General features: G+C 64.3%; 80 protein-coding genes and 1 pseudogene. 35 read left to right on the top strand and 46 right to left on the bottom strand.

Annotated features, from left to right (window positions below; translation table 11 throughout):
- Positions 1 to 459: 459 nt before the first annotated feature.
- The 3 genes from JQ621_RS30335 to JQ621_RS30345 all read left to right on the top strand — a co-directional run bounded on the left by JQ621_RS30335 (position 460) and on the right by JQ621_RS30345 (position 6,307).
- Complete coding sequence (locus JQ621_RS30335; RefSeq protein ID WP_212240473.1) at positions 460 to 1,665, top strand: efflux RND transporter periplasmic adaptor subunit; 1,206 nt, start codon at positions 460 to 462, stop codon at positions 1,663 to 1,665.
- Complete coding sequence (locus JQ621_RS30340) at positions 1,662 to 4,823, top strand: efflux RND transporter permease subunit (RefSeq protein ID WP_212240474.1); 3,162 nt, start codon at positions 1,662 to 1,664, stop codon at positions 4,821 to 4,823. Before JQ621_RS30335 ends, JQ621_RS30340 begins: the two co-directional genes overlap by 4 nt.
- Before the next feature lie 293 nt (positions 4,824 to 5,116).
- Positions 5,117 to 6,307 carry an ABC transporter substrate-binding protein gene (locus JQ621_RS30345; protein WP_212240477.1) on the top strand — a complete coding sequence of 397 codons (1,191 nt, stop codon included), beginning with the start codon at positions 5,117 to 5,119 and terminating at the stop codon, positions 6,305 to 6,307.
- A 219-nt stretch (positions 6,308 to 6,526) separates the two neighbouring features.
- On the opposite strand, the gene JQ621_RS30350 is transcribed toward JQ621_RS30345, so the two are convergent.
- Genes JQ621_RS30350 through JQ621_RS30365 form a run of 4 tightly spaced genes read right to left on the bottom strand, consistent with a single transcriptional unit; the run spans position 6,527 to position 11,123 of the window.
- Positions 6,527 to 6,913, bottom strand: coding sequence for an MAPEG family protein (locus tag JQ621_RS30350; RefSeq protein WP_212240479.1), 387 nt, complete (start codon positions 6,911 to 6,913; stop codon positions 6,527 to 6,529).
- 25 nt (positions 6,914 to 6,938) lie between these two features.
- Positions 6,939 to 8,021: a lipocalin-like domain-containing protein gene (locus tag JQ621_RS30355; protein ID WP_212240481.1), complete on the bottom strand. Its 1,083-nt coding sequence runs from the start codon at positions 8,019 to 8,021 to the stop codon at positions 6,939 to 6,941.
- The gene (locus JQ621_RS30360; protein WP_212240483.1) at positions 8,011 to 10,473 is read right to left on the bottom strand and encodes an ABC transporter permease; all 2,463 of its coding nucleotides are present in this window, start codon (positions 10,471 to 10,473) and stop codon (positions 8,011 to 8,013) included. Before JQ621_RS30360 ends, JQ621_RS30355 begins: the two co-directional genes overlap by 11 nt.
- Complete coding sequence (locus tag JQ621_RS30365) at positions 10,470 to 11,123, bottom strand: ABC transporter ATP-binding protein (RefSeq protein WP_212240485.1); 654 nt, start codon at positions 11,121 to 11,123, stop codon at positions 10,470 to 10,472. Before JQ621_RS30365 ends, JQ621_RS30360 begins: the two co-directional genes overlap by 4 nt.
- Before the next feature lie 144 nt (positions 11,124 to 11,267).
- Here JQ621_RS30365 and JQ621_RS30370 point away from each other — a divergent pair, with 144 nt between their 5' ends.
- Positions 11,268 to 12,617 (top strand): MFS transporter, encoded by a 1,350-nt coding sequence (locus JQ621_RS30370; protein ID WP_212240487.1) that lies wholly within the window; start codon positions 11,268 to 11,270, stop codon positions 12,615 to 12,617.
- A 165-nt stretch (positions 12,618 to 12,782) separates the two neighbouring features.
- On the opposite strand, the gene JQ621_RS30375 is transcribed toward JQ621_RS30370, so the two are convergent.
- The 9 genes from JQ621_RS30375 to soxX form a co-directional block, all read right to left on the bottom strand.
- A complete protein-coding gene (locus JQ621_RS30375; protein ID WP_212240488.1) occupies positions 12,783 to 13,991 on the bottom strand; it encodes an MFS transporter in 1,209 nt (402 codons plus the stop codon).
- 310 nt (positions 13,992 to 14,301) lie between these two features.
- Positions 14,302 to 14,463: a hypothetical protein gene (locus tag JQ621_RS30380; RefSeq protein WP_212240489.1), complete on the bottom strand. Its 162-nt coding sequence runs from the start codon at positions 14,461 to 14,463 to the stop codon at positions 14,302 to 14,304.
- Positions 14,464 to 14,550: 87 nt separating this feature from the next.
- Positions 14,551 to 15,591, bottom strand: a complete 1,041-nt coding sequence (locus JQ621_RS30385) for an MBL fold metallo-hydrolase (protein WP_212240490.1) — start codon at positions 15,589 to 15,591, stop codon at positions 14,551 to 14,553.
- Between the two features lie 128 nt (positions 15,592 to 15,719).
- Entirely contained in the window at positions 15,720 to 17,465 is a 1,746-nt protein-coding gene (gene soxB, locus JQ621_RS30390; protein ID WP_212240491.1) for a thiosulfohydrolase SoxB, read from the bottom strand.
- Between the two features lie 48 nt (positions 17,466 to 17,513).
- A complete protein-coding gene (locus JQ621_RS30395) occupies positions 17,514 to 17,819 on the bottom strand; it encodes a hypothetical protein (RefSeq protein ID WP_212240585.1) in 306 nt (101 codons plus the stop codon).
- A gap of 20 nt (positions 17,820 to 17,839) precedes the next feature.
- The gene (gene soxA / locus JQ621_RS30400; RefSeq protein WP_212240492.1) at positions 17,840 to 18,703 is read right to left on the bottom strand and encodes a sulfur oxidation c-type cytochrome SoxA; all 864 of its coding nucleotides are present in this window, start codon (positions 18,701 to 18,703) and stop codon (positions 17,840 to 17,842) included.
- A complete protein-coding gene (gene soxZ / locus JQ621_RS30405) occupies positions 18,703 to 19,014 on the bottom strand; it encodes a thiosulfate oxidation carrier complex protein SoxZ (protein WP_212240494.1) in 312 nt (103 codons plus the stop codon). The genes soxA and soxZ overlap by 1 nt, the downstream gene beginning before the upstream one ends.
- Positions 19,015 to 19,035: 21 nt before the next feature.
- Complete coding sequence (soxY, locus tag JQ621_RS30410) at positions 19,036 to 19,521, bottom strand: thiosulfate oxidation carrier protein SoxY (RefSeq protein WP_212240586.1); 486 nt, start codon at positions 19,519 to 19,521, stop codon at positions 19,036 to 19,038.
- 35 nt (positions 19,522 to 19,556) lie between these two features.
- Positions 19,557 to 19,913 (bottom strand): sulfur oxidation c-type cytochrome SoxX, encoded by a 357-nt coding sequence (gene soxX / locus JQ621_RS30415; RefSeq protein WP_212240498.1) that lies wholly within the window; start codon positions 19,911 to 19,913, stop codon positions 19,557 to 19,559.
- 222 nt (positions 19,914 to 20,135) lie between these two features.
- On the opposite strand from soxX, the gene JQ621_RS30420 reads away from it, so the two are divergent.
- Positions 20,136 to 20,807, top strand: a complete 672-nt coding sequence (locus tag JQ621_RS30420; protein WP_212240500.1) for a DUF938 domain-containing protein — start codon at positions 20,136 to 20,138, stop codon at positions 20,805 to 20,807.
- Positions 20,808 to 20,870: 63 nt separating this feature from the next.
- On the opposite strand, the gene JQ621_RS30425 is transcribed toward JQ621_RS30420, so the two are convergent.
- Complete coding sequence (locus JQ621_RS30425; protein ID WP_212240502.1) at positions 20,871 to 22,940, bottom strand: prolyl oligopeptidase family serine peptidase; 2,070 nt, start codon at positions 22,938 to 22,940, stop codon at positions 20,871 to 20,873.
- Between the two features lie 188 nt (positions 22,941 to 23,128).
- Here JQ621_RS30425 and JQ621_RS30430 point away from each other — a divergent pair, with 188 nt between their 5' ends.
- Together JQ621_RS30430 and JQ621_RS30435 are read left to right on the top strand one after the other, a co-directional pair.
- The gene (locus JQ621_RS30430) at positions 23,129 to 24,376 is read left to right on the top strand and encodes an MFS transporter (RefSeq protein WP_212240509.1); all 1,248 of its coding nucleotides are present in this window, start codon (positions 23,129 to 23,131) and stop codon (positions 24,374 to 24,376) included.
- Between the two features lie 154 nt (positions 24,377 to 24,530).
- Complete coding sequence (locus tag JQ621_RS30435) at positions 24,531 to 25,778, top strand: MFS transporter (protein WP_212240511.1); 1,248 nt, start codon at positions 24,531 to 24,533, stop codon at positions 25,776 to 25,778.
- A 78-nt stretch (positions 25,779 to 25,856) separates the two neighbouring features.
- On the opposite strand, the gene JQ621_RS30440 is transcribed toward JQ621_RS30435, so the two are convergent.
- Complete coding sequence (locus JQ621_RS30440; RefSeq protein WP_212240513.1) at positions 25,857 to 26,351, bottom strand: VOC family protein; 495 nt, start codon at positions 26,349 to 26,351, stop codon at positions 25,857 to 25,859.
- 288 nt (positions 26,352 to 26,639) lie between these two features.
- Entirely contained in the window at positions 26,640 to 27,185 is a 546-nt protein-coding gene (locus tag JQ621_RS30445) for a carboxymuconolactone decarboxylase family protein (RefSeq protein WP_212240515.1), read from the bottom strand.
- 136 nt (positions 27,186 to 27,321) lie between these two features.
- On the opposite strand from JQ621_RS30445, the gene JQ621_RS30450 reads away from it, so the two are divergent.
- Positions 27,322 to 28,521: an acyl-CoA dehydrogenase family protein gene (locus JQ621_RS30450; RefSeq protein WP_212240517.1), complete on the top strand. Its 1,200-nt coding sequence runs from the start codon at positions 27,322 to 27,324 to the stop codon at positions 28,519 to 28,521.
- 145 nt (positions 28,522 to 28,666) lie between these two features.
- Positions 28,667 to 29,806 (top strand): acyl-CoA dehydrogenase family protein, encoded by a 1,140-nt coding sequence (locus tag JQ621_RS30455; protein WP_212240519.1) that lies wholly within the window; start codon positions 28,667 to 28,669, stop codon positions 29,804 to 29,806.
- A 260-nt stretch (positions 29,807 to 30,066) separates the two neighbouring features.
- On the opposite strand, the gene JQ621_RS30460 is transcribed toward JQ621_RS30455, so the two are convergent.
- From JQ621_RS30460 to JQ621_RS30505, 10 genes are all read right to left on the bottom strand, one after another.
- Complete coding sequence (locus JQ621_RS30460) at positions 30,067 to 31,104, bottom strand: amino acid ABC transporter substrate-binding protein (RefSeq protein ID WP_212240587.1); 1,038 nt, start codon at positions 31,102 to 31,104, stop codon at positions 30,067 to 30,069.
- Between the two features lie 109 nt (positions 31,105 to 31,213).
- Entirely contained in the window at positions 31,214 to 31,807 is a 594-nt protein-coding gene (locus JQ621_RS30465) for a L,D-transpeptidase (RefSeq protein WP_212240521.1), read from the bottom strand.
- A gap of 314 nt (positions 31,808 to 32,121) precedes the next feature.
- Positions 32,122 to 33,096, bottom strand: coding sequence for a hypothetical protein (locus JQ621_RS30470; RefSeq protein WP_212240522.1), 975 nt, complete (start codon positions 33,094 to 33,096; stop codon positions 32,122 to 32,124).
- Between the two features lie 80 nt (positions 33,097 to 33,176).
- A complete protein-coding gene (locus JQ621_RS30475; protein ID WP_212240524.1) occupies positions 33,177 to 33,743 on the bottom strand; it encodes a thioredoxin family protein in 567 nt (188 codons plus the stop codon).
- A 29-nt stretch (positions 33,744 to 33,772) separates the two neighbouring features.
- Positions 33,773 to 34,471 carry a cytochrome c biogenesis CcdA family protein gene (locus tag JQ621_RS30480; RefSeq protein WP_212240526.1) on the bottom strand — a complete coding sequence of 233 codons (699 nt, stop codon included), beginning with the start codon at positions 34,469 to 34,471 and terminating at the stop codon, positions 33,773 to 33,775.
- Positions 34,472 to 34,887: 416 nt separating this feature from the next.
- Positions 34,888 to 35,499, bottom strand: coding sequence for a sigma-70 family RNA polymerase sigma factor (locus tag JQ621_RS30485; RefSeq protein WP_212240528.1), 612 nt, complete (start codon positions 35,497 to 35,499; stop codon positions 34,888 to 34,890).
- A gap of 270 nt (positions 35,500 to 35,769) precedes the next feature.
- Positions 35,770 to 36,507, bottom strand: coding sequence for a response regulator (locus JQ621_RS30490; RefSeq protein WP_212240529.1), 738 nt, complete (start codon positions 36,505 to 36,507; stop codon positions 35,770 to 35,772).
- A 35-nt stretch (positions 36,508 to 36,542) separates the two neighbouring features.
- A complete protein-coding gene (locus tag JQ621_RS30495) occupies positions 36,543 to 38,288 on the bottom strand; it encodes an ATP-binding response regulator (RefSeq protein ID WP_212240530.1) in 1,746 nt (581 codons plus the stop codon).
- On the bottom strand, positions 38,258 to 40,279 hold the full coding sequence (locus JQ621_RS30500; RefSeq protein ID WP_212240589.1) for a sensor histidine kinase: 2,022 nt from the start codon (positions 40,277 to 40,279) through the stop codon (positions 38,258 to 38,260). Before JQ621_RS30500 ends, JQ621_RS30495 begins: the two co-directional genes overlap by 31 nt.
- Before the next feature lie 60 nt (positions 40,280 to 40,339).
- Positions 40,340 to 41,350, bottom strand: coding sequence for a TRAP transporter substrate-binding protein (locus JQ621_RS30505; protein ID WP_212240531.1), 1,011 nt, complete (start codon positions 41,348 to 41,350; stop codon positions 40,340 to 40,342).
- A gap of 192 nt (positions 41,351 to 41,542) precedes the next feature.
- Between JQ621_RS30505 and ugpB the strand changes: the two genes are divergently transcribed.
- Positions 41,543 to 42,868, top strand: a complete 1,326-nt coding sequence (ugpB, locus tag JQ621_RS30510; RefSeq protein WP_409334255.1) for a sn-glycerol-3-phosphate ABC transporter substrate-binding protein UgpB — start codon at positions 41,543 to 41,545, stop codon at positions 42,866 to 42,868.
- Positions 42,869 to 43,046: 178 nt separating this feature from the next.
- Positions 43,047 to 44,006 (top strand): aminoglycoside phosphotransferase family protein, encoded by a 960-nt coding sequence (locus tag JQ621_RS30515; RefSeq protein WP_212240532.1) that lies wholly within the window; start codon positions 43,047 to 43,049, stop codon positions 44,004 to 44,006.
- 79 nt (positions 44,007 to 44,085) lie between these two features.
- On the opposite strand, the gene JQ621_RS30520 is transcribed toward JQ621_RS30515, so the two are convergent.
- From JQ621_RS30520 to JQ621_RS30530, 3 genes are all read right to left on the bottom strand, one after another.
- Entirely contained in the window at positions 44,086 to 44,520 is a 435-nt protein-coding gene (locus JQ621_RS30520) for a hypothetical protein (protein ID WP_212240533.1), read from the bottom strand.
- Positions 44,521 to 44,657: 137 nt separating this feature from the next.
- Complete coding sequence (locus JQ621_RS30525) at positions 44,658 to 45,254, bottom strand: hypothetical protein (protein WP_212240534.1); 597 nt, start codon at positions 45,252 to 45,254, stop codon at positions 44,658 to 44,660.
- Positions 45,255 to 45,263: 9 nt separating this feature from the next.
- Entirely contained in the window at positions 45,264 to 45,689 is a 426-nt protein-coding gene (locus tag JQ621_RS30530) for a hypothetical protein (RefSeq protein ID WP_212240536.1), read from the bottom strand.
- 532 nt (positions 45,690 to 46,221) lie between these two features.
- Between JQ621_RS30530 and JQ621_RS30535 the strand changes: the two genes are divergently transcribed.
- The 9 genes from JQ621_RS30535 to JQ621_RS30575 all read left to right on the top strand — a co-directional run bounded on the left by JQ621_RS30535 (position 46,222) and on the right by JQ621_RS30575 (position 56,068).
- Positions 46,222 to 47,529: a caspase family protein gene (locus tag JQ621_RS30535; protein WP_249125673.1), complete on the top strand. Its 1,308-nt coding sequence runs from the start codon at positions 46,222 to 46,224 to the stop codon at positions 47,527 to 47,529.
- Between the two features lie 214 nt (positions 47,530 to 47,743).
- Positions 47,744 to 49,366 (top strand): ABC transporter substrate-binding protein, encoded by a 1,623-nt coding sequence (locus tag JQ621_RS30540; RefSeq protein ID WP_212240540.1) that lies wholly within the window; start codon positions 47,744 to 47,746, stop codon positions 49,364 to 49,366.
- A 114-nt stretch (positions 49,367 to 49,480) separates the two neighbouring features.
- Entirely contained in the window at positions 49,481 to 50,494 is a 1,014-nt protein-coding gene (locus JQ621_RS30545; protein WP_212240542.1) for an ABC transporter permease, read from the top strand.
- Between the two features lie 3 nt (positions 50,495 to 50,497).
- The gene (locus tag JQ621_RS30550) at positions 50,498 to 51,397 is read left to right on the top strand and encodes an ABC transporter permease (protein ID WP_212240544.1); all 900 of its coding nucleotides are present in this window, start codon (positions 50,498 to 50,500) and stop codon (positions 51,395 to 51,397) included.
- A 94-nt stretch (positions 51,398 to 51,491) separates the two neighbouring features.
- A complete protein-coding gene (locus JQ621_RS30555; protein WP_212240547.1) occupies positions 51,492 to 53,336 on the top strand; it encodes a dipeptide ABC transporter ATP-binding protein in 1,845 nt (614 codons plus the stop codon).
- Between the two features lie 29 nt (positions 53,337 to 53,365).
- A complete protein-coding gene (locus JQ621_RS30560; protein WP_212240548.1) occupies positions 53,366 to 53,545 on the top strand; it encodes a DUF4089 domain-containing protein in 180 nt (59 codons plus the stop codon).
- Between the two features lie 7 nt (positions 53,546 to 53,552).
- Positions 53,553 to 54,947 (top strand): AtzE family amidohydrolase, encoded by a 1,395-nt coding sequence (locus JQ621_RS30565; RefSeq protein ID WP_212240549.1) that lies wholly within the window; start codon positions 53,553 to 53,555, stop codon positions 54,945 to 54,947.
- 1 nt (position 54,948) lies between these two features.
- Positions 54,949 to 55,341 (top strand): oxalurate catabolism protein HpxZ, encoded by a 393-nt coding sequence (gene hpxZ, locus JQ621_RS30570; RefSeq protein ID WP_212240550.1) that lies wholly within the window; start codon positions 54,949 to 54,951, stop codon positions 55,339 to 55,341.
- Between the two features lie 4 nt (positions 55,342 to 55,345).
- A complete protein-coding gene (locus JQ621_RS30575) occupies positions 55,346 to 56,068 on the top strand; it encodes a GntR family transcriptional regulator (RefSeq protein WP_212240551.1) in 723 nt (240 codons plus the stop codon).
- 6 nt (positions 56,069 to 56,074) lie between these two features.
- On the opposite strand, the gene atzF is transcribed toward JQ621_RS30575, so the two are convergent.
- The 3 genes and pseudogenes from atzF to JQ621_RS30585 form a co-directional block, all read right to left on the bottom strand.
- A complete protein-coding gene (gene atzF / locus JQ621_RS30580) occupies positions 56,075 to 57,883 on the bottom strand; it encodes an allophanate hydrolase (protein ID WP_464165374.1) in 1,809 nt (602 codons plus the stop codon).
- 207 nt (positions 57,884 to 58,090) lie between these two features.
- Positions 58,091 to 58,252 (bottom strand): annotated as a pseudogene (locus JQ621_RS35940) (MarR family winged helix-turn-helix transcriptional regulator); the annotation flags it as partial.
- The gene (locus JQ621_RS30585; RefSeq protein ID WP_212240553.1) at positions 58,252 to 59,514 is read right to left on the bottom strand and encodes an NAD(P)/FAD-dependent oxidoreductase; all 1,263 of its coding nucleotides are present in this window, start codon (positions 59,512 to 59,514) and stop codon (positions 58,252 to 58,254) included. The pseudogene JQ621_RS35940 and the gene JQ621_RS30585, both read right to left, overlap by 1 nt.
- A 297-nt stretch (positions 59,515 to 59,811) precedes the next feature.
- Between JQ621_RS30585 and JQ621_RS30590 the strand changes: the two genes are divergently transcribed.
- Positions 59,812 to 60,984: an ABC transporter substrate-binding protein gene (locus JQ621_RS30590; protein ID WP_212240554.1), complete on the top strand. Its 1,173-nt coding sequence runs from the start codon at positions 59,812 to 59,814 to the stop codon at positions 60,982 to 60,984.
- A 61-nt stretch (positions 60,985 to 61,045) separates the two neighbouring features.
- On the opposite strand, the gene JQ621_RS30595 is transcribed toward JQ621_RS30590, so the two are convergent.
- The 9 genes from JQ621_RS30595 to JQ621_RS30635 form a co-directional block, all read right to left on the bottom strand.
- On the bottom strand, positions 61,046 to 62,917 hold the full coding sequence (locus tag JQ621_RS30595; protein WP_212240555.1) for a bifunctional sugar phosphate isomerase/epimerase/4-hydroxyphenylpyruvate dioxygenase family protein: 1,872 nt from the start codon (positions 62,915 to 62,917) through the stop codon (positions 61,046 to 61,048).
- Entirely contained in the window at positions 62,914 to 63,651 is a 738-nt protein-coding gene (locus JQ621_RS30600) for an ABC transporter ATP-binding protein (RefSeq protein WP_212240556.1), read from the bottom strand. Before JQ621_RS30600 ends, JQ621_RS30595 begins: the two co-directional genes overlap by 4 nt.
- A gap of 8 nt (positions 63,652 to 63,659) precedes the next feature.
- Complete coding sequence (locus tag JQ621_RS30605; protein ID WP_212240557.1) at positions 63,660 to 64,403, bottom strand: ABC transporter ATP-binding protein; 744 nt, start codon at positions 64,401 to 64,403, stop codon at positions 63,660 to 63,662.
- On the bottom strand, positions 64,400 to 65,398 hold the full coding sequence (locus JQ621_RS30610) for a branched-chain amino acid ABC transporter permease (protein WP_212240558.1): 999 nt from the start codon (positions 65,396 to 65,398) through the stop codon (positions 64,400 to 64,402). Before JQ621_RS30610 ends, JQ621_RS30605 begins: the two co-directional genes overlap by 4 nt.
- Positions 65,395 to 66,270: a branched-chain amino acid ABC transporter permease gene (locus JQ621_RS30615; protein WP_212240559.1), complete on the bottom strand. Its 876-nt coding sequence runs from the start codon at positions 66,268 to 66,270 to the stop codon at positions 65,395 to 65,397. The genes JQ621_RS30610 and JQ621_RS30615 overlap by 4 nt, the downstream gene beginning before the upstream one ends.
- Positions 66,271 to 66,348: 78 nt before the next feature.
- On the bottom strand, positions 66,349 to 67,479 hold the full coding sequence (locus JQ621_RS30620; RefSeq protein WP_212240560.1) for an ABC transporter substrate-binding protein: 1,131 nt from the start codon (positions 67,477 to 67,479) through the stop codon (positions 66,349 to 66,351).
- 55 nt (positions 67,480 to 67,534) lie between these two features.
- Entirely contained in the window at positions 67,535 to 68,413 is an 879-nt protein-coding gene (locus tag JQ621_RS30625; RefSeq protein ID WP_212240561.1) for a shikimate dehydrogenase, read from the bottom strand.
- A 132-nt stretch (positions 68,414 to 68,545) separates the two neighbouring features.
- Positions 68,546 to 69,484, bottom strand: a complete 939-nt coding sequence (locus JQ621_RS30630; RefSeq protein ID WP_212240563.1) for a LysR family transcriptional regulator — start codon at positions 69,482 to 69,484, stop codon at positions 68,546 to 68,548.
- Positions 69,485 to 69,668: 184 nt separating this feature from the next.
- On the bottom strand, positions 69,669 to 69,845 hold the full coding sequence (locus JQ621_RS30635; RefSeq protein ID WP_212240564.1) for a hypothetical protein: 177 nt from the start codon (positions 69,843 to 69,845) through the stop codon (positions 69,669 to 69,671).
- 167 nt (positions 69,846 to 70,012) lie between these two features.
- Here JQ621_RS30635 and JQ621_RS30640 point away from each other — a divergent pair, with 167 nt between their 5' ends.
- The 7 genes from JQ621_RS30640 to JQ621_RS30670 all read left to right on the top strand — a co-directional run bounded on the left by JQ621_RS30640 (position 70,013) and on the right by JQ621_RS30670 (position 75,343).
- Positions 70,013 to 70,744, top strand: coding sequence for a LuxR family transcriptional regulator (locus tag JQ621_RS30640; RefSeq protein ID WP_212240565.1), 732 nt, complete (start codon positions 70,013 to 70,015; stop codon positions 70,742 to 70,744).
- Positions 70,745 to 70,829: 85 nt separating this feature from the next.
- Entirely contained in the window at positions 70,830 to 71,489 is a 660-nt protein-coding gene (locus JQ621_RS30645) for an acyl-homoserine-lactone synthase (RefSeq protein ID WP_212240566.1), read from the top strand.
- A 1-nt stretch (position 71,490) separates the two neighbouring features.
- A complete protein-coding gene (locus tag JQ621_RS30650) occupies positions 71,491 to 71,709 on the top strand; it encodes a hypothetical protein (protein WP_212240567.1) in 219 nt (72 codons plus the stop codon).
- Between the two features lie 294 nt (positions 71,710 to 72,003).
- The gene (locus tag JQ621_RS30655) at positions 72,004 to 72,921 is read left to right on the top strand and encodes a branched-chain amino acid ABC transporter permease (RefSeq protein ID WP_212240568.1); all 918 of its coding nucleotides are present in this window, start codon (positions 72,004 to 72,006) and stop codon (positions 72,919 to 72,921) included.
- Positions 72,918 to 73,862 (top strand): branched-chain amino acid ABC transporter permease, encoded by a 945-nt coding sequence (locus JQ621_RS30660; protein WP_212240569.1) that lies wholly within the window; start codon positions 72,918 to 72,920, stop codon positions 73,860 to 73,862. The genes JQ621_RS30655 and JQ621_RS30660 overlap by 4 nt, the downstream gene beginning before the upstream one ends.
- Positions 73,855 to 74,622 carry an ABC transporter ATP-binding protein gene (locus JQ621_RS30665; protein ID WP_212240570.1) on the top strand — a complete coding sequence of 256 codons (768 nt, stop codon included), beginning with the start codon at positions 73,855 to 73,857 and terminating at the stop codon, positions 74,620 to 74,622. The genes JQ621_RS30660 and JQ621_RS30665 overlap by 8 nt, the downstream gene beginning before the upstream one ends.
- Positions 74,615 to 75,343 (top strand): ABC transporter ATP-binding protein, encoded by a 729-nt coding sequence (locus JQ621_RS30670; protein ID WP_249125675.1) that lies wholly within the window; start codon positions 74,615 to 74,617, stop codon positions 75,341 to 75,343. Before JQ621_RS30665 ends, JQ621_RS30670 begins: the two co-directional genes overlap by 8 nt.
- Before the next feature lie 199 nt (positions 75,344 to 75,542).
- Here JQ621_RS30670 and JQ621_RS30675 read toward each other — a convergent pair whose 3' ends face one another.
- The 3 genes from JQ621_RS30675 to JQ621_RS30685 form a co-directional block, all read right to left on the bottom strand.
- Positions 75,543 to 75,881 carry a hypothetical protein gene (locus JQ621_RS30675; RefSeq protein ID WP_212240571.1) on the bottom strand — a complete coding sequence of 113 codons (339 nt, stop codon included), beginning with the start codon at positions 75,879 to 75,881 and terminating at the stop codon, positions 75,543 to 75,545.
- 291 nt (positions 75,882 to 76,172) lie between these two features.
- On the bottom strand, positions 76,173 to 77,609 hold the full coding sequence (locus JQ621_RS30680; protein WP_212240572.1) for a glutamine synthetase family protein: 1,437 nt from the start codon (positions 77,607 to 77,609) through the stop codon (positions 76,173 to 76,175).
- A 145-nt stretch (positions 77,610 to 77,754) separates the two neighbouring features.
- Positions 77,755 to 79,113: an aromatic ring-hydroxylating dioxygenase subunit alpha gene (locus tag JQ621_RS30685; protein WP_212240573.1), complete on the bottom strand. Its 1,359-nt coding sequence runs from the start codon at positions 79,111 to 79,113 to the stop codon at positions 77,755 to 77,757.
- 109 nt (positions 79,114 to 79,222) lie between these two features.
- Between JQ621_RS30685 and JQ621_RS30690 the strand changes: the two genes are divergently transcribed.
- A complete protein-coding gene (locus JQ621_RS30690) occupies positions 79,223 to 80,008 on the top strand; it encodes an IclR family transcriptional regulator domain-containing protein (RefSeq protein WP_212240575.1) in 786 nt (261 codons plus the stop codon).
- Entirely contained in the window at positions 80,005 to 80,352 is a 348-nt protein-coding gene (locus JQ621_RS30695) for a hypothetical protein (RefSeq protein WP_212240576.1), read from the top strand. Before JQ621_RS30690 ends, JQ621_RS30695 begins: the two co-directional genes overlap by 4 nt.
- Positions 80,353 to 80,512: 160 nt before the next feature.
- Here the strand turns inward: JQ621_RS30695 and JQ621_RS30700 are convergent, their stop codons facing one another.
- Together JQ621_RS30700 and JQ621_RS30705 are read right to left on the bottom strand one after the other, a co-directional pair.
- Complete coding sequence (locus JQ621_RS30700; protein WP_212240578.1) at positions 80,513 to 80,908, bottom strand: group II truncated hemoglobin; 396 nt, start codon at positions 80,906 to 80,908, stop codon at positions 80,513 to 80,515.
- Between the two features lie 12 nt (positions 80,909 to 80,920).
- The gene (locus tag JQ621_RS30705) at positions 80,921 to 81,829 is read right to left on the bottom strand and encodes a helix-turn-helix transcriptional regulator (protein ID WP_194478420.1); all 909 of its coding nucleotides are present in this window, start codon (positions 81,827 to 81,829) and stop codon (positions 80,921 to 80,923) included.
- A 122-nt stretch (positions 81,830 to 81,951) separates the two neighbouring features.
- Here JQ621_RS30705 and JQ621_RS30710 point away from each other — a divergent pair, with 122 nt between their 5' ends.
- The 5 genes from JQ621_RS30710 to boxB all read left to right on the top strand — a co-directional run bounded on the left by JQ621_RS30710 (position 81,952) and on the right by boxB (position 88,293).
- Complete coding sequence (locus JQ621_RS30710) at positions 81,952 to 83,493, top strand: benzoate-CoA ligase family protein (RefSeq protein WP_212240580.1); 1,542 nt, start codon at positions 81,952 to 81,954, stop codon at positions 83,491 to 83,493.
- 86 nt (positions 83,494 to 83,579) lie between these two features.
- Positions 83,580 to 84,398 (top strand): alpha/beta fold hydrolase, encoded by an 819-nt coding sequence (locus JQ621_RS30715; protein ID WP_212240581.1) that lies wholly within the window; start codon positions 83,580 to 83,582, stop codon positions 84,396 to 84,398.
- Between the two features lie 18 nt (positions 84,399 to 84,416).
- Positions 84,417 to 84,953, top strand: a complete 537-nt coding sequence (locus tag JQ621_RS30720) for a DUF309 domain-containing protein (RefSeq protein WP_212240582.1) — start codon at positions 84,417 to 84,419, stop codon at positions 84,951 to 84,953.
- 99 nt (positions 84,954 to 85,052) lie between these two features.
- Positions 85,053 to 86,741: a 2,3-epoxybenzoyl-CoA dihydrolase gene (gene boxC / locus JQ621_RS30725; RefSeq protein WP_212240583.1), complete on the top strand. Its 1,689-nt coding sequence runs from the start codon at positions 85,053 to 85,055 to the stop codon at positions 86,739 to 86,741.
- Between the two features lie 100 nt (positions 86,742 to 86,841).
- Positions 86,842 to 88,293, top strand: coding sequence for a benzoyl-CoA 2,3-epoxidase subunit BoxB (boxB, locus tag JQ621_RS30730; RefSeq protein WP_212240584.1), 1,452 nt, complete (start codon positions 86,842 to 86,844; stop codon positions 88,291 to 88,293).
- Positions 88,294 to 88,450 lie beyond the last annotated feature (157 nt).

Below are 88,450 nucleotides of genomic sequence, written 5' to 3' on the forward strand. Positions count from 1 at the left end.
TACTACGGCAAGCCGGGCCCCGTCGTCATGCTTCAGGGCTGGCTCGAGTTCCAAGCCATGAAACGCGGCACCAACCTAATGATGCGCCACCGGGAAGACCGAAGCGATGTGTGAATCCGGTAGCCCCCAAGGGGGAGGGTCGATCGCGCGGAGCGCGAGCGGGGTGGGGTGATCTCTCCACTCGGGCATCGCATCCGCCGAGAGACTGTCACCCCGCCCGGTCTCACATTTCGCTTAGCTCCATGTGAGCCGACCCTCCCCCTCCAGGGGAGGGTGACACCTTCACTGCGGCTCAGGCACAGTCGACTGCATCTCTGTCAACCCGTCATCAGGCTAGGACATCCCGCTAAGGATTGCGCCTGACGTGGTCTTGAAGAGTTCATCATCTCCACCCATGTTGTGGCGCCCGCGGGTAGAAGACTACCCTGCTTTTTCCGCGGCTTTATGCGAGGACCTGGGATGACTGGACCGGACGGAAGCGAGCCATTTGTCAAAACGCACGATTTCGTTCATTCCAGGCCTTACGCCATCGCAGGCCTTCTCGTCGCCGCCTTCGCGCTCAGCGGTTGCGGACAGCCGACCCCGCAAGCGAGCGCTCCGCCGCCTCCGCCGGTGACTGTTGCACAGCCGGTCAAGCGCACCGTCACGGATTGGGATGAGTACACGGGCCGCTTCGACGCGGTCGAGGAGGTGCAGGTGCGCCCCCGTGTCGGCGGCTTCGTCAACTCGGTCGAGTTCCAGGACGGCGCGATCGTGCATCAGGGCGATCTGCTCTATGTGATCGACCCGCGCCCGTTCGAGGCGGTGGCGGAGCAGGCGGACGGCCAGCTCTCCGATGCCCGCGCCAAGGTGGAGCTCGCCAAGCGCGAGCTCGATCGCGGCCTGAACCTGGTGCAGACCAGCGCGGTCTCCGAGCAGGTCGTCGACCAGCGCCGTCAGGCCTTGCAGGCCGCGCATGCCGCCGAGACCCAGGCCGAGGGCGCGCTGAAGGCGGCCCGGCTCAACATCGAGTTCACCCACGTGACCGCGCCGCTCACCGGCCGCGTCAGCCGCCACCTCGTCAGCCCCGGCAACCTCGTGCAGGGCAGCGACACCGGCACCTCGACGCTTCTCACCTCGATCGTCTCGCTCGACCCGATCTACATCTATTTCGACATGGATGAGACGACCTTCATCAAATACAGCAAGCTCTGGTCCGAAGGGAAACGCCCCAGCTCGCGCGATACCGCGAACCCGGTGCAGGTGACGCTCGCGGGCGAGACCAAGCCGTCGCACGAGGGTTCGGTCAACTTCCTCGACAACCGCCTTGATGTCTCCACGGGCACGCTGCGCAGCCGCGCCGTCGTCAAGAACACGGATCTCTCGATCCTGCCCGGCCAGTTCGGCCGTGTCCGCCTGATCGGCAGCGCGCCCTATGAGGCGCTGCTCATTCCCGACGTTGCGGTGGCGACCGACCAGTCGCGCAAGATCGTGTTCGTGGTGAAGCCTGACGACACTGTGGAAGCACGGCCCGTCGTGCTAGGGCCGCTCGATGACGGCCTGCGCGTCATCCGCGAAGGGCTGAAAGCCGAGGATCGCGTCATCGTCAATGGCATCCAGCGCGCCCGCGTCGGCGCCAAGGTCGCCCCGTCTCCTGCTCCAGCGCCGGCCGGTAACAAGTCATGAATCTTGGCCGTCTGTCCATCAACCAGCCCATCCTGGCGATGGTGCTGTCGATCGTGCTCCTGATCGTCGGTACGCTCGCTTATTCGACGCTGCCGATCTCCGAATATCCGCAAGTGGTGCCGCCGACCGTCGTCGTCACCACGCAATATCCGGGCGCTTCGGCGCAAACGGTTTCCGACACCGTGGCCGCTCCGATCGAGCAGCAGATCAACGGCGTCGAGGACATGCTGTACCTCTACAGCCAGGCGACCTCGAACGGCCAGCTCACCATCACCGTCACTTTCAAGCTCGGCACCGACCTCGACAAGGCGCAGGTGCTGGTGCAGAACCGCGTTGCGATCGCGCAGCCGCAGCTCCCGGACGAGGTGCAGCGCAACGGCGTCGTCACCCGCAAGAACTCGCCCGACATCCTGATGGTCGTGTTCATGCTGTCGCCGGACGATACGTTCGATCAGCTCTACATCTCCAATTACGCGCTGCTCCAGGTGCGCGATCAGCTGCTGCGCATCGACGGCGTCGGCGATATCCAGATTTTCGGCGCGCGCGACTATTCGATGCGGCTCTGGCTCGATCCTGATCGCATCGCCAATCTCGGCTTGACCTCCACCGAGGTGCTGGCCGCGATCCGCGCCCAGAACGTCCAGATCGCAGGCGGCCAGATCGCGGAGCCGCCGATTGCCGATCGCGCTTTCCAGCCCAACCTCGTGTTTACGGGACGGTTGAAAGACCAGAAGCAGTTCGAGGATATCCTGATCAAGGCCGGCTCTGACGGCCGCACGGTGCGACTGCGCGACGTCGCCCGCATCGAACTTGGCGCGCTGGCCTACTCGACCAACAGCTTCCTGTTGCGAAAATCCGCGGTCGCGATGTTGGTGACGCAGCGGCCGGGATCGAACGCGCTTGCGACGGCGAAGAACATTTCCGACACGATGGCGAGGCTCAAGGAGAGCTTCCCGAAAGGCCTCGATTTCAATATCGGCTACAACCCGACCGAGTTCATCGCTCAATCCGTCCACGAACTGATCAAGACGATCTACGAGGCCATGCTGCTGGTGGTCGTCGTCGTGCTGGTGTTCCTGCAGGGCTGGCGTCCCGCGATCATCCCGATCATCGCGATCCCGGTCTCGCTGGTCGGCACCTTCGCGGTGATGGCGGCGCTGGGCTTCTCCATCAACAATCTCACGCTGTTCGGGCTCGTGCTCGCGGTCGGCATCGTCGTCGACGACGCCATCGTCGTCGTCGAGAATGTCGAGCGCCATCTCGAACATGGCCTCAGCCGGCGCGACGCGGCGCTGAAGACCATGGAGGAGGTCGGCGGCGCGCTGGTCTCGATCGCGCTGGTGCTCTGCGCCGTGTTCGTGCCGACCGCGTTCATCGGCGGCATCTCCGGACAATTCTTCCAGCAATTCGCCGTCACGATCGCGGTTGCGACCGCGATCTCCTGCTTCTGCTCGCTGACGCTGTCGCCTGCGCTGGCCTCGCAGATCCTCACCCCGCATGAGGAGAAGCGGCCGCCCGCCGCCTGGAATCTGCTCGCGCGCGGGTGGAATGCCTTCACGGGCGCCTTCAATCGCGTCTTCGATCGGCTCTCGCATGGCTATGCGGGTCTGGCCAATTTCGTGATCCGGCACTCCGTGGTGATGCTGCTGATCTATGTCGTGCTGATCGGCAGCGCGGGCTGGCTGATCGGGACGACGTCGCAGGGCTTCATCCCGACGCAGGATCGCGGCTACGTCATCATATCGGTGCAATTGCCGGGGGCGGCATCCTTGGCGCGGACCACCGAGATTGTCCGGGAGATCGAGCGGACCGCGCTGGACACGCCAGGCATCATCCGCGTGGCCGCCTTCGCCGGCTTCTCGGGCGCGACACGAACGCAGGCTGGCAACGCGGCTGCGCTCTTCCCGGTGTTCGATGAGCCGGAGGTGCGGCTGAAGAAGGGCCTGACGGCGAATGCCATCACAGCCGAGCTGCGCAAGCGCCTCGCCGCGATCCAAGGGGCCTTCATCATCGTGATTCCGCCGCCCGCCGTGCCCGGCATCGGCACCGGCGGTGGCTTCACCATCCGCATCCAGGACCGGCAGGGGCGCGGGCCGGAGCTGCTGGCATCCGCCACCGACGAGCTCGTCGCCGCCGCGCGCAAGTCGCCGGCGCTCCTTGCCCCCACGGTGTTCTCGCCCTTCTCGGCCAGCACGCCGCAGTTGTTCGTCGACATCGATCGCACCAAGGCGCAGAAGCTCGGCGTGCCCATCGCGAACATCAACGACACGATCCAGACCTATTTCGGATCGACCTATGTCAACGACTTCAACCTGTTCGGCCGCACCTACCACGTCACCGCGCAGGCCGACTTCCCGTTCCGCAAAGAACCCAGCGATCTTGCACGCCTGCGCACGCGCAATGCAGCCGGCGACATGGTGATGCTCGGCAGCGTGGTCGACTTCAGGGATGTCTCGGGGCCCGACCGCGTCGCGCGCTACAATCTCTATGCGGCGTCCGAGCTTCAGGGTGAACCAGCGCCGGGCGTAAGTTCGACCACCGCGCTCAACGCCATCAAGAAGCTCGCCGACGACACGCTGCCGAGCGGCTTCTCCTTCGAGTGGACTGATCTCTCCTACCAGCAGATCAACGGCGGCAATGCCGGCCTCTACGTGTTCCCGATTTGCGTGCTGTTCGTCTATCTCGTGCTCGCCGCGCAATATGGCAGCTGGACGTTGCCGTTCGCGGTGATCCTGATCGTGCCGATGTGCCTGCTGGCCGCCACCATCGGTGTGCGCATCATGGGCCAGGACGTCAACATCCTCACCCAGATCGGCTTCGTCGTGCTGGTGGGACTTGCGGCGAAAAACGCGATCCTGATCGTCGAATTCGCGCGCGACATCGAGAAGGAGGGCAAGCCGCGGCTGGAGGCGGTGATCGAGGCCTGCCGGCTGCGCTTGCGGCCGATCCTGATGACGTCCTTTGCCTTCATCCTCGGCGTGCTGCCGCTGGTGATCTCGTCCGGCTCGGGTTCCGAGATGCGCCAGGCCGTCGGTGTCGCCGTGTTCTTCGGCATGATCGGCGTCACGCTGTTCGGCCTGCTGTTCACGCCGATCTTCTATGTGGTGGTGCGGAACCTGGCCGAAGGGCGGAATGAGAAAGGGGCGGCGGCGCCGTAGGTGTTAATGATGCCAAAGGCGCATTCCCAATCACCGTGTCATCCCGGCGAAGGCCGGGATCCATAACCACTAGGCGTAGTTCGGGGCCAGCTGGTGATTGCCAGTCTTCATCAAATGCTCCTTGTGGCGGGTCCCGGATCTGCGCGCGCTTTGAGCGCGCTTGTCCGGGACGACACCGCTTGCTTGGTGCGCACGGCCCATACTAACGATCAACGCCAAACCGGATGGGCATGCGCGCCGTTCTTCACTACACTCCGCGCGATTTCAAAACAGAACACTGCTGGGAGCAACGAATGAAATCAGCACTTTTGGCCGCTGTCGCAACGTCGGTTTTGTTGTTTGCCGCGCCGGCCTCCGCGCAAGGCGTCAAGATCGGAATCCTCAACGATCAGTCGGGCGTCTACGCCGACTATGGCGGCAAGTATTCAGTCGAAGCCGCGAAGATGGCGATCGAGGATTTCGGTGGCGAGGTGCTCGGCCAGAAGGTCGAGATGATCACCGCCGATCATCAGAACAAGCCTGATCTCGCCACCTCCATCGCGCGGCGCTGGTATGACGCGGACAATGTCGACATGATCACGGAGCTGACGACGTCGTCGGTGGCGCTCGCCGTGCAGGAGCTGTCGAAGGAAAAGAACAAGATCGATATCGTGGTCGGCGCGGCGACGTCGGCCATCACCGGTGCGTCATGCGTGCCTTACGGCTTCCACTGGGCGTTCGACACGCATGCGCTCGCGGTCGGCACCGGCGGCGCGCTGACCAAGGCCGGCGGCGACACTTGGTTCTTCCTCACGGCTGACTACGCCTTCGGCTACGCACTGGAAAAGGACACCAGCGAGATCGTCACGGCCAGCGGCGGCAAGGTGCTGGGCTCGGTTCGCGTGCCCCTCAACTCGTCGGACTTCTCGTCCTTCCTGCTGCAGGCGCAGAGCTCGAAGGCGAAGATCGTCGGCCTCGCCAATGCGGGCCAGGACACCGCCAACTCGATCAAGCAGGCCGCCGAATTCGGCATCGTTCAGAGTGGCCAGAAGCTCGCCGGCCTCCTGATGACACTCGCCGAGGTGAACGGTCTCGGCCTGCAGGCCGCGCAGGGCCTTGTGCTGACCGAAGGCTTCTACTGGGATCAGAACGACACGACGCGTGCCTTCTCCGAGCGCTTTTTCAAGCGCACCGGGCGGATGCCGAGCATGATCCACGCCGGCACCTATTCGGCGACGCTGAGCTATCTGAAGGCGGTGAAGGCCGCCGGCACGAAGGACAGCGAGGCGGTCGCGAAGAAGCTGAAGGAGCTGCCGGTCGACGATGCCTTCGCCAAGGGCAAGGTGCTCGCCAACGGCCGTATGGTCCACGACATGTATCTGTTCGAGGTCAAGAAGCCCTCCGAATCGAAGAAGCCGTGGGACTATTACAAGCAGCTCGCGGTCGTCCCCGGCGACCAGGCGTTTGCGAGCGCGAAAGACAGCGGCTGCCCGCTGACGAAGTGAGGCGACGCTGACACCCCAAGCTCGCTGTCGTCCCGGACAAGCGCGCCCAAAGCGCGCGCCGATCCGGGAACCATAGCCACAGGCAGGTGTGGTTACGAGGACTCGGAGTTGTCGGCTTGCGCCCCGATTTCTTCCTGTGGTTATGGATCCCGGATCAGGCGCGCCTCGGGGCGCGCTTGTCCGGGACGACTGCAGAATGTTTGGCGGCGGATTGCCCCCTCACACCAAACTTCGCACCACCGCTCCCAACGCGCCCACCCACAGCGCGATGGCTGCGACGCTCTGGATCAAAAACCCCGGGCCGCGCTTGGCGGCCGACTGCGTGTAGCCGACAAAGTAGGCGATGCGGCCGATGATCCAGACCACGCCGATCGCTGCTGCGATCGCGTCGCCGATGTAAAGTGCGAACAGCCAGAGCGACGGCAGAAAAATCGGCATCCATTCCAGCGTGTTCATCTGGATGCGGAAGGCGCGCTCGAAATCCGGATGGCCCGAGGTCGCGGGCACCTTGATGCCGGTCCTCGCCCGCGCTCGCGAGACGTTGATGCTGGTGAAGAAATAGAACAGGACGGCAAGCAGCGTGACGAGGGCGGTAAGCTGATACATCGTAGATCCCCTGAGCAGCCGCGCTTCAATAGCCGGTCAGCTCGAGATAGCCAACGCCCTCATGCGTGCCGGCAAAGCTGATCGGTCCTTCCCAATAGGAAAAGCCAGTCCCCATCCAGGCCTTCGGATTGAGCGGCTTGCAGGAAATCGAGAAGGAGCGCGACGGAATCGCAATCTGCCATTCCACCGGCAGCTTGCGACCGGCCACGTCCGCTGTCGCTTTTGGCGTCATCTGGATGTCGCTGCCCGCAATCATCTGCGTGTCGCCGGCGGCGCTGATCCAGTTGCCGAACGGATAATCCCTGCCGTCCTTCTGGCGCAGCCGGTACAGCATCAGCTTGTCGCCGGAGGATAGATGCAGCGACAGCCAGTCCCAGCCGGTCTGGTCGGCGTCAAGCGGCTGGCTGCTCCATTCCCGGTCCATCCAGGCCTGGCCGGTGACATCGACCTGGATGTCGTCGATGGTGAGCGTGCCGTGCGCGCGGTAGAATGGCTGGCTGTAATAATACGACGCCTGCCCGCGCTCGGACTTGCGGCTGTAGCCGCCGTCGCCCTGCAAGACAACAGGACGATCGGCCTCCAGCGTCAGGGCGTAGCTGAAATCCGTGCCAGAGGCCTTTAGCGTCACCGGCGACAGCGTGCGATCGTCGGTGCGCTCGGACCCCTTCATCTCCCAATTGTCGATCCATGCGGCGAACGGCTTGGCCTCGACGTTTGCCTGACCGATGCCGCCGCGCGAAAACAACTCGTTGAAACGATGAATACCGGCGCGCGTCACCGCGGCGTGTGCCATCCAGATCTGCTGATTGGCCCAGCCTTCGGCCTGCGCCCCCGGCCGGGCCGCCTGACGGAACAGCGTCCATTGCAGCCCGCAGGCAGCACCATTGCCGTCGACGAGATTCGCCGTCAGATACCACCACTCGATGCGAAACGCCGGGTGCGGTCCGTGATCGGCCGGGAACGCAAATGTCTTTCCGGGCGTCACCTTCGCAAAGCCGTCGGCGGACTCGCCAAGCCCGGCATATCCTTGCGCACCGGCGCGGCGCGCGAAGGCGAGTGCGGCGATGCCGCCGGCAAAGGCGCGCCGCGAGAGTTTGTCAGCGCTCATTGGCAAACACCTTGACGAGGCTCGCGGGCTGCATCCGCGCCAGCCGCAGGACCGGTAGCAGGGCGGCCAGCAGCGAGGCGACCAGCGCGACCGCAACCAGCTCGACCAGTTGCAGCGGAAACACATGGAACGGCAGCCGCCAGCCGAATGCCTTCACGTTGACGATTGCGATCAGGCACCATGCCACCAGGAGCCCGAGGGGCACGGCGAGCAACGACGTGAACAGCGCAACCGACAACGTCTTGGTCAGCTCGATCGCGGCAAGCCGCGGCCGCGTGATGCCGATGGCCCAGAGCGGCGCGAGCTGTGGCAACCGCGAATTCGCCAGCGTGAGCAGGCTGGTCAGCAATGCTATGCCGGCAACGCCGAGCGTGAACGCATTCAGCGCCGACGTCACCGCAAAGGTGCGGTTGAAGATGCGAATCGATTCCGCCTTCACGGTGGCCTGGTCGGCCACGGCGCGATCGTCGAGTGCGAACTGTTTCTGCAAGGCCGCGATCAGTCCGGGAATTCTGTCGCGCGGGACGATGAGCCCGATCCGCGTCTGCGGCGTTTGCGGAAACTGCCGGAGCAGCGCGGCGACATTCACCGCGAGCTGGCCTTTGGGATTGCCGTAATCGGCATAGATGCCGACGATGTCCAGCTCCCAGGTCCCGCCCGGCGCCGGCACCTCGATGACGTCGCCGACGCGGACATCGAGACGGCGGCTGAGCTGCTCGCTGATGAAGGCGGCATTGCCCGGCACCAGCCGGGTCCAGGCGCGCGGCGCGGTTTCCAGGAGCGGCCAGCGCTCGCGATAAAGTGGATGATCGGGCAGGCCCAACACTTCCACCGGCTGGCCCCGGACCTGCGTTTCTGCCCGCCCGCCGGACAGGATCGCTTGAACCTCGCTGCGGTCCTTCAGCCAGTTGCGGATCGCAAGGCTCTGCGCGTTGTCGGCGGCGCTGATGTAGACGTCGGCGGCGAGGCGTCCGTCGAGCCAGCCGATGAAGGTGCGGCTGAACGTTTCCACCATGGTGGACACCCCGACATTGACGGCGAGCGCGAGCAGCAGCGCCATCAGCGCCAGCGATAATCCGGAGAGCTGCTGCCGGCTGTCCGCCCAGAACCACAGCGCCAGCGGTCCGCGCGCAAGGCGCTGGCCGGCGCGCAAGAGGATATCGAGGAGGGCCGGCAGGATCAGCGCCGCGCCGAGCATCAGCGCCGCCAGCAGGCCGAACCCTGCGATTAGCGATTGTCCGTAGGAGAGCAGGAGCCCCGCCACCGCGAAGACGGCGCACGCGGCTGCGCTTTGCAGGATCAGCCAGCGCCGCTGCCGTTGCTGCCAGGCGTGCGGCTGCGCGGTCGCAAGCACGGGCATCCTGATCGCCTTGATCAAGCTGGTCGCGGCCGCGACGATCGCGCCGGCAACGCTGATGCCGATACCCGCAAGCCACCATTCGGGCCGCAAGCTGAGCTGCCCCGGAATTGGCGCGCCATAGAGCCCGCGCAGCGACGCGGCGACATCGGGCAACAGCGCGGCCGCAATGAAGTAACCGCAGACGAGCCCGATGAGGCCGGCGATCAGCGAAAGCGCCACCAGCTCGACGACCAGCACGGTGTTGACCAGCCGCGCCGAGGCGCCGCACGCGCGCAAGGTGCGCAACATCGGCAGCCGCTGCTCGAACGCGAGGCCGACCGCGGAATTGACGATGAAGAGACCGACGAAGAACGATAGCAGGCCGAAGGCCGTGAGGTTGAGGTGGAAACTGTCGGTCAGCCGCTCCAGCTCGGTCTCGGCGGTCGGTTCTATCAGCTTCAACCGGTCGCCGACCACGCTTGGCAGCGGCGTCGGCTTGCCTTTGGCCTTGCCGATCAACAGGCGCGAGACCTGATCCGGCTTGTTCAGGAGCCGCTGCGCGACGCCGATATCGACCACCAGCACATCAGGGACAAGCTGCGGCAGCACATGCAGCGGCGGCAGCGTTGCGCCGCTGCTGATCGAGGGCGTTGCGCCTTCGCTCTCTTGCAAATCGCCCAGTGTCTCCCGCGCCACCAGCGTCTGGCCGGGCGCTGCGACGAAGCTGCTCAAGTCCGCGGCCCCGAGCCGCGGCGCATTGCCGACGTCGGCCGGCAGCGTCACCGGCTCGATGCCGAGCAGCCGCATCGAGCGCCCGTTGATCTGAATCCGGCCTTCCAGCACGGGCGAGACCGGCCAGCCCGCGCGGCGGAGCTTGACGAACAGGTCCTGCGGGAAGGTCGCCGCGTCGGGCGCGATCAGCATCGCCGTCCGCACGCCGCCGAACGTCGCGGCCGCCCGGTCATAGGCGCTGCGGGCCTGCTGGTTGATCGCCTGCACGCCGCTCCACAGGGCGGTGGCCGCAATCAGGCCGATCAGCAGCGTCGCGAATTGCATCCGGTGCCGGCGCCAATGGCTGAGCAGCACCGCCAGCACCCACAGCGCGCGGCTCATGCGATCCGCCCCGCATGGAGCACGATGTGCCGGTCGAGCGTGCCGGCCAAGTGCAGGCTGTGCGTCACCATCAGGAAGCCGCAGCCGGTGCGCGCGACGAGGTCGCGCGTCAGCGCCAGCACGTCGTCGGCGGTGGCCTCGTCGAGGTTGCCGGTCGGCTCGTCCGCGAGCAGCAGCGATGGTTTTGTCGCGAGCGCCCGGCCGATCGCGACCCGCTGCTGCTGGCCGCCTGATAATTGCTCTGGATAGCGCTTGAGCAGGCCGCCGAGCCCAAGCCGTTCGACCAGCTCCTTGGTCCAGGCCGCATCGTGGCGGCCGGCGATCCGCGCCTGGAAGGCGAGGTTGTCCGCGACCGACAGGCTCGGGATCAGGTTGAACTGCTGAAAAACGAGGCCAATCCGGTCACGGCGCAACTCGGCACGGCCGGCATCGGCGAGTTCGGTGATCACGGTGTCGTCGAGCCGTATCGTACCCTCATCGGCGGCGTCCAGCCCGGCGATCAGGTGCAACAGCGTGCTCTTGCCGCTGCCGGATTCGCCCGTCAACGCGACGCGTTCGCCGGCGGCGAGGTCGAGATCGACGCCGCGCAGCACGTGAACCGGCTCTGCGGCCGAGGTGAAGGTTTTGGACAGGTTTCGGATGCTCAGCAAGATCAGTGCGCCGGACGGAATGAACTCAATGTTGCGTAGCACACTTGCCGTGGAAATGCCGGGGTTGCGTTGCCGATCAAGCCGTTGTTAGCTCCCAGGACGGCCAAATCAAAAGTGCCGACAAGAAGACATACGGGGAGAATGATGAGCGCTCAGGGAACGCCGTCCGCGGCGGCTAAGATGGCAGGGATGTCCCAAGGGACCGCAAAGGCAACGCCGAAGGGCGCCTGGACCGTCACATTTCTCCTCTTTCTCTTCATGGTGGTGAATTTTGCCGACAAGATCGTCGTCGGCCTCGCCGGCGTGCCGATCATGACCGATCTGAAGCTCGAGCCTGCGCAATTCGGCCTGCTCGGCTCCTCGTTCTTCTTCCTGTTCTCGGTCTCGGCCATCGTGGTCGGCTTTATCGTGAACAAGGTCGCGACACGCTGGGTGCTGTTGACGCTTGCGGTGATCTGGGCGCTGGCGCAGTTTCCGATGGTCGGCACCGTCTCCTTCACCACGCTCCTGATCTGCCGCATCGTGCTCGGCGCGGGCGAAGGTCCGGCCGCCTCGGTGGCGATGCACGCCATCTACAAATGGTTCCCCGACGAGAAGCGTACGTTGCCGACCGCGGTCCTGACGCAAGGCTCGGCCTTCGGCGTCATCCTGGCCGTGCCGGCGCTGAACTGGGTCATCGTCAATCATTCCTGGCACTACGCCTTCGGCGCGCTCGGCGTGGTCGGCCTGATCTGGGTCTGTGCCTGGCTGGCGCTCGGCCAGGAGGGTCCGCTCGAGGACACGAAGGCGCTCGCCGCCAATGAGCCGAAAATCCCCTACGTCCAGCTTCTGACCTCGCGCACCTTCCTCGGCTGCGTGTTCGCGACCTTCGGCGCCTATTGGGCGCTGTCGCTTGGCCTCACCTGGTTCACCGCCTTCATCATCGCCGGTCTCGGCTTCTCGCAGCAGCAGGCCGGCTTCATCTCGATCCTGCCCTGGGTGTTTGGTGCCACCATCGTCATCCTCACGGGCTGGATCTCGCAGGTCATGATGGCGCGCGGCTACACCACGCGCATCTCGCGCGGCGTGCTCGGCTCGGTGCCGCTGATCATCGGCGGTCTGATCCTGGCGTCGATGCCGCACGTCTCGGGCGCCGGTCTCCAGATCGCCCTGCTCGTGGTCGGCTCCGGCCTGTGCGGCGCGATCTACGTCGTCTGCCCGCCGATGCTGGGCGAGTTCACGCCGGCCTCGCAACGCGGCGCCGTCATCGCGATCTACGGTGCCCTCTACACGCTCTCGGGCATCATCGCGCCGATGGTGATGGGCACCGTAATCCAGCGCGCCGGCAGCATGCTCAACGGCTACATGACCGGATTCACCATCAACGCGGTGGTGATGATCGGCTCCGGTGTCATCGGCCTGCTGCTGCTCTGGCCGAACACCGAAAAGGCCAGGCTGATGCGTGGCGCGGCTCCGCGGGAAGCCGAGCTGAAGGGTGTGGTGTTGCCGACGTAAGGTTGGCCCTGCTGCCAGCCCAAGCCACAACCGTCGTCCCGGCGAAGGCCGGGACCCATACCCCCAGGGAGTGGTTTGGCGAAGACTCGGAGTGGGAGCTCTGCGCTCCAATTGACTTTTGTGAGTATGGGTCCCGGCCTTCGCCGGGACGACACCCGATTTGCGCTACGCCTTGCCTTGCGTTTTCCGTTCGGTGAACGGCGACAGCACCACGGTTGCCAGCATGAAGATCACCGAAGCGCCGAACACCCAACGGGGCGCGCTCTGGTCCATGATCCAGCCGAACAGCAGCGGCGAGACGATGCCGCCGAGATTGAAACCGGTGGAGACGATGCCGAAGGCGCGGCCCGCCGCACCCGGAGGTGCGGCATTGCGCACCAGCATGTCCCGCGACGGCGCAATCACGCCGGAGAGAAAGCCGGCGGTCGCCATCGTAGCGGTCAGCGCCCAGCCGGGCAGCGTGACCAGCGCGATCAGCAGCACGATGGCTGCATTCGCAGCAAAACAGGCGGCTGCAACATAGCCGTGGCGCTCGGTGTGGTCGGCCAGGAAACCGCCCGCGAGCACGCCTGCGGCACTCGCGCCGAGGAACGCCGTCAGCGCGACATTGGCGATGGAATAGGTCGCGCCGTAGCCGCTCATCAGCGCGACCACGCCGAAATTATTGATGCCGGCCACCGACAGGCTCAGCAGCATGAACAGCATGGTCAGCGTGATCAATGCAGGCGTGATGACGGCCTGCCTGGGCATATCGGCGTTGCCGGGCTTCGTCTTGTGCGCGCCGGCATCGGGAATGGCCATGACCACCAGCAGCAGCGCCACCAGCGCGCCGATCGCGCCCGATGCGAGCAGCGCGCCCATGCCGCCGGACACCGTGATCAGCGCAGCGACGATCGCCGGCGCAACGGCACCACCAAAATAACCGGCAAAAGTGTGCACCGAGAAGGCGCGGCCCATCCGCGCTTCGTCCATGTGCTCGGCGAGAATCGCGTAGTCGGCAGGATGGTAGACGCTGTTGGCAAGGCCGAGCAGCACGGCGCAGGCGATCAGCGAGACGTAACTCAGATGCAGGCCCAGCATGATCAGCGCGAGCCCGCCGAGCGTCAGTCCGCCGAGCAAAATCCTGCGCGCGCCAAAATGGTCGACGAGATAGCCTGTCGGCGCCTGGGTCAGCCCCGAGACGACCGCGGACACGGTCAGAGCGAAGCCGAGTTCGACATAGCCGACGCCGAGCTGACCTTTCAGGAACGGGAACAGCATCGGCAGGACCAGCAGATGGAAATGGCTGACCCAATGCGCGATCGAGATCCCGGTCAGCGTGCGTAGCGCGCTGTCCGCCTTGGCTTGTTGCGGTGCGGCGAGAACGTCGACCATTGCAGTTCCGTTTCAGTCTCAGGAAGCGCAAAATATCGGGCTGTCAGGTTATTTGTCCATGAACGCAGGCGCATGGCAGGTAGTGCGGGTGGGGGCGTCGATCCGCTGTCGCGACTGGCAGATCATCCGGATAAGCTGCATGCCCATCGTCGTCCTGGCGAAAGCCAGGACCCATACCGCGAGATCTCTCGATCGCGATCGGTCGCAGTACCGGACGATAATCCTCCGCCAAACTCCTCCCTGGGGTAATGGGTCCTGGCTTTCGCCAGGACGACGTTAGGATATTGCCCGAGCGCGCGTAGGCCACTCCTCACAACGGCTCGTCGTCATTCCCGTAGCGGTCACGCTTGGGCGTGGCGATGTCGCCGTCTTCGTCATCGTCGTCGGTGTCGCGCGGCGGCTCGGGCTTCCTGGCCTTCTCCTCGACTGTCTTCGTCTTGGGCGGCTCGCTCGGCTTGACTGATTTGGCCATGGCTGTTCCGGGATGGTGATGCGTCATCCGCTTCTAGCCGCAAAGTCTATGCGGTTGCTGACTTATCTCAAGCCCGCGACAATGACGTCAGCCGTGCACCACAGGCCCGCCCGCCTTCTTCCAGGCATCGATGCCGCCGGCGATGTGAGCCGTGTTGGAAAGCCCGGCCTCCTTGGCGGCGGCCACAGCCATCGCCGAGCGCTCGCCGAAGGCGCAGAAGAACACGACGCGGCGCCCCGTCGCGGCGGCAACCTCGCGCAGCATACCGCCGGGCTTGAGGCTTTCCTCGACGCTCGGATAGGGCGTGTGCAACGCGCCCTCGAGCATGCCGTGCTTCATCCGCTCGTTGCTCTCGCGCAGATCCACCAGCAAGATATCGGGCCGGTGCAGCGAGCGGATCGCTTCGGCCGCGCTCAGCGCACGGCCCTCCTTCTCCAGCTCTTCCTGATGCAGGCCGACGCGCATGTTGGCCGGCACGGCCACATCCATCATCTTCGGATTGGGCAGCTTCAGGTTCGCCATCAGCTCGATATATTCGTCGACCGAGCGCACCTGCAGCCGCGGATTATAGCGCTTCTCCTCGCCGATGGTGGAGACGGTGTCGCCCTTGTAGTCATGCGCCGGGAACACCATCGTCTCGTCAGGCAGCTTGAGGAGGCGGTTGAAGATCGAATCATATTGTGCACGCGACGAGCCGTTCTGGAAATCGGTGCGGCCGGTGCCCCGGATCAGCAGCGTGTCGCCGGTGAAGACGCGGTCGCCCATCAGGTAGGAATAGGAATCGTCGGTGTGCCCGGGCGTGTACATCACGTCGAGCGAGAGACCTTCGATCGTCACCTTGTCGCCGTCGGCGACCCGCATGGCCACGACGTCGGCCTTGGTCTGATCGCCCATCACGGTCATGCAATGGGTGCGGTCACGCAGCTCGCCGAGGCCGGTGACATGGTCGGCGTGCAGATGGGTGTCGACCGCCTTGACCAGCTTGAGGTCGAGCTCGCGCAGCAACTGGCAGTAGCGGTCAACCTTCTCCAGCACGGGGTCCAGGATCAGCGCCTCGCCGCCGGGGCGGCTGGCCAGGAGGTAGCTGTAGGTTCCCGAAACACTGTCGAAGAGCTGGCGAAAGATCATGGCAAGACCCGGCGTGAACTGGTTTCGAGGATTCTACTACGCCGGCGAGCCAGAAGAGAAGCAACACGCTGTTGAAATAGGAAATTTTAGAAGATTTTTCTCGCGGGGCCCCCGGGTATCCCGGGCGTCTATCCCGCAATGCCCGGATTGTCATCCACGCCCTTCAGCGTGACACCGCTGCCGAGCCGCTCCTGAAACATCCGGCCTGAGCGCAGATATTTGCCGACTACGTCCCACACAGGTGCGCCCTGCTGGCCGTTGACCGAGGCCCAGCCCGCGACCTTGTAGCGACTGCTGGCGTCGAGCGCCTTGCCGTTGGCGAGCTTCAACTCCGAGACGCGGCTGCCGATCGCGTTGGTCGGGCTACAGGTGTAGCTGAGCCCGCCGGCGCGAACCATGTCGCCCCCCTGCTGGTAATAGGGATCGGCGTTGAAGAGGTTGTCGCAGACGTCTTCCAGCACGTCCTTGATCTCCGCGCCGGTCATCTCCTGCACATAGGTCTCGGGATAGGTGATCGCGGTCTCCGCGAGCACATCCTCCATCGTCATCGGCTGGCCGGGGAGCGAGGTCGTGCCCCAGCGGAAGCCGGGCGACAGCGCGATCTCGGCGTCGAGCTCGGTCCGCAGCGCGGCGCAGATCAGCTCGTCGACGGGGCCGGCGAAATTGTCGCGGCGATACAGCAGCCGGTCCGGCGTTGCGATTTTCTCCAACCAGTCGATGGCGTGCGGTGCGCGCAGCTTTCCGATCAGCTCGGCCATGGCGAGATCAGGCTTCAACAGCTCGGAATAGACCGGCAGCAGGTGATATCTGATGTCGCTGACCTTGCCCTTGTCGAGCGCGAGATCGAGCACGGCGAGAAATTTGCCGTTCGACCCGGCATTGGTGACGAGCGTGGTGCCGTTCGGGTTCTTGACTGCGATCGGCTGCGGCACAGCATCGTGGGTGTGGCCGCCGAGGACGACGTCGATCCCGCTGACGCGGCTTGCGAGCTTGAGGTCGACGTCCATGCCGTTATGCGACAGCAGGATCACCGCATCGACCTTGTCGCGGGCGCGCAAGGCATCGACATGCTTCCGCAGCTCTTCCTCGCGAATGCCAAAGGTCCAGTCCGGCGTGAATCGCTTGGGATGGGCGATCGGCACATAAGGAAAGGCCTGGCCGACGATCGCGACGCGATAGCCGCCGAGCTCCTTGATGACGGACGGCTTGAACACGCGTCCCGTCGCCTTGTCGAAGGCGGCCGCGTCATTAAAAGCGGCTTCCTCGGTCAGGAACACGTTCTGCGCCAGAAACTCGCCCTTGAAGTGCTCGAGATTGTCGCGCAGCGCCTGCTCGCCATAGGTGAATTCCCAATGCCCGGTCATCGCCTCGATGCCGAGCAGATTGGCGGCCTCGACCATGTCGCGGCCCTGCATGATGTTGGCAAGGCCGGTGCCCTGCCAGAGATCGCCGCCATCGACCAGCATGGCGTGCCTGTCGCCGACATCGCTGCGCAGGCGGTCGATCAGTGTCTTCAGATGGGCGAAGCCGCCGAGCTTGCCGAAACGGCCCGCGGACTTCTCGAACTCGACGCTGGTGAAGGCATAGGCGTCCGCGCTGTCGGGCCGGATGCCGAAGCGCTCGAGGAAGGCATGGCCGACCAGGTGCGGTGGTCGTCCTGCCATCTCGCCGATGCCGATATTGACGCTGGGCTCGCGGAAATAGACCGGGTTGAGCTGCGCATGCGTGTCGGTGGTGTGCAGGATCCGCGCATTGCCGAAACGCTCGATGTCGTAAATGCTGGCAGCCTCGGCGCCGCGCGCAAGCCGCGGCAGGGCAAGCGATGCGGCGGCAATTGCGGAGCTCTTCAGGAATTCGCGGCGGCGGATCGCCATCACACATTCTCCGCGCCGGTTCTCGGCAGTTCGACAGTTTGGTCCAATCTAGCGGATTTCCATCGCCTTCCAGGCGTCTTTTTCGGATGTCGCCTGGAAGACCGAAGCCTTGGCCAGCGCCTCGGCCTCTTTTGCTGCCGCCACGGCGCCGTCGAAATCGCCACTCTCGCCCGCCTTCCTGGCGGCCGCCAGCGTCGAGACGGTGGTGGTCCACTGGTTGCGCATGCCGGCTGCCTCCTTGGCTGCAGCCTCCGCGGCGGCATAGGCCGCCTTGTAGTCCGCTTCATTTGCCGCGCGCGCGAATGGCGCGAGGCTCAAGCTCAGCAACATGGCCAGGGTAAGTGACCGCTTCATGGCCGCGCTCATGGTCGTGCTCATGGCCGCGCTCCCGGACCCGAGATCGGCAGGCCGTTGGCGACGTAAGAGAGGAAGTATTCGACGTCGCGATATTCATCCGCTTGCGGCTCCAGCGGGACTGCGCGGGTCTGGCTGTTGCAGGTGATGAAGCGGCGGCTGGTCGTGCCCATGCCGCTCCATTCGGAGCGATAGATCGGCATCGCATTCAGGATACCCAGCGCCGGCGCCAGGATCTCGGCGCGGATGCGTTCGCCCGGGCTCTGCACATGACAGCTCGCGCAGGAGAAATTCAGCTGGCCGCGGCGGGTGTAGAAATAGCGCTTGCCGTTCTCGAACGCTGCGAGCGCGCGCGGATCGTCGGGAATCCTGATGTCCATCGGCTTGCCGCGCGAGGTGAACGCCATATACGCCGTGAGCGAGGCCATCTCGTCCTTGACGTAGGAGTAGGGCGCCTCGCCATTGGCCTCGCGGCAGCGGTTGAGCGCGAGCTCCAGCGTGACGACCTTGCCTTCGGCGGTGTCGAAATAAGGATAGTTCTGGCGAATGCCGATGCCGCCATTCGGGAAGCAGTCGGCATAGGTCTTGCCGTTCTTGAACGGCGTTGCAAACATCTCCTTGCCGGCATCGAGCGCGAACTCGTAGGGCGGGAATTCTTCCTTCTCCTGCCACTGCCGCTTCATGTCCTCGTTCAGGGAATAAGGACCGTTGACGAAATCCTCGCGCTTGATGTTCGGAAATTTCCGGACGAAGAAGTCCTGGAACGCCTTGGCATCAGCGACGGGATCGACCTTGTCGGCCGCGACCACGCGCGGGGACGCGAGCGCGAACGCGACGAGCGCGGCGCTGAGCGAACCAAGGAGGAGAGACGCGCGGGCCTTCATCAGGCAATCTTCGCGGTGATCGTATCCGATCCGCCCTTGTTGTCGGTCCAGGAGATCGTGAGATCGTCGCCCTTCTTGGCGCCCTTGAAGCTGAACTTGACGTAAGGGTCCTTGGAAACGGCGGTGCCCCAATTGGCGACGAAGACGTCCTTGCCGTTACATGCGAACTTAAGCTCCTGGATGTAGTGCGCAGGGATCAATTCGCCCTTGGCGTCCTTGACCAGGCCAGTGTCCATGGGGTGCTGGATCAGCGTCTGCACCTCGGTGATGTCGCCGTTTGACGTTGCGCGGACGCGAATGCTGGATGCCATGTTCGATCTCCTCCTCGCGCCTTAGCCGCCGCAGCCGCCGACGGTGACCTTCACTTCCTTGGTCGCGCTGTAGAGTTTGCCGTCGGCTTCCACGATCGCGGTCACGTTGCTGGTCTTGGCCATCTTCAGGCGGTTGGCGACAGCGGGGATCGTGCCCTCGGGAAACTTGTAGCTTGCCGCGAGCGCGTTCGGATTTTCGGCGACGAAGAAGGAGATCGAGGTGACCTTGTCGAGCGTCGTCGTCACGGACATCGGCACCACGCCGCCATTCTCCGCGATCTCGGGCGCATCGAGCTTGATCTTGTCGGAGGGCTCGGCGGTCCTGCCGTAGAGCGCCTTGAGCGCATCGGCCTCGTTCTTCAGCTTGAACGCTTCTTCCGGATATTTGTCGTTGGCTGCGGCGCGCGCAGGCGCGAATGGCAGATTGCCAAGGCCGACCAGCGCGACCGTAGCTGCGCCCTGAAGAATCAGGCGCCGCGTCGGATGAGGGTCGTCATGCGTCGTCATGGTAAGTCTCATCTGAGTGTTCCCTGGACCCGCCATTACAGCGTCTGCAGGAAATCAACGATCGCGTTGATCTCCTGCTCGGTCAGAATGCGGTTGCGGCCGAACGGCGGCATCATGGTCTGCGGGTTGCGCTTGGTCTCGTCGAACAGGATTGCGACCAGTTCGTTACGATCGGGGTATTTTGCCTTCAGGTCCTTCAGCTCCGGCCCGATCGTGCCGGGCAGATCGCCGCCCTTGATGGCATGACAGGTCAGGCAATTGCCCTTGCCGCGGTCGAACGCGATCTTCTGGCCTTCAGCAACCGCGGACTGCGCCCACGCCGGACGCGCGGCGAGTCCCGTCAGGACGGCCAGCGCGAGGAGCAGGGCGGGCTTGCGAGGAAAGGCGGTCAAGGCGTCGTTCCGGGGCTTATGTCCGAAAAAGATAGTGTTCAAAAGCACAAAGGACATGCCGTGACAATCAAGACTATGCAGGCCGCAAAATGGCGTTAATATCTGCCGCATTGCAACTGTAGAGATCAATCGTTCATCAAGCCGGCCTTGTCTGGCACTGTTTTGGGGCCTTTGGCCCCGGCTTGCGTTTTCGTCTGCTTTCTCGTTTTCCGGGGACATGAATTGGCTGACTATGTCGTTGAATTTGGCAGGGATGGCGGGCGGGTCGAACCCGATGGCCGTCTCGATGCACCGGCCTTCCATCGCAATCACGAGCCGATCTGGGCGGCGCTCGAAAGGCATCTCGCTGGGCGGTCGGGCGACGTCATCGAGGTCGGCAGTGGAACCGGCCAGCATGTGGTTCATTTCGCCGGCCACACGCCTGATCTCGTCTGGTGGCCGAGCGACCTTAACCAGCGCCATGTGAAGAGCATCGAGGCCTGGCGCGTGCATTCGGGCCTCACCAACGTCCGCAGCCCCTTGCGGATCGATCTGGCTGATCCCGACTGGTGCCCGGAGATGAAGAGCGGACAGGGGCCGAAGGATCTTGCCGCCGTGTTCTGCGCCAATGTCATTCATATTGCGCCCTGGGCGGTGGCCGAGGGTCTGTTCGCCGGTGCCGGCCGATATTTGCGGTCCGACGGCGAGCTGTTTCTTTACGGCCCGTTCAAACGCGACGGCAAGCACACCGCGCTCAGCAACGCCGTGTTCGACACCTCCTTGCGCGAAGGCAATCCCGACTGGGGCGTGCGTGATCTCCGCGATGTCGAGGCGCTGGCGAAAGGTGTGGGCCTGAGGCTCATCGACACGATCGAGATGCCCGCCAACAATCTGACGCTGGTGTTCGCGCGCTGAGCCGCAACGCCCTCACCCGCAAGCGGGAGAGGCAAGCGTCGCTCCCGACTTGCACTGAGGCCGTCACGCCTCCCCGTCCTGCCACCCGATCTTTGCCTTCAAAAACTGAAGGCCGAGCACCTGGAAGCTGGCGCGCTCCTTGTTGTCCTTGCCGTAGCCGTGGCCGCCGGCGGCGGGCTCGTAGAACCAGGCCTCGTAGCCCATCGCCTGGAGTTTTGCGGCCATCTTGCGTGCGTGACCGGGATGAACGCGATCGTCGCGCCGCGTCGTGGCAATCAGGATTGGCGGATAAGGCTGGCCCGGTTTTGCGTTGTGATACGCCGAGTAGGTCTTCAGCCACTCCCATTCCTCGGACTTGTCAGGGTCGCCATATTCGGCGATCCAGCTCGCGCCGGCGAGCAGTTTTGTATAGCGGCGCATGTCGATCAGCGGGATCGTGCAGAACAGTGCGCCGAAGCGCTCAGGATATCGCACCAGCATGTTGGTGATCAGGATGCCGCCGTTCGATCCGCCCTGGGCCGCGATTCGTTTCGGCGTCGTCACGCCGCGGCGAACCAGATCGGCGGCAACGGCGGCGAAATCATCATGCGACAGCTTCTTGCCGGCGTAGCGGCCGGCATCGTGCCAGCGCGTGCCGAACTCGCCGCCGCCTCGCAAATTCGCCTGCACCGTCGTGCCGCCGCGCTCCAGCCAGAGTTTTCCTAGCGATGAATTGTACTGCGGCTTCACCGCGAGGCCGAAGCCGCCATAGGCGGTCATATAGACCGGTGCATCGCCTGACACGCCGGCGGGACCGGTCTGCACATAGGGAATGCGCTCGCCGTCCACCGAGATCGCCTCGTGCTGCGTCACCACGAGGCCATCGGCGTTGAACGTCTTCGGCGCCTGCTTCAAGACGATCGGACTTTCGACGCCGCGCGCAAGCAGCATCAGCGACGGCGGCGTCAGCGGGTCCTGCACATTGGCGAGCAGGTCGCCATTGCTCTCGGGGTCGTAATGATCGAAGCGCCAGACATCGACGACGCCGAGCGTGGGGAGGCCACGCAGCGTCTCGCGGCTCCAGCCGGTGGGCGACGGCGTGCAAAGCTCGAACTCCGGCCGCAATTCGTCGAGAATGGACAGCAGCAGCTTGCCGTCGGTCCAGGAAAATCCCTGGAGCGCGCGGCGTGCGCCCGGCTCGAACAGGATCGCGAAGTTGCGATCGCCGGCGAGGAATGCCGACAGCGAGATGCCGAGCACGCTGTCCGCCATGTAGGTTCGTCCCGCAACGGTCCATGGCTCTCGCAGCTTGATCGCGAACCAGTCGCGATGCGACTGCATCCATACGCCGCTCGGGAGATCGAGCCTGGTGAGCGTGCCGGCCGCGTCGCGTAGCCAGATCGCAGTATTGAAGAAGTCGAGCTGATCGATGATCCAGGCACGCGTCTCCGTGCCGGTGTCTTCGACCCCGCAATAGACCCGCATCCGGTCGGCACTGGTCTCGAAGATTATTTCCGCCTTCTCGATCGGCTGCCCGCGCCGCCACAGGCGGATGGTTCTGGCGTAGCCCGATGTCGTCGCCATGCCCTCGCCATAGGCGCTGGAGAGCACGAGGGTATCAGGATCGAGCCAATCGACACTGCCTTTCGCCTCCGGCAGGACGAAACCGTCGCTCACGAAGCTCTTCGCCTCTCCGTCGTATTCGCGCAGCACGACGGCGTCGCTGCCACCGCGCGACAGGCTCAGCATGACGCGCGTATAGCCTGACCGGGATGATGTCCAGTGCAGCAGCCAGTCCTCGCCCTCGCTGGCGGCAAGCTGGTCGACGTCGAGGATGGTTTCCCAATTGGGCGCGGCTTTCCGAAATTCATCGAGTGTCGTCCGGCGCCATATGCCGCGCGGATGCTCGGCATCCTTCCAGGTGTTGTAGAGCAGGCCGCCGCTGCGGCCGACATAGGGAATGTTGTCAGGACGATCGAAGATCGTGGCGAGCAGGTCGCGATCGCGTTCGAAGGCCGCGCCGCCGAATTTGCCCAGCGTCATCAGGTTCTGCCGCTCGACGAATTCGAGCGCACGGGCGCCTTCGACCTCCTCCAGCCAGAGCCAGGGATCATCGTCGGGAGCGCTCGGCGTGGGCCTGTCATCGACGGACATGAACGAAACTCTCCGAAAGCGGCGGCGCGATAGAATTTGATCGAGCGCAAACCGTCAAGGGCGCGGTGCGGTAGGGTCCATCCGATTGCGTCAGAGGCATGGCCCGCGCCCGTTTGCGCTGGTTGTCCGACCGCCTTCCTCTCTCCATAGTCCCGGGAATCAACGAGCCTTTTTGGGCGGGAATGCCGATGCTGGACGTGACTGCAGCCAATGAGATCGCCGACGACGCCCGCGTGCGTGGCAATGTGGTGCGCCTCGCCGCCGCGCAGGCGCTGACCGGCGCCAATTCGGCTGTCATCTTCGCCACCGGCTCGATCGTCGGCGCCACGCTCGCGCCCGACATGTCGTTGGCGACCGTGCCGCTGTCGATGTATGTGGTGGGGCTCGCCGCCGGTACGCTGCCGACAGGCGCGATCTCGCGCCGCTTCGGTCGCCGCACGGCTTTCATCACCGGCACCGGCCTCGGCACGCTCACCGGCCTCACTGGCTCGTTTGCGATCCTGCATGGTTCATTCGCCTTGTTTTGTCTGGCGACCTTCCTCGGCGGCCTCTACGGCTCGGTGGCGCAATCCTATCGCTTCGCCGCGGCCGACGGCGCCAGCGCCGCCTATCGGCCGAAAGCCGTGTCGTGGGTGATGGCGGGCGGCGTATTCGCCGGCGTGCTCGGTCCGCAGCTCGTGCAATGGACCATGGACGTCTGGTCGCCCTATTTGTTCGCCTTCAGCTTCCTGGTTCAGGCGGCGGTCGCGATTGTAGCGATGGGCATCGTCGCCGGCGTCGACATGCCGAAGCCCGCGCCGGCCGATCTCCACGGCGGCCGGCCGCTGCTGACGATCGTGACCCAGCCGCGCTTCATCGCGGCAGCACTCTGCGGCGTCATCGCCTATCCCATGATGAATCTGGTGATGACCTCGGCGCCGCTCGCCATGAAGATGTGCGGCCTCAGCCTGTCCGATTCCAATTTCGGCATTCAATGGCACATCGTCGCGATGTACGGGCCGAGCTTCTTCACCGGCGCGCTGATCGCCCGCTTCGGCGCGCCCAAAATCGTCGCCACCGGCCTGCTGCTGGAAGCCGGCGCCGCCACCATCGGCCTCTCCGGCCTGACCGCGATGCATTTCTGGGCGACGCTGATCGTGCTCGGCGTGGGCTGGAATTTCTCCTTTATCGGTGCCTCGGCTTTGGTGCTGGAGACACACCGCGCCCAGGAGCGCAACAAGGTCCAGGCCTTCAACGATTTCCTGGTGTTCGGCATGATGGCGATCGGCTCGTTCTCCTCGGGGCAGCTGCTCGCCAATTACGGCTGGTCCGCGGTGAACATGGTGGTGTTCCCGCCTGTGGCCATCGGCCTCGTCGCGCTGTCGCTGGCATCCTGGGCCCGCCGCCGCAAGGCGCGGCTCGAGGCCGCCATGGGCGAGTTCCCGGACGCAATTTGACTGCGCGATATGGTTGGCAGGAGGCTGTCAGCAACGTCGATACTTCGATCCAGCTCGAAGTGATTTTCGGCAGGCGGATTGTTACATGATGCTCGTCATGAACAGGCGAGCGTAGAGTCAAGCGCTCGCGGGGGAGGTTCAAGGAGAAGCGCAAATGCTCGACAATCCCCGCTCCACCACGTCCATCGACGAATCTTCGCTCCGCTACGAAGGCTGGCGCATCGTCGCCGTCTGTTTCCTGCTCGCAACCTTCGGCTGGGGCCTCGGCTTCTATGGCCAGAGCGTCTACGTCGCCGAGCTCCAGCGCGCGCGGGGCTGGCCGGCCTCGTTGATCTCCTCGGGCACCACGTTCTTCTATCTGTTCGGCGCCCTGCTGGTCGTCTTCGTCGGCGAGGCCGTCCGGAAATACGGCCCGCGCATCTGCCTGATATCAGGCACGCTGGCGATGGCGGCAGCCGGCGTCGCGATCGGCGCCGTGCGCGAGCCCTGGCAGCTTTATCTCGCCGATGCCGTGCTCGCCTTCGGCTGGGCCGGCACCAGCCTTGCCATGATCACCAACACGATCAGTCTCTGGTTCGACCACAAGCGCGGCATGGCGATCAGCCTGGCGCTGAACGGCGCCAGCTTTGGCGGCATTGTCGGCGTGCCGTTGCTGGTGATGATGATCAGCCATTTCGGTTTTGCCAACGCGATGTTCGCCGCCTCGGGCGCGATGCTGGTGCTGCTGTTGCCGGTGATCCTCTTCGTCGTCGGCCGGCCGCCCGACCTGCATGCCTGGCGCGGGGCGGCGAAGCCAACGCCGCAATCATCGGCGGATATCCGCAAGGGCGCTCTGCGCGACGTCGGTTTCCTCACGGTCACCATTGCCTTCGCCCTGGTGCTGTTCGCACAGGTCGGCTTCATCGTGCACCTCATCTCGTTCCTCGATCCCGTGATCGGGCGCGAACGTGCCGCTGTTGCGGTCGCGGTGCTCACCGCAATGGCGGTGATCGGCCGGGTGCTGTTCTCGATGGTGATCGACCGCCTCAACCAGCGGCTGGCCTCGGCGCTGTCGTTCCTCAGCCAGGCGGCTGCGCTGTGCGTCGTCATCGTCATGCACAATGATGACGCGCTGATCGCCGCCTGTGCCGTGTTCGGCTTCTCGGTCGGCAACCTCATCACGCTGCCATCGCTGATCGTGCAGCGGGAGTTCGATAGTGCCTCCTTCGGGGTGCTGATCAGCCTCAACACCGCGATCAACCAGGTGGCCTACGCATTCGGCCCCGGCGTGGTCGGATTTCTGCGCGATTGGTCCGGCGGGTACGCGATGCCGTTCTATTTGTGTATCGCGCTGGAGGTCATTGCTGCGGCGTTGATCATGGTGGGGGGAAGCCAAAAGCAAAGCTCTCGTAGGGTGGATTAGCGAAGCGTAATCCACCATGCTTCAACGAGTGCGGAACGAAGTGGGTGGATTACGCCTTCGGCTAATCCACCCTACGCATCACACCTCGCGCTGCTTCAGCAGCGCCTCGACATCCAGCCGCTTGGTAAACATCGCGAGCTTCCCGTCCGGCCCGAACGGCCATTGCTCCCGCGGCTTGTCCCAGTACAGCTCCACGCCGTTCTGATCGGGATCGCGCAGATATAACGCCTCGGACACGCCGTGGTCGCTGGCGCCATCCAGCGCAATCCCTGCCGAGAGCACCCGATGCAGCGCATCCGCGAGCGCAGGGCGTGTCGGATAGAGGATGGCGGTGTGGAACAGCCCGGTGGTGCCGGGCGGCGGCGGTGAGCCGCCCTTGCTTTCCCAGGTGTTGAGGCCGATGTGGTGGTGATAGCCGCCCGCCGAGATGAACGCCGCACCGGAGCCCATCCGCTGCATCAGCTCGAAGCCGAGCACGCCGCAATAGAAGCCGAGCGCGCGATCCAGATCGGCGACCTTGAGATGGACGTGGCCGATCCTTGTGCCTGCGGCGACGGCTTGAGTCTGCGACATCGGTTGCTCCGTTGATCGTATCCACATAGGGACGCCTCGGGACAGTTCTACTGGCCTATCCCGAAACCCAGCGTTTCCTGGAAGGTGATTAAGAATGTCATGTGGGCCAGGAGGAGATGTTTCACCTCTCCCGAAGGGAGAGGTCGGATCGCATCGACAGATGCGATCCGGGTGAGGGGTTACAGTCTCACTGAACGCTGCGGCCCCTCACCCGGATTGCTGCCGCAATCCGACCTCTCCCCGCAGGGGAGAGGTGAACAGAAGCCGCGGCCGGTCTCTTCCTGATATCTAGTTAAGCTCCTTGACCTCGCCCTCCGGCAGTTCGAACTCGAACGCGTTCAGCGTCATCGACACCATCGTGTAATAGCCGCAGAGTCCGATCACCTCGACGACGCCGCGCTCGCTGAGCAGCTTGACCGCCTCTTCATAAAGGCCACTCTCGACGCCGTGCCCCTCATGCAGCGATTTGGCGAGATCGTAGATCATCTGTCCCTTGGGATCGTCGAATTCGGGCGTGCGGCGATCGCGGATGGCATCGATAATCTCCACCTTCATGCCGCCCGCCAGCGCGAGGCGCTTATGCGCATACCATTCGTAATGCGCGGTCCAGTGCCGCGCCGTCACCAGGATCGCGATCTCCGAGAGTTTTGCCGGGAAGATCGTGTCGTAGCGCAGCACCTCGCCGAGCCGCGTGGCGTGACGGGCCATGTCGGGGCTATTGAGCCAGGCCATCATCGGTGCCGGCGGCTTGCCGCGTTTGCCGGCAATCGACTCGTCATAGGTCTGCCGCTGGCTCTCGTTCATTTCGCCAGGCGAAAGAAGTTTCAGGCGCATTCGCGTTTCCTCTTTGTTTTCAAGCACCGCCGAAACAGCGACTATAGCCGATGCGCTCAATCGAAGTGGTTGAATTCCGCGAGGGCTTGGCCCAGAGTCCGGCCCAACAAGTCTGATGTGATTGATGGAAACGACCATGAGCGAATCCGAAGCCGCCGATCTGGAAACATTCCGAAGCGAAACGCGCGCCTGGCTGGAAGCGAATTGTCCGCCGGAAATGCGCAAGCCCGCGACGTCGGATGACGACGTGTTCTGGGGCGGCCGCAACGCGAAATTCTCGTCCGAGCCGCAGCGCATCTGGTTTGAGCGCATGCGTGACAAGGGCTGGACCGTGCCGGATTGGCCGAAGGAGTATGGCGGTGGTGGCCTCTCGGCCGCCGAGCACAAGGTGCTGCGTTCCGAGATGGGACGAATCGGTGCGCGTCCGCCGCTGTCGAGCTTCGGCATCTGGATGCTCGGACCGGCGCTGCTCAAATACGGCAATGAGGCGCAGAAGAAGGAGCACCTGCCGAAGATCGCAGCGGGCCTGATCCGCTGGTGCCAGGGCTACTCCGAGCCGAACGCCGGCTCCGATCTCGCCTCGCTGCAGACCCGCGCCGAGAGCGATGGCGATGATTTCATCATCACGGGTTCGAAGATCTGGACCTCCTACGCCAATTACGCCGACTGGATCTTCTGCCTCGTCCGCACCGATCCCACGGCGAAGAAGCACGACGGCATCAGCTTCATCCTGTTCGACATGGCTTCGAAGGGCGTGACGACCAAGCCGATCCTGCTGATATCAGGCTATTCGCCGTTCTGCGAAACCTTCTTCGACGGCGTCCGCGTGCCGAAGGCGAATGTTGTTGGCACCATCAACCGCGGCTGGGACGTCGCAAAATATCTGCTTCAGCACGAGCGCGCGATGATCTCGGGCATGGGCGAGCGCGGCGTCGGCCGTCCGCTCGGTCAGATCGCGGCCGATAGCGTCGGCAGCGATGCGCAAGGCAAGCTGGATGATGCGATGCTGCGCGGCCAGATCGCGACCTTCGATGTCGATGAGGCAGCCCTTGCCGCCTGCGCCGAACGCGCGGTCGATCTCGCCAAGGCCGGCCAGGCGCATCCGGCGTTCTCGTCGGCGATGAAATATTACGGCACCGAGCTCAACAAGCGCCGCTACGAGATCCTGATGTCGGCCGGCGGCGTCGACGCGCTGGAATGGGAGAGCGAACGCTCCAGGCAAGGCGCCCGTCCGCGCGCCTGGCTGCGGACCAAGGCCAACTCGATCGAGGGCGGCACGTCCGAGGTCATGCTCGGCATCGTCGCCAAGCGGATCCTGGACCTGCCGGGGGCCTAGCTGCACTGTCATTCCGGGGCGCGCGAAGCGCGAACCGGGAATCCATTTCACCGCGTCCATGCCGCCTGATGGATTCCGGGCCTGCGCCTGGCGGCGCATCCCGGAATGACCAAGACAAAATAGACTTCGAATCGGAACCACGCACATGGCCCTCGTCCTCACCGAAGAACAATCAATGCTCCGTGACAGCGCACGCGGGCTGATCAGCGACAAGGCGCCGGTGTCGCACCTGCGCCAATTGCGCGATAGCAAGGACCCCACCGGCTTCTCCAAGGAGCTGTGGCACGCCTTCGCCGAGATGGGCTTTGCTGGCCTGCTCGTGCCGGAAGAATTCGGCGGCAGCGGTCTCGGCTTCATGGAGGCCGGCATCGTGATGGAGGAGATCGGCCGCACTTTGATGCCGTCACCCTTCCTCGCCACCTCCGTGGTCGCGGCCTCGGCGCTCAACCGCGGCGGCAATGCCGCGCAGAAGTCGGAGTATCTGCCGAAGATCTCGAACGGCTCGCTGCTCGCGACGCTCGCGATCGACGAGGGCGCCAAGCATCGTCCGCTCCAGACCGTCTTGCAGGCCGTGCGCGCCGGCAACGGCTTCAGGCTCTCCGGCGCCAAGGCGCTGGTTGTTGACGGCCATGTCGCCGATCTCTTCATCGTCGCTGCGCGCACGGCAGGTCGTGCCGGCGAGCGCGACGGCCTGACGCTGTTCCTGGTGAACCCTGCGGCCAAGGGCGTCGCGATCGAGCGCACCATCATGGTCGACGCGCACAATGCGGCGCGGATCGAGCTTGGCAATGTCGAGGTCACCGCCGACAGCGTGCTCGGCGAGGTCGATCAGGGCGCCGCGCTGCTCGACGGCGTGCTTGATATCGGCCGCGGCGCCGTCGCCGCCGAAATGGTCGGCCTCAGCGACGAGGTGTTTGGCCGCACCGTCGAGTATCTCAAGAACAGAAAGCAATTCGGCAAGCTGATCGGCGAATTCCAGGCGCTGCAGCATCGCGCCGCCCAGCTCTATGTCGACATCGAGATCACCCGTGCCGCCACCATGAAGGCGCTGCAGGCGCTGGATGCCGACGTCGCCAAGGCCGCATCAAGCGTCGCCGTCGCCAAGGCCCGCGCCGGCACCACCGCCACGCGCGCCGTGCAGGAAGGCGTGCAGATGCACGGCGGCATGGGCATGACCGACCAGTTCGACATCGGCTTCTTCATGAAGCGCGCGAGGGTGTGCGAGGAGCTGTTCGGCGACGCCAACTACCACACCGAGCAGCTGGCGCGCGCGCGGGGGTATTGAGGCGAGGCGGGCTCGCGCCGGATAACCCACCGGTGTCGTCGCCCGGCTTGACCGGGCACCCAGTACGCCGCGGCCTCACCGTATACGTCTGACGTCTCTGGAATACTGGATCGCCCGGTCGAGCCGGGCGATGACAGTTGAGAGTGTGGGCAGCGCCCGCCTCACGCTCGTCATTGCGAGGAGCACTTGCGACGAAGCAATCCAGATTCTTTCCGCAGTGGCAGTCTGGATTGCTTCGCTTCGCTCGCAATGACGAAGAGCTACCGCATCGGCGGCGCATACTGCACGCCGCCGGCATTCCACAGCTGGTTCATGCCGCGCGGGATCTTCAGCTGCGACTTCTCGCCGATATTGCGTTCGTACATCTCGCCGTAATTGCCGACGCGGCGGATGATGCGCGCGGCCCAGTCCTTGGTGAGACCGAGCTGCTCGCCGTAATTGCCCTCGGTGCCGACCAGCCGCATCACTTCCGGCTTCTTCGACTTCAGCGCCTCGTCGATGTTCTGCGAGGTGACGCCGAGCTCTTCGGCGTTGATCATCGCATAGAGCGTCCACTTGACGATCATCATCCAGTCGTCGTCGCGCTGGCGCACGACGGGGGCGAGCGGCTCCTTGGAGATCATGTCGGGCAGGATCATGTGGTCCGCGGGCTTGGACATGTTCAGCCGCAGCGCATAGAGCTGGGAGACGTCGGCGGTCAGCGTATCGCACTTGCCGGTGTCGTAGGCCTTCACCACGTCTTCCAGCTTGTCGAACTTCACCTCTTCATACTTCATGTTGTTGGCCTTGAAGTAGTCGGCGAGGTTGAGCAGCGTGGTGGTGCCTGACTGCACGCAGACCTTGCTGTCGGCGAGGTCGAGCGAAGTCTCCTTGTTGCGGGAGCGAGGCACCATGAAGCCTTCGCCGTCGTAATAGGCGACGGCCGGGAAATAGAGATCGTATTCGAGCTCACGCGACATGCTCCAGGTGGAGTTGCGCGAGAGGATGTCGACCTTGCGGCTCTGCAATTCCTTGAAGCGCTCGCTGGCATCGAGCGGAACGAACTTCGCCTTGGCCGGATCGTCGAAAATGGCGGCCGCCACCGCGCGGCAGAAGTCGACGTCAAAGCCGGTCCAGTTGCCCTTGTCGTCGGGGATCGAGAATCCCGGCAGGCCCTTGTTGACGCCGCACAGCACTTCGCCGCGGCGCACGGTGCGCTTCAAGGTGCGGGTATCGTAGAACTCGTAGGTGATGGCCAAGGCGGCGACCAGCACGGCGACGGCGAGCCCGATCAGCAGGCCGCCTCGAAATGTGCGCATCATGTTGCTCTCTCGAAAAATCGGGAAAAGGAATTCTGGCGAAGGCGGGAAGCACGATCCCAAGGAGATGCCAAGAGGATGCCAACGGATCGTGCCTGGACGATAGGCTCTAGAGTTCGGGCTTCTGCCGGATGACGACCTTGGTGCCGACGGGGACGCGATCGTAGAGATCGGCGACGTCGTTGTTGACGAGACGGAAGCAGCCCGAGGACACCTTGGTGCCGATCGTGTCAGGACGGTTGGTGCCGTGGATGCGGTAGACCGTCGTGCCCAGATACATGGCGCGGGCGCCGAGCGGATTGCCGGGGCCGCCGGCCATGAAGCGCGGCAGATAGGGCTGGCGCTGGATCATCTCCGGCGGCGGCGTCCAGTCCGGCCATTCCTTCTTGTTGGTGATCTGCACCAGGCCCTGCCACTGGAAGCCGTCACGGCCGACGCCAATGCCGTAGCGGATCGCGCGCCCGCCGGGCTGGACCAGATAAAGGTGACGCTCCGCGGTCGAGATGATGATGGTGCCCGGCGCTTCGGTCGTGCGGTAGTAGACGACCTGCTTCTGCCATTCCGGATCGAGCTCGTAGCTGTCATCGGCGATCAGGCCCGGCTCGTCGCCGCGGTCGGGCTGCTGGGCAAAGGCCTGCGGCGCGGACAGTATCAGGCCCATCGCAGCCAACAATGTCCCGGTCAGGCGACGAAAATCCGTCATTTCAAGCTCTCCCCACTGCCACAGCGCAAATCGTTCCGAACCATCTGAACTCAGGGGCAGCTTCGTGGCAAGTTAAAGGCGCGCCGGGTTGGTATGTCACGAGAATGCTTTGGTTTTTTGACGTGCATCAATACCATGAACAGGGTGGGTTGGCGCGAAAAACAGTGATCGAGGTGTTCCCATCGTCTGAGTGGACCCGTCTGCATCTGCAAAGGCCGTCATGCCCGGGCTTATCCCGGGCATCCTCGGTGCTGCGGCTTAAGACGTGGATGGCCGGGACGAGCCCGGCCATGACGATGTGGAAGCAGCTCGCTCTAAATCTGACAGGCTTCCGCCCCGATCCCGAGCCGCCGAACGATTTCGACGCCCACGGCGCGGGCCTCGTTGCGCGAGCCGATGCGGGGGCTGCGAAACCGCCGCCCGGACTGCAGGCGGATCGTGACGATGCAGTGCTCGTCCTCGGAGCGTCCGCGGCGCTCGACCGCGATCGCCTTTACCTCACGTCCCTCGATATGGTCCGTGCGCGGCTGGCCGTTGCCCCAGAGGCGTTCGACGCGGATGTCGCCCTCGCGGATGATCCAGAACGCGCCCGCGGCGCGATTGGCAAATCGATAAATCCCGAACGCGGCGATCACGCCCAGCGGCAGCAGCATGTAGTCGATCCATTGGGGGGGCAGGCCACGCCAGAGCCTGAAGGCATAGGGTGCCGCACTCAGCGCGACGGCGATCAACGCCGCGATCCGGATGTCTCTCTGGGAGAACGGCTCGACGGGGTCGCCAAGGCGCATCTCGGGATTGCTGGCGTCCAACGGATTGACGGGCGCCTCGACATCTGGAACGTCGAATTGCGCGGCAATCCGGGTCACCGTGTCATGGACATGTGTGATGTCGGACAGGGGCGGCGAGGTCAGGCGCTCTCCCGATGCCAGCGTGAAGGCGAGTTGAAACCGTGCTTTGGCGGTTTTGCTGCCGGGAACACGGAGCGCCGTGATCTCGTCTTTTGCGACGACCCGGGTCTGGAGCTTTCCGAACGGGCGCTGTCGGCCGATCAGAATTTCATCCGGCGTGATGATCCACACCACGGCCGGGGCCAGCATCACCGCACAGACGAACGCCGCGCCCGCCAGCAGCGCGACGACAGAGACGATCACTTCCACGACATCGTGCGTGAACAGGCCCGGCGTGAAGCAAAGTGCGACGGCCGCCGCAGATCCGGCCACGACCAGCCGCTGCGCGATCGAGGAGCCTTCGCGAAGGCGGATATCGTTGCTGGTGGTCGCGTCGTCCATTGCGGCGGCTGATTTTCGTCGCGGCGAAACTCCACGGACGGGTCCGTGGAGTCAAGCAGCAACGATGGCCGCCGCGCAGGCTAGCTGCTGGCGTTCAGCAGCTTGGCCACGGTGCGGTCGATCTCGTCGTAACGGCCCTCGCCTTCGTGCTGGAACACGATCTTGCCGGTCTGGTCGATCACATATTGCGCCGGCCAATACTGGTTGCGGTAGGCGTCCCAGGTTTTGGAATCGTTGTCCTGAGCGACGGGGTAGGTGATGCCGTGCCGCTTCAGCGCGGCCTGGACGTTGGACGCGGAACGCTCGAACGGGAATTCCGGCGTGTGCACGCCGACCACGACGAGGCCCTTGTCCTTGTACTTGGCATAAAGCTCGGTGACGTGCGGCAGCGTGTTGACGCAGTTGACGCAGCCATAGGTCCAGAAGTCGACCAGCACGACCTTGCCGCGCAGGTCGGCGATGTTCAGCGGCTTCGAATTGAACCAGTTGCTGATGCCGGTGAAATCAGGCGCGGTCACCGCCTGACTGGCGGCCGCGACCTTGACTGGCGCCGCGGGCGAAACCTCGTCGCAGATGCCGGGGATGACGGCGCCGGTGACGGCAAAGCCGATCAGGGCGGCGGAGACGGCGAGCAGCTTGAAAGTCATGGACGTGTTCTCCGTTGAGAGGGAAGCGATCACAGGCCGATCTGGCCGGTGGGGTAGAACGAGGTGAGCCACGCCACGATCAGCGTGTCGTATTGGAAGTAGGCGGCGAGCGCGAAGGCGATCACGACGACGCCAAAACCCTGCTGCAGGCGGGGCGAGATGCGGGCGAGGCTGCGCACACGCGTGGTCGCGGCCTGTCCGCCATAGGCGATTCCCAGCATCGGGATCGCAGCGCCGATCGCGTAGGCGATCAGCAGCGTGCCGGCCCAGGCCAGATTCTTCGAGGTCGCGACCAGCGTCAGGATCGAGCCGAGCACAGGGCCCGCGCAGGGCGTCCACACCAGGCCGAGCGTGGTGCCGAGCACGAGGCCGCCGATCGCGCCCTCGCGCTGCGCGCCGCCGGCAGCGCCGAAATTCAGCCAGCCATTGAGTCTGATCGACAACCATTCGAACGGTGCCGGCCACAGCATCAGCAGGCCGAAGCCGAGCAGCAGGACCGCCGCGGCCTCGCGCAGCACGTTCGGATCGAAATCGAACAGCCGCGTCAGCGCGCCGAGCAGCAGCGCGACCGCGGAGAAGGAGATGACGAAGCCGAGCGCGATCATCGCGGGGCGCAGATGCGAAGAGCGCCCGATCGAGGCGCCGAGCAGGATCGGCAGCATCGGCAGCGTACAGGGGGCGGCGATCGTCAGGATGCCGGCAAGGACGGCGAAGAGAAGCTCTAACATGGCGCACTCGCGATGGAGGTCACGAGGGCAGTTCGCCGCGGAGGCGGGGATCGTTACGCCCCGTCACGCGGTCGTGACGAGGGTGGATGTCTTGCGAGGCGAGTATGCCGGGCGACAGCGGCAGTGCGTTCCCTTCCCCACAAGGGGGGAGGGAATGAGAGAGCGATGCCTGTCTCACTCGATCAAGGAGGGTGGCGCTTAGTGCCACCCCCAGACACGAAACGACCCGGAGGGGGGCATCCCGTCCGGGTCGCTGGAGGTCTTGGGAGGTTTAACGAAACCGTATGCGATCTTTATAGGGACGAAGTTTTTCCGCCTGATGTTGTGCTTTGTTTCATTTGTTTCGTCGGCGGTAACGCTTTCGTGTCCCGGGATGGGGCCGGATATCAGGCCCTATCCCATTGAAATCATTTATTTTAAGCGGCGAAACGATCGACGCCGCAACCCTTAAGCAGATCGGCGAGCTGCTTGCGGGCGTAGAACATCCTTGTCTTCACCGTGCTCTGGGGGATGCCGATGATCTGGCCGACCTCCTCCACCGATTTCTCATGGTAGTAGACGAGGTTGATGATCTCGCGATGCGCGGGTGACAGTTTTTGCACGCAGGCGCGCAGGATGGCGCTGGTGTCGCTGCGGTCCAGCGAGGTCTCCGGCGTGTCGCAATCGTCGGGGATCTGGCGCACATCTTCCTGGTCGATGTCCTCGAAGCGGCGCTGGCGCATCGCGGTCAGCGCCTTGAAGCGGGCGATCGAGAGCAGCCAGGTCGAGACCTGCGAGCGGCCCTGGAACTGGCCGGCGGTGCGCCACACGTCCAGGAACACCTGGCTGACCAGGTCTTCCGCCGTGGTCGCGTCACGCACGATGCGCAGGATGAAGCGATAGACCCGGACATTGTGACGGCAATAGAGGATGTGCATGGCCGTCCTGTTGCCTTCGGCGATGCTTTCGAGAAGCATCTCGTCCGAGGTCGCCTGAGCGGCAATGATGCCCTGGCTGGCTTGGGCGTTGATGGCGATGACGTTCGGCATGGACTTGGCTCCGCGGTGACGCCGCAACCGAGCGGCGTTTCCTTGGGCCGAAGTGTTAATGAGCCAACGTTTCGGGACGTCTGCACGAAAAGGGGAAAATGGTTTCGTGCGCCGCCAAATTGTTTCGTCGCGCTTATTGCGACGAAACATTCGGACCAAAAAAGCGTGTTATTTCAATGCTTGGAAAATACGGTAGCGCCTGATTGGACTGCGCGGAACCAATTCCGGGGGCTTGCGTTGCGTGCGCAAGCGCACACTTGCGCTCCGGCCCTATGCCTTCTCGCCCGCCGGCGAGAACAAATAGCCGCCGCCGCGGATGGTGCGGATCACGGCGGGCTTGGTCGGGTCGGGCTCGATCTTGCGGCGGATGCGCATGATGCGCAGGTCCACGGCGCGGTCGAAGGCCTCGGCGTCGCGCGCATTGGCGAGCTCGAGCAGGCGCTCGCGCGACAGCACGCGCTTGGGATTGGCCGCGAACACTTTCAGCAGCCCGAATTCGGATGCGGTCAGCGGATGCTCATTGCCTTCGTCGTCGCGCAGGGCCTGGGCTTCGAGGTCGAGCCATTTGGTGCCGAAGCGCACCAATTGATCCTTGTCTGATTTCGCCGGCGCTGCGTCGGCGCCTGCAGCCTTGACCGGCGCGCTTCGCCGCAGCACCGAGCGGATGCGCGCCATCAATTCGCGCAGCTCGCAGGGCTTTGCGACGTAGTCGTCGGCGCCGAGCTCGAGGCCGACGACGCGGTCGATCGGGCTTGCTGTCGCCGTGAGCATGATCACTGGCACATTGATGCGGCTCTTGAGGTCGCGGATGATCGAAAGGCCGTCTTCCTCGGGCATGTTGAGGTCGAGCACGACGAGGTCGGGCATGCTGCCGTCGATCGCGGCGCGCAACGACTTGCCGCCGTCGCACAGCGTCACGGTGAAGCCGTGCATCTTGAGGTAATCGCCGACCATCTCCCGGGCCGGGGCCTCGTCGTCGACGATCATGATGTGCTGGCTTTGTGTCATGTCACTTCAGAATATTGCAGATATCGGTGCTCAAATCACGGCATCTCGGTCGCGGGCAGGGTGATGGTGAAGGTCGAGCCCTTGCCCGGCCCGTCGCTTTCGGCGGTGACCTCGCCGCCATGCATGTCGATAATACGCTTGACGATGGACAACCCAAGCCCCGTCGAGCTCTCTCCTGCCGTCGGTTTTGCGGATAGCCGCTGGAATCGGCCGAACAGGCGGCCGAGATCCTCCGGCGACAGGCCGGCGCCCTCGTCGCTGACGCTGATGATGGTGTCGTTGCCCTCATGGGTGACCGCGACGGTGATCCTGCCCGCGATCGGCGAGTATTTGATGGCGTTGCTGATGAGATTGTCGATCGCCTCGCGGATGCGGTCGGTGTCGCACATGGTGACGATGTTGGCCGGCGCGGTGACGCTGATCGCCTGCTGCTTGTTGACCGCGAGGGGCTGGTTGGCCTCGGCGACCTCCTTGACCAGCGCCGCGACATCCACCGGCTCGCGGCGGATGGTGATGTCGAAGGCGTCGGCCATCGCGTCCGAGATCAGATGGTCGACCATCGTGGTCAGGCGCTTGGTGGCGTCGCGGATATGATCGACCTGGGCGACCACGCCTGATGCCGAGGCGCCCGTCGCGATCAGCTCCTTCAGCATCTCGGTGCGGCCGAGGATGACGCCGAGCGGGTTCTTCAGATCGTGCGCGACGGTGCCCAGAATCTCGTTCTTGAAGCCGTTGGCGCGCTGCAGGCGCAGCCATTGCGCGGAGAGGCGCCGGTTGGCCTGCATCAGCGCGCGGGTGCGCTGGGCGACGCGGTCTTCCAGCTGCGTGTTGGCGTCCTGGAGCTGCTGGTAAAGGATGACGTTGTCGAATGCGATCGACAGACGGCTCGAGAAGATCTCGACCAGCGAGCGGTCGGTCTCCGACAGCTCGCGCTCGGCCTGCAGCAGCACCACGACCTCGCGGCCGGACCCGGTGCGCAAGTAGATGACGCTGCGATGGTCGGCGAATTCGTTCTTGCGGCCCTGGAAGGCGGCTTCCACCATCGCGCGCAGATCGGGGTCGAGCGCCTTCGACGAGGTGGTGCCGATGAAGCGGCTGTAGCAGCCGCTGCCGGCAAGCACGGAGAGTTCGGGATCGACGCCGCCATTGTCGCGCAGCACGAGGATGCCGGCACAGTCGGCGTTGAGCAACGAGGCGAGCTGGGTCAGCACGCCCTCGGCGAGCCGCTGCATCGACTTGAAGTCGTACAGCGTCGAGGCCGCGTCGATGATGATTTCGAGGCCGCGCCGCGTCTGCACCATGCGCTCGAGCTGCTGGTAGGAGCGCAGCGCCGCGGTCAGCGACGTGAACAGCTTGTCGGCGGTGAGCTCGGTCTTGGCCTTGTAGTCGTTGATGTCGTACTGCACGATCACGCGCCGCTCCGGCGCCTGGCCGGGCTGGCCGGTGCGCAGGATGATGCGCACCGTCTCGTTCTTGAGCTCGTTGCGGATGTATTCGACCAGTTCGAGCCCGGCGACGTCGGTCTCCATGATGACGTCGAGCAGCACCGCGGCGATGTCGTCATGCGCGGCCATCAGCTTGCGACCTTCGGCCGCGGAATGGGCCGAGAGGATCTCCAGGCCCTGGCCGTTCAGGCTGTAGTCCGAGAGCGCAAAACGGGTGCCGTCATGCACGGCCGGATCGTCGTCGATGACGGCGATTTTCCATTTCCGGGTGTCCGTATCCTCCGACGCGGTACCGGTATCGTCGATCAGGTGGAGGACATCGTCCTGTTCGGCCATTGAGGAGTCCCGTCACTTTCTGTGCTTTGCGCGCCGCCCTTGGCGATCCGCGGCATGATAATCCGAAAAGTAGTGCCTTGTCCCAGCTTGGATTCCAGCATCATCCGTCCGCCGAGCTGCTGGGTGACAAGGTTATAGACGATATGCAAGCCCAGCCCAGTGCCGCCTTCGTTGCGCCTCGTGGTAAAGAACGGGTCAAAGGCTTGGCGCTGCACGTCGGGGGTCATGCCGGCCCCGTCATCGGCGAAGATGATCTCGATATCGTCGGCGCCGCGCGGCTTGGCCGCGATCGCGATGGTGCCGGCGCGCCCGTCGGCAAAGGCGTGGTTGGCGGCGTTCAGGAAGAGGTTGGTCAGGATCTGGCCGTAGGAGCCGGGATAGCCGTCGAGCAGCAGCCCCTCGGGCACGTCGACCTGGAGCGTGATCGGCGAGCGCTTCAGCACGGGCCGCAGGCTCGCGATGATCTGGTCGGTGGCTTCGCTCAGCGAGAACTGGCGGCGCTCGGCATGGGAGCGGTCGACCGCGACCTGCTTGAACGACTGGATCAGCTCGCCCGCGCGGGTCAGGTTGGCGACGAGCTGCTGCGAGGCGTCGCGCGAGGACTGCACGAACTCTTCCAGCTGCGAGCGGCGAAGCCCGCCTTCGCCCCGGAGCTGGGCCTCGAAGATCTCGCTGCGCCTGGCAAGGCTCGAGGCCACCGTCAGGCTGATGCCGATCGGGTTGTTGACCTCATGGGCGACGCCGGCGACGAGGCCGCCGAGCGCAGCTAGCCTTTCGGCGTCGATCAGATTCTGCTGCGCGGCGTTGAGCTCGAGCAGCGCGCTCTCGGCCTTTTCCTTCGAGGCCCGCAGTTCGTCCTCGGTCTCGCGCTTGGCGATCGCATTCTCGCGGAACACTTCCACCGCGCGCGCCATCGCGCCGACCTCGTCGCGGGCTTTGGTGCCCTGCACCTCGCGGCCGAGATCGCCGAGCGTGATCGCGCGCATCGCGGCCATGATCTGCTGCAGCGGCAGCCGGATCGACAGTGCGATCAGCACGCCGGCGGTGAGGATGATGCCGAGGAAGATCACCGCGATCGACAGCACGCGCCTGGAAATGTCGGCCAGCGTGCGGTCGAAAGTTTCCTGCGCCTTCTGTTCGCGCTGGCGCATCTTGGTGGAAAGATCGTCGATGGCGCCGATCGCTTCGGCCTGGCTGGCGTCGATGGTGTTGCGCAACAGCTCGGTGCGGTTCGACAGCTGCTCGGAGAGCTTTGCAAAGCCCTCGCGCAGCGCCGTGGTGCGGATCGCGAGCCTCTGCAGCGCCATCTTCTGCAGATCGTTGTCGGCAAGATCGATCATCACGGGGATGGTTTTCTCGATCGTCTCGGTGTTGCGCCGCGCATCGTCGGCAGCATTCGGTGACAGCGACAGATAGTAGGAATTGGCCGCCACCAGCATCGCCGTGAAAGCCTCGCGCGACTTGCCGAGCGAGGGCCAGATCAGCGCATCGCGATGGCCGGTGGCGCCTTCGATGATCGAGTACAGGCCCGCCATGTCCCTGGCCGGGCCCTGCACCTGCTCCTCATAGGTCTTGGCGATGGTCGCCTGCACGCTGCGCAGCTCGCCAAAGCCGTTGAGGAAGCGGTCGGTGGTTCGCTCCAGCTCCTCGACCGAGCCCGACAGCATCGGGTCCTTGGCGGCGCGGTCGGTCAGCGTGCCCAGCACGGCCTCGCGCAGCAGCAGGATCTCGGCGAACAGGTCCGGGCTCGGCTGGTTGATGTAGCGGTGGATCAGGTTCTGGAGCCGCCCGGTCTCGCTTTCGAGCAGCGCCAGGATCCGGTCGGATTCCCGCACCTGCCGCACGTCGTCCCAGGCCGAGCCGAGCACCTGGGCGCCGTTCCAGATCAGGGCGACCAGCACGATCACCACGGCGGAATTCAGCGCCGCGATCGACAGGATGCGCCAGCGGATCGGCACCGCACGCAGCAGGCCGACGATGCGCGCGCGCATCCGCCCGGCCGGGCCGGGCGGCCGCTCAGCGATCTCGCTGTGTCCGGTCGCGCTCAAGCGTCACTCCACCTTGCGAATGCGTTCGATCAGCGCGGCCGCGGCGGGGTCCTGGGCAACCTTGGCGTATATAGGCGCCATCGCATCCTCGAACGGCTTGCGGTCGATCGTCTTGATCACGGAAATTCCGGCGGCCTGCGCCTCGCGCTGCGACTGTTCCTCGAGGTCACGCCATTTCTCGCGCATATACAGGCTCGAGCGCGCCGCGGCCTCCTTGAAGATGGTCTGGTCTTCAACCGACAGGCTGCGCCAGGCCTTGAGCGAGATCACCAGCACTTCGGGGCTCATCGTGTGCTCGGTGAGGGTGTAGTAGACGGCGTGCTTGTAGTGGTCCGTGGTCACGAAGGATGGCCAGTTGTTCTCGGCGCCGTCGATCAGATGGGTCGCGAGCCCCGTGAGCACCTGCCCATAGGGCAATTCGACCGGCTCGGCGCCGAGCGCGCGGATCATGTCGCTCATCAACTCCGATTGCTGCACCCGGATCCGCAATCCCTTGAGATCGGCGATGCTCTTCACCGGACGGACGTTGTTGTAGATCGAGCGTGCCCCGGAATCGTAGAAGGCGAGCCCGACGAAGCCGTAGGGCTCGAAGCTGCCGAGGATGTCCTTGCCGATCGGCCCGTCCAGCACCTTCTGCATGTGCTCGATGGACCGGAACAGGAACGGCATGGCGAGCACATTCATCGCCGGAACGAAGTTGCCGATCAGGGCGACGTTGGTCCGGTTGAGGTCGATCGCGCCGACGCGGGTCTGCTCGATCGTCTCCTTCTCCTCGCCGAGCTGGCGGGAGTGAAACACCTTGATTCCGTGCCGGCCGCCGGTGCGCTCGGCGATCAAGGCGCCCATGTAGCGCAGCGCCTGGACGGTCGGGTAATCCTCGGTCTGGGTGTCGGCGGCGCGAAATGCGCGCGCGGCAGCACTCGTCGCGCCCACGCCGATCGTCCACGTGGCGAGCAGAAGCGCGACGAAAATCACCCCGGTCCGTGAGAGTTCGGCACGGTTTAACACTGGCACACTCAACCCCTCGGAGATGGAGTCTATGGCGGGGCCAAAAGGTTCAAGGCAATCTAGCAGATGGTCAAGGGAAGGCCATCCCGCCGGCCGATTGTGCGGCGCGACCGGCCGTCATTCCCGGTTGAAACCGGGTGTCGTGCGCCTTAAGCAGGATAGGGTCGCCTTTTGCCGCTTGATCCGGGAAGAGCCATCGTGACTTCAGCATTGCGCCTATTGCAGACCGCCGCCGCCACGGCGGTCCTGACATTCAGCTTACAGGCGCAAGCGGCCACGGACATCGCGTGGTGGCATGCGATGTCTGGCGAGCTCGGCAAGCAGCTCGAAAAACTCGCCTCCGATTTCAACGCCTCGCAGTCGGATTACCGTGTCGTGCCCGCTTACAAGGGCAGTTACACCGAGACGGTGACGGCTGCGATCTTCGCTTTCCGCTCGCGCAGCCAGCCCGCGATCGTCCAGGTCAACGAGGTCGCCACCGCCACGATGACCGCGGCCAAGGGCGCGATCTATCCGGTCTACAGCATGATGCGCGACATGGGCGAGCCGTTCTCGCTCAACGACTATCTTCCGGCGGTCTCCGGCTATTACACCGATGCGTCGGGCAATCTGCTGTCGTTCCCGTTCAACTCCTCGACGCCGATCCTCTATTACAACAAGACCATGTTCCGCGACGCCGGCCTCGATCCCGAGGCGCCGCCGAAGACATGGCCCGAGCTCGGTGCCGTTGCAAAACGCCTGCGTGATCACGGCGCCGTCTGCGGCTTCACCACGTCGTGGCCGTCATGGATCCATGTCGAGAATTTCTCGGCGTTTCACAATCTGCCGCTGGCGACGCGCGGGAACGGCTTTGCCGGCCTCGATGCGGATCTGACCATCAACAATCCGCTCGCGGTCAGGCACATCGCCCAGCTCGCCGAATGGCAGAAGACAAAACTGTTCGACTATAGCGGCCGCGGGCAATCGGCCGAGCCGCGCTTCCAGAAGGGCGAATGCGGCATCTTCATCGGCTCCTCGGCGACGCGGGCCGACATCAAGGCGAATTCGAAATTCGAGATCGGTTACGGCATGATGCCGTACTGGCCGGACGTTGCGGGCGCGCCGCAGAATTCCATCATCGGCGGCGCCACGCTGTGGGTGCTGCGCGACCGGCCGCGCGAGGAGTACAAGGGCGTGGCGCGGTTCTTTGCCTATCTCTCGCAGCCCGGCGTGCAGGCCGCCTGGCATCAGAACACCGGATACTTGCCGGTCACCCGCGCCGCTTTCGAGCTGACGCGTGCGCAAGGCTTCTACGAACGCAATCCGGGCTCGGCGATCTCGTTCGAGCAGATCACGCTGCATTCGCCGACCGAGAATTCGAAAGGCATCCGGCTCGGCTCTTTCGTGCTGATCCGCGGAGCGATCGAGGACGAGCTGGAGCAGGCCTTCGCCGGCCAGAAAAGCGCACAAGCCGCGCTCGATTCCGCCGTCGAGCGCGGCAACAAGCTGCTGCGCCAGTTCGAGCGCGCCAGCCCGGAGCGGTAGCGTTGGCCCGTCTGCAACCGCGAATGAGATGCGCTCCCTCCCCCGCCTGCGGGGGAGGGTTGGGGAGAGGGTGTCTCCGCAACGGGACAATCCCCCAGAGGAGAGAACCCTCACCCGACGCTTCGCGTCGACCTCTCCCGCAAGCGGGAGAGGTGCACCGGTTGCTTGGCTTGCGCTGATGACCATAGCTCCATCGCACCAATTGCCGGCTTTCGCCGACACCCAGACCTTTCGCGCCTGGCGCTCTCAGCCCGAGCAATGGTTGCCGGTCGCGCTCGACATCGCGCGCAGCCACGGCATCGACGCCGCCTCGCCGCATGTGTTCTCCACCGGCACCAATCTCGTGGTCGGCCTCGGCGAGAGGCTGATCCTGAAAATCTTCCCGCCGCTCCTGCGCGCGCAATTCGTCTCCGAGCGCGGCTCGCTGATGCAGCTTGCGGGCCGCCTGCATCTGCCGATCCCGGAGATCGTTGCGGAAGGGGAGCGAGACGGCTGGCCCTATCTGATCATTACGCTTCTATCAGGCACGCTCGGCTCGGAGGTCTGGCCGCAGCTGCCCGAGGTGCAGAAAGAGCGCGTGCTGCGCCAGATCGGCGAGACCATCGCCGCCGTGCAAGCCGCGCCGCTCGGCCCGCTCGCGCATCTCGAGCCGCGCTGGGATGCGTTCATGCGCGCGCAGATGCAGGCGTGCCGCGCACGGCACACGCGTCTTGGCCTCGCGCCGAAATTCCTCGCCGGCCTCGATGATCTCCTGCGTGACGCCGCGACGCTGATTCCCATGGATGCGCCGCCGGTCATCCTGATCGGCGAATACATCCCGGAGAACTTCCTGCTCGCCTGCCACGACGATCAATGGTCGCTCAAAGGCCTGTTCGACTTCGGCGATGTGCGTGCGGGCTGGCGCGACTACGATCTGCTCGGCCCCAGCGCGTTCATGGCGGCGGGCCGGCCGGGCAGGGTGAGCAACCTGCTCGGCGGTTTCGGCTATGAGAAGCCAGATTATGCGCTCAAACGCCGCCTGATGGCCCTGATGCTGCTGCACCACGCCAGCGACCTCAACAGCCACATCTGCATCGAAGGCTGGCAGGAGCGGGCGAATGATCTGGTGGAGCTGCAGGAGCTGATCTGGGCGCAGTGATCGCTTCATCTCGACGCTCCGTCATTCCGGGATCGAAGCTGCGGATCGCCCCGGAATGACCGCCGTGGCTTGTCGCCTGCTAGCCCTTGGACTGGATCAGTTGAGCCGCCTTGCTCAACACGCCGATGACGGCGCTGAGTCCGGCCGGATGACTGCTGGCCGTGGCTTGCTTCACCAGGCTCGCGAACACGGACCGGCACACGCTGATGGCGGAGAGTGCCTGAGCCTTGCTGCTTGCCGCCCGCAACTGCGAGGCGGCGGTCTGCAGCGCGCTGCGTGCCTCCGGCGGATCATACCGGTTGAGGGTCCCGCCCATGCGATCGAGCACACCAGCGACGCAGTCGTAAAGCGCCTTGCCGGCGCTGGCGCTGCACGATTGCAGCCCGGCAGTGCCGACCTCTGCGGCCGCGGCAGCCCCGCCACCGGCATGTGCCGGGCCAATGGTCCCCGGGGCCGCCGTGAACAGCAGCAGGGCCATGATGATCCGCAGGCCCCTCGCGGTCGATGTGATCATTCCGTATCTCGCTGTCATCACGCGATCCTCCGTCCTCATCCCTTGGCCAGTGTCTGGTCGCTCCATCCGGGCAACACTGTCCTGCCGCGGAGGCCCATGCGAAATGCCGGTCTCGATGTCTCCATGCACGTCCCCTGTCATCGCGACGTCGTTGGTGTGACCGCGTTGCCGACCGTGAATTCGCACGGCACCGTCGTCAGCCTTGGTTCACCTCTCAGCGCGAACAGGTGCTCCCACTGTGACCTGCGGCACACGACACCGCTGGGCGCGTCCTCGACGATGACGACCGCATAGAGCCGGTCGCGCTTCTGGAACGCCTTGATGCTGGTGTCTTCAGGGAAGGTTTGCAGCAACGTCAGCACGCCGTGGCCGCTGTCGAGATCCGCGGCGATGCCGGCGATACCCGAGATGATGCGCCATTTGCCGCCTTCGATCGTGGCGCCGATAAAGGTGCCCTCGGTGAGCGTGTTCTGGAGGATTTTCTGCTTGAGGAAATCAGGTCCAAGCTCGGCGCTCTGGCGCAACCGGTTCTTCAGGCTCGGCGAGTAGAAGACCTTGTCGGTGCCGCCCTGAAACACGATGGTCGTGCCCTCGGGCCCGCCGGCGATCAGGTTCTGGAATTCACGACCGCTCAGCACGCCGGCCGAAGCGACAGGCGTCGCCAATATGGCAAATGCCGCTACGGTCGCTGCCAGCTTCGCTGTGCCGAGCAGAACGGTGATGAAGCGCATCATCTCTTCGCATCATCCCTTGGACTGGACCAATTGAACGGCGTGGCCGATCAGCGCGGATATGGCGGCAAGGTCCTGGGCATCGGCGGTGCCGCCCTCGACGTGTCCGATCGTTCGAGCCTGTTGCAAGGCACCTGAGATCGCCGCGCGCGCTTGCGCCAGCGCCGAGAGCGCCTGCACCTTGTCAACGGCGCGTCGCAGTCGGTAGATGGCGTTGTCGAACGGCTGCTTGACCGAAGGCGGTATCGCGTTCCTCCCAAGCTGTTGGCACGCATTGTTGAGCGCCGTGGCGACGCAGCCGTAAAGGGCCGTGCCGGTGTTGCTGCCGCACTTTGCGAGATCGGCTTCCGCGTTTCGCGCAGCGATGCCGGCCTGCGTGATCGCCATCGCCTCACGGCTCTCGAAAGGCGGTCCGCCAAGAGCCAGCGCCAAAATCATCGACAGGCCGGCGCATGCGCCAATTCTCGATCGATTGCGATGCGCAATTCCAGGTGCATTGCCCCTCATAGAGATACCCCCGCCACCGACTCGAGGTTCGATGATGCTGACCTGCTTCGCCAAGATTTTCGCAACCAGCGTGATGCCGATTCCGGTTGCGAACCGCACAGCAAATCCCGATTCCAGGATCAGCTCCTACCGCGAACAATCGTTTTCGAATGTGACCTGCGGCACATCAGGGCTGAAGCGATCCCGCAAAGGTGTCCGGCACTGAAAGCAATCGGCAATCGCGGGCGGCATTGCCCGTCACGAAAGAATTTGGGAATCGTCAATCTGCAAAATCCAAGCATACTGTCGTTTCGCCGTCAATTTGGCGCAAGCTCAGGAATGACAGCGGCAAGGGGTTCGCCTAGGATTCCGCTCGGCCCGATTGGTCATGATGCAGATGCGAAAATCACTTGAACTTGGATTGGTCGTCTGGCTCCTGCATCTGCTTTTGGTGCAGCCGGTCTTGGCTGTTAGCGAACGCAAAATGGTAGCAACCTTAGCGCCGCGGCTCGCGCTGGTGATCGGCAACGCCAGTTACACAAAGCTGGGGACGCTGGCCAATCCCGCACGCGATGCACAATTGATCGCGGACAGACTGCAGCAGATCGGATTTGAGGTCACGGCAGTGACCGATCGCGACCTGCGAAGCCTCTCGCAGGACGTGGAGGAGTTTGCACAGACCGTGAAGGCAAGCGGACCTTCGACCGTCGCATTGCTCTACTATGCCGGCCACGGCTTCGAGAGCGACGGCGTCAACTACCTTGTCCCGGTGAATGCCGACATCAAGCGGCGCGCCGACATCGGAGGGCAATCCCTGGCCGTCAAGCGCGTCGCCGATCGCCTGTCTGCAGCAGGCAATGCGCTCAACATCCTCATCGTGGATGCTTGCCGCGACAATCCATTTCCGCCGGGCATTGCCGGCAGCACGCTCGGGCTGGTCCCGATGGGGGCAGTCTACGGCGTCTTCATTGCTTCGGCCACCGGCTCGGGCAAGGTCGCGCTCGACGGGGACGACGGCCATAGCCCCTACACCAGGGCGCTTGCGGACGCGATGATCGTGCCGGGCGAGCGTCTGGAAGACGTGTTCAAGAGCGTGCGCCGTCAGGTGCGGCTTTCGACGGGTGAGCAGCAGATTCCCTGGGAATCCACGTCGCTCGAGCTCGACTTCTTTTTCGTGCCGCCACCGCCACTGCCGAGCCAGGCCGCGCAATTGCTCACGGCGGCACAGGAGACCGGCAACGTCGCGCTCTACGATCTCCTTGTCGAACGCTTTCCGACAAGCCCCGAAGCCGCCGTGGCACGCTCGGCGGCCGCCGAACTGAGGAAGAATGCGGCTGCGAACGGGCCTGCGGCCGCATCCGCCGCGTCGCTTGTGCTCGACCGCGCGCGGCAGACCCGCACCCCGGAGGCTTATGATCTCGTGGCCGCGCTGTTTCCGGATGCGCCAGAGGCTGACGAGGCGCGCAACGCGGCCTCGCGCCTGCGCGAGATCACCGTGCTCGACAGTGCGGGGCCCACTTATGAAGGCCGCGAACTCGTGCAGCTCATCCAGGCCGAGCTGGCGCGGCTTGATTGTTTTGCGGGCCAGCAGGGCGGCGTCTTCGATGCTGCCACCATTCAAGGTCTGCGCCGGGCCTCGCTGCTCTCCGACGAGCATTATCTCTGGCACCGTCCGACCATGGCCGCGCTGCGGGCCCTGAAGAAGGTCGACAACCGCGATGGCTGTGCCAGGCAGAAGACGGTCGCGGCGCCGCATTGTCTTCGGGTCAACAACGAGGACTTTTGTCAATGATCGCTCATGAATTAGGCTTCATTATATTGCAGCATATTTTATAGGCATGCGCCTCGCTTTGTATGCAATGCTGAAATGAGGGCGGTGCGTGTCTTTCGATCGATCGACATTTGAAATCAGTGGCTTAGGCGGCGCCTAACCTCCTCTTCACCCTTGGCACGAACCTTGCGAATCCCGTTCCAACCAGAAAACTTTTCGAGTTGGAGCATCCCCCATGAAGCGCCGCGATTTCCTCAAGTCCGTTTCCGGATTGGCCGCCGGCGCGGCGCTTCCCATCGTGCCAGAGGTCATCTCCTCGGCCTATGCCGACGCCCGTTCGGAGACGCTGCTGATCGTCTCGGAAGGCGGCCCCAACAATCTCGACATCCATGGCGTCGGCACCAACGTGCCCGGCTACGAGGTGTCGTGGAATTGCTACGACCGCCTGATCAGCCACGAGATGAAGAGCGGCCCCGGCGGCGTGCCGTATTACGATCGCGACAAGTTCAAGGGCGAGCTCGCCGAGGAGTTCAAGATCGACGACATGTCGGTCACCTTCAAGCTGCGCAAGAACGCCAAATTCCACGACGGCACGCCTGTCACCGCCAAGGACGTCAAATGGTCGCTCGATCGCGCCGTCAGCGTCGGCGGCTTCCCGACCTTCCAGATGAGCGCGGGCTCGCTGACCAAGCCGGAGCAGTTCGTCGTGATCGACGACCACACCGTGCGCGTCGACTTCCTGAAGAAGGACAGGCTGACGGTGCCCGATCTCGCCGTCATCGTGCCCTGCATCGTCAACTCCGAGCTGGTGAAGAAGAATGCCAGCGAGAAGGATCCCTGGGGTCTCGAATTCACCAAGCAGCAGACCGCGGGCTCCGGCGCCTACAAGGTGACGAAGTGGACCGCCGGCACCGAAGTGATCATGGAGCGCAACGAGGATTGGGCCTGTGGTCCGCTGCCGAAGATCAAGCGCGTGATCTGGCGCATGGTGCCGCAGGCCGGCAACCGCCGCGCGCTGCTCGAGCGCGGTGACGCCGACATCTCCTACGAACTTCCGAACAAGGATTTCCAGGAGATGAAGGCGAGCGGCAAGCTCAACGTCGTGTCGCTGCCGTTCTCCAACGGCATCCAGTATATCGGCATGAACGTCACCAAGCCGCCCTTCGACAATCCGAAGGTTCGTCAGGCCGTCGCCTACGCGCTGCCCTATCAGAAGATCATGGACGCCGTGATGTTCGGGCTGGCGAACCCGATGTTCGGTGCGCCGAAGGACAAGCCGACCGAAGTCGCCTGGCCGCAGCCGCACAAATACAACACCGACATCGAGAAGGCGAAGGCGCTGATGGCCGAAGCAGGCATGGCAGGCGGCTTCGAGACCACGATCTCGTTCGACCTGAACTTCGCCGGCGTCAACGAGCCGCTCTGCGTGCTGGTGCAGGAGAGCCTCGCGCAGATCGGCATCAAGACCACCATCAACAAGGTGCCCGGCGCCAACTGGCGCACCGAGTTGAACAAGAAGGAGATGCCGCTCTTCACCAACGTGTTCTCGGGCTGGCTCGATTACCCCGAGTACTTCTTCTACTGGTGCTATCACGGCAACAATTCCGTCTTCAACACCATGAGCTACAAGTCGGCGGAGATGGACAGGCTGATCGACGGCGCGCGCACAGCTGCCGCAGCCGGTGACACCGCGACCTACGACGCCGACGTGAGGGGTTTTGTCGACCTCGCCTACACCGACATCCCGCGCATTCCGCTCTATCAGCCCTTCGTCAACGTCGCGATGCAGAAGAACATCAGCGGCTACCAGTACTGGTTCCACCGGAGGCTCGATTATCGCGCGATGGCAAAAGGGTAAAGGAGGCGAATGGTGAGTGGCGAATAGCGAATAGGGGAAAGTGATGGTTGCCGACGGCCGCGAATATCCATTCGCCATTCGCTATTCACCATTCGCGCGAACGGAGCGCGCCCCATGCTGACCATGATCGGCAAGCGCCTGATGTTCGCGATTCCCTCGCTGATCGGCGTCGTCATCGTCACCTTCCTGCTGACGCGTGCGCTGCCGGGCGATCCGGCGGCTTATTTTGCGGGGCCTGCCGCGACCAAGGAAGCGGTCGAGCAGATCCGGAAAAAACTCGGCCTCGACAAGCCGCTGATCGAGCAGTTCTTCCGCTACACCAACGATCTCGCCCATGGCGATTTCGGCAACTCGCTCACCACGGGTCAGCCGGTTGCAACCGAAATCCGCAATCGCCTGCCGGCCTCGGCTGAATTGACGCTGCTCGGCCTGATCGTCTCCATCGTCATTGCCATTCCGCTTGGTGTGCTGGCTGCGACACGACCGGGATCATGGGTGGATCATTTATGTCGGGTGACGACGACAGCAGGCGTGTCATTACCAGTGTTCTTCACCGGCTTGCTGCTGGTCTATTTCTTCTACTTCCAGCTCGGCTGGTCACCGGCGCCGCTCGGCCGTCTCGACGTGTTCTATAGCGCGCCGCCGACGGTCACCGGCTTCTATCTGATCGACACGTTGATCGCGCGCGACTTCGAAGCGTTCCGCTCGGCGCTGAGCCAGCTCGTCCTGCCGGCGACGACGCTGGCGATCTTCTCGCTCGCACCGATCGCGCGCATGACGCGCGCCTCGATGCTTGCGGTGCTGGCGTCCGAGTTCGTCCGCACCGCGCGCGCCAGCGGCCTGTCGCCGACGACCGTCATCGTCACCTACGCCTTCCGCAACGCGATGCTGCCCGTGGTCACCACGCTCAGCATGGTGTTCTCGTTCCTGCTGGGCGCCAACGTGCTGGTGGAAAAAGTGTTCGCATGGCCCGGCATCGGCTCCTACGCGGTGGAGGCGCTGATCTCGTCGGACTTCGCGCCGGTGCAGGGCTTTGTCCTCACCATGGCGGTGATGTACGTGCTGCTCAATCTCGTGATCGACATTCTTTATGGCGTGATCGATCCACGCGTGAGGCTTGAGGGTTAAACCATGAGCACTGTTGCGCCCGCCGTTGAACCCGCCGGTCCTACGCGAACCTCGGGACTCACGGCGATCCTCGAACAGACCCGCTACGTCCTCGGCGAGAACAAGGTCACGGGCTTTGCCTTCGCCCTGCTGATCGTGATCCTCATTGCCGCGGTCTTCGGTCCCTATGTGGTGCCGTACGATCCGCTGGCGTCCGACACCGCCGCCGCCTTGAAGCCGCCATCGGCGGCGCACTGGTTCGGCACCGATCAACTGGGTCGGGACATCTTCAGCCGCGTCGTGGTGGCAACGCGGCTCGATACGTTCATTGCGGTGGCCTCCGTGGTGCTGGTGTTCCTGATGGGCGGCCTTGCCGGCATCGCGGCCGGCTATTTCGGCGGCTGGACCGACCGTATCGTCGGCCGCATCGCCGACACCATCATGGCGTTCCCGCTGTTCGTGCTGGCGATGGGCATCGTCGCCGCGCTCGGCAATACCGTGCAGAACATCATCCTCGCCACGGCCATCGTGAACTTCCCGCTCTATGCCCGCGTCGCGCGCGCCGAAGCCAATGTCCGCCGCAACGCCGGCTTCGTTCAGGCCGCGCGTCTTTCCGGCAACGGCGAATTCCGCATCCTGCTGGTGCACATCCTGCCGAACATCATGCCGATCATGATCGTGCAGATGTCGCTGACCATGGGCTACGCCATCCTCAACGCCGCGGGCCTGTCCTTCATCGGCCTCGGCGTCCGCCCGCCGACAGCCGAGTGGGGCATCATGGTCGCCGAAGGCGCGGGCTTCATGGTCTCGGGGGAATGGTGGATCGCGCTCTTCCCCGGCCTTGCGCTGATGATCGCCGTGTTCTGCTTCAACCTCCTCGGCGACGGCCTGCGCGACATCGTCGATCCGCAGCGGAGGACGTGATGGTGGGCGTCCTGCAAGAATTCTTCAATTGTTTCAGTGCGACGTCTACTGTGCATGGGGTTGTTTTCGGCCTCGGGAATGACGGGAGGCCCGCATGACCGCCCAGCCGCTGCTCGATGTCCGGGATCTCACGGTGGAATTCACCACCCGCCGCGGCATCGTCAAGGCCGTGCAGCACGTCAACATCTCCGTCGCCAAGGGCGAGACGCTTGCCATCGTCGGCGAGTCCGGCTCCGGCAAGTCGGTGACCTCCTACGCGGTGATGCGCATCCTCGACCGTGCCGGGCGGATCGCCGAGGGCTCGGTGATGTTCTCCGGCATCGACGTCAAGGCCGCGACCGAAGACCAGATGCGCGATTTGCGCGGCCGCGAAGTCTCGATGATCTTCCAGAACCCGCGCGCCGCGCTGAACCCGATCCGGAAAGTGGGCGACCAGATCGAGGACGTGCTGCGCACCCATGTGCAGCAGGCGACGGTTTCGGACCGCGGCGAGAAGGCGATCGAGGCGCTGGAGCAGGTCAAGATCGCCCGCCCGCGCGAGCGCTATCACGCCTATCCGTTCGAGCTGTCCGGCGGCATGTGCCAGCGCGTCGTCATCGCGCTGGCGCTCGCCTGCAATCCGCAACTGCTGATCGCGGACGAGCCGACGACTGGATTGGACGTCACCACCCAGAAGGCGGTGATGGACCTGATCGTCGAACTGACGAAACGCAAGGCGATGTCCACCATCCTGATCACCCACGATCTCGGCTTGGCCGCCGCCTATTGCGACCGCGTCGTGGTGATGGAGAAGGGCCGCGTCGTCGAGACCGCAAAAGCCGCCGACATCTTCGCGAGCCCGCAGCACCCCTACACGAAAAAGCTGATGCGCGCGACGCCGCGGCTCGGGGTGAGCCTGCGCGATCTGCTGCCGGAAGATGATACAAATGCGGCGACATCCTTCGCCTCTCCCCGCATGCGGGGAGAGGCCGACGCACGAAGTGCGGCGGGTGAGGGGGACTCTCCCAGCACCGTGCTCGCGGAGAGTCCCCCTCACCCTGATCCTCTCAGTGCGAGCGAAGCTCGTCACGACCCCGCAAGCGGGGCGAGGGAGAAGAGTGAGCAACCCCTCCTCCTCATCGAAAAGCTGGTCAAGGAATATCCGCGCCAGGGCGCGACGGCCACGCTCGGCAAACTGTTCGGCCGCAAGCCGCCGGTCGAGCCCGACGTCTTCCGCGCCGTCGACGGCATCAGCTTCTCGATCGGCCATGGCGAGAGCGTTGGCCTGGTCGGCGAATCCGGCTGCGGCAAATCGACCACGTCGATGATGGTGATGCGGCTGCTGGACCAGACCTCCGGCCTGATCCAGTTCGACGGCGAGGACATCGGCGCCATCCAGCCCGCCAGTTTCGCCCGGCTGCCGCAGCGCAGCCGGATCCAGATGGTGTTCCAGGATCCGACCGACAGCCTCAATCCGCGCTTCACCGCGGTGCGCGCCATCGCCGATCCGATCATGCAGCTCGGCGACATCAGGGGACGTGACGCGCTCCGCGCCCGCTGCGAGGAGCTGGCCACCATGGTCGGCCTGCCGCACAACCTGCTGGATCGTTTCCCGCATCAGCTTTCCGGCGGCCAGAAGGCCCGCGTCGGCATCGCCCGCGCCATCGCGCTGCATCCGAAACTGGTCATCCTGGACGAGCCGACCGCGGCGCTGGACGTTTCGGTTCAGGCCGTGGTCCTGAACCTGCTCCAGGACCTCAAGGCCCGGCTAGGTATGAGCTATCTGTTCGTCTCGCATGATTTGAATGTGGTGCGCTTGTTGTGCGATCGTGTCATTGTGATGCGGACGGGGCGGATCGTCGAGGAAGGGTCTTCCGAGAAGGTCCTGAGCGATCCGCAGGACGACTACACCAAGGAGCTGCTGACGGCGATCCCGCATCCGCCGTTGCAGGTCCACTGAGAGTGCACCGAGATCAGCTTGAGAGAGTGATGGCCAACCCGCTGGACGATTACATCGACGCCGTATCGAAAGCGCTGGCGCTGCCGGTCGAGGAGGCCTGGCGGTCCGCGATTCGCGCCAATCTCGAAGTCTCGCTGCGGCTTGGCCGCCTGGTCGACGAATTCGCGCTGCCGGACGAGACCGAGCCCGCGCCGATCTTCACGGCCTGACGCCGCCATGACGACCAAGCCAGAGATGAGCGCTGCCGAGATCGCGAGCGCGGTCGCAGGCGGCAAGATGACTGCGCTCGCCGCCACTGACGCCGCGCTCGCGCGTATCGAGCAGCACGACGCCACCCTCAATTCCTTCACCGATGTCACCGCGGACCGCGCCCGCACGAAGGCGCGCGCAATCGATGCCGACATCGCCGCGGGTAGGAAAGTCGGGCCGCTTGCCGGCGTGCCGTTCGCGGTCAAGAACCTGTTCGACGTCGCGGGCCTTTCGACCCGCGCCGGCTCGAAGATCAACCGCGACCTCGCCCCCGCCGAGCGCGATGCGACTCTGATCGAGCGGATGGAAGCCGCCGGCGCCGTACTCGTCGGCGCGCTCAACATGGGCGAATATGCCTACGACTTCACCGGCGAGAATGTCCACGACGGCCCCTCGCGCAATCCGCACGACACCACGCGGATGAGCGGGGGTTCCTCCGGGGGCTCCGGCAGCGCCGTCGGTGGTGCGCTGGTGCCGATCGCGCTGGGTTCGGACACCAACGGTTCGATCCGCGTGCCCTCGTCGTTCTGCGGCATCTTTGGTTTGAAGCCGACCTATGGCCGGCTGTCCCGCGCACGCTCGTTTCCGTTCGTCGCCAGCCTCGATCATCTCGGCCCGTTCGCGCGCTCGGCCACGGATCTCGCATTGGCCTATGACGCGATGCAGGGGCCGGATGCCGACGACGGCGCCTGCACCACGCGGGGGCTGGAGCCGACGCTGCCTTTGATCGCCAATCCGATCTCGGATTTGCGCATCGCAATCGCCGGCGGCCATTTCCAGAAGAACGTGTTCCCTGAAGCGGTCGAAGCCGTCAGCCGCGTCGCCCGGGCGCTGGGCGCGACCAAGGTCGTCGACGTGCCCGAAGCCTCGCGCGCCCGCGCAGCGGCCTATGTCATCACCACCACCGAAGGCGCCTCGCTGCATCTCGATCGCCTGCGCAAGCGCCCGAACGATTTCGATCCGGCCGTGCGCGACCGGCTGATCGCAGGCGCGATGGTGCCGGCGCCGCTGGTCGACCGCGCGCAAAAGTTCCGCCGCTGGTATCGCGCCCAGCTTGCCGACATCTTCAAATCCGTCGACGTGCTGCTCGCGCCGGCGACGCCCTGCACCGCACCGAAGCTCGGGCAGGTGAATTTCAATCTCGACGGCGTCGAGCTGCCGGTGCGCGCCAATATCGGCATCCACACCCAGCCGATCTCGTTCATCGGGCTTCCGGTGGTGGCCGTACCCGTGCCGCTCGAGCCGTTGCCGATCGGCGTGCAGATCATCTGTGCGCCCTGGCGCGAGGACATCGCGTTGCGGGTCGCGTACGCATTGGAAAAGATGGGCGTGGTCGCCGCGCCGAGCCCAAGAGGATTATGAGATGGAGATCGACCTTCCGGAGGTGATCGCGGAAGTCAAGGCCGCGTTCGAGCGCTACGAGCAGGCGCTTGTCACCAACGATGTCGCCGTGCTCGGCGAACTCTTCCGCAACGATCCCCGCACCCTGCGCTACGGCATCGGCGAAAATCTCTACGGCTATGAGGCCATCTCCGGCTTCCGTGCCGGCCGCTCGCCGGTCGGCTTGAACCGCCGCACCGCCAAGACGGTGATATCGAGCTACGGCCGCGACACGGCCGTGGCCTCCACCTTGTTCTATCGCGACACGGCTCCCGGCAAGGTCGGCCGGCAGATGCAGACCTGGATTCGCTTCCCGGAGGGCTGGCGCGTCGTCGCCGCCCATGTCAGCATCATCGACGAGTCGAAAGAGACCTGACCGTATGACGCTTGACGATTTTCCGCCCGGGATACTGCCGGCCGAGCCGGTGGTGCCCCGCGTCGACCGTGCCTCGCCATCGGTGCTGAAGGTCACCCGTGCCGAGGAACTTCGTCTTCAACTCGCCGACGAGATCGTGCGTGGGGCTCTCGCGCCCGGCGCGCCGCTTGACGAGACCGACATTGCGCGGCGCTTCAGCGTCTCGCGCACGCCGGTGCGCGAGGCGCTGCGTCAGCTGGTCGCGAGCGGCCTGGTCGAGGCGCGCCCCCATCGCGGCGCGGTCGTTGCGCAGCCCTCGATCGAGCGTCTCAAAAGCATGTTCGAGGCGATGGCGGAGCTGGAGGCACTGTGCGCCGGCCTTGCCGCCGAGCGCATGTCGGCCGCCGAGCGCCACGGCCTCGAGGCGATCCACGAAGAGCTGCGCGTTCTCAGCTATGCCGGCAATCCCGATCGCTTCCATGAAGTCAACGAGCGCTTCCACAACGCGATCTATGCGGGCTCGCAGAACGGCTACATCGCCGAGATCACGCTGGCGACGCGCGTCCGGGTGCAGCCGTTCCGCCGCGCCCAGTTCCGCAATCTCGGCCGGCTGGCAAAGTCGCAAGCCGAGCACGACCGCGTCGTCGTCGCCATCATGCGCGGCGACAAGCAGGGCGCCGCGGCTGCGATGCGCGCGCATATCGAGCTGGTGCGCGGGGAGTATGAGATTTACGCGGTGTCGGTGTAACTGCGCCTACGCGGTAGCGGCCTCCGCCATGAACTTCCGCCAGCCGCCATACGCCGTGATATCGCGCGCCCCGCCCAGCACTTCCGGCTCGACGAGAAAGCCCTTCAAGCTGCGGCCATCCGCAAGGCGGATGGTCCCGATCGCCATCGGCGCGGGAATCGCATTGACGAACCTGCCGAAGGCCGACGACGACAGCGACCAGATCTCCAGCTCGATCGACGCGCCCGAGCCGGCTTCGACACGCAGCATGCCGGGCTTCGGCGGCGTGGTCTGCAGCGCATAAAGTTTGTAGTCGGGCGCAGTTTTCGTTGCCTCGACCAGCTTTGCATTGAGCGCCTTCAGCTCGCCATTCAACGCCATGCCGGAGAGATGCGCGCCGACGACCGCAATCGGGATCTCGTCGCCACTGTTGGCCGGTAGCGGCGCGAGCGGGGACTGTGCCACGCCCTTTGCTCCGATGGTCAGCTTGGTATCCGCGTGAAAGACGCGGCCGATGCTCGCGAGCATTCCATCGCGTCCTGCAGGCGCGAGCAGCGTGATGCCGAACGGAATGCCGTCCGCGCGCATCGATGCCGGCAGCGCGAGGCCGCAGAGGTCGAGCAGGTTGACGAAATTCGTGTAGGTGCCGAGCCGGCTGTTCAGCTCGATCGGATTGGCCAGCACTTGTGCGGTGGTATAGGCCGTCGGTGCCGTCGGCAGCACCAGCGCGTCGATATTGGCGAAGGTGCGCTCGGCGATCTTGCGCAGGCCCTGCAGCCGGTAGAGCGCGGAGAAGGTTTCCGCTGCGGTCAGTCGCGCGCCGGCCGCAGTGATCTCGCGTGTGACGGGATGAATCGAATCTGGCGCCGAGGCGAGCAAGTTCTTGATCACGAGATAGCGTTCGGCCACCCATGGGCCTTCGTAGAGCAGCCGCGCCGTCTCGTAGAACGGCTCCAGGTCGAACTCGACCAGCGTTGCGCCGAGCGCAGCCCATCGCTTCAGCGCATCCGCATAGGCGGCTTCCGATGTCTTGTCGCCGAAGAAGATCAGCTGCCCGTTGCGCGGCACGCCAAGCCGGAGGTTCGCAGGGAACGGCGCGAGTGCGCCAAGCGGCCGGTCGCGCGAGAACGGATCGGCCTGGTCCGGGCCGGCCATCACGGACAGCGCGAGCGCGGCGTCGTCCACGGTCAGCGCAAACACCGAGATGCAATCGAGCGTGCGGCAGGCCGGCACGAGGCCGGCGGTCGAGATCATGCCGAGGCTCGGCTTGAGCCCGACGATGTTGTTGAGCATCGCCGGAACGCGGCCCGAGCCGGCCGTGTCGGTGCCGAGCGACAGCGGTACGAGGCCCGCACCGACGGCGGTCGCCGAGCCCGAGCTCGATCCGCCGGGAATGAGATCGTCGCGGATCGAATTTTTGGGAATGCCGTAGGGCGAGCGCACGCCGACGAGGCCGGTTGCGAACTGGTCGAGATTGGTCTTGCCGATGACGATCGCGCCGGCAGCGCGCAGGCGCTCGACGGCGGTCGAGTCATGCGTGGGGTTGTAGGAGAAGGCCGGGCAGGCCGCCGTGGTCGGAAAGCCCAGCGCGTCGATATTGTCCTTCACCGCAACCGGAATGCCATAGAGCGGGAGGTCGGCGGCATCGGCGCGCGCCGCAAGCTTTTCGGCTTCCGCGATCGCATCCTTCTCGTCGCGCAGGCTGATGAAGACGGCCGGGTCGTTGTAATCGCGGATGCGCTGATAGGTGCGTGCGATCGTCTCGGCCGGTGTGAGCGTGCCCGCGCGATGCGCGGTCACGATCGCGGCGATCGTTTCAGGCTGCTCAGCCCCCATCTCAGCCTTCATGGCGATAAAAACTCCGGCAACATGTCTTCACCCGGATTGAAGCAAGCGATGTGCCATTGTGTACATTATCCGGGCAGACGCGACGCCCCGGATATTATCGTGCAATCAGTGGGTTGGGTGATATTTCGAGCACTGATGGAACTGCCGTGCCAACGCCCTGTTACGAGCATCTGCTCAAATCATGAGCAGTAGAGATCAGGTGAAGCTCGCAAGGATCTGGAGCAACCGCTCACGGTTCGCCTTGCCGATCTTCTCCTCGACGTGCCGCTCGTGCCCGGCGGCGAGGCGCTTGAACCTGGCGAGCGCTGTCTCGCCTTGCGCTGTGAGATGCAGTGCATCGGAGCGCCGGTCCTCTTTTACACCACCTTGCTGCTGCCCTGCGTGATCAACCGCGCCGCGCGCTGGTCGCGCGCGTAGATCCACAGCCAGCTCAGCGCGACGCTGAGGCGGTGACGCAGCCCGATCAGGAAGTAGATGTGGGCGATGCCCCAGATCCACCACGCGATGGTGCCGCGCAGCTTGACCTTGCCGAAATCGATCACCGCGAGCCGCTTGCCGATCTGGGCGAGGCTGCCGGCATGCTTGTAGCGGAACGCGCCCTTGCTCTCGCCGCGCAGCCGCGCCTTGATGGTTTCGGCGACATGCTTGCCCTGCTGCTTGGCGGCAGGCGCGATGCCGGGCACCGGCTTGCCGTTCCAGGCGTTGATGTTGATGGTGTCGCCGATCGCGAAGATCTCGGGATGGCCGGGAATGGTGAGATCGTCTGCGACCTGCACGCGGCCGGCGCGATCGGCCGGCGCGCCCAGCCAATCGGCGGCGGGCGAGGCCCGCACGCCGGCAGCCCAGATCCGGGTTTTGGCATTCAAGAGTTGGCCGCCGAAGACCGCGCCCTCGCGGTTGATCTCGGTGACTGCCTGCCCGAGCACGACCTCGACTCCGATCTTTTCGAGCGATGCCTGCGCGTAGGCCGAGAGGTCGTCGGGAAAGCCCGCCAGCACCCGCGGCCCCGCCTCGATCAGCACGACGCGCGCTTTCGTCGTATCGATGTTGCGGAAATCACCGGGAAGGGTGTGATGCGCCATCTCGGCGATGGTGCCGGCGAGCTCGACCCCGGTTGGACCGGCGCCGACGATGACGAAGGTCAGCCGCGCCGCGCGCCTTGCCGGATCGGTCTCGCGCTCGGCGCGCTCGAACGCCACCAGGATGTGTCGGCGCAGCGTGGTGGCGTCCTCGAGCGTCTTGAGGCCCGGCGCCCAGGTCTCCCACTCGTCATGGCCGAAATAGGCGTGGCGTGCGCCGGTCGCGAGCACCAGCGTATCGTAGGGCACCTCGCTGCCGTCGTCGATCTGGACACAGCGCTTGTTGGCATCGACGCCGCTCACCGTGGCAAACAGCGTCGTCACCTCGCGACGGTCGCGCATGAGATGACGGATCGGCCAGGCGATCTCGCTGGTCGCGAGCGAGGCGGTCGCGACCTGGTACAGCAGCGGCTGAAACAGATGATGGTTGCGGCGATCGATCAGCGTAATCTCGACCGGCGCGCCCGCGAGCCGGTAGGTCGTCTCGAGCCCGCCGAAGCCGGCGCCGACGATGACGACGCGATGAGGAGTTGCGGCCATGATGCACCTTCGAATCCTGCTGCTCTCACTCATTTAAGTGCGAATTGGGTACCGCGGTCCAATAGCCGTCACGAATGATCGAATAGGCTTCGCGTATCGATATTCCCCGCGAAAAAGCGCCGCAGCCTTGGTCGAAGTAAGTAGAATTATATTTCTTGCCATCCTTGTTTGGGGCGAAATATGGTGCAGGGATGGGCGCTGAGCCATTGGCGGCGCGGCAGATTTTGCGTTCAATAGAGACAGCCCGGGGGCAGCGATCAACCTGTTTCCGGAACCAATAATAGGAGGGGAGTTGTTATGAGGACGGCATTCTGGCTGGCGGGCGCAGCGGCGCTGGTACTGGCAAATCCGGCATTCGCCGGCGACAGCATCAAGATCGGTTTCGTCTCGACCTTCAGCGGCCCGACTGCCGTGATCGGCAATGACATGCGCAACTCGTTCGAGCTCGCGCTCGATCATCTCGGGCGCAAGATGGGCGGCAAGCCGGTCGAGGTGATCTACGAGGATGACGGCCAGAAGCCTGACGTCGGCAAGCAGAAGACCGAGAAGCTGGTACAGTCCGACAAGGTCGATTTCCTCGTCGGCTACATCTGGTCGAACGTGCTGCTGGCTTCGCTCAAGACCGCGGTGGACTCGCAGACCTTCATGATCTCCGCCAATGCCGGCCCCTCGCAGCTCGCGGGTGAACTGTGCAGCCCTTACGTTTTCTCGACCTCCTGGCAGAACGATCAGACGCCGGCCGCCATGGGCCTCTACATGAACGCGAACGGCGTCAAGAGCGTGTTCCTGATCGGCCCGAACTACGCCGCCGGCAAGGATATGCTTGCGGGCGTGAAGAGCACGTTCAAGGGCGAGGTCAAGGGTGAGGAATACACGGTCTGGCCGAGCCAGCTCGACTTTTCGGCGGAGCTGGCGAAGGCCCGTGCCTCCGGCGCTGAATCGATCTTCGTGTTCTATCCCGGTGCGGCCGGCGCGCAGTTCCTCAATCAATATGTCCAGGCCGGCATGAAGAGCACCATGCCGCTCTACACGGCCTTCACCGTCGACGAGACGACGCTGCCGTTGCAGAAGGAGAATGCGCTCGGAGTGCCCGGTGCGCAGGAATGGGTGAACGACCTCCCGAACGAGCAGAACAAGAAGTTCGTCGCTGACTACCGCGCGAAATATCCGAGTGCTCGCCCGAGTTATTACGGCGCGCAAGCCTATGACGCGGCCCAGCTGATCAACAGCGCGGTGGTCGCCGTCGGCGGCGACACGTCCAAGAAGGATGCGATGAAGGCCGAGATGGAAAAGGCCAACTTCAAGTCGCTGCGCGGCGCGTTCAAATACGGCAACAACCACATCCCGATCCAGAACTTCTATCTGCAGGACGTGGTAAAGGGCACCGGTGGCGAGCTTTCGCTGAAGACGGTCGCCACCATCGTCACCAACGATCAGGACCGCTTCCACGACAAGTGCCCGATGAAGTGAGGCTCCTTCCCCTCTCCCCGCGAGCGGGGAGAGGCGAAGAGCCCGCACAGAGAGGGCGTTACTACACCCGCGGCATGCTCGCGGGCCGCACCTCGCGGGCCTGTGCGGCGAGCCGGATCCCGGCGTTCGCTGCACCGAAGCCCTGATAGCTGCGCCGCTCCACGATCTCGAAGAAGAAGCGCTCATCAAAGATGTGGGTGTAGACCTGGAAGAACTCGCCGTCGCCGTCGCGGTCGTAGAGGATGTGGTTGGCGCGCAGCCTGGCCATGATTTCGGGCGCGAGATCGTATTTGGCTTCGATGTCGTCGTAGTAATTGCCGGGAATGTCCAGGAAGCCGGCGCCGCGGGCGCGCATCGCGGCGACGGCGGCAAAGATGTCGTCGCACGCGAATGCGACGTGCTGGACGCCCGAGCCGAAAAACTCCGAGATGAAACGTGCCGGCAGCGTGCGATTGGCTGAGGAGCCGTTGACGACGAAGCGCAGGCTTTGGTCGCCATTGATGAGCGCCTGGCTCTGCACGAGCCCGCGTGGGTCCGCGATCTCCATCTGCGGCAGGCGCTTGAGATCGAGGATGCCGGTGTAGAACAGCAGCCAGGACAGCATCTCGTCATAGGGCATCGACTGCGCGATGTGGTCGACCGCGAGCAGCGCATCCGCGCTCGCATCGCTCGTCACGGCTTCGAAATCCGTGTCCCAGTTCTTGCCGGCCTGGTCGAGGAAATAGAGCAGGCTGCCGCCGACGCCGTGGATCGCGGGGATCTCCAGCTCGCCCGGTCCGACCGGCTGGTAGAAGGTGCGCGCCTTCAGCGTCTCGGCCCGCTGCATGGCAAGGCCGGCATTGTCGACATCGAGCGCGATGGCGCAGACGCCGGGCCCGTGCGTAACGTAATGCGAATGCGCAAAGCCATCGGTCTCGGAGTTGATCACGAGCTCGACCTTTCCTTGCGACCAGCGCTCCACCGCCTTGCTGCGATGCTTGCCGGTCTTGCGGAAGCCGAGCTGTGAAAGCAGACGGGCGAGCTCGCCGGCCTTGGTTTCGTTGACGGCGAATTCGATGAAGCCGGTACCGCTGCTCTTGGCCTTCGGGGCCAACGGCTCGCCGACGAGTTTTGGCCAGTCCGGCGCGAGGTGGTCCTGCAACAGGATCAGCGAGCGCAGGCCGTCGACGGCGGTCTGCGTCGCCGAGCCGGCGCGGAACTGGTCGTTAAAAATCTCCAGCGACCACGGTCCGGAATAGCCGGTCGCCGCGATGGCCTGCATGAACTCGCCGACCGGCAGGTCGCCCTGGCCGGGGAACGAGCGGAAGTGCCGGCTCCACGACAGAATGTCGAGTTCGAGCTTCGGCGCGTCGGCAAGCTGCACCAGAAAGATCTTGTCGCCGGGGATCGAGGCCATCGCGCGGACCGGGAAGCCCGGCGCCAGCGCATGAAAGCTGTCGAGGATGACGCCGATCGCAGGATGATCGGCGCGCCGCACGATCTCCCAGGCGTCGCGATAGTCGTTGACGTGCCGGCCCCAGGCCAGCGCCTCGTAGCCGACGCGCAAACCGCGCTTGGCGGCGCGGTCGCCGAGTTCGCGAAAGTCGTCCGCGGCGCGGTCGATGCCGCCAAGCGAGGCCGGCGATACGTTGGAGCAGATCAGCAGCAGATCAGTGCCGAGCTCCTGCATCAGATCGAACTTGCGCTCGGCGCGGGCGAAATTGCGTGAGCGCTGCGGTTCCGGCATGCCCTCGAAATCGCGAAACGGCTGGAACGCGCAGATCTCGAGATTGAGCTCCTCGCAGAGCTTTGCGATGTCGCGCGGGCCAGACCCGAACGACAGCAAATCGTTCTCGAAGATCTCGACTGCTTCGAAGCCTGCCGATGCAATGGCGCGCAGCTTTTCGTCGAGGGCGCCCGAGAGAGAAACTGTCGCGATCGAGCGCTTGGTCATGCTGCTGTCTCCTCCATGGCGCCCCCGAGGAAGAGCTGCCCGATACGGGGATCGTTCAAAATGCGCTCGGCCTTGTCGACCATGCGGGTCTGGCCGAGTTCGAGCACGATGCCGATGTCGGAGATCTCCAGCGCCGAGCGGGCGTTCTGCTCGATCATCAGGATGGTGACGCCGCGATCGCGCAAGGATTTGAGAATGTCGAACGTCTGCTGCACCATCAGCGGCGACAGGCCGATCGAGGGCTCGTCGATCAGCACCAGCTTTGGCTCGAGCAGCAGCGAGCGGGCGATCTCGAGCTGCTTCTGCTCGCCACCCGAGAGCGTTGAGGCCTGCTGTATCGACTTCTTCCTCAGCGCGGGAAACAGATCGAGTGCCGCCTCGATTCGCATCGGCAGGTCGATGTCTTTCCCGGCCGAGACCCCGCCAAGCTCGATGTTGCTGCGGACCGAGAGCTCCGGAAATATGTTACGGCCCTGCGGCACGTAGCAGATACCGGCATTGAGCAGCGCGCGCTGGCTCATGTTCGTGACATCGCGTCCGACAAAGCTGATCTTGCCTTCGCGCAACCTGAGCAGGCCGAAGATCGCCTTGAATACGGTGGATTTGCCGGCGCCGTTGGGGCCGATGATGGTGGTGATGGTCGCCTGCGGCACCGAAAACGTCGTGCCGTTCAAGATCGTCATCTTGCCGTAGCCGCCAACGAGATTGTGAACCGAGAGGATCGGATCGCTCATGGTTGTTCCTAATGTCCGAGATAGGCTTCGATCACGGCGGGATTCTTGCGGACCTCGTCCGGGCGTCCCATCGCCAGCACCTTGCCTTCCGCCATCACCATGACGCGCGAGCACAGCGACATCACGAATTCCATGTTGTGCTCGATCACGACGAAGGTCGCGTTCTTCTCGCGGTTGATGGCGACGAGCCTGTCCTTGAGGTCCGCCAGCATCGACGGGTTGACGCCCCCAGCGGGCTCGTCGAGCAGCACCAGGCGGGGGCCGCCCATGAACGCCATCGCGGCATCGAGCAGCTTTTGCTGGCCATAGGAGAGACCGCCGGCAGGTTCGGCCGCCAGATGGTCGAGCTTGAAGAAGCCGATCATCTGGTTGGCGGCATCGGTCAGCCCGGCATCGGAGCGGCCGACGAGGCGCGAGGCCATGTTGCCCTGATGCTCCTGTCCCGCGAGGATCAGGTTCTCGCGCACCGAGAGTTTTGGAAACACCTGCAACAGCTGGAATGTGCGGCTGACCCCGAGCTTGTTGAGCTCGGAGGGGCGCAGGCCGGTGACGACCTTGCCGTCGAGCCTGACTTCGCCGTCTGATGGTGTGAGCTGGCCGAGAATGCAGTTGAACAGGGTCGACTTGCCGCAACCGTTCGGGCCGATCAGACCGAGGATCTCGCCCTCGCGTACGTCGAAGGAGACGCCGTCGACCGCCGTGATGCCGCCAAAGCTCTTCTTGATGTTGGTCACTTCGAGCACCGCACTCATTGCGCCGTCTCCAGGCGAGACTTTGCGACGGCACGGAGTGCGGAGGCCGCCTTGGTGCGCCGCGCGGCCATGTAGCGGTCGAGGATGCCCAGAATGCCCGTCGGCGACCAGATCAGCAGCCCCATCACCGCGATCGCGTAGAGCATCAGATAATAGCCCTCCGTGAAGCGCAGCCATTCCGGCAGCAGCACCGCGATCATCGCCCCCAGGAACGGGCCGAAATAAAATCCGGCGCCGCCGACGATCACCATCATCAGGAGGTCGAGCGAGAGCGACAGGTTGAACGGCACGGGGTCGATATATTGCGTCAGCGGTGCATAGAGCGCGCCGGCGACACCGCCGAGCGCCGAGCCGATCGCAAAAGCCATCAACGTGTAGCGGCGCGTATCGATGCCGAGCGACTGCGCGCGCAGCGGGTTCTCGCGCAGCGCCATGAAGGCGCGGCCCCACGGCGAGCGGATCAGCCACCAGACCGCCAGCGAGACGATCGCGAGCGATCCCAGGCAGATATAATAGAACGGCAGCGGCTTGTTGGTCGCGATACCAAGGATATGGGGACGCGGAATGTTGGAGATGCCGTAGATGCCGCCGGTGAGCCAGCTCTCGTTGCGGAACACCAGGAAGGCCAATGTCGAGAAGGCGAGCGTGACGAAAGCGAGGTAGTGGTGCTGGACGCGAAGCGCGGGATAGCCGAGCACCCAGCCGACCGCGAAGGCGAGCACGATCGCCGCTGCGATTGCGGCTGGCAGCGGCCAGCCGTGCGTCGTCATGATCGCAGAAGCATAGGCGCCGATGCCGACGAAGGCGCCCTGCGCCAGCGAGACCTGGCCAGCGTAACCGAGCGTGAGGTTCAGGCCCATCGCGGCGATGGTCATCACCGCCCACTGGCTCAGGATGAACAGGCCGTAGCGGTTGAAGTTCATGGGAATGACGATCAGACCGGCGACGACGATGAGGCCGAGCGCGATCTTCAGGGGTCTGGCGAAACCGCTCATACCGTGCGCTCCTCGGCGCGGCCGAGCAGTCCTTGCGGCCGGAACAGGATGACGGCGATCAGGAAGATCATCGGCACGGCAGCGCGGTACTGCGTCGAGACATAGGCGGCCGCGAGATTGTCGAGCACGCCGATCAGGAGGCCTCCGGCGATGGCGCCGCGCACCTGGTTGAAGCCACCGACGATGGCCGCGATGAAGGCGGCCTGGCCCAGCACTTCACCGCTCGAAAATTTCGCCAGATAAATCGGCGTGATCAGCAGCGAGGCCAGCGCGACCAGGAAGGCGTTGATCAGGAAGGTCAGCAGGATCATGCGCTCGACCGGCACGCCGATGATGCGGGCGACAGTCGGGTTCTGCGCCGCCGCCTGCATCTGGTGGCCGAGCGAGGTGCGGTTGAGGAGCGTCGTCAGGCCGAACACGGCGAGGATCGCCACGACGAGCACGCCGATGCTCTGCAGCGACACGGCGTGACCAAGGATGGAGACGTCACCGGTCGGCACGATCGACGGGAAAGGCGATGCCTCCGCGCTGAAGAACTGTTTCACCGCTTCCTTGATCCCGATCGCGAGCGCCATGGTGGCGATCGCCAGCGGCAGCACGCCATGGCGCATCATCGGGTCGACCAGCAGCATCTTGAAGGCGAGGCCGAGCAGGATCATCGAGAGCAGGATGCCAAGGATGATCGCGAGCCAGAACGGCGCACCGGCATGCATGGCCGCCAGCATCAGGAACGCCGGCAGCATCACGAACTCGCCTTGCGCGAAATTGATGGTCTGCGAGGTCTGCCACAGCAACGTGAAACCGACCGCGACCAGCGCATAGATCGCGCCGGTGGCGAGGCCCGCGACCAGAAGATCGAACAGATTGGACATGTTCTTCTCTCGCCTATCCCTCGCCCCGCTCTATCGTCTCCCTCTCCCCGCACGCGGGGAGAGGCGAAGAAGAACGCCTCACTTCACCTTTGGCAGCACCTGCTTCACCACCTGCTTGCCTTCGACCACCTCGACCAGGAAGCTTTGGCGGTCGATGTCACCGTTTCCATCGAAGGTGACGTCCATCAGGATGCCCGGCTCGTCGGCCGCCTTGATCGTCAGGCCATGCAGCGTGTCGGCGAAAGCCTTGGAATCGACCTTGCCCATCCTCTCGGTGGCGGCTTTCACCATGTAGACGGCGAGATAGCCCTTCAGGCCGTTGTGGTCAGGGACGTAATTGTACTTCTTCGAGAACCGATCCCGGAAACCCTTGATCAGGTCGACCGGCGCATCGGTGGTGAGGCCGACATGGCCGCGCGCGCCGTTGGCGGCATCGCCGGCGAGCTCGATCACCTTCTGGCCGATCAGCGTGGTCTCGCCCATCAGCGGCGCGGTGACGCCCTGGCGCTTCAGCTCCTTCAGGATGCGCGCGCTCTCCTCTTCATTCAGGTAGACGAACACGGCGTCCGGATTGGCGGCCTTGATCTTGCCGACGTCGGCGGCAAAATCGGCTTGTCCCGCTTCTGTGGAGAGATCGGCGACGACCTTGGAGCCGAGTCGCTCAAGCTCCTTGATCACGACGTCGCGTCCGCCACGGCCAAAGTCATTGTTGACCCAGACCACCGCGACCGACTTCGCCTTCATGTCGTCGTGAATGTATTTTGCGACCTTCGGCATCGAGGATTGCTGTCCGAACGAGGTGCGGAACAGGAACTTGTTGCCGGCCTGCGTCAGCTCGGCCGCTTCACCACCCATGATCTGCGTGATGCCGGCTTCAGCGGCGAGCGGAGCAGTGACCTTCACCGAGCCGGAATAGCCGGGCCCGAGCAGCACATAGGGATCGGCGTCGAGCGCCTTCTGCACCTGCGCGCGCGCGACGCCGGGGTTGGACTGCGAGTCGGCATGGGTGACCTCGAGCTTGCGGCCGAGTACGCCGCCCTTGGCGTTGATCTCTTCGATCGCAAGGTCGATGCCGTTCTTCCAGTTGGTGCCGACGGTGGCACCGCCGCCAGAAAGCTCGGCGACGTCGGCGAGCTTGATCGTCTGGGCGAAAGCGCCCGTGGTCGTGATTGCGGTGAGCAGCGCGCCCACCAGTAGCGTTGATTTCATCGTCCTCTCCTCCCGGTTCAATTTTCCAAGCGGCCTTGTGTCCGGCCGCTTCGCCTCAAGCTGCCTGATAGGCGGCGCTGCGCGCAGCCATCACGGCGTCAAAAGCCTCTCCCATGACTTCGGTCGAAGGGGCAAGGCCGGTGAACAATTCGAAGGCGTCGGCGGCCTGGTAGATGGCAAGCTCGCGTCCGGTCATGATCCGCGCGCCCTTCGCCTGCGCTGCGGCGAGCAGCGGGGTGATCAGCGGCGAATAGACGGCGTCGGCGACCCACAGGTTTTCGCGCAGCAGCGAGGCCGGGACCGGGGTGTCCCGGTTCGGAAGCATCCCGACCGGGGTGCCGTTGACGAGGCCGGTTGCACCGTCGAGCGCGTCCTCGACGCTTCGAGCGACCCGAGCACCGCCGTGGGGGGCAAGCCGTGCGGCGAGCTTTTCGGCTCGCGCCGGCTCGCTGTCGAAGATGCGGAGATCAGCGACCTTCAGGCTCGCCAGCGCAAAGGCGATCGCCTTGCCGACGCCGCCGGTGCCGATCACGGCGACTGCGTTGCCAGTCGACGCCAGCAGCGGCTTGACGGCGCGTGCAAAGCCCGTCGTATCGGTGTTGTGCCCGATCAACCTGTTATCCCTGACGACGACGGTGTTGACCGCCGCCATGGTCGCGGCCGTCGGCGCCAGCTCGTCGAGCAGCGGGACCACCGCCTCCTTGTAGGGAAAGGTGACGTTAGTGCCGGCAAAGCCGAGCCGCCGCACGCCTTCGAGCATCATGCTGAGCTCGGCCGCGTCAGCGCCGGCGACTTCGATGAGCTGGTAATGGCCACGCAGGCCGAGCGCCTCGGCGGCGCGTTCGTGCATGGCGGGGGAGGCGGAATGGGCGATCGGCGCGCCGATCAGGCCGGTCAGGAGCTTTTTGGGGGCGATCGGTCCGCGGCTAGACATGATCCACTGTCGTCTCTCGGGGCGCGTTGATATCAGGCCATTAGCGGGGAAATCCACGCAATTCCAAGTGCGACGATAGTCATTCCCCCGCCTAACACAATTACCCTTTTGGCCGGCAAACCTAACATATTGTTATTTCTTTCGCCCGCGTCCTGACGCGGCCTTGCCATTGCCGCGGGACGGCTCGACCGCGCGCATCTCCGCGCGCAGCGACTCGATGAAATATTCGACATGCAGCGAAAGCGGCGCGCCGCGCTTGACCGCGATGTAAGTGTCGAACCGGGTCGGCTCGGTGATCTTGATGAGCTCGATCCCGGGATAGCCGCCATGGGCCACCGTGAATTGGTCGATGATGGCGATGCCGAGGCCTGCTTTGACCAGTGCGCACACCGTGGTCCCGAAGCGCGCGCGGATGGTGATGTTGTAGTCGAGCCGGTTGCGCGCAAAGATCTCGGCCATGATCCGGCCGTAAGGATCGTTCGGATCGATGCCGATCAGAGGATAGCGGGTGATCTCGGCGGCGGAGACCTGCTTGCGACCGGCAAGCTCGTGGCCCGGCGGCACGATGCAATAGAGTTCGCCCGAGGCGAGCGGCATGAAGTCGAGTCCGGAATGTTCCAGCCGGTAGCTCATAGCGACGCATTCGCCGCGGCCGAGCATGAGGTAGTCGATGGCTTCTTCCAGCTTGAGGATGTTGATGTCGATGCCCAAATCAGGATAGCGGCGGCGGACGCGCTCGATCGCGCGCGGCACCATCACCTGCGAAATGCTCGGCACCGAGCCGATGCGCAGCTCCGACAATCCGCCGCGACCGATCTTGGAGATGATCTCGGAGAGGTCGTCGACTTTCTTGTAGACGCCGTTGATCTGCTCGAAAATGTTCTCGGCTTCCGGCGTCGGGAAGTAGCGGCCGTTCTGTCGCTGAAAGAAGCGGATGCCGAGTGAGCGCTCGGTGTATTTGACCAGCCGGCTGATCCCCGGCGCCGACACGTTCAGCAGCTTCGCCGCGCCGCCAATGGTGCCCGTCACCATCACGGCACGGATCACTTCAACCTGGCGCAGCGTCATCATGGTTTGGGCATCCGAAAGACGATCGTGGTGGCGATCATCTCACGAGAGTCGCGATGTCAGCTAGCGGCAAGTGTCCGGCGGTGTGGATGGCCCGGCGGCGCTCCATCCAGGCAACCCGAATTCAGCTCGCTCAAATCCAAAGGCGTCGCCTCGTGGCGTCGGCGTCGTTTGCTGCAACCGCGTCCTAGCGTGCCGGCCCCTCCGGCCACGCGCTGCCGGGGAGTTTCGCGCGCTCGCTCTGCAGCACATCGCGCGCGAACTCGATGATCTTCTGCTTGTTGGCCGCATCCCGGACAGCGAAAAACACGCGGTTCAATTCCAGGCCGAGCACGCTGTTGAGCGCGATGTTCTCGTCTTCCATCGTGGCTTTCCCGCTCTAGACGCCTTAGGTGTAACTGGAGGTCACTTCCTCCACAAGTAGATTGAATCTTCGGTGCCAATGCCACACCGGGGAAATACGGGCGGGGTGAATTGAGGCTGTCCCCCAAGACGTGTTATACGGAAGAGCGAGGGTCAGGGAACGCACCGATGTCCGCCGTTGACTATGGCCGGGAGGCGCTGGACTTCATCGAGGGGTTGGGGGCCTATGACAAGGTCCCGGGTGCCATGAACGCGCTCGCAATTGCGTTTGGTCGCTACGGTTTCGAGCACATTATCGTCTCGGGATTGCCGAACCCCGATCAGCGCTTTTCGCAGATGGTGCTGGCCAAGAAATGGCCTGCCGAGTGGTTCAGCCTGTACACCGAGAAAAGCTACGACCGCGTCGATCCCGTGATCCGCAAGTGCCGGCAGACGGTCAATCCGTTCGAATGGTCGGAAGCCCCCTATGACGCCGAACTCGAGCCGGGCGCGGTGGAGGTGATGCGGCGCGCCGCCGACTTCGGCATGTCGCGCGGTTTCGTCGTGCCCATTCATGGGTTGACCGGCCATGAGGCCGGCGTCTCGCTCAGCGGCGTTCATCTCGATCTCAACGCCCGCAGCAAGCCGGCATTGCATTTGATCGCGATGTACGGCTTCGATCACATTCGTCGCCTGCTTGCGCCGTCGCCGCATCCGTCGTCGGCGCGCCTGACCCCGCGCGAGCGCGAGGTGATCGCCTGGGCGTCGCAGGGCAAGTCCGCGTGGGAGATCGGCGAGATTCTCGACATTACGCAGCGCACGGCGGAAGAGCATCTTGCAACCGCTGCGCGCAAGCTCGGCGCCGTCAATCGGACGCATGCAGTCGCGATCGCGATCCGTCAAAGAATCATCACTCCCTGAGATCACCGCCTACTGGGAAATTTCCCAATAGTCGCTTAGGCCTTTTTCGCTGAGGCTGCCCCCATTTCAAGCCATGGGGGAGTTCATGATTCATGTCATTTCTGCCGTCAACCGGCACCTCTACGAAGACGTGCTCGATCAGCATTTTCGCCTGCGTCACGAGATCTTCGTCGAAGAGCGGAAGTGGGAGGGGCTACGCAAGCCCGACAACCGCGAGATCGACGCCTACGACAATGAGGACGCGATCTACCTGCTGGCTATCGAGAACCGCCGCGTGCTCGGCGGCTCCCGCCTGTATCCCACCGCCAGGCCGACCATGATGAGCGAGGTGTTTCCCCATCTCGCCGCGGTGCGGGGCTGCCCGGTCGATCCGCAAGTGTGGGAGTGGTCGCGCTTCTTCGTGACGCGCGAGCGCCGCGACGGCGCGTTCAATCTGCAACTGATGGCGGCGGCCCAGGAGTTCTGTCTCGATCAGGGCATCGAGCGGCTCTGCCTCGTCATGGAGACGTGGTGGCTGCCGCGCTTCCACCAGATCGGCTTCGTCGTGACGCCGCTCGGACTGCCGGCGCTGATCGAGGACTCCTGGACCATGGCGGCGACCATCGAGGTCCGCCAGGAGTCTCTCGACATCGTACGTGACCGTATCGGGATGACGAACGTCGTCCATCAGGACGGTCCGCGTCTCGACTGCGTCGCCCGTGCCAACCTCTGCGGCCAAACCGCCGCGCAACGAAAGAGCGCCTGAGATGTCGAACGTGATGCGAGATAGCCAGCTCATGGCGCAAACCAAGGACGAGAATCTCGGCTACATGTCCGACATGGCGCTCGAGCTCGCGCAAATGGCGGAAGATTCGGGATTGGCGACGCTGGCCTATCTGTTCCGGATGGCGGCGCTGGAGGCCTCGACGGCCAACAGCGAGATCAAGGTGCCGAACGATCTTCCCTGTCGGGTCACGTCGCACTAGACGTCACCCTCGCGTTGCGACCTCACTCACGCCCTCTCCCCGGAAACGGGAGGAGGGATATCGTTTGGGTGCGGCAGGGTGCCCCACCTTGCACGGCAGCCTTCTTGCAAGGCCGATCCAGACCACATGCACGGGCATGCAACAAAGTGCATGTCTGGCGTTGAATCACTCTTGCCTCGGAACGATACTGCCATTACCCATTTTTCGGCCTTGTAGAGGCAGGGGGAGCTCTTTCACTGATGGCGACTGTGTTCGAACATCGGCGCGTGTGCGCGTGCGCCTGAAAGAGTCTTGATGCTGCTCGTCGTCGAACAGTTCCTGAACGGATTGCAGTTCGGTCTGCTGCTGTTCCTGCTCGCCGCCGGCCTGACGCTGGTGTTCGGGATCATGGATCTCGTCAATCTCGCGCATGGCTCGCTCTACATGATGGGCGCCTATTTCGCCGCGACCTTCGCGGCGTGGACCGGCAGCTTCCTGCTCGGTGCGCTGCTGGCACTGGGGGCGACCCTGATCCTCGGTATCGTGCTGGAAATGAGCGCGCTACGACATCTCTACGGGCGCGATCATCTTGACCATGTGCTCGCGACCTTTGGCCTGATCCTGTTCTTCAATGAAGCCGTGCGGCTGATCTGGGGCCCGGCCGGCCTGGCACTGCCGCTGCCGCCCTGGCTGACGGTGCCGGTGCCGATCCTGCCCGGCATTCACTATCCGGCCTACCGCCTTGCCATTATCGTCGTTGCGTTGCTGGTTGCGCTGCTGCTCTATCTCGGCGTGATGCGCACCCGCATCGGCATGCTGATCCGCGCCGGCGCCTCCAACCGCGAGATGATCGGCGCGCTCGGCATCAACATCAAGCTGCTCTACACCCTGGTGTTCGGTCTAGGTGCCGCGCTTGCCGGCCTTGCCGGGCTGATGCAGGCGCCGATCCTCACCGTGCAGATCGGCATGGGTGAGAATATCCTGATCCTCGCCTTCGTCATCATCGTGATCGGCGGCATCGGTTCGATCCGCGGCGCGTTCCTCGCCGCCATCTTCGTCGGCATGATCGATACGCTCGGCCGCGCCTTCCTGCCCAATCTGCTGCGGCAGGTGCTCAGCGGCGCCGCGGCCTCCACCGCCGCGCCCGCGCTGTCCTCCATGCTGATCTACCTCCTCATGGCGATCGTGCTGGTGGTGCGGCCGGAGGGGCTGTTCCCGGCCAACCGTCGATGAAGACTTTCTCGGTGAGCAAGGCCGTCACGGCCCTGATGCTGGCGGGCCTCGTGCTGCTGCCGCTCTATTCATATCTGTCAGGCAACATCTTCATTCTGACGCTGTTCACGCGCATCGTCATCCTGGCGCTGGCTGCCGCGAGTCTCAACCTCATCATGGGCTTTGGCGGCATGATGAGCTTCGGCCACGCCGCCTATCTCGGCATTGGCGGCTACGCCGTCGGCATGCTTGCGCAGGAAGGCGTTGGAAGCGGCTTCATCCAGTTTCCGGTTGCGTTGGCGGCGTCTGCGATCTACGCGCTGGTGATCGGCGCACTCAGCCTGCGCACGCGCGGCGTCTATTTCATCATGATCACATTGGCCTTCGCGCAGATGGCCTATTACGTCGCCTCAGGGTTGGCCCGTTACGGCGGCGATGACGGCCTGACCGTCTACAAGCGCAGCGACTTCTCCGGCCTGATCAACCTGTCGAACCGTACGCAGTTCTATTATCTCTGCCTCGCCTGCCTGTTCGGCGTCATCTTCCTGATCTGGCGCATCGTCAATTCGCGCTTTGGGCTCGTCGTGCAGGGCCTGCGCTCCAACGAGCAACGCATGCAAGCGATCGGCTTCCCGGCAAAGCGTTATCAGCTGGTCTGCTTCGTCATCTCGGGCACCATGTGCGGCCTCGCCGGCGCACTGCTCGCCAACAACACCGATTTCGTCAGCCCGGCCGTGATGTACTGGACCCGCTCCGGCGACCTCATGGTGATGGTGATCCTGGGGGGCATGGGCACGCTGTTCGGTCCCGTGATGGGCGCGGTGGTCTATCTGCTGCTGGAAGAGTTCCTGTCGCAGATCACCGAATATTGGGCGCTGATCATGGGCCCGCTGCTGCTGCTGATCGTGCTGTTCGGCCGCGGCGGCATCATGGGCCTGCTGGGGAGGGTTGGTCGTGGCTGAACCGCTGCTCCGGGTCGAAAAGCTGGTGCGCCGTTTCGGCGGCATCATCGCGACGGACAACGTCTCGCTCGACGTTGCCGCGGGCGAGCTGCACGCCATCATCGGTCCGAACGGCGCCGGCAAGACGACGCTGATCAGCCAGCTCACGGGCCATCTCGAACCGCATTCCGGCAGCGTCTCTTTGGGCGGCCGCGATATCACTTATCTGCCAGCCTACCGCCGCTGCGCGCTCGGCCTGGCGCGCTCGTTCCAGATCACCTCGCTGCTGCTCGACTTCACCGCGGCCGACAACGTTGCACTCGCGGCGCAGGCGCATGCCGGCACCTCGTTCCGCTTTTTCGCCAACGCGCGCAAGGAGAAGGGCCTGCGCGACGCCGCGCACGCCGCGCTCGATCGTGTCGGGCTGGCCGATCGCGCCGATGTCCTGGTGTCGAAGCTCAGCCATGGCGAGCGGCGCCAGATCGAGCTTGCGGTCGCGCTTGCCAGCAAGCCGAAACTGCTGCTGCTCGACGAGCCCATGGCCGGGCTCGGCGTCACCGAATCCCAAGGCATGGTGAAGCTGCTCCAGGAGCTGCGCAAGGAAGTCTCGATCGTGCTGGTCGAGCACGACATGCCCGCGGTGTTTGCGCTTGCCGACCGCATCTCGGTGCTGGTCTATGGCCGCGTCATCGCCTCCGGCGACCCCGACGCGATCCGCGCCAATGACGACGTCAAGCGTGCCTATCTCGGCGACCAGCATGTGGTGACGCACCATGGCTGAAAACACGATGGCTGACACGCTGCTCGACGTTGACCGCATCGAGACCTGCTACGGCCTCAGCCAGGTGCTGTTCGGGCTGACGCTGTCGATCAAATCAGGCGAGATGGTCTCGCTGATGGGCCGCAACGGCATGGGCAAGACGACGACGATTCGCTCGATCATGGGCCTGACGCCGGCGCGATCAGGCGCGATCCGCTTTGCAGGCACCGAAGTGCGGCAGCTTCCGTCCTATCGGATCGCCCAACTCGGCATTGGCCTGGTGCCCGAGGGACGGCAGATTTTCCCGAACCTCACGGTACGTGAAAACCTGGTTGCTGCCGCTGCCGATCGGTTCGACAGCCCAAATCCCTGGACGCTCGCCGCGATCTACGTGCTGTTCCCCCGTCTTGCCGAGCGCGCCGCCAACATGGGCAACCAGCTCTCCGGCGGCGAGCAGCAGATGCTCGCCATCGGCCGTGCGCTGATGACCAACCCGAAGCTCCTGATCCTGGACGAGGCGACCGAAGGCCTCGCGCCGCTGATCCGCGAAGAGATCTGGCACTGCCTGTCGCTGCTCAAGAGCCGGGGCCAGTCGATCCTGGTCGTCGACAAGAACGTCGATCACCTCGCCCGCATCTGCGACCGCCACTTCATCATCGAGCGCGGCAAGACGGTCTGGAGCGGGACGTCGGACGAGCTGGTGGCCGATCCGGATCTTCAGCACAAATATTTGGGGATCTAGAGACTCGGCTAGGTGAGGCGCGGTACGTTTTTGCGGCTCTCTCAGCGTCGTCCTGGCGAAAGCCAGGACCCATACCGCGTGATTCATCGATTGCGGTGGGTATCAGTACCGAGCGACCAGTCTTCGCCAAACAAATCCCCGGGGTAAGGGGTCCTGGCTTTCGCCAGGACGACGCCCCGGGAGGCAGTGTGCAAACCGATCACCAATAGATCCCGTGCCGGTGCAACTCGCGGATCACGCGCGCCTCGGTGGAGGGCTCGCGATGCTGCTTCGGCTTGGCTTCGGCAGTGGGCTGAACTGGCGTTGCGGCGGGCGCGACTTGGGCCGGCGGAGTTGACGCTGGCGTCGTCGTCGCCGTCTGGACATTCGCCGGCTGTGTCGATGTCGGAGCCTGGGTGGCTTGCGGCGCGGCCGGCGCCGCCGGTTGCTCGGTCGTCTGGCCAGCATTTGTTGCTGCCAGGCTCAGGCTGCGCGAACCGCCGGCATGGGCCTGGCTCGCCAGCAGCGACAGCGTCGCGATCAGGATCAGCTTGCGCATGGGACCCCCTCGTTTGGTCAGTCGGCCTGACCTGATTTACGTGTCGTTAGCGGGCGAGGCGGTGCGCACCGATCTCGATCAGGGTGGTCCGGCAGGACAGGCGATAGATCAGACTGAACAATTGACCCAACATGACCGAACTCGATTGTTGATCACGAGCGGCAACGATAGCCGTAGTCTCTTTCCGGCGGTTTTCGAGGGCCAGGGAAAATGGCTTCGTCCGGGACCGGTGCGATGTCGTCGGAACAGACGGGATGAAGTCGTCTCACGGGGGCGTGAGGCTGATCCCGGTCAGAATACCTCGAAATACTCGCGATGCTCCCAATCGGTCACCTCGCTGAGGAAACGGTCGATCTCGGCATTCTTGATGTGGGTGTAATAGTCGACGAATTCCGCGCCGAATTTTTCGCGGAAGAACGGATCGTCCTTCAGCGCGCTGACCGCATCCCTCAGCGATTTCGGCAGCAGCGGCGCCCTGGTCTCGTAGGGCGTGTCGGCGGAAGGGCCAGGGTCCAGCTTGCGATCGACGCCGTCGAGCCCTGCGAGGACCTGCGAGGCCATATAGAGATAGGGATTGGCAGCGGGTTCGCCGACGCGGTTCTCCAGCCGCGTGGCGGCATCGCCCGCGTCGCCGAGCACGCGGATCATCACGCCTCTGTTGTCGCGGCCCCAGATCGCCCGGTCAGGCGCCAGCGAATAGGAGCGGTAGCGCTTGTAGCCGTTGATGGTCGGCGTCGTGAACACGGTGGCCGCACGCGCGTGATCGAGCAGGCCCGCAAGCCAGGCCCGCCCGAATTCGCTGAGCGGCTGTCCGGCGTCCTTCGCCATGAACAGGTTGTCACCGCTCGCCCGCGAAACGACCGACTGATGCAGGTGCCAGCCGCTGGCGAACACATTCGGCAGCTTCGGCCGGCACATGAAGGTGGCGTGATAGCCGTGGCGGCGCGCGATCTGCTTCACAGCGCTTCGGAACAGCACCATGTTGTCGGCGGGCTCCAGCCCCTTCTTCGGCGCAAAGGTGAACTCGCACTGGCTGGGCCCGAACTCGACCTCGACGGAGCGCAGAGGCAAGCCGAGCGCGATGATGTCACGCCGCAAGATTTCCAGCACCGGCTCCATCTGATCGAAGCGCTGTTCGGTGAGGTATTGATAGCCGTGGCTAAGCAGGCTCACCGAGGGTGGCGTGCCGGGCTGGCCGGCGTCCTCGGGCCGCATCTGCGGATCGTCGAGCCTGAAGATATGGAATTCGACCTCGAGCCCGGCGACGAAATCGTGGCCGCGGCTGGCGAGTTCATCGAGCACCTTGCGATACAGCCCGCGTGTCGCGAACGGCACCGGGCGGCCGTTCTGGAAGTAGAGGTCGCAGAGCACCCAGCCGGTGGTCGGCGCCCATGGCAGCACGCGGAACGTGGTGGGATCGGCGAGCATCAACACGTCGGCCGCGCCCTCCATCTCCTTCATGCCGAAGCCGCCGCCCGATGTGAACACCGGAAACACCGTGCGGTGCGAGGTGTCCTTGGCGAGCATGGTGGTGGTGATGGAGCAGCCGCTTTCCAGCGAGGCGAGCGCCTCGGCGGCGATGATGGTCTTGCCGCGCAAGATGCCGTGCTGGTCGGGGAAGGCGAGGCGGATGACCTCGAGGTTCTTGTCCTCGACCAGACGGCGCATGCGCGACGCCGCGTCCTTCTGCTCATCCGACCACAGCGCATGACGCGCGACGAATGTCACTTTGCAGCTCCTCCAGTCGTGAGGCGCGAAGCATGCGCCACATTCTCCGTCATTGCGAGGAGCTCTTGCGACGAAGCAATCCAGAAATGCGTCCGAGCTGACAGACTGGATTGCTTCGCTTCGCTCGCAATGACGAGGATAGACCTCACTCCGCCGCCGTCAGCCGGTGCACGTTGTCGGCGATGTCCTTTGGCACCGGCGCCGTCCACGGCGCGCCGCGGCGGCGCTTGACGTCGACTTCCATCCAATAGGTCTCCCAGCCGCGCGTCGGCCCGATGCCGTCCATCGTCGCCGGTCCCTGAATGCTGCGCGCATTGGCCTCATCCAGAAACAGCATCGGCTTCTCGCCGCCGCCGACCTTCTCGATTTCCTGCCGCAGCAGCCGACGATATTGCACGATGGCCTTGTCGCTCGAACCGAGATGCTCCTTGGTGCGATCCTGGATCGCGCCCATCGACTCCACCGCCCACTGGTCGTGGACGTTGATATCGTTGCCCATGCCGGTATAAGTCGCGGTTCTCTGCTCGTGCGGATCGAAGCCGTAATCGTTGCTGCGGTTCTTGCGCGAGACGTAATTGGGCAGCTCGTAGAGCTCGAGCCGCTGGTCGCGCATCTTCTTCTTGTCGACCGGGTTCGAATAGCTGGTGAAGATCGCGTACCAGTAGCAGTTCTCGTCATCGACAGGCACGTGCCACTGCGTGATCGTCATCTCGGTGCTCATGGGAATGACGAAGCCATGCGGGAACAGCTGGTTGGTGACGCGCACATGCGTGCGCTCCTCGTCGATCTCGCGCAGCGCGATCAGCCGCAGGCCATATTCGGTGTGCTCGACATTGATGATGGGGCGGTCGTACTCGCGCAGGATTTTCGTCATCGGCAGGTCGCTGCCGGCGGAGGCGCCGCGGAACTGTTTGCCGTAAGCGGTGGAGGTGTCCTCGTCCTCGAAGAAGCGATGCAGATAGGAGGCGTGCGCGGGATCGATGCCGACCTCCAGGGCCTGCAGCCAGTTGCAGGCCATGTGGCCCTTGAACGCAAAGGTGTGCGTTCCGGGCGCGACGAAGCAGTCGATCTCCGGGAAAGCGGGCGGCTCACCCTCGCCCAGATAGGCCCAGAGGATGCCGCTCTTCTCGACCACCGGATAAGAGCGCTGGCGGATGTTCTGGCAGAGTTTTGAATCCTTCGGCTCGGCAGGAGTCTCGATGCACTGGCCTGATGCGTCGAACAGCCAGCCATGGAAAGCGCAGCGCAGTCCGCCATGTTCGAGCCGGCCGAAGGCGAGGTCGGCGCCGCGATGGGCGCAGTGGCGATCGATCAGTCCGTAACGCCCCTGCTCGTCGCGAAACAGCACCAGGTTTTCCCCGAGCAGACGGACGGGGCGGATCGGCCGCTCGCCTTCCAATTCATCGACCAGCGCCGCCGGTTGCCAGTAGTTCCGCATCAGCTTTCCGCACGGGTCTTTCGGCCCGGTGCGGGTGATCAGGTCGTTCTGCTCCTGGCTCATCATGGCGGTCGCGTCCTTTTGCCAGAGGGGCGTTTCTGTTCGCCTATTGAACTAATGGTCGAATTATGACATGCCCTAGCTCGGCAGCAAGCACTATTTTGCAGGACCATCCATGCCCAAACTGAAGCGGAGCGAGACGGGCGAGCGGGCGACGGATTTCGTCGAAGCGCTCGATCGCGGCCTGCGTCTGTTGCAATGCTTCGGCACCAACACAGGTCCCATGACGCTGAGCGATCTCGCCCGCGCCGCCGAGCTGCCGCGTGCGACCACGCGGCGCATGCTGTTCACCCTCCAGCGCGGCGGCTTCGTCAGCGGTGATGGAAAGCTGTTCTCGCTGACGCCTCATGTGCTGACGCTGGCGGCGTCCTATCTGCGCTCGAACCAGCTGGTCACGGTGCTGCAGCCTGTGCTCGACCGGGTTGCCACCGCGGCCAACGAGATCTCCTCGCTCGCGGTGCTCGACGGCGACGATGTCGTGTTCATCGCCCGCAGCAGCCCGGCCCGGATGTTTTCGGGCGGTCTCGAGATCGGCTATCGCCTGCCCGCGTTTTGCACCTCGGTCGGCCGCGCCATGCTCGGCCAGCTCGGCGATGTCGATCTGCTCGCGCGACTGAAGAAGATGAAGCGCGAGACGCTGACGCCGCAGACGGTGACCGATCCCAAGGCGCTGCTCGCGCGTATCACGGCTGATCGAGCCCAAGGCTACTCGCTGGTCGACCGCGAAGCCGAGCCGCATTTCCGCTCCATCTCGGTGCCGGTGCGCCGCTACGACGGTGTGATCGTCGCCGCCATCAACATGGGCGCGCATGTCGACCGCGTGCCGGCGCAGGAATTGATCGACCGCTTCCTGCCGCTACTGCGCGAGGGTGCGGAGGATGTGAAGGACAGATTGTTGTGAGAAATGACATGACGGGTACCCCTCTTCTCACGCTGACGCACATGGACACCGGCGTGACGTTCTATCATCTGAACGATGAGAGGGCGTTTTTTGAATGGTTGACGCGGATTCCTTGCGTGCAGAGTTGCGAGGGCGAGGGCAATCGGGGGCTGGTTGTTCGATTGAAGCGCCGTCCGGGGAAGGACGATCTCCGGCAGCTTCTTGCGCTTTGCTATCGCTATGGCGTCGACATGACGCAATTGGCGAAGTTCGAGACGCCAAAAAATCGCGTCTGGTTCCGGGATCCACAGAAGTACTGGTACCGTGCTGTGTTCGGAAAACCGCCCGCACGGCGGAAATCGTGACAGACACGGTGAACGGCGCTTCGCCGATCCACCCTATGAGTGCTCACCGCTCCGCTGCCTCGCGCTCGATGTCGCTGCCCCCCTCGGCCGTGAAGACCAGCCGGATGCTGCGGACCCCCCGGCGTCATGCGTGCTCTTACATCAGCGCGCTTCGCCGCGACTAGCTGCGGTTGCGCATCCAATCGGCAAGACCGGATAGCGCCCGGTCGAGGTCCTGCCTCGCAGTGGCGTCCGTGACAGTCTCCTCCAGCGCGCCGCGCATGCACTTGAGCCACGCATCGCGTTCGGCGTCCCCGATGGCAAAGCCGATGTGCCGCTGCCGCAGCCGCGGATGGCCTTTCTCGGGGGAATAGAGTTTTGGGCCGCCGGTCCATTCGGTGAGATAGCGCTTCAGGACGTCCCTGATCAGACCGAGGTCGTCCGCATGCATGGCGCGGATCACCTTCGCCTCCGGCAGCGTGTCCATGCGGTCGTAGAAGCGGTCGACCAGGGCGTCGATCGTGGCGCTCCCGCCGATCCGCTCGAACATGGTGGTGGTGACGTCGCTGTCGCTCATATGAGGTTCCGTTTACAGCGCGACGCTGCGCAGCCCAAAGCTGCGGGCTTCGTTCTGCAACACCGGCCGCACCGCATCGATCAGCCTTGCAGCGGCGGCATCGACGCTCAGCCCTGCCGTATCCACCACCGCCGTCGCGCGCGCGTAGAGCGGCTCGCGGCTGAGCAGGATATTACGTAGCTCAGCCATCGCGGAGCGATCGTCCGCCATCGGCCGCAGATCGCCCTGGCGTCGGACGCGGGCCATGTGCTCCTCGGGCTCGGCCTTCAGCCAGATCGTATAGAACGACGTCAGGATCTGGTCGAAGGTCAGCGGCTCCGAGACGATGCCGCCGCCGGTCGCCAGCACCATGAGCTCGTTGCGCGCCAGCAGCTGCTGCAGCGCCGCCTGCTCCATGCGCCTGAAACCTTCCTGGCCATAGAGAGCGATGATCTCGGCGACCGAGAGGCCGTTCTGCTGCTCAACCTCCTTGTTGAGCTCGACAAAGCTCCAGCCGATCTTCTTCGCCAGCATTCGCCCGAGCGTCGATTTGCCGGCGCCGCGCAGGCCAATCAGCGCAATGCCGCAGAACGGTGCGCGCCGCGGCGCGGTTGCGCTGCCGCCGGCGAGCAGATCCTTGGCTTGCGCGATTTGCGCCGGTGTCGCCTTGCGCAGGAGATCGCGAAACATCTGCCAGTCCGGCGTCGGATCGGCTGAGGGCAGCAAATCTTCGAGATGCGCGCCCATTGCGTCGGAGACGCGGCGCAGGAGCACGATCGACACATTGCCCTTGCCGCTCTCGAGCTGCGCGATGTAGCGCTCCGAAATTCCCGATACCTTGGCGAGCACTTTTCGCGACATGCCGCGCAGCGCGCGCATGGTGCGCACACGCTGGCCGAGTTGTTCGAGAAACCGGGATTCGGCGTCGGGACTGTCGGTCATGAGCCTTCTTTACAGATGTCCTGCGGCGCGTTTTAATGAAACATAATGCCTGCCGGCATTGACAGCAAGCCGCCGCAGTGTCTTTCTATGAATTATAATTCTAAAATTCGGGGGAGACGACCGTGAGCGAGGGTTCCTACAATGCGGTGACCTGGCTGCTCGACCGTAATGTCGAGGAAGGCAGGGGCAACAAGCTCGCCTTCGACGATACCGTCTCGCGGCTGACCTACGGCGAGCTCCAGCAACAGACCCGTCGCGCCGCCAACATGCTGCGCCGGCTCGGCGTCCGCCGCGAGGAACGCGTGGCGATGATCATGCTGGACACGGTCGATTTCCCGATCGTGTTCCTGGGCGCGATCCGCGCTGGCATCGTGCCGGTGCCGCTCAACACGCTGCTGACCGCGGACCAATACGCCTACATACTCGCCGACTGCCGCGCCCGCGTGCTGTTCGTCTCCGAGGCGCTCTATCCCGTCATCAAGGACGTCGTCGGCCGCATGCCCGATCTCGAGCATGTCGTGGTCTCGGGCGCCAGGCAGAATGGACACAAGCAGCTCGCCGAGGAAATCTCAGGCGAGAGCGATCAGTTCACGACGGCTGCAACGCATACGGATGAGCCGGCGTTCTGGCTCTATTCGTCGGGATCGACCGGCATGCCCAAGGGCGTGCGTCATATCCATTCGAATTTGCAGGCGACAGCGGATACCTACGCCAAGCAGGTGCTCGGCATTCGCGAGAGCGATGTCTGTCTGTCCGCTGCAAAGCTGTTCTTTGCTTATGGTCTCGGCAATGCGCTGACCTTCCCGATGTCGGTCGGCGCCACCGTGGTGCTCAACAGCGAGCGGCCGACGCCGGCGCGCATGTTCGACCTGATGAACCGCTACGATCCGTCGATCTTCTACGGCGTGCCGACATTGTTCGCGGCGATGCTCAACGACGAGACGATGAAGGGTGAACGCGGCGGCAAGTCGCTTCGCATTTGCACCTCGGCCGGCGAGGCGCTGCCGGCATCCGTCGGCAACAGCTGGAGATCACGCTTCGGCGTCGACATCCTCGACGGCGTAGGTTCGACCGAGTTGTTGCACATCTTCCTGTCGAACGCGCCCGGCGACATCAAATATGGCTCATCTGGAAAACCGGTGCCGGGCTATGCGGTGCGGCTCGTCAACGAGGCCGGCCAGGACGTCGCCGACGGCGAGGTCGGCGAGCTGCTGGTCGATGCGCCCTCGGCGGGTGAAGGCTACTGGAACCAGCGCCACAAGAGCCGTCGCACATTTGAGGGGCCATGGACTCGCACCGGCGACAAATATGTCCGCGACGCCGAGGGACGCTACACGTTCTGCGGCCGCGCCGACGACATGTTCAAGGTCTCCGGCATCTGGGTCTCGCCCTTCGAAGTCGAGAGTGCGCTGATCACGCATCCCGCGGTGCTGGAGGCCGCGGTCGTGCCTGAAGCCGATCCGGAAGGTCTCTTGAAACCAAAGGCTTACGTCGTGCTGCGCCCCGGCGCGCCGACGCGCGATCTGCAGGAGATGTTGAAGGAGCACGTCAAGCAGAAGATCGGCCCATGGAAATATCCGCGCTGGATCGACGTGGTGGACTCGCTGCCCAAGACGGCGACGGGGAAGATCCAACGGTTCAAGCTGCGCGAGGGCGCGAGTTGAGCGCGACGTCGCGGCGGAACAGCTTGCTTACCCCCCTCCAGGGGAGGGTGGGCATCGTCTCTGCGGCTTAGCAATGGGAATTGCTCATGACCAACCTCACCCCCACCGGCTTTCTCGACATCGGCACCGCCCGCCTGGAATACAAATGGCTCGCGCCGCTGGTCACCGACGCTCCGACGATCGTTATGCTGCACGAAGGCCTCGGCTCCGTCGGCCTGTGGAACGACTTTCCGGAAAAACTCCAGCAGGCCACCGGCGCCGGCATTTTCGCGTACTCACGCGCAGGCTATGGCCAATCGAGTCCCGTGATGCTGCCGCGTCCGCTCGATTACATGCAGCGCGAGGCGCTGGATGTGCTGCCGAAAGTCCTCGATGCGATTCCCTTCAGGCGCGGCCTGTTGCTCGGCCATTCCGACGGCGGCTCGATTGCGACGATTTATGCCGGTTCACATCAGGATCATCGCCTGCAAGGCATCGCGCTGATCGCGCCGCATTTCATCGTCGAGGACGTCTCGGTGAAGTCCATCGCCGCGATCAAGACCGCCTATGAGACCACCGATCTCAAGGCCAAGCTGGCGCGCTGGCACAAGGACGTCGACAACGCCTTTTACGGCTGGAATGACGCCTGGCTCGACCCAAAATTCCGTGACTGGGACATTTCGGAATATCTGGCCTATATCCGCGTTCCCGTATTGGTCGTGCAGGGACGGGATGACCAATATGGGACACTGCGTCAGGTCGAAATTGCGCAGGAAGAGTGCTACTGTCCGGTAGATCTAGAAATCATTTCAGACGCGGGCCATTCCCCGCATCGTGAAGCGCCAAGGGTGACGCTTGACGCGATTGAGCAATTTGCAAGAGCGGCCCTGCGCGACGATCAGGGACTTCGGGGACACGCTGCGTGATCATGTGGAGGCGCATCCATGAATGTGCCTCCACATGCGAGCGGCCCGCTGCCGTGGCCGCGATGGGCCTATGTGCCGGGCGAGACCGGCGCTGTCGATGCGGATTACGAGACGCTGGACACGGCCAAGGCGCTGGTGCCCTCGGCCTTCCGCGGCTACGTGCCGGCGCGCCATCCGGCGCTGCGCTATGGGCTTGCGTTGAACGACCGCGGCTATTTCTGGGAATCGCAGGAGGTGCTGGAAGCGCTATGGGCCGCGGCCCCGCAGGGCGGCCGCGAGCGTATCCTGCTGCGGGCCTGCATCCATGTCGCCAACGCCAATCTGCGGCTGCGCATGCAGAAGGCGCATTCGGCCGCGCGGCTGTTCGGGGAGGCGCTGACCGAGCTGCGGGTCTTGAGCGCGCGCAAGACCGGAGCCGCGGGCGATGGCTTTGTCGAAAGCTTTCCGGTGCCGGCGCTGACGGCCTCGCTCGAGGCCAAGCTCGGCCGAAGCCAGCTCACCAAGGCCGACTGGATCGGGCTCGGCGCTATTGTGCGGTCACAGGCACCTTCATGAAACAAAGTGCATATCTCGTCGATTAAGGGCTAGACGCGCGCCGTAATATGCATTATTGTGCATCTAACGGTAAAACCAAGACGAGCTCAAGGGTGGCCCATGGCCGGGGAAGATCGGCGCCTCGCAGGCGGCGCGACATTCATCGATTTCCAGACCGAGCCGTCCCGCTACAAGCACTGGAAGCTTGCGGTCGACGGTGACGTTGCGACGCTGACCATGGACGTAGACGAGAACGGCGGACTGTTCGAGGGCTATCTGCTCAAGCTCAACTCCTACGATCTCGGCGTCGACATCGAGCTTGCCGACGTGGTCCAGCGGCTGCGCTTCGAGCATCCAGAGGTGAAGGTCGTGGTGATGCGCTCGGCCAAGAACCGCGTGTTCTGCGCCGGCGCCAACATCCGCATGCTCGCGGGCTCGACTCACGCCCACAAGGTGAACTTCTGCAAGTTCACCAACGAGACCCGCAACGGCATGGAGGATTCGTCCGAGAATTCCGGCCAGCGCTTCATCACGGTGGTGAACGGCTCGGCCGCCGGCGGCGGCTACGAGCTGGCGCTCGCGACCGACCACATCATCCTTGCCGATGACGGTGCGTCTGCCGTGGCGCTGCCCGAAGTGCCGTTGCTCGCGGTGCTCCCGGGCACCGGCGGCCTCACCCGCGTCGTCGACAAGCGCAAGGTGCGCCGCGACCACGCCGATTTCTTCTGCACCATCGAGGAAGGCGTGAAGGGCAAGCGCGCGGTGCAGTGGCGCCTCGTCGACGAGATCGCGCCGAATTCCAAGCTCGAAGCCAGGATCGCCGAGCGCGCCAAGGAGTTTGCGGCCGCCTCGAAGCGCCAGGGCAGCGGCAAGGGAATCGCGCTGACGCCGCTCAAGCGCGTGATCGACGCGACCAGCATCCGCTATGGCTTCGTCACCGTCGACATCGACCGCGCCGCACGCATCGCCACCATCGCGATCAAGGCACCGGAAGCAGCGGTACCTGCCGACATCGACGGCATGATGGCGCAGGGCGCCTCGTTCTGGCCGTTACAAGTAGCGCGCGAACTCGACGATGCCATCCTGCATCTGCGCATCAACGAGCTCGAGATCGCCATGCTGGTGTTCAAGAGCCACGGCGACCGCGCCCATGTGCTCGCATCCGACGCTTTCCTCGAAGCCAACAAGGCGCACTGGCTGGTCAACGAGATCAGGCATTACTGGAAGCGCGTGCTCAAGCGCATCGACGTCACCTCCCGCACGCTGGTGACCCTGGTCGAGCCCGGCTCCTGCTTTGCCGGCACGCTCGCCGAGCTCGTCTTCGCTGCGGACCGCTCCTACATGCTGATCGGCACCCGTCAGGGCGACAATCAGCCGCCGCCGTCGATCGAACTCTCGGCGATGAATTTCGGCCCCTATCCGATGAGTCACGGCCTGACGCGGCTGGAGTCGCGCTTCCAGGCCGATCCGGCTGATGTGGAGCGCGCCGAAGCCACACGCGGCACCGCGCTCGACGCAGAGCAGGCCGAAGAACTCGGCCTCGTCACCTTCGCGCTCGACGACATCGACTGGGACGACGAGGTTCGCGTGTTCCTGGAGGAGCGCGCCAGCTTCTCGCCCGACAGCCTCACCGGCATGGAAGCAAGCCTGCGCTTCGTCGGCCCCGAGACCATGGAATCGAAAATCTTCTCGCGCCTCACCGCCTGGCAGAACTGGATCTTCCAGCGCCCCAATGCCGTCGGCGAGGAAGGCGCGCTGCGCCGCTATGGCAGCGGCCAGAAACCGAAATTCGATATGACGCGAGTCTAGCGAGTAGGGAGTGGCGAATAGCGAATAGAACTTTTCATTCGCTACTCGCCATTCGCCACTCGCGCCCTCAAACGAGTCAGTCCCATACGGGAGGTACCCCATGAACATGAACATCATGAACGTCGACTACTCGACCAAGATTCCGAACAACGTGAATCTCGCCGAAGACCGCCAGGTGCTGAAGGCGCTCGAGGGCTGGCATCCCGGCTACATGGATTGGTGGAGCGATATGGGGCCGGAGGGCTTCCAGGAGTCGCTGGTGTACTTGCGCACCGCTTACTCCGTCGATCCCCGCGGCTGGGCCAAGTTCGACTACGTCCGCATGCCCGAATATCGCTGGGGCATTCTCCTTGCTCCACAGGAAGAAAATCGCGTCGTGCCGTTCGGCGAGCACTATGGCGAGCCCGCCTGGCAGGAAGTGCCGGGCGAATATCGTGCCCTGCTGCGGCGCCTGATCGTGATCCAGGGCGACACCGAGCCGGCCTCGGTCGAGCAGCAGCGTCATCTCGGCAAGACCGCGCCCTCGCTCTACGACATGCGCAATTTGTTCCAGGTCAACGTCGAGGAAGGCCGTCATCTCTGGGCAATGGTCTACCTGCTCCAGAAATATTTCGGCCGCGACGGCCGCGAAGAGGCGTACGATTTGCTGCGCCGCCGCTCCGGCGATGCCGATGCGCCGCGCATGCTCGGTGCGTTCAATGAAGCGACGCCGGACTGGCTGTCCTTCTTCATGTTCACCTACTTCACCGACCGCGACGGCAAGATGCAGTTGCACAGCCTCGCGCAATCGGGCTTCGATCCGCTGTCGCGCACCTGCCGCTTCATGCTCACGGAAGAAGCGCATCACATGTTCGTCGGCGAAACCGGTATCACCCGCGTCGTGCAGCGGACGTGCGACGCCATGCGCGACGCCGGCATCAGCGATCCGACCGACATCGCCAAGGTCCGCGCGCTCGGCGTGATCGATCTTCCGACGGTCCAGAAGAAGCTGAACCTGCACTACACGCTGTCGCTCGATCTGTTCGGCTCTGAAGTCTCGACCAACGCGGCCAATGCCTTCAACACCGGCATCAAGGGCCGCTACCACGAGACCCAGATCGAGGACGATCACCAGCTCAAGAACTCGACCTATCCGGTGCTCAAGCTGGTCAACGGCGAAATCAAGCTGGTCGACGAGCCGGCATTGACCGCGCTCAACATGCGCCTGCGCGACGATTACAGCCAGGATTGCGTCAAGGGCATGCTGCGCTGGAACAAGGTGATCTCGACCGCGGGCTACGACTTCCAGCTCAAGCTGCCCAACGTCGCCTTCCACCGTCACATCGGCGAGTTCAAGGACGTGCACGCAACGCCCGACGGCATTTTGATCGATGATGCCACCTGGGCCAGGCGCAGGGACGATTGGCTGCCCTCGACCGCCGACGGCGACTTCATCACCTCCTTGATGCAGCCCGTCACCGAAACCGGCAAGTACGCCTCGTGGATCTCGCCGCCCAAGGTCGGCATCGACAACAAGCCCGGCGATTTCGAGTACGTGAAGATCGAGTCGTAGCGCTGCTGGCGAGACGCGACGGTCGCGCCAAACACTCAGCTGTCGTCCCGGCGAAGGCCGGCAACTGTTATGTTGATGGTTCGACCTTATAGATTTTTCGGTCGCGCAGCATGGCGTTGAGGATGGTCAGCAGCTTCCTGGCGACAGCAATGAGGGC

Source organism: Bradyrhizobium manausense, assembly GCF_018129685.1.
In the GTDB taxonomy this organism is placed as follows: domain Bacteria; phylum Pseudomonadota; class Alphaproteobacteria; order Rhizobiales; family Xanthobacteraceae; genus Bradyrhizobium; species Bradyrhizobium manausense_D.

Excerpts from the sequence above, each read along its gene's own strand:
- JQ621_RS30625 (WP_212240561.1), bottom strand. The coding sequence starts at position 68,413 with ATGTCTAGCCGCGGACCGATCGCCCCCAAAAAGCTCCTGACCGGCCTG.
- JQ621_RS30385 (WP_212240490.1), bottom strand. The coding sequence starts at position 15,591 with ATGATCTTTCGCCAGCTCTTCGACAGTGTTTCGGGAACCTACAGCTAC.
- boxC (WP_212240583.1), top strand. The coding sequence starts at position 85,053 with ATGGCCGGGGAAGATCGGCGCCTCGCAGGCGGCGCGACATTCATCGAT.
- JQ621_RS30670 (WP_249125675.1), top strand. The coding sequence starts at position 74,615 with ATGGCTGAAAACACGATGGCTGACACGCTGCTCGACGTTGACCGCATC.
- JQ621_RS30340 (WP_212240474.1), top strand. The coding sequence starts at position 1,662 with ATGAATCTTGGCCGTCTGTCCATCAACCAGCCCATCCTGGCGATGGTG.
- JQ621_RS30435 (WP_212240511.1), top strand. The coding sequence starts at position 24,531 with ATGCTCGACAATCCCCGCTCCACCACGTCCATCGACGAATCTTCGCTC.
- JQ621_RS30395 (WP_212240585.1), bottom strand. The coding sequence starts at position 17,819 with ATGAAGCGGTCACTTACCCTGGCCATGTTGCTGAGCTTGAGCCTCGCG.
- JQ621_RS30675 (WP_212240571.1), bottom strand. The coding sequence starts at position 75,881 with ATGCGCAAGCTGATCCTGATCGCGACGCTGTCGCTGCTGGCGAGCCAG.
- boxB (WP_212240584.1), top strand. The coding sequence starts at position 86,842 with ATGAACATGAACATCATGAACGTCGACTACTCGACCAAGATTCCGAAC.
- JQ621_RS30460 (WP_212240587.1), bottom strand. The coding sequence starts at position 31,104 with ATGCGCACATTTCGAGGCGGCCTGCTGATCGGGCTCGCCGTCGCCGTG.
- JQ621_RS30350 (WP_212240479.1), bottom strand. The coding sequence starts at position 6,913 with ATGTATCAGCTTACCGCCCTCGTCACGCTGCTTGCCGTCCTGTTCTAT.
- JQ621_RS30655 (WP_212240568.1), top strand. The coding sequence starts at position 72,004 with ATGCTGCTCGTCGTCGAACAGTTCCTGAACGGATTGCAGTTCGGTCTG.
- JQ621_RS30495 (WP_212240530.1), bottom strand. The coding sequence starts at position 38,288 with ATGGCCGAACAGGACGATGTCCTCCACCTGATCGACGATACCGGTACC.
- JQ621_RS30720 (WP_212240582.1), top strand. The coding sequence starts at position 84,417 with ATGAATGTGCCTCCACATGCGAGCGGCCCGCTGCCGTGGCCGCGATGG.
- JQ621_RS30585 (WP_212240553.1), bottom strand. The coding sequence starts at position 59,514 with ATGGCCGCAACTCCTCATCGCGTCGTCATCGTCGGCGCCGGCTTCGGC.
- JQ621_RS30450 (WP_212240517.1), top strand. The coding sequence starts at position 27,322 with ATGAGCGAATCCGAAGCCGCCGATCTGGAAACATTCCGAAGCGAAACG.
- JQ621_RS30560 (WP_212240548.1), top strand. The coding sequence starts at position 53,366 with ATGGCCAACCCGCTGGACGATTACATCGACGCCGTATCGAAAGCGCTG.
- JQ621_RS30645 (WP_212240566.1), top strand. The coding sequence starts at position 70,830 with ATGATTCATGTCATTTCTGCCGTCAACCGGCACCTCTACGAAGACGTG.
- soxB (WP_212240491.1), bottom strand. The coding sequence starts at position 17,465 with ATGGCGATCCGCCGCCGCGAATTCCTGAAGAGCTCCGCAATTGCCGCC.
- hpxZ (WP_212240550.1), top strand. The coding sequence starts at position 54,949 with ATGGAGATCGACCTTCCGGAGGTGATCGCGGAAGTCAAGGCCGCGTTC.
- JQ621_RS30630 (WP_212240563.1), bottom strand. The coding sequence starts at position 69,484 with ATGATGACGCTGCGCCAGGTTGAAGTGATCCGTGCCGTGATGGTGACG.
- JQ621_RS30370 (WP_212240487.1), top strand. The coding sequence starts at position 11,268 with ATGAGCGCTCAGGGAACGCCGTCCGCGGCGGCTAAGATGGCAGGGATG.
- JQ621_RS30685 (WP_212240573.1), bottom strand. The coding sequence starts at position 79,113 with ATGATGAGCCAGGAGCAGAACGACCTGATCACCCGCACCGGGCCGAAA.
- JQ621_RS30500 (WP_212240589.1), bottom strand. The coding sequence starts at position 40,279 with ATGCGCGCGCGCATCGTCGGCCTGCTGCGTGCGGTGCCGATCCGCTGG.
- soxY (WP_212240586.1), bottom strand. The coding sequence starts at position 19,521 with ATGACGACGCATGACGACCCTCATCCGACGCGGCGCCTGATTCTTCAG.
- JQ621_RS30565 (WP_212240549.1), top strand. The coding sequence starts at position 53,553 with ATGACGACCAAGCCAGAGATGAGCGCTGCCGAGATCGCGAGCGCGGTC.
- JQ621_RS30700 (WP_212240578.1), bottom strand. The coding sequence starts at position 80,908 with ATGAGCGACAGCGACGTCACCACCACCATGTTCGAGCGGATCGGCGGG.
- JQ621_RS30620 (WP_212240560.1), bottom strand. The coding sequence starts at position 67,479 with ATGAAATCAACGCTACTGGTGGGCGCGCTGCTCACCGCAATCACGACC.
- JQ621_RS30545 (WP_212240542.1), top strand. The coding sequence starts at position 49,481 with ATGCTGACCATGATCGGCAAGCGCCTGATGTTCGCGATTCCCTCGCTG.
- JQ621_RS30440 (WP_212240513.1), bottom strand. The coding sequence starts at position 26,351 with ATGTCGCAGACTCAAGCCGTCGCCGCAGGCACAAGGATCGGCCACGTC.
- JQ621_RS30375 (WP_212240488.1), bottom strand. The coding sequence starts at position 13,991 with ATGGTCGACGTTCTCGCCGCACCGCAACAAGCCAAGGCGGACAGCGCG.
- JQ621_RS30520 (WP_212240533.1), bottom strand. The coding sequence starts at position 44,520 with ATGATCACATCGACCGCGAGGGGCCTGCGGATCATCATGGCCCTGCTG.
- soxZ (WP_212240494.1), bottom strand. The coding sequence starts at position 19,014 with ATGGCATCCAGCATTCGCGTCCGCGCAACGTCAAACGGCGACATCACC.
- JQ621_RS30635 (WP_212240564.1), bottom strand. The coding sequence starts at position 69,845 with ATGGAAGACGAGAACATCGCGCTCAACAGCGTGCTCGGCCTGGAATTG.
- JQ621_RS30430 (WP_212240509.1), top strand. The coding sequence starts at position 23,129 with ATGCTGGACGTGACTGCAGCCAATGAGATCGCCGACGACGCCCGCGTG.
- JQ621_RS30455 (WP_212240519.1), top strand. The coding sequence starts at position 28,667 with ATGGCCCTCGTCCTCACCGAAGAACAATCAATGCTCCGTGACAGCGCA.
- JQ621_RS30615 (WP_212240559.1), bottom strand. The coding sequence starts at position 66,270 with ATGTCCAATCTGTTCGATCTTCTGGTCGCGGGCCTCGCCACCGGCGCG.
- JQ621_RS30595 (WP_212240555.1), bottom strand. The coding sequence starts at position 62,917 with ATGACCAAGCGCTCGATCGCGACAGTTTCTCTCTCGGGCGCCCTCGAC.
- JQ621_RS30425 (WP_212240502.1), bottom strand. The coding sequence starts at position 22,940 with ATGTCCGTCGATGACAGGCCCACGCCGAGCGCTCCCGACGATGATCCC.
- JQ621_RS30575 (WP_212240551.1), top strand. The coding sequence starts at position 55,346 with ATGACGCTTGACGATTTTCCGCCCGGGATACTGCCGGCCGAGCCGGTG.
- JQ621_RS30690 (WP_212240575.1), top strand. The coding sequence starts at position 79,223 with ATGCCCAAACTGAAGCGGAGCGAGACGGGCGAGCGGGCGACGGATTTC.
- JQ621_RS30345 (WP_212240477.1), top strand. The coding sequence starts at position 5,117 with ATGAAATCAGCACTTTTGGCCGCTGTCGCAACGTCGGTTTTGTTGTTT.
- JQ621_RS30605 (WP_212240557.1), bottom strand. The coding sequence starts at position 64,403 with ATGAGTGCGGTGCTCGAAGTGACCAACATCAAGAAGAGCTTTGGCGGC.
- JQ621_RS30470 (WP_212240522.1), bottom strand. The coding sequence starts at position 33,096 with ATGGACGACGCGACCACCAGCAACGATATCCGCCTTCGCGAAGGCTCC.
- JQ621_RS30555 (WP_212240547.1), top strand. The coding sequence starts at position 51,492 with ATGACCGCCCAGCCGCTGCTCGATGTCCGGGATCTCACGGTGGAATTC.
- JQ621_RS30360 (WP_212240483.1), bottom strand. The coding sequence starts at position 10,473 with ATGAGCCGCGCGCTGTGGGTGCTGGCGGTGCTGCTCAGCCATTGGCGC.
- JQ621_RS30465 (WP_212240521.1), bottom strand. The coding sequence starts at position 31,807 with ATGACGGATTTTCGTCGCCTGACCGGGACATTGTTGGCTGCGATGGGC.
- JQ621_RS30475 (WP_212240524.1), bottom strand. The coding sequence starts at position 33,743 with ATGACTTTCAAGCTGCTCGCCGTCTCCGCCGCCCTGATCGGCTTTGCC.
- JQ621_RS30590 (WP_212240554.1), top strand. The coding sequence starts at position 59,812 with ATGAGGACGGCATTCTGGCTGGCGGGCGCAGCGGCGCTGGTACTGGCA.
- JQ621_RS30530 (WP_212240536.1), bottom strand. The coding sequence starts at position 45,689 with ATGATTTTGGCGCTGGCTCTTGGCGGACCGCCTTTCGAGAGCCGTGAG.
- JQ621_RS30445 (WP_212240515.1), bottom strand. The coding sequence starts at position 27,185 with ATGCGCCTGAAACTTCTTTCGCCTGGCGAAATGAACGAGAGCCAGCGG.
- JQ621_RS30715 (WP_212240581.1), top strand. The coding sequence starts at position 83,580 with ATGACCAACCTCACCCCCACCGGCTTTCTCGACATCGGCACCGCCCGC.
- JQ621_RS30600 (WP_212240556.1), bottom strand. The coding sequence starts at position 63,651 with ATGAGCGATCCGATCCTCTCGGTTCACAATCTCGTTGGCGGCTACGGC.
- JQ621_RS30540 (WP_212240540.1), top strand. The coding sequence starts at position 47,744 with ATGAAGCGCCGCGATTTCCTCAAGTCCGTTTCCGGATTGGCCGCCGGC.
- JQ621_RS30550 (WP_212240544.1), top strand. The coding sequence starts at position 50,498 with ATGAGCACTGTTGCGCCCGCCGTTGAACCCGCCGGTCCTACGCGAACC.
- soxA (WP_212240492.1), bottom strand. The coding sequence starts at position 18,703 with ATGAAGGCCCGCGCGTCTCTCCTCCTTGGTTCGCTCAGCGCCGCGCTC.
- JQ621_RS30335 (WP_212240473.1), top strand. The coding sequence starts at position 460 with ATGACTGGACCGGACGGAAGCGAGCCATTTGTCAAAACGCACGATTTC.
- JQ621_RS30525 (WP_212240534.1), bottom strand. The coding sequence starts at position 45,254 with ATGATGCGCTTCATCACCGTTCTGCTCGGCACAGCGAAGCTGGCAGCG.
- JQ621_RS30485 (WP_212240528.1), bottom strand. The coding sequence starts at position 35,499 with ATGCCGAACGTCATCGCCATCAACGCCCAAGCCAGCCAGGGCATCATT.
- JQ621_RS30640 (WP_212240565.1), top strand. The coding sequence starts at position 70,013 with ATGTCCGCCGTTGACTATGGCCGGGAGGCGCTGGACTTCATCGAGGGG.
- JQ621_RS30610 (WP_212240558.1), bottom strand. The coding sequence starts at position 65,398 with ATGAGCGGTTTCGCCAGACCCCTGAAGATCGCGCTCGGCCTCATCGTC.
- JQ621_RS30480 (WP_212240526.1), bottom strand. The coding sequence starts at position 34,471 with ATGTTAGAGCTTCTCTTCGCCGTCCTTGCCGGCATCCTGACGATCGCC.
- JQ621_RS30380 (WP_212240489.1), bottom strand. The coding sequence starts at position 14,463 with ATGGCCAAATCAGTCAAGCCGAGCGAGCCGCCCAAGACGAAGACAGTC.
- JQ621_RS30355 (WP_212240481.1), bottom strand. The coding sequence starts at position 8,021 with ATGAGCGCTGACAAACTCTCGCGGCGCGCCTTTGCCGGCGGCATCGCC.
- atzF (WP_464165374.1), bottom strand. The coding sequence starts at position 57,883 with ATGGGGGCTGAGCAGCCTGAAACGATCGCCGCGATCGTGACCGCGCAT.
- JQ621_RS30705 (WP_194478420.1), bottom strand. The coding sequence starts at position 81,829 with ATGACCGACAGTCCCGACGCCGAATCCCGGTTTCTCGAACAACTCGGC.
- JQ621_RS30490 (WP_212240529.1), bottom strand. The coding sequence starts at position 36,507 with ATGACACAAAGCCAGCACATCATGATCGTCGACGACGAGGCCCCGGCC.
- JQ621_RS30660 (WP_212240569.1), top strand. The coding sequence starts at position 72,918 with ATGAAGACTTTCTCGGTGAGCAAGGCCGTCACGGCCCTGATGCTGGCG.
- JQ621_RS30515 (WP_212240532.1), top strand. The coding sequence starts at position 43,047 with ATGACCATAGCTCCATCGCACCAATTGCCGGCTTTCGCCGACACCCAG.
- JQ621_RS30535 (WP_249125673.1), top strand. The coding sequence starts at position 46,222 with ATGGTAGCAACCTTAGCGCCGCGGCTCGCGCTGGTGATCGGCAACGCC.
- JQ621_RS30650 (WP_212240567.1), top strand. The coding sequence starts at position 71,491 with ATGTCGAACGTGATGCGAGATAGCCAGCTCATGGCGCAAACCAAGGAC.